The 101,462-nt window shown below is 47.1% G+C and carries 85 protein-coding genes (1 of these 85 only partly in view); 36 read left to right on the forward strand and 49 right to left on the reverse strand.

Translation table 11 applies throughout. The annotated features are described in order from the left end of the window. Both GO755_RS32395 and GO755_RS32400 read left to right on the forward strand, forming a co-directional pair. Positions 1-2,662, forward strand: the 3' portion of a protein-coding gene (locus tag GO755_RS32395; RefSeq protein WP_157589592.1) for a carbohydrate-binding protein. 1,571 nt of this gene lie to the left of the window's left edge; the window shows 2,662 of its 4,233 coding nt (coding positions 1,572-4,233); its start codon lies off the left edge, out of view; it ends in the stop codon at positions 2,660-2,662. A gap of 168 nt (positions 2,663-2,830) precedes the next feature. Continuing rightward, entirely contained in the window at positions 2,831-3,409 is a 579-nt protein-coding gene (locus tag GO755_RS32400) for a Crp/Fnr family transcriptional regulator (protein WP_157589593.1), read from the forward strand. Between the two features lie 14 nt (positions 3,410-3,423). On the opposite strand, the gene GO755_RS32405 is transcribed toward GO755_RS32400, so the two are convergent. Then, positions 3,424-3,852 (reverse strand): VOC family protein, encoded by a 429-nt coding sequence (locus GO755_RS32405; protein ID WP_157589594.1) that lies wholly within the window; start codon positions 3,850-3,852, stop codon positions 3,424-3,426. A gap of 263 nt (positions 3,853-4,115) precedes the next feature. Between GO755_RS32405 and GO755_RS32410 the strand changes: the two genes are divergently transcribed. Then, entirely contained in the window at positions 4,116-5,747 is a 1,632-nt protein-coding gene (locus GO755_RS32410) for a tetratricopeptide repeat protein (RefSeq protein ID WP_157589595.1), read from the forward strand. Positions 5,748-5,871: 124 nt separating this feature from the next. On the opposite strand, the gene GO755_RS32415 is transcribed toward GO755_RS32410, so the two are convergent. From GO755_RS32415 to GO755_RS32425, 3 genes are all read right to left on the reverse strand, one after another. Further along, the gene (locus GO755_RS32415) at positions 5,872-6,792 is read right to left on the reverse strand and encodes a helix-turn-helix domain-containing protein (RefSeq protein WP_157589596.1); all 921 of its coding nucleotides are present in this window, start codon (positions 6,790-6,792) and stop codon (positions 5,872-5,874) included. 31 nt (positions 6,793-6,823) lie between these two features. Continuing rightward, a complete protein-coding gene (locus tag GO755_RS32420; protein WP_157589597.1) occupies positions 6,824-7,438 on the reverse strand; it encodes a short chain dehydrogenase in 615 nt (204 codons plus the stop codon). Positions 7,439-7,581: 143 nt separating this feature from the next. Further along, entirely contained in the window at positions 7,582-7,962 is a 381-nt protein-coding gene (locus GO755_RS32425) for a nuclear transport factor 2 family protein (RefSeq protein WP_157589598.1), read from the reverse strand. A 287-nt stretch (positions 7,963-8,249) separates the two neighbouring features. Here GO755_RS32425 and GO755_RS32430 point away from each other — a divergent pair, with 287 nt between their 5' ends. Beyond that, the gene (locus GO755_RS32430) at positions 8,250-9,611 is read left to right on the forward strand and encodes a ferredoxin reductase family protein (RefSeq protein WP_157589599.1); all 1,362 of its coding nucleotides are present in this window, start codon (positions 8,250-8,252) and stop codon (positions 9,609-9,611) included. Between the two features lie 29 nt (positions 9,612-9,640). On the opposite strand, the gene GO755_RS32435 is transcribed toward GO755_RS32430, so the two are convergent. The 22 genes from GO755_RS32435 to dprA form a co-directional block, all read right to left on the reverse strand. Then, a complete protein-coding gene (locus GO755_RS32435) occupies positions 9,641-10,417 on the reverse strand; it encodes a glycosyltransferase family 2 protein (protein WP_157589600.1) in 777 nt (258 codons plus the stop codon). A 19-nt stretch (positions 10,418-10,436) separates the two neighbouring features. Next, on the reverse strand, positions 10,437-11,207 hold the full coding sequence (locus tag GO755_RS32440) for a glycosyltransferase family 2 protein (RefSeq protein ID WP_157589601.1): 771 nt from the start codon (positions 11,205-11,207) through the stop codon (positions 10,437-10,439). Positions 11,208-11,231: 24 nt separating this feature from the next. Further along, complete coding sequence (locus GO755_RS32445; RefSeq protein WP_157589602.1) at positions 11,232-12,719, reverse strand: gliding motility-associated C-terminal domain-containing protein; 1,488 nt, start codon at positions 12,717-12,719, stop codon at positions 11,232-11,234. Positions 12,720-12,758: 39 nt separating this feature from the next. Next, complete coding sequence (locus GO755_RS32450; RefSeq protein ID WP_157589603.1) at positions 12,759-13,619, reverse strand: glycosyltransferase family 2 protein; 861 nt, start codon at positions 13,617-13,619, stop codon at positions 12,759-12,761. A 27-nt stretch (positions 13,620-13,646) separates the two neighbouring features. Beyond that, positions 13,647-14,726: an acyltransferase family protein gene (locus GO755_RS32455; protein ID WP_157589604.1), complete on the reverse strand. Its 1,080-nt coding sequence runs from the start codon at positions 14,724-14,726 to the stop codon at positions 13,647-13,649. Between the two features lie 26 nt (positions 14,727-14,752). Next, a complete protein-coding gene (locus GO755_RS32460; protein WP_157589605.1) occupies positions 14,753-15,847 on the reverse strand; it encodes a glycosyltransferase family 4 protein in 1,095 nt (364 codons plus the stop codon). A 31-nt stretch (positions 15,848-15,878) separates the two neighbouring features. Beyond that, on the reverse strand, positions 15,879-16,751 hold the full coding sequence (locus GO755_RS32465; protein WP_157589606.1) for an alpha-1,2-fucosyltransferase: 873 nt from the start codon (positions 16,749-16,751) through the stop codon (positions 15,879-15,881). 42 nt (positions 16,752-16,793) lie between these two features. After that, entirely contained in the window at positions 16,794-17,750 is a 957-nt protein-coding gene (locus GO755_RS32470; RefSeq protein ID WP_157589607.1) for a hypothetical protein, read from the reverse strand. A gap of 54 nt (positions 17,751-17,804) precedes the next feature. After that, positions 17,805-19,241, reverse strand: coding sequence for an MOP flippase family protein (locus GO755_RS32475; protein ID WP_157589608.1), 1,437 nt, complete (start codon positions 19,239-19,241; stop codon positions 17,805-17,807). Positions 19,242-19,246: 5 nt separating this feature from the next. After that, the gene (locus GO755_RS32480; RefSeq protein WP_157589609.1) at positions 19,247-21,466 is read right to left on the reverse strand and encodes a GumC family protein; all 2,220 of its coding nucleotides are present in this window, start codon (positions 21,464-21,466) and stop codon (positions 19,247-19,249) included. Positions 21,467-21,470: 4 nt separating this feature from the next. Next, positions 21,471-22,325, reverse strand: coding sequence for a TolC family protein (locus GO755_RS32485; RefSeq protein ID WP_227687176.1), 855 nt, complete (start codon positions 22,323-22,325; stop codon positions 21,471-21,473). A 29-nt stretch (positions 22,326-22,354) separates the two neighbouring features. Beyond that, a complete protein-coding gene (locus tag GO755_RS32490; protein WP_157589610.1) occupies positions 22,355-23,554 on the reverse strand; it encodes a glycosyltransferase in 1,200 nt (399 codons plus the stop codon). Further along, positions 23,551-25,110, reverse strand: a complete 1,560-nt coding sequence (locus GO755_RS32495; RefSeq protein WP_227687177.1) for an O-antigen ligase family protein — start codon at positions 25,108-25,110, stop codon at positions 23,551-23,553. Before GO755_RS32495 ends, GO755_RS32490 begins: the two co-directional genes overlap by 4 nt. After that, a complete protein-coding gene (locus GO755_RS32500; protein ID WP_157589611.1) occupies positions 25,065-26,258 on the reverse strand; it encodes a glycosyltransferase family 2 protein in 1,194 nt (397 codons plus the stop codon). The genes GO755_RS32495 and GO755_RS32500 overlap by 46 nt, the downstream gene beginning before the upstream one ends. A 10-nt stretch (positions 26,259-26,268) precedes the next feature. After that, complete coding sequence (locus tag GO755_RS32505; RefSeq protein WP_157589612.1) at positions 26,269-27,222, reverse strand: glycosyltransferase family 2 protein; 954 nt, start codon at positions 27,220-27,222, stop codon at positions 26,269-26,271. Next, entirely contained in the window at positions 27,201-28,370 is a 1,170-nt protein-coding gene (locus tag GO755_RS32510) for a sugar transferase (protein WP_157589613.1), read from the reverse strand. Before GO755_RS32510 ends, GO755_RS32505 begins: the two co-directional genes overlap by 22 nt. Before the next feature lie 26 nt (positions 28,371-28,396). Continuing rightward, complete coding sequence (locus tag GO755_RS32515; RefSeq protein WP_157589614.1) at positions 28,397-28,807, reverse strand: response regulator transcription factor; 411 nt, start codon at positions 28,805-28,807, stop codon at positions 28,397-28,399. Between the two features lie 224 nt (positions 28,808-29,031). Next, positions 29,032-30,156: a sensor histidine kinase gene (locus tag GO755_RS32520; protein ID WP_157589615.1), complete on the reverse strand. Its 1,125-nt coding sequence runs from the start codon at positions 30,154-30,156 to the stop codon at positions 29,032-29,034. After that, a complete protein-coding gene (locus GO755_RS32525; RefSeq protein ID WP_157589616.1) occupies positions 30,153-30,743 on the reverse strand; it encodes a chemotaxis protein CheB in 591 nt (196 codons plus the stop codon). Before GO755_RS32525 ends, GO755_RS32520 begins: the two co-directional genes overlap by 4 nt. Continuing rightward, complete coding sequence (locus GO755_RS32530; protein WP_157589617.1) at positions 30,740-31,567, reverse strand: CheR family methyltransferase; 828 nt, start codon at positions 31,565-31,567, stop codon at positions 30,740-30,742. The genes GO755_RS32525 and GO755_RS32530 overlap by 4 nt, the downstream gene beginning before the upstream one ends. Positions 31,568-31,570: 3 nt before the next feature. Further along, positions 31,571-35,023, reverse strand: a complete 3,453-nt coding sequence (locus GO755_RS32535; protein WP_157589618.1) for a response regulator — start codon at positions 35,021-35,023, stop codon at positions 31,571-31,573. Between the two features lie 420 nt (positions 35,024-35,443). Beyond that, entirely contained in the window at positions 35,444-36,562 is a 1,119-nt protein-coding gene (gene dprA, locus GO755_RS32540) for a DNA-processing protein DprA (protein WP_317166007.1), read from the reverse strand. A 255-nt stretch (positions 36,563-36,817) separates the two neighbouring features. On the opposite strand from dprA, the gene GO755_RS32545 reads away from it, so the two are divergent. Genes GO755_RS32545 through GO755_RS32555 form a run of 3 tightly spaced genes read left to right on the forward strand, consistent with a single transcriptional unit; the run spans position 36,818 to position 39,374 of the window. Continuing rightward, positions 36,818-37,696, forward strand: a complete 879-nt coding sequence (locus GO755_RS32545) for an oxidoreductase (protein ID WP_157589620.1) — start codon at positions 36,818-36,820, stop codon at positions 37,694-37,696. Positions 37,697-37,717: 21 nt separating this feature from the next. Next, the gene (locus GO755_RS32550; protein WP_157589621.1) at positions 37,718-38,551 is read left to right on the forward strand and encodes an SDR family oxidoreductase; all 834 of its coding nucleotides are present in this window, start codon (positions 37,718-37,720) and stop codon (positions 38,549-38,551) included. 16 nt (positions 38,552-38,567) lie between these two features. After that, a complete protein-coding gene (locus GO755_RS32555) occupies positions 38,568-39,374 on the forward strand; it encodes a helix-turn-helix domain-containing protein (RefSeq protein WP_157589622.1) in 807 nt (268 codons plus the stop codon). Between the two features lie 7 nt (positions 39,375-39,381). On the opposite strand, the gene GO755_RS32560 is transcribed toward GO755_RS32555, so the two are convergent. Further along, on the reverse strand, positions 39,382-39,741 hold the full coding sequence (locus tag GO755_RS32560) for a MerR family transcriptional regulator (protein ID WP_157589623.1): 360 nt from the start codon (positions 39,739-39,741) through the stop codon (positions 39,382-39,384). A 140-nt stretch (positions 39,742-39,881) separates the two neighbouring features. On the opposite strand from GO755_RS32560, the gene alaS reads away from it, so the two are divergent. The 3 genes from alaS (at position 39,882) to murI (ending at position 44,928) form a co-directional block, all read left to right on the forward strand. Further along, complete coding sequence (alaS, locus tag GO755_RS32565; RefSeq protein ID WP_157589624.1) at positions 39,882-42,539, forward strand: alanine--tRNA ligase; 2,658 nt, start codon at positions 39,882-39,884, stop codon at positions 42,537-42,539. 134 nt (positions 42,540-42,673) lie between these two features. After that, on the forward strand, positions 42,674-44,098 hold the full coding sequence (locus GO755_RS32570; RefSeq protein ID WP_157589625.1) for an amidohydrolase family protein: 1,425 nt from the start codon (positions 42,674-42,676) through the stop codon (positions 44,096-44,098). Positions 44,099-44,100: 2 nt separating this feature from the next. Continuing rightward, on the forward strand, positions 44,101-44,928 hold the full coding sequence (gene murI, locus GO755_RS32575) for a glutamate racemase (protein ID WP_157589626.1): 828 nt from the start codon (positions 44,101-44,103) through the stop codon (positions 44,926-44,928). Positions 44,929-45,009: 81 nt separating this feature from the next. On the opposite strand, the gene GO755_RS32580 is transcribed toward murI, so the two are convergent. Beyond that, positions 45,010-45,525: an SgcJ/EcaC family oxidoreductase gene (locus GO755_RS32580; RefSeq protein ID WP_157589627.1), complete on the reverse strand. Its 516-nt coding sequence runs from the start codon at positions 45,523-45,525 to the stop codon at positions 45,010-45,012. A gap of 99 nt (positions 45,526-45,624) precedes the next feature. After that, on the reverse strand, positions 45,625-48,009 hold the full coding sequence (locus GO755_RS32585) for a TonB-dependent receptor (protein ID WP_157589628.1): 2,385 nt from the start codon (positions 48,007-48,009) through the stop codon (positions 45,625-45,627). A gap of 230 nt (positions 48,010-48,239) precedes the next feature. On the opposite strand from GO755_RS32585, the gene GO755_RS32590 reads away from it, so the two are divergent. From GO755_RS32590 to GO755_RS32605, 4 genes are all read left to right on the forward strand, one after another. Continuing rightward, positions 48,240-48,872 (forward strand): RNA polymerase sigma-70 factor, encoded by a 633-nt coding sequence (locus tag GO755_RS32590; protein WP_157589674.1) that lies wholly within the window; start codon positions 48,240-48,242, stop codon positions 48,870-48,872. Between the two features lie 3 nt (positions 48,873-48,875). Continuing rightward, complete coding sequence (locus GO755_RS32595; RefSeq protein ID WP_157589629.1) at positions 48,876-49,934, forward strand: FecR family protein; 1,059 nt, start codon at positions 48,876-48,878, stop codon at positions 49,932-49,934. A gap of 56 nt (positions 49,935-49,990) precedes the next feature. After that, positions 49,991-51,841, forward strand: coding sequence for an STN and carboxypeptidase regulatory-like domain-containing protein (locus tag GO755_RS32600; protein ID WP_157589630.1), 1,851 nt, complete (start codon positions 49,991-49,993; stop codon positions 51,839-51,841). 151 nt (positions 51,842-51,992) lie between these two features. Beyond that, on the forward strand, positions 51,993-52,706 hold the full coding sequence (locus GO755_RS32605) for a head GIN domain-containing protein (RefSeq protein WP_157589631.1): 714 nt from the start codon (positions 51,993-51,995) through the stop codon (positions 52,704-52,706). Positions 52,707-52,919: 213 nt separating this feature from the next. Here the strand turns inward: GO755_RS32605 and GO755_RS32610 are convergent, their stop codons facing one another. The 4 genes from GO755_RS32610 to GO755_RS32625 all read right to left on the reverse strand — a co-directional run bounded on the left by GO755_RS32610 (position 52,920) and on the right by GO755_RS32625 (position 56,724). Then, the gene (locus GO755_RS32610; RefSeq protein ID WP_157589632.1) at positions 52,920-53,945 is read right to left on the reverse strand and encodes an MlaD family protein; all 1,026 of its coding nucleotides are present in this window, start codon (positions 53,943-53,945) and stop codon (positions 52,920-52,922) included. Positions 53,946-54,069: 124 nt separating this feature from the next. Next, on the reverse strand, positions 54,070-54,840 hold the full coding sequence (locus GO755_RS32615; RefSeq protein ID WP_157589633.1) for an ABC transporter ATP-binding protein: 771 nt from the start codon (positions 54,838-54,840) through the stop codon (positions 54,070-54,072). Positions 54,841-54,884: 44 nt separating this feature from the next. Next, positions 54,885-55,694 (reverse strand): MlaE family ABC transporter permease, encoded by an 810-nt coding sequence (locus GO755_RS32620; protein WP_157589634.1) that lies wholly within the window; start codon positions 55,692-55,694, stop codon positions 54,885-54,887. A 169-nt stretch (positions 55,695-55,863) separates the two neighbouring features. Next, positions 55,864-56,724 carry a lytic transglycosylase domain-containing protein gene (locus GO755_RS32625; RefSeq protein WP_227687178.1) on the reverse strand — a complete coding sequence of 287 codons (861 nt, stop codon included), beginning with the start codon at positions 56,722-56,724 and terminating at the stop codon, positions 55,864-55,866. A 278-nt stretch (positions 56,725-57,002) separates the two neighbouring features. On the opposite strand from GO755_RS32625, the gene GO755_RS32630 reads away from it, so the two are divergent. From GO755_RS32630 to GO755_RS32660, 7 genes are all read left to right on the forward strand, one after another. After that, complete coding sequence (locus tag GO755_RS32630; protein WP_157589635.1) at positions 57,003-57,854, forward strand: CvfB family protein; 852 nt, start codon at positions 57,003-57,005, stop codon at positions 57,852-57,854. A 61-nt stretch (positions 57,855-57,915) separates the two neighbouring features. Further along, positions 57,916-58,194 carry a SelT/SelW/SelH family protein gene (locus GO755_RS32635; protein ID WP_157589636.1) on the forward strand — a complete coding sequence of 93 codons (279 nt, stop codon included), beginning with the start codon at positions 57,916-57,918 and terminating at the stop codon, positions 58,192-58,194. A 99-nt stretch (positions 58,195-58,293) separates the two neighbouring features. Then, entirely contained in the window at positions 58,294-58,803 is a 510-nt protein-coding gene (locus tag GO755_RS32640) for a nuclear transport factor 2 family protein (protein ID WP_157589637.1), read from the forward strand. A gap of 30 nt (positions 58,804-58,833) precedes the next feature. Then, complete coding sequence (locus GO755_RS32645) at positions 58,834-60,318, forward strand: serine hydrolase domain-containing protein (RefSeq protein WP_157589638.1); 1,485 nt, start codon at positions 58,834-58,836, stop codon at positions 60,316-60,318. A gap of 214 nt (positions 60,319-60,532) precedes the next feature. Next, positions 60,533-62,239 (forward strand): IlvD/Edd family dehydratase, encoded by a 1,707-nt coding sequence (locus tag GO755_RS32650; RefSeq protein WP_157589639.1) that lies wholly within the window; start codon positions 60,533-60,535, stop codon positions 62,237-62,239. A 204-nt stretch (positions 62,240-62,443) separates the two neighbouring features. Further along, complete coding sequence (locus GO755_RS32655) at positions 62,444-63,802, forward strand: PQQ-dependent sugar dehydrogenase (protein ID WP_157589640.1); 1,359 nt, start codon at positions 62,444-62,446, stop codon at positions 63,800-63,802. A 119-nt stretch (positions 63,803-63,921) separates the two neighbouring features. Continuing rightward, positions 63,922-64,698: an SDR family NAD(P)-dependent oxidoreductase gene (locus tag GO755_RS32660; protein ID WP_157589641.1), complete on the forward strand. Its 777-nt coding sequence runs from the start codon at positions 63,922-63,924 to the stop codon at positions 64,696-64,698. Between the two features lie 56 nt (positions 64,699-64,754). Here the strand turns inward: GO755_RS32660 and GO755_RS32665 are convergent, their stop codons facing one another. Continuing rightward, positions 64,755-65,675 carry an EamA family transporter gene (locus GO755_RS32665; protein WP_157589642.1) on the reverse strand — a complete coding sequence of 307 codons (921 nt, stop codon included), beginning with the start codon at positions 65,673-65,675 and terminating at the stop codon, positions 64,755-64,757. A 175-nt stretch (positions 65,676-65,850) separates the two neighbouring features. Here GO755_RS32665 and GO755_RS32670 point away from each other — a divergent pair, with 175 nt between their 5' ends. Then, complete coding sequence (locus GO755_RS32670) at positions 65,851-66,420, forward strand: DJ-1/PfpI family protein (protein ID WP_157589643.1); 570 nt, start codon at positions 65,851-65,853, stop codon at positions 66,418-66,420. Positions 66,421-66,456: 36 nt separating this feature from the next. On the opposite strand, the gene GO755_RS32675 is transcribed toward GO755_RS32670, so the two are convergent. The 8 genes from GO755_RS32675 to GO755_RS32710 all read right to left on the reverse strand — a co-directional run bounded on the left by GO755_RS32675 (position 66,457) and on the right by GO755_RS32710 (position 77,435). Next, positions 66,457-67,887, reverse strand: coding sequence for a leucine-rich repeat domain-containing protein (locus GO755_RS32675; RefSeq protein WP_157589644.1), 1,431 nt, complete (start codon positions 67,885-67,887; stop codon positions 66,457-66,459). Positions 67,888-68,051: 164 nt separating this feature from the next. Next, complete coding sequence (locus GO755_RS32680) at positions 68,052-70,889, reverse strand: M16 family metallopeptidase (protein WP_157589645.1); 2,838 nt, start codon at positions 70,887-70,889, stop codon at positions 68,052-68,054. 195 nt (positions 70,890-71,084) lie between these two features. Continuing rightward, positions 71,085-71,873 carry a LytR/AlgR family response regulator transcription factor gene (locus GO755_RS32685; RefSeq protein WP_157589646.1) on the reverse strand — a complete coding sequence of 263 codons (789 nt, stop codon included), beginning with the start codon at positions 71,871-71,873 and terminating at the stop codon, positions 71,085-71,087. Positions 71,874-71,909: 36 nt separating this feature from the next. Continuing rightward, the gene (locus GO755_RS32690) at positions 71,910-72,929 is read right to left on the reverse strand and encodes a sensor histidine kinase (protein WP_157589647.1); all 1,020 of its coding nucleotides are present in this window, start codon (positions 72,927-72,929) and stop codon (positions 71,910-71,912) included. Next, a complete protein-coding gene (locus GO755_RS32695) occupies positions 72,910-73,602 on the reverse strand; it encodes an ABC transporter ATP-binding protein (RefSeq protein ID WP_157589648.1) in 693 nt (230 codons plus the stop codon). Before GO755_RS32695 ends, GO755_RS32690 begins: the two co-directional genes overlap by 20 nt. Before the next feature lie 90 nt (positions 73,603-73,692). Continuing rightward, positions 73,693-74,943, reverse strand: a complete 1,251-nt coding sequence (locus GO755_RS32700) for an ABC transporter permease (protein ID WP_157589649.1) — start codon at positions 74,941-74,943, stop codon at positions 73,693-73,695. An 81-nt stretch (positions 74,944-75,024) separates the two neighbouring features. Next, positions 75,025-76,119 carry an efflux RND transporter periplasmic adaptor subunit gene (locus GO755_RS32705; protein WP_157589650.1) on the reverse strand — a complete coding sequence of 365 codons (1,095 nt, stop codon included), beginning with the start codon at positions 76,117-76,119 and terminating at the stop codon, positions 75,025-75,027. Beyond that, positions 76,119-77,435 carry a TolC family protein gene (locus GO755_RS32710; RefSeq protein ID WP_157589676.1) on the reverse strand — a complete coding sequence of 439 codons (1,317 nt, stop codon included), beginning with the start codon at positions 77,433-77,435 and terminating at the stop codon, positions 76,119-76,121. Before GO755_RS32710 ends, GO755_RS32705 begins: the two co-directional genes overlap by 1 nt. A gap of 180 nt (positions 77,436-77,615) precedes the next feature. On the opposite strand from GO755_RS32710, the gene GO755_RS32715 reads away from it, so the two are divergent. Together GO755_RS32715 and GO755_RS32720 are read left to right on the forward strand one after the other, a co-directional pair. Further along, a complete protein-coding gene (locus GO755_RS32715; protein ID WP_157589651.1) occupies positions 77,616-78,479 on the forward strand; it encodes a sugar phosphate isomerase/epimerase family protein in 864 nt (287 codons plus the stop codon). A 43-nt stretch (positions 78,480-78,522) separates the two neighbouring features. Beyond that, complete coding sequence (locus GO755_RS32720; protein WP_157589652.1) at positions 78,523-79,866, forward strand: Gfo/Idh/MocA family protein; 1,344 nt, start codon at positions 78,523-78,525, stop codon at positions 79,864-79,866. 250 nt (positions 79,867-80,116) lie between these two features. Here the strand turns inward: GO755_RS32720 and GO755_RS32725 are convergent, their stop codons facing one another. From GO755_RS32725 to GO755_RS32740, 4 genes are all read right to left on the reverse strand, one after another. Then, complete coding sequence (locus GO755_RS32725) at positions 80,117-80,515, reverse strand: hypothetical protein (RefSeq protein ID WP_157589653.1); 399 nt, start codon at positions 80,513-80,515, stop codon at positions 80,117-80,119. A 98-nt stretch (positions 80,516-80,613) separates the two neighbouring features. Continuing rightward, positions 80,614-80,799 (reverse strand): CsbD family protein, encoded by a 186-nt coding sequence (locus GO755_RS32730; protein ID WP_157589654.1) that lies wholly within the window; start codon positions 80,797-80,799, stop codon positions 80,614-80,616. 59 nt (positions 80,800-80,858) lie between these two features. After that, positions 80,859-82,001 carry a flavin-containing monooxygenase gene (locus GO755_RS32735; RefSeq protein ID WP_157589655.1) on the reverse strand — a complete coding sequence of 381 codons (1,143 nt, stop codon included), beginning with the start codon at positions 81,999-82,001 and terminating at the stop codon, positions 80,859-80,861. A 65-nt stretch (positions 82,002-82,066) separates the two neighbouring features. Further along, positions 82,067-82,516 carry a DUF2147 domain-containing protein gene (locus tag GO755_RS32740; RefSeq protein ID WP_157589656.1) on the reverse strand — a complete coding sequence of 150 codons (450 nt, stop codon included), beginning with the start codon at positions 82,514-82,516 and terminating at the stop codon, positions 82,067-82,069. A 201-nt stretch (positions 82,517-82,717) separates the two neighbouring features. Between GO755_RS32740 and GO755_RS32745 the strand changes: the two genes are divergently transcribed. From GO755_RS32745 to kynU, 5 genes are all read left to right on the forward strand, one after another. Next, positions 82,718-83,245 (forward strand): acyl-CoA thioesterase, encoded by a 528-nt coding sequence (locus GO755_RS32745; protein WP_157589657.1) that lies wholly within the window; start codon positions 82,718-82,720, stop codon positions 83,243-83,245. Between the two features lie 117 nt (positions 83,246-83,362). Beyond that, complete coding sequence (locus GO755_RS32750; protein ID WP_157589658.1) at positions 83,363-84,634, forward strand: dicarboxylate/amino acid:cation symporter; 1,272 nt, start codon at positions 83,363-83,365, stop codon at positions 84,632-84,634. A 119-nt stretch (positions 84,635-84,753) separates the two neighbouring features. After that, complete coding sequence (locus GO755_RS32755) at positions 84,754-85,266, forward strand: hypothetical protein (RefSeq protein WP_157589659.1); 513 nt, start codon at positions 84,754-84,756, stop codon at positions 85,264-85,266. 257 nt (positions 85,267-85,523) lie between these two features. Further along, positions 85,524-87,578: a M3 family metallopeptidase gene (locus GO755_RS32760; RefSeq protein WP_198175001.1), complete on the forward strand. Its 2,055-nt coding sequence runs from the start codon at positions 85,524-85,526 to the stop codon at positions 87,576-87,578. An 87-nt stretch (positions 87,579-87,665) separates the two neighbouring features. Then, the gene (kynU, locus tag GO755_RS32765; RefSeq protein WP_157589661.1) at positions 87,666-88,928 is read left to right on the forward strand and encodes a kynureninase; all 1,263 of its coding nucleotides are present in this window, start codon (positions 87,666-87,668) and stop codon (positions 88,926-88,928) included. Between the two features lie 69 nt (positions 88,929-88,997). Here the strand turns inward: kynU and queG are convergent, their stop codons facing one another. Continuing rightward, positions 88,998-89,951, reverse strand: coding sequence for a tRNA epoxyqueuosine(34) reductase QueG (queG, locus tag GO755_RS32770; protein ID WP_317166006.1), 954 nt, complete (start codon positions 89,949-89,951; stop codon positions 88,998-89,000). Positions 89,952-90,200: 249 nt separating this feature from the next. On the opposite strand from queG, the gene GO755_RS32775 reads away from it, so the two are divergent. The 5 genes from GO755_RS32775 (at position 90,201) to GO755_RS32795 (ending at position 95,336) form a co-directional block, all read left to right on the forward strand. Continuing rightward, positions 90,201-90,797, forward strand: coding sequence for a nucleotide exchange factor GrpE (locus GO755_RS32775; protein ID WP_157589678.1), 597 nt, complete (start codon positions 90,201-90,203; stop codon positions 90,795-90,797). 83 nt (positions 90,798-90,880) lie between these two features. Next, on the forward strand, positions 90,881-92,044 hold the full coding sequence (gene dnaJ / locus GO755_RS32780) for a molecular chaperone DnaJ (RefSeq protein ID WP_157589662.1): 1,164 nt from the start codon (positions 90,881-90,883) through the stop codon (positions 92,042-92,044). Positions 92,045-92,129: 85 nt separating this feature from the next. After that, positions 92,130-92,630 carry an anthrone oxygenase family protein gene (locus GO755_RS32785; protein ID WP_157589663.1) on the forward strand — a complete coding sequence of 167 codons (501 nt, stop codon included), beginning with the start codon at positions 92,130-92,132 and terminating at the stop codon, positions 92,628-92,630. A 126-nt stretch (positions 92,631-92,756) separates the two neighbouring features. Further along, complete coding sequence (locus tag GO755_RS32790; protein ID WP_157589664.1) at positions 92,757-93,572, forward strand: alpha/beta fold hydrolase; 816 nt, start codon at positions 92,757-92,759, stop codon at positions 93,570-93,572. Positions 93,573-93,737: 165 nt separating this feature from the next. Then, a complete protein-coding gene (locus tag GO755_RS32795; RefSeq protein ID WP_157589665.1) occupies positions 93,738-95,336 on the forward strand; it encodes a Na+/H+ antiporter in 1,599 nt (532 codons plus the stop codon). Positions 95,337-95,421: 85 nt separating this feature from the next. On the opposite strand, the gene GO755_RS32800 is transcribed toward GO755_RS32795, so the two are convergent. Both GO755_RS32800 and GO755_RS32805 read right to left on the reverse strand, forming a co-directional pair. Then, on the reverse strand, positions 95,422-98,379 hold the full coding sequence (locus GO755_RS32800; RefSeq protein ID WP_157589666.1) for a glycosyltransferase family 117 protein: 2,958 nt from the start codon (positions 98,377-98,379) through the stop codon (positions 95,422-95,424). A 173-nt stretch (positions 98,380-98,552) separates the two neighbouring features. Then, complete coding sequence (locus GO755_RS32805) at positions 98,553-99,434, reverse strand: bifunctional 5,10-methylenetetrahydrofolate dehydrogenase/5,10-methenyltetrahydrofolate cyclohydrolase (protein WP_157589667.1); 882 nt, start codon at positions 99,432-99,434, stop codon at positions 98,553-98,555. Positions 99,435-99,947: 513 nt separating this feature from the next. Here GO755_RS32805 and GO755_RS32810 point away from each other — a divergent pair. Beyond that, positions 99,948-100,382 (forward strand): toll/interleukin-1 receptor domain-containing protein, encoded by a 435-nt coding sequence (locus GO755_RS32810; protein WP_157589668.1) that lies wholly within the window; start codon positions 99,948-99,950, stop codon positions 100,380-100,382. A 215-nt stretch (positions 100,383-100,597) separates the two neighbouring features. After that, complete coding sequence (locus tag GO755_RS32815; RefSeq protein WP_317166008.1) at positions 100,598-101,440, forward strand: ClpXP protease specificity-enhancing factor SspB; 843 nt, start codon at positions 100,598-100,600, stop codon at positions 101,438-101,440. Positions 101,441-101,462 lie beyond the last annotated feature (22 nt).

Consider the following 101,462-nt stretch of genomic DNA (forward strand, 5'->3'; position numbering starts at 1 on the left):
GACGACTGTCAGTACCACTGCTACATTATCTGCCGGCAGTCAGGTACTACGCATTTATGCCAATGCGGGTGCCTGGAATTTCAACTGGTTCAACGTCATACAGGGAGGTACTGTGCAAAGCCCCGCCGTTGTTACGTTTGCTGCCCTGCCTACTAAAACAGTTGGCGATGCGGACTTCAACCTGGTGGCAACGACTAACAACAGCGAAACACCGGTAACTTTTTCATCATCCAATCCATCGGTTGTTACGGTTTCGAATGCCACTGGTGTATGGAAAGCCTCGATTGTAGGCGCAGGAACGTCTACAATTACAGCGTCGCAGGTGGCTTCGACTTCCTTTATGGCGGCTGCCAATGTTACCCAGACGCAGACTGTTAATTCAGCCGCTGCTGTTGCGCTAGGCCAGAAAATTCCGATTGATCCCAAGCGTTGGTACCAGCTTAATAATGTAAGTAATGGATTGGACGGCTTGTTTGATGGTATCACGAACGTTAACGTGGAAACCGGCTGGGGTAAAGTGTTGTCAAATTACGATGCCTATTACCCATTGCTGACCGGTGAGTCAATGACGATTGCGGGCCTGAAATTCTACGACTTTACTGGTGACTTTACCAGTAACCCGATGACGGTATCGATCATTACCGATCAATGGCAGCGGATACCCATTGCCACGTTCACGGGAGCTCAATATGACAGTTGGGTTGGACCTTATCCAGATCGGTCGACGTCTGGCGATGCTAAATTTATGCTGGATCAACCCATAACGAACGCTCGCTATCTGGTCATTAACACCTATGGTGCTTTCCCAACCGAAATGGAATTGTACGGTTCCTATACGCCCACTACGCAGACATTTACACCAACTCCGGCAAAGGCAGTGAAGCTGAAAGATATGCTGGGGGTAAATGCTTATGAATGGGACTTTGCAGATGGAAATACCCCCTGGCTGATCAATGAAGCGAAAGTAAACGTCGTGAAGAGCTTCGGAGGTATCCGGCACTACATGGACTGGAGCAAGCTGGAATCGAATGAAGGTAGTTATTCGTATAACCCGACGCTAAGCGGAGGATGGAATTTTGACGCCATGTACGAGCGCTGCAAAGCGGAAGGGATCGACGTATTGGCTTGTCTGAAAACAATACCCGACTGGCTTGCCAATACCTATCCTCAGGATCAACGCGATGGAGAAAATGTGCCTCTACGCTATGGTAAGGACTTGACTGATCCTAACTCGTATCTGGAACAGGCTAAGGTAGGCTTTCAGTACATGGCTCGATACGGTAGCAATACCAACGTCAACCCAGCTTTGCTGAGCGTCAACTCAACCCCTCGCTGGACAGGCGACACGCCTAATTCGGTCAAGATTGGACTGGGTTTGATCAAATACATCGAGTGCGATAACGAACGTGATAAATGGTGGAAAGGCCGAAAAGCCTACCAGACTGCCCGCGAATATGCCGCGAACCTGTCGGCCTTTTACGATGGAAATAAAAACACAATGGGGCCTGGCGTGGGTGTGAAAAACGCTGATCCGAATGTGAAAGTGGTTATTGGTGGACTGGCGTCAGCTTCGTCCGGTTCCGATTATGTGAAGGGTATGGTTGACTGGTGCAAACAGTATCGGGGCTACAACCCAGATGGTACCGTTAACTTATGCTGGGATATTATTAACTACCACATGTATTCCGATAACACCTCGTCGTCGCAGAGCGGAACGTCTACACGAGGGGCTGCTCCTGAGGTGACGCCCATCAATCGAATCGCCGATGATTTTCGACAAACAGCCCATCGGCTGTCGTACGATATGCCTGTCTGGATTACCGAAGCGGGTTATGACGTGAATCAGGGCAGCCCGATACGTGCTATTCCGATTGGCAATAAGTCGGCACTCGAAACCCAGGGCGACTGGATTTTGAGAACAGCTCTGTTCTACGCCCGCAAGGGAATCGAGAAATTGTTCTTCTACCAACTCTACGATGACAATGGCACGGGTGCCATGTTCGGAACCTCCGGCTTGGCTAATGGCGATAACGTAACCCGCCGACCTGCCGCTGATTTCCTATATCAAACCAACAAGCTTTTTGGGGAGTATATCTACAAGGAAACGACAAACAATGATCCCATTGTCGATCGGTATGAGAAAGATGGTAAATCGGCTTATGTCCTGGTCGTTCCTGATGAGATAGGGCGTACGGCAACCTATACGCTGGATCTGGGCACGGCTACACAGGCGCAGATTTATACGCCTAAAGTAGGCAGCACTGATATGACGTTGCAAACGGTCAATACAAATCAGGGTAAGGTACAACTCACCGTAACCGAAACCCCAATCTTTGTGGTGGCCGGAACGGCAGCACCCAATGCACGTGTTGGTGCTGTAATGCCGACCGAAGGTAAAACGCTGGCAGAAGCAGTTCGTGTCTACCCAAATCCTACTGCCAGTTTCGTAAGCATTCATGCCGAACGGGTAAGCGATTCACCGCTGGAGGTTAACCTGTTTGACGCTGGTCTGGGCCGGCTACATCAGGCAACTAAAATCGCAAAAACAGGCGATGCCTTCACGGCTAAAATGGACTTGTCGCAACTGGCTGGCGGGATTTATATCCTGGAAATTAAGCAGGATGGAGAGCGGGTATTGCAAAAGGTTCTGAAAGTGAATTGAGCATAACAGTCCGTAAGTTGTTTGCAGCGCAGGGTCGGTAGTTTTTCTGCCGACCCTGCGCTGTTAAGCGTATAGGGATAAAAGAAAATCAATTAATGGGCTACTTTGGCATTGGCTACAGCGAATTTTCATTGATTTGTATCCTGAACAAAAGACATTTCCTGGGCTATGCTCGAAAAATTCAGAACGAAGTTCCCATTCCCGCCCGAAAAATGGGATGCCTACGTAAAGTGCTTTAAACGGATCGATGTGCCAGCCCGAACAATTCTGCTTCGGGAAGGGGATATTTCCAGAAAAGCCTACCTGATTGAAAAGGGATGCCTGCGCGTATGGTTTATCAACAAAGGCGAGGAGACGACTTTCCAGTTCTTTTTTGAAAATAATACGGTTTCCTCCATTGAAAGCTTTAAAAAAAGTATTCCCAGCCTGTTTTCCATCGAAACCGTTGAGCCCTGTACACTTTGGTGGATCGACAAAACCGACCTGGATTGGATACTAGCCGAAGTAAGTGAAAATGCGGACATTCGGGACAAAATCCTGGATGCGGTATTTGAACGTACCCTCCATTACATGCAGCATTTTCTGTCCTTCGTTCGGGATACTCCGCAGGAACGGTATCTAAATCTGGTAGCCCAAAGGCCCCACATTATTCAGCGAGTACCCCAACATTATATTGCTTCTTATCTGGGAATTAGTCGGGTTCATTTGAGTCGTATCAAACAGAAACTCGCCCGACAAAAACTGTAGTTCAGTCTCCGTTGTTACTCTACCTTATCTCCTTTAAAAATCCAGGAAACACCGTATTTGTCGGTGAGTTGACCATAAATGCCAAATGGCATCATATGGAGCTCAATGAACGTTCTCTTGTCCTTGTCTGCTCCTTCGGCAAGTTTGTCAAAAACTGTTTTCAGTTCATCATAGGCTTCGCCGACGACATATATGCTAAACGTATTCCCCGGTTTTGGCTCGAGTGTGGGAGAAGCCATCCAGTCTGTAGCCGAAAAATCGATGGCACCGCTTTTCAGTTGAGCATTGATAATTCTGCCGTGTTTTTCTACTGGAAACTGGGCTTTCATCGGAGTATCACCGAGTTTTATCAGGGTTAACTCTCCACCAAAACACGTTTGATAAAAGGTCATTGCCTCAGCACAATTTCCGTCAAATAAAAGAAAGGGTGTACAGTGTAACATGTTTGTTTAGCTGTGGTTTTAAGGTTCACTACAAAATACGCACTTCGCATTTTGTATTCGTATGGCATTCAGAAAAATTACTACTGTCGGTCTGCATCAGCCGAGAACGTAGCGTTTGATAGCCTCGCGGTTGCACAACCCAGTGTCGGCTAAAATGAATGGAGGTGCTTTTACCACTTACTCAGAAGTTGCACCCGCTACAGATAAATTCAATTAACTTGTTTACTCGCCGTTTTTAAGAAAATCAGACGTCAGTACCTTCCATGAAAAAGAGCGTATTCTCTCTCATTTTCATTGCCCTACTTCTGCTTTATGGCTGTAATCAGAAAACGAATAGGCCCTCAGCAGAACAAATTAACGAGTTAAACTTAAAAAGAGGGCAGCTTATTCTATGCGGTTCGCCATCGATGCAATTGGGCACTGCCGAATTTAAAACCTCTTGTAGCCAAAAGACCAAGGGAGATTTTGATCTGGCTATAAAACTTTTACATTCATTTGAATATGACGAAGCCGAGAAAGCATTTGCCAAAGTGATTGATCAGGACCCGCAATGTGTGATGGGCTACTGGGGCATAGCCATGGCTAACTTCCATCCACTCTGGACCCCGCCCACCGAGGAGGAACTTCAAAAGGGGGCTAGGGCAATTCAAGTTGCCAGGTCACTTGAAACCTCAGAACGAGAAGCTGATTACCTGGAGGCTATTGGCTCTTTTTACCAGGACTGGCAAAAAGTTGATCACCAGACCCGTTGCCTGCGTTTTGAAAAGGGGATGGAAAACGTGTACAAAAAGTACCCTGACGATAAGGAGGCTGCTGTTTTTTACGCCCTGGCCCTTGATGCGGCTGCCACCCCCGACGATCAATCGTTTAGCAAGCAAAAGAAAGCAGGTGATATTTTACAGGCTCTCTATCCGGGTCAGCCTAACCATCCCGGCATTGTTCACTATCTGATCCATACCTATGATTACCCTGAACTGGCTCAGCAAGGCTTGTCTGCCGCCAGAAAATACGCGTCGATTGCGCCTTCATCGGCCCATGCGTTGCATATGCCCTCTCATATTTTTACCCGGTTAGGCCTTTGGAATGAATGTATTGAGTCAAACCTGGCTTCGGTATCGGCAGCCCAATGCTATGCGCAAGCTGCTGGTATAAAGGGCCATTGGGATGAGGAGCTTCATGGGCTGGACTACCTGGTCTATGCCTATCTGCAAAAAGGAGACAATGCTTCGGCCAAAAAACAGTGGGATTATTTGAAAACGATAACCGAAGTTCAGCCGGTTAATTTCAAAGTGGCGTATGCTTTTGCAGCTATTCCCTCTCGTTACGTATTGGAAAACAAACGGTGGGCAGAAGCCGCCAGTCTCCAGGTAACGCCCGTTGATTTTCCCTGGGAAAACTTCCCCTGGCAGGCTGCCATTATCCATTTTACCCGTTCATTAGGTTCGGCCCACATCGGTAATCTAGCGGCCGCCAGAACAGAACTAACTCAATTAGATACCCTTCGGCAGCGCTTAACGGAGAAAAAAGACACTTACAAAGCCAATCAGGTAGCCATCCAGATTACCATCGCCGAAGCTTGGTTATCCTTGAAAGAGGGAAATAATCGGAAAGCCTTAATGCTTATGCAGCAAGCAGCCGACCGGGAAGATAAAATGCAGAAACATCCTGTCACTCCGGGAGAGGTTCTTCCTGCCAGAGAATTGCTAGGCGACATGTTGCTACAACTGGGTAAACCTACTGAAGCATTAGCGGCCTATGAGACAGATTTGCAGAAGCACCCTAAGCGGTTAAATGCCCTTTATGGAGCTGGGTTGGCAGCAAAAGCAGTAGGTGCTGCACAAAAAGCCAACGCTTATTTTTCCCAATGGACCAATGGTACTGGCCATGCACCCTGAGCAAGTATAATCGCCCTATGTGAGTTATGCAACAGCCACGAACGTTTGCTTAGATCGTTTACCCAACAGTTACAAAATCTGGTTGATTAATCAATCTGTCAGGTGAAGTTGAGTGCATCACGACCTAATTAAAACTTTGGCGGAAATGCACAGGAGAGCAATTGGCTTTGCTTTTAAATAGCTTCGTGAACGACTGAGGATGCTCAAAGCCAAGCTCATAGGCAATTTCACTAACCGTTAAGCGAGTGGTTGTTAACTTGACCTTTGCCAGCTCGATCAGTTTATCCTGAATATGTTGTTGCGTGCTTTGACCGGTATGAAGCTTCAACACATCGCTTAAATAATTGGGGGAAACATGCAAAGCGTTTGCAATATACTGTACGGTTGGTAGACCTAATTCTATTGATCTACCAACCGTAAAATAATCCGTTAGTACATCCTCAAGCTGATCAAGCAGATGGTGATTGGCCTTTCGACGGGTGATAAACTGCCGGTGATAAAAACGATCGGCATACCGGAGCAATAGCTCGATCTGGGCGACCATAATCGGCTGGCTGAAATCATCAATTCGCTGAATTAATTCCTGGTAAAAGCCCTCTAACAAACCGGTAACCAAGTGCTCTTCCTGTTCAGATACATATAAGGCCTCAGAGACGGCATAAGAAAAATAGTGGTAATCCTTTATGGTTCTGGCCAGAGAGAACCCCCAAAACAGATCTGGATGGACAATCAGCCACCATCCGCTATGACTTATTTCTCCCTGTATCTGATTGGTGATGAGTTGATTGGGGGCAAAAAAACTCATTACCCCTTCATTAAAATCATACTCATTCTGACCATATTTCATTTTTCCCTTAAAATCCTTTTTCAGCCAGATTGAGTAGAAATCAAAGGTCAGGCATTGCGGTAGACTAGCCGGTAAATACTGGATTGACTCGAATTGGATAATACTTACCAATGGATGTAACGGCTTGGGCACCCCCAGCAGTTGATGAAATTCTGCCACTGAGTGAATACGATGTGGGGTGTTTACCAAATTAGTCATAGTGCCAAAGTAAGCCTACGTTTGCCAGCAATTATACGTGTAAAATACGCCCGTTAATGATACCCAGAATTGATCGTTCATAGGCCCTGGCCACTTTCCAGCCGTCAACGGGAATAAATCCGGGGAAATAGGGGTGAAAAGCAACCGATTCCGTAAGAACAGTTGGGCTGATGCAGTTAATGCGCACTCCTCGTGGTAATTCATGGGCTGCTGCTTTGACAAATCCCTCCACAGCCCCATTAACGGCTGTACCGATGGTGCCTCCTGCAATAGGCTCATCCGTTAACACACCCGAAACGAGGGTAAATGAGCCGCTATCGGCCAGGTAAGGAAGAGCCGTTCGTACGATATTGATTTGCCCCATAAGTTTACTCCTGAATGAAAGAGCATATTGATCATCCGTCAGCGATGTAAAAGGACCGGCCACTACTTCACCAGCGGCATTGGCCACTGCATCAACAGAGCCAATTTTTTCAAACAAGGCTTCTAGGCTTTGCTTATCCCGTATATCTGCTTGATAATCGCCTGAGCTACGGGAAACCTGAATAACCTGGTGTCCTTTTTCCTGTAAGCTTTGAACTAGCAATTTACCAATCGTCCCGCTAGCCCCTATAACAACTACGTTTAAACTTTGCTTCTGGCTCATAATTAATTAGATTTTGCCTGGCAAAGTTGCTATTGAGCAAACGAAGTCATTTAGCCCAATCTCGGTTTATTGTAGTCACATTTTTCACGGAATATGTAATGCCCGTGGCTGTTGCAGAACGCCTGCTACTGAGCAACTGGCGGCTATTTTCCTTCTTCAGGCACCGAGTCCCCTATTTTTGCCGGATGCGGGATATTCCAGCCCCAGTAGACTTCTATGTTGACTATTTGATCATTCTGTATGGTCAGGATCTCCGTATTGCGAATAGCAGCACCATCTTTCCGGCTTGCTTCATACGTGACAAAAATCTGATCGTTTAGGGACACTAGATAAATGAATTTAAACGCTTCGAATAGGTCGCCATTGGGCCAACAGCGTTCAAAATAGGTTTTACGATCAAGCTGATTGTCAACTGGACTGGTGAACGAAAGGTCTGGGGCCATCAGCTTTTCAATGGCAGTCCGGTCTTGTCTGGCGAAAGCATCATAGCTAGCTTTAGCGATGTTGATCTTATCCTGATTCATTCTGTTTTGGTCCTTAATCAGTACGTAAGAAAACAAGTGAGTAGCTGCTGCCTGGCAAAGCGTACTCGTGAGGTTATGTTCAATAGTAAGTCTTTCAGGAAGTATATTGTTTTATAGGGAATCTGCTACTTATTCTGAATTCGTTAAACGACCGAAACGGCCTCATTACCCCATTTTGTAACAAATGTTATCGTTTGATGGTCCAACGGGGGCCTAGTTTTGTCCCAATGAAAACAAAACGAGCATGAAAGCAGCCGTAATAAGTTAACCCTTCCTCTTCATCAACTATGAAAACGACGACTAAATGGATCTTCGGAGCCCTGGGGACCGCTTGCCTGATTTTTGCCCTGTCGCCGGGGCCAGAGCACCTAATAGCCAATCCAACCCGCTGGGAAGTACGGGAACAATTCGTGTACCTGACGGGCCTTTCGACCATGTCGCTGATGGTACTGTCGATGGTTATTTCCGTGCGGCTGCCGCTGATTAACCACTGGATGCGAGGTCTGGATAAAGCCTATATCGTTCATAAATGGACCGGAATCGTTTCGACAATACTGGTTGTTCTTCACTGGCTCGCAGAAAAAGCCCCGAAATGGTTAGTAGAATGGGGTGTTATTCCGAATCCAGGTGAGTTGACCGATGGTAGCGGTTTTTCGGATTTGGAAATTGACCTTTTTCAGAGTGGGGTATTCCTGGTAGAGTGGGTGTTTTACGGCCTGATTATACTGGTGATTATTGCCTTGTCTACAAAAATTCCGTATCACATCTTCCGGAAATCACATAAACTTTTTCCCGGTATTTTCCTGATCGCGGCCTACCACGGAGCCACTGCGCAACTCAAAGAACGTTGGTTAACTACACCGGCTGGGTATTTGCTACTTATACTACTGGCCGTCGGCGTGATCGCAGCGCTCATTGGCCTCTTCCAGCAAATCGGTGCATCGCGCAAGGTAACCGCTGTTATCCAACAGATTGAGCAACATGATCATGGTATTCTGGGCATCCGATTGACGATGCAACAGACCTTCGCTTCGGCGACGACTGGTCGTGGTCAGTCGATCATTTATCAGCCGGGCCAATACGCTTTTCTGACGTTTTCCCACGACAGCGAACCGCATCCGTTCACGATTGCGTCATCAGGTGATGATCCCAACCAACTGAGCTTTGCTATCAAAGAATTAGGAAGCTTCACAACGAACTTAGCCCATCGTCTTCAGATTGGTCAGCCTGTTAACGTTGAAGGGCCTTATGGAGAGTTTACTTTTGACAGCCCCGGCAAGCGGCAGGTTTGGGTGGCTGGTGGTATCGGGATCACCCCGTTTCTTGCCCGTTTGGACTACCTGGTCAGGCACGGTGGGACCAGTCAGTCAATTGATTTTTGGTATTCCACACGCAGCGATCAGGATACACTGTTTCCAGCTTCCCTGGCACCATTGTGTCAGCGAAGTGGCGTGAATTTCTATCACCTGAACTCAACCAAAAACGAGTATCTGACAGTAGATTTAATCCAATCGGTTGTGGGAAGTTTTGAGGATGTGAGTATTTGGTTCTGTGGTCCGCCTGCTTTCGCGCAATGCCTGCTTAAAGGTCTTGACGCCTATGGATTCGATAAGCGTCGATTTCACTACGACGATTTTAGCATGCGGTAGAGCAGAAAAACCACCTATTCAAGCCAAACCTAAGTCCGCATAAAGCGAATATCGTAATTAATTTTGATGTGGCGATAAATATACCGGGCTGTGGCAATGAACAGGTTCCGACTAAATGTCCACCGTTCACGATGGATCGTACTGGGCTCTGACTGGCTATTTTTCTGCTGAAACAACTCCGTATAGTTATTGTAAAACAACCCTTGCCCTTTCTTTTGTATAAAAGAAATACTCATTCGATACTCAGTTTGATCGGAGTGGATGCCTTCTACATATCTCCCAAATTTCTCCAGAAACGAACTCCGACGCAGGTGAGGATGATCGCTGTAGATGTAAAGCTTTTTGTAATTAATGGCCCAGGAGGGAATAAAAAACTCTGAAAATGACGCATTAAATGGCTTTAAATAAGGGAATCGTAAATAGCCATAAAATCGGATATAATCGAATTTCGATTCCTGTTTCATAATGGACAGGGCTTCAACCATCTTTTCCGGAAATTTGGGCATAGCTTCAAAATCTTCCTGAACATACAGCGTATAGGGTGTCTTTACCGCATCCTGCCCCTTGTTGATATTGTTTCCTAAGCCCTTGTTGACTGGCGTAGTAATGAGCTGGAAGCCCCAGGTATGCTGCAATTGAGTCAGGTAGGTTCGATGGGGCTCCTTACTACAATCATCCGACACGACGATATCGCCAAACCGACAGTTTAACCGTTGGAAGGTGATTAGGAGATTTTCCAGCGAATGGCTTCGATTATAATGGGTTATCAGCAGCGTGACATCCGGAAAGTAATAGGTCTGTATCATGGATTAATTAGCTAGGTCGCTATCTGAAATAGATATCATAATTATATTTAACCTGTCGGTAAATGTGCCGTACAAATACCAGTAGTGAGTTGTTGCTGACTGACCACTGTTTCATACTATACGTACTGGGCTCATCCTGACTATTTTTCTGGTGAAACAATTGCTGAAAGTCGTTGTAAAACAGGCCCTGCCCTTTGTTTTGAATAAAGGAAATACACATCCAGTACTCCGTTTTATCGGGCCGAAGTCCTTCTACATAACGGCCAAATTTCTCGAAAAATGAACTGTGGCGCAGGTGCGGATGGTCACTGTACGCGTAAATCTTAGTGTATCGAGTGGCCCAGGGCGGTATGACCATCTTGGAAAATCCATCATTATAGGGTTGTAAATAGGGATAGCGGATATACGCGTAGAAACGAATCACATCGAATTCGGGGTGCTCTTTAATGGTGTTTAGCGATTCGACCAGCTTGTCCGGGAATTCGGGCAGTGGTTCAAAATCTTCCTGAACATAAAGCGTATAGGGCGTTTTCACTGCATCCTGACCTTTGTTGATATTATTGCCTAACCCTTTGTTGACAGGTGTGGTAATAAGTTGAAAACCAAAGACTTGTTTTAGCTGGTTTAGATGAATAAGATGAGGCTCCTTACTACCATCATCCGACACGACGATATCGCCAAACCGACAGTTTAACCGCTGGAAGGTAAGTAGGAGATTTTCCAGCGAATGGCTTCGATTATAATGGGTTATCAACAGCGTGACATCCGGAAAGTAATAAGTCTGTATCATCGGATAAACAACTTGACTATCGTTTTAACGAATTAGCATAACCCGACCACTTCGGGTAAAATAGCGTTCCTGATTTAATGAATTTAGAAGGCTGTAATTCATCGTCCAGGCATAAATACCCGTACTACACGGTTGATTGCGAAAGGTGCCATCCCACGGATGATCGGGCTCATTACTGACAAAAATCAGGCTTCCCCAGCGATCATACACCCGAAACGAATAGGTCGTAAACTGACCCGCATGTCGAACAATCAACTTATCGTTAACGGAGTCGCCATTTGGTGAAAAAGCATCCGGCACATACGTATCTTCCAGATGACAATTCTGCGTGACCACATTAATCGTATCCCGATAGGTACATCCCGCCAGATTCGTTTCCAGCCAGTAAGCCCCTGCTGCAGTAACAACAAATTGGGGCTGAGTGCTTTGATTAGACCAGGCAAACGTAGTGCCGGCAGGTAATGACGCCGGTATAGTCAACGTGAGCGACGTCTCTTCGCAAATTAACTGATCGTCGCCGAGGCTGAAGGGCGCATCTGGCCTTCCATCAACAACCAGCACGTTTGATTCTGCCGAACACTGCGACCGGCCAACGGCCGACTCATTGATTTTCTGAGTATTCCGAAGCCGATAATAGGTGCGTCCCGCCCGAACCGGATTGATGGTATAGCTAGTCTGTCCTGAACCCGGTACAGTTGTCCAGTTAACATTATCCAGGCTTTGTTGCCATAAATAAGCAGGATTCGGATAGCCGACAGATGCCCCAACGCTTAAGGTCAGGGGAGTATCGGCGCAAGCGGTGGTCGTGGTATTTGTTGTGTTAGGAAACTGAATGGTCAGGTCAGGGTGAACCGGCCGAAAGCCAATATCATCTATAACCAGATCATTGCCGCATCCACCTAATCCCTGATTAATCAGTTTGACAACAATCGCATCAGTGTCGGTCTGAATAGCGAACTTCATCGACAATTGAACCCAGGTCGCTATGGCCGAACGAGGCACAGCTGGCTGCGTAATTTCGTTGATGAGTGTTCCGTCTGTCTGTTCAATCCGCATAACGATAATCGGGTTTCTGAGGCTGAATCCATCGCAGCTACCTGCTTCCAAAATCTTGTTCAAATTCAATGCCCATAACGAAAATTCATACGTAACGCCGGGGCACAATCCTGTAACCTGCTGACTATAAAATTCGCTGGGCTGATACGACGCGTTGACAACGAACATATTACCCCGCACATCGTTTGGCGTATGATCTTCTCTCAACTCATGCCAGGCATCGCCGTGGCAACCCCCTGATACCGTGTCCATTAAATTGTATTCACCATCACCTGGGCACGTAATTGGGGTATAGGTAAAACTTGTCTGTCCTGCGGGTAATGCCCCTCGTAGACCTGCGCCAAATGTTTCGCAAATAATCGACCCCTGACTGCATTGTGCCTGGCATACTGCACTGCCATTCAGCAGTATCAGCAAGCAGATAATCCAGTAAAGAGCTGATCGGTGTACAGGCATAACCCATCTTGGTAAACATTGGCCTTAACTCGGTAACATTTAATTATTGACCGATGTTTTGGTGTCGTGAGGTTGTTGCGAAACAAACAGTTTCCCGAAACGACGCAATTCGATTCCTACTTTTAGCCATACGGTTCGCGAAAAGCTACCATCTTTTTCGAGGGTACGAGTACCTGTCCAAACGCGCGACTTATCTGATTTCACCTGCTTAACACTTCCGTACTTCATCAGGTCAAAACACATACGCCCATCCTCACCCCGAATTTTGTGCATGACATACCCGATTTTTAAGGCATATTCCCGGACATAGCCGAAGCTCATGCCGAAGGCATTCAGCTGTGGCCGTTTCAAATGCCGCAACTCAGCAATACTATCTTTCATGGCTTCCAGCATGGCGAGTTTCCAGCGAGGAAACCCTGGCGATGGAATAAAGGAGTAGCGGCCATACACACAGGCAACTCCAGGTTGCTGCAAGGCGGCCATCAACTCATCGGCCCAATCGGGCGGATACAGGCAGTCTGAATCAGCCGTGAGTATGTACTTTCCACGGGCATGCTCCAGCCCCATTTGCCGGGCAGGCCCCCAGCCTTGGATAGGTTGAAAGACACTACGAACCCGAAGACTATCCAGCGTTTTCTGGGTATCATCGGTCGAGTTGTTGTTGACAACCAGGATTTCTAACGGCAGGGTTGTCTTTAGTTTGGCTAACGACGCAATACTCCGCAGAACATTCACTTCTTCGTTCCAGGCTGGAATGACAATACTAACCAGCGGATCAGGATGCTGAAGTTTTTCCAGATCACGGTTGATGGTATCAAAAACAGATTTTGGAATAGCATCAAACGATGTATAAGGAAAATTGAACTGGTCAATCCAAGCGGGTGCTTTTAAAATAGTCATGGAGGTTTAAGTAAAGTAGATGGTAATTTAAAAAGCCGTTGCCTCGGCAACTGACTTTACAGACCGATTCGATGAAGGTTTCTGGAGTATCAGTTCGACATGCCGATAGGTAAAGACCGACAGCAGATGAACACAACCCAGACACGTAAGGATGTACAGCGATTCACCCAGTCTTGAAGCCGGGAGCTTCATAACCTTGAATAACACCAGATCCAGGACATTCAGAACAATCAAGTGATTGAGGTAGTAGGAGTATGAGAGTCTGCCCAGAAACTCCAGTCGATCACTGGCTAAAAACTTGGCAATGGCACCCTTTTCGCGGGAGAAAACAAGGATAACCAGGGCAAACAGAAAGGGCATTAGCCAGCTTTCTGAATGAGTAAATACGCTAACCGTATAGATCGTCAGACCAAGCAACAGGATTTCTGCGATAGAAGCAGGCCAGTAGTTACCCGATGGTGATAACCGGCGACCCAATCGATACGTCAACATACCGATGAGAAAACTGTACAGGCATCGAACAAATCCGTAGTCGTAGTTATAGATAATGCTACCATGATGGCGAACAATGAACCAGGCCACCAAACTGAAGCAAAGGCCACAGATAATCAGTAAATTCTTGCGGAAAAGTACCAGGCAAAAAGCCCAGACCAGATAGGTGTAAAACTCAACGCTAATGCTCCAGCTAGGCCCATTCCAGGTGACGCGATCAAACAAATGTAACGATTGGGTCAGCGTGAGATTGGCCAGGAACGAAACGAACGATTTATCCTCTGCAAAGACCGGGTTAGCGAGCTTAACAACGTAGTGATCAATGGCGTATCGGAAAATCTCGAACGCAAGCACGAGCAACAAGGTAAACAGGTGGAGCGGATACAGGCGTCGAAACCGCTTGATTGCGAACGGTTTGATACTGGCCAGATTAGTAATCTTATCGTAATTACTGTAAGTGATCACAAAGCCAGATAAGACAAAAAAGAAGTCGACAAAAATGTCACTCTTCGCAATGAAGGCGATGCCCGATAATACTGTTAAGTGCTGCAAATGGAAAAGAATAACCATAATTGCAGCCATGCCTCTGAATGTATCAACCGCTCGAAATCTCATGGTGTAAAGCGTTTTCGATGCTTAGCTCAGGTTAGAGATCTATATACGTCAAGTGTTTGATCGATCGACTTCTTAAGGGGGAAATCCAGCAGTCGTTTCGAGCCTCGTTCAACTAATTGCGCTCGTAAAGCGCTATCTGCCAGCGTGCTGGATAGCTTACTAGTCAGATCGTTCTGGTCGGTCGCTTTAAAATAGACAGCTGCATCCTCGGCTACTTCCAGGAAGCATTCTGTATCGCTGAGCAAAATGGGGCACTGTGCCTTAAAGGCTTCCAGAATTGGTAAACCAAACCCTTCATACAGCGATGGATAGACAAAAAGCTGCGCGTTCTTATACAGAAAATTGAGTTGCTCGTCGGTGGCGTTAATGTGCCTTACCCGATCTGTGAGACCCAGTCGTAGCAGGAATTCCTGATCCGCTACGGCCAGTGTTCCACCCCCCGTCAGTATCACGTTTAGGTCTGGCGAATCCAGCATTAGTGGCTGGATGGCGTTCATAAACAGATAAAAGTTCTTATACCCACTTCGGTCGCCCACAAAAAGTACGTAGCGTTCGGGCAGGTTAGGTACCGGCTCAAACTGTAAAGGCGTATCCAGGTCAATGCCGTGGTAGATTGTCGCTACTTTAGCCGGATCGACGTTAAAAAAATGGAGCAGATCTTTCCGGGTGGTTTTGGAGATGGCGATAATCGCGTCAGCCCGTTCAATGTTGAGTCGCTTCTGTTGAGTAAGCGGGTCCTGCGCCCAGAAATATTCGGGCAGGCGCTCATACGTCAGATCGTGAATCGTGATAACCAGCGGCTTTTTTAAGGATTTGAGAAAGTATGGATCGTAGTAAGTTGGATGAAACACATCGAAATCCCCTTTTTTCAGCAGCCGTTCGCAGTAGTACTGATTCAACAGGTAGTCAACTCGGGGTTTCTTTCCCAGAATCCGGTCGCTCAATGCCCCTTTCATGGCCAGTGGTTCTCCCTGGATGTAATGATTTTTGGCATGCAGAACACCCAGCTTATACGTGATATTATCAGAGTGCTTGATGCCATCAATAATGTTGGCAAAGTAGCGACTGATACCGCCGTACTTCTGCGTAGTGAATTTCTGATGGTCAATGAATACGTTCATGGTTGGTGGAAAATCGCTGATGTGAACCGGATTAGAGTGATAACCAGGAAGGTGGGAGCAAGTCCCTTGTATCCCAGTCGGGTTTATCCTTGTACCAGTTCTTGGGAGTGATCACCAGTTTGTCAGGATTTGGATTGAGCCAGGCACCCCACCAGCTAAATGAGCTATTGGCAATAATGTGGTGATGACAATGGCTCATCAGAACCAGGTCGGCCACATCGCCGGTTGGGCCGGTGTTCTGGACAAAAACGCTATCGCTGGGCAATGGTAAATTTTCCTTAACCCAGTCCTTATCATCGCTGAAGACGAAGAAATGGGGGTTTTTAATTTCCTTTGTCACATACCGAATTGCCTTCTTATAATAGTCGAGCCCCACAAATCCGAACGTTTTACTGAACTCAGGATGGTTAACGTAATCACCCCGCCGAACGTGGATAGAAACCGGCACGGGGGTATCCCGAATCTGTTGTAAGTATTGATCGAACTCAGGACTGGGCGTTTTGCTCAACTGAAAGTCGCGCCGAATGATGTCTGCACTATCCCGGAAATAAGCCTCCGACTGCCAGAACCCTTCCATAATAACACAACCCGCACGCGACTTGAGGATCTGTTCGTCGAAGTGAAATTGTTTTTCCTTTAAAAATAGAAAAAAGGGTTTCAGACTACGGTTTGGCAGGAGTTTTGTTGATTTAGAAACATACTCAACCGGCGACTCCTGAAGCGTACGATAGGGAGCTGAAAAATTCCCAAGTTTGAACGAACGTGAGGTATCATCATCGTATTGATATAAGTAATAACTCAGGTCTACGTACAAAGGGGTTTTATTTTTCAATGAGAGGTGACGAGCAACCGCATACTGAAAAAGCTGATTTCCTAAACCACTGGTTATCCTGCTGATAATCATGACAATTCTGTTTTTTATAAATACCTAAGTGGGCGATTGGTGTCAGAAATGGGTACTCAGAAACGTGAAAATCTCATCCCGATTTCGGGCGTGTAAAATCGTTGCCCCCGATAGTTTGGGGAATAGCGTTTCGTATTCGTTAAAGGCATGCTCGTGCCCCCATTTCGGATTCGACAGAATAATGTTTGTGCCACCGAAACAACTGGCCAGGGCTGCTGTACCCCCGTGCATTGAAATAAAATGGTCGCAGTTGGCATAGACCATCAGTTGCAGGTGATTGTAATTGTTGACCACAGATGGATGATACTTGGTGAACAGATCGTCCATCAACAGCACCTCGGGATAGTTTTTTCGAAGCCAGTTGTGTTCGTGCAGCGACATCGTTTCGCTGTTATCCTCTACAATCTGGCTGGGCAAGGGACGGTTGTAAATGAGTTGATACCGTGCGCCATACGTTTGAATAATGCGTTCGAGCGTTGGTATATCCAGAAAGTTGATGGGCGATTGATCCCATTCTATATTATACTTATTGGCAATAATCAGCAGCGGTTTGTCATAGACAAATACATCGTTCTTGTAGTGAGCCTTGAACGGAACCTGTGCCCAATTGCGAAAACTATACGAATTGCTATGTGTCATATTGGGTATATCATAGTGCCCATATGACTCTGTCCAGACCCGTTTCTCAAACCGCTCTTCGTGTTCTGGACTAAAAAAATAAAATTCTTTCGTGCGCCAGGCCGAAATGGTTTTTTTCAGCGTGCCATTCAAGTAATGCCAGTACGCGAACGGGATAACATAGCGAAGCTCCTGATCAAATTCACCCTGATAGCTGATGACTTTGTATTTTTTCTTCAGGATGTAATCCCGTATTACATAGCGGCCCTGGACCAGTTTGCAATAGTAATTGTCGCGTATAAAATAGTGCAGATCCTTATGGAGCTTCGGATGGTTTAGCCAGGCTACTAGATAAAGTGATTTTAAAATAAGCCGTTGCATGGGTTAGTTATAGGCTAATTTGATAATTCAGGTTTATTCGTTCGTTTGGAAATCTCACGCTGCCTTACCCAACGTTTTGAGTTCTGCCAATGGAAACTTATACCGAAGCGTTAGTCCAATGTAAATCAGGCCACCCAGCACAATCTGCACAATGGTATGTACAACACTGATCGAATCGGCGTATGATTTGTACAGCACAATAGCGCCTACCATGAGCAGACAGAATAGGATCGGTTTCGCAATGGACTGAGCGAATTCGCCCAGGAACGGCCCAATCAACGTATGAACAATCCGGAAATTCATCACCAGATTGGCCAGTGTCGCCAGCATAAACGCCAGTGCAATACCAACAACACCCCAGTACTGAGCAAGCACGTAAACGAGTGGTACTTTAATGAACAAGGTGATCACATTTAGGAAAAAAAGTAGTTTCGGTTTACCTTTCGAAAAAGCCAGCGTAAAGAGCGGATTGCTGAGGAATGTGAAAATGCTGACGAAAACAAAAATGCGAATGAGTTGAATCGTGGGCTCCCAACCAGGACCATAGAAAAGTGGTACCACACTATCGGCGGTGATAAATAAGCCCGCCAGTAAAGGCAGGTTTACGTAAGTAAGTAAATCCAGGATGGACAGATACGATTTCTTGAGCTCATCGGTGTCTCCTTTCAGGCGGGCCAGAATGGGGTAGGCCACCTGCAACACAATCGGACTGAGTTTGGAAATGGGAAAGACCGCCAGTTGCGACGCCAGCGTGTAATAGCCTAACTGTTTTACACCCAGCATACCCCCAACCAGAATGTTGTCGGAGTTGGCCTGAATAAATCCGACAATTCCATCTCCCACATTGTAGAGCCCGAACCGAAGGTGATCTTTGATCAGATTCAGATCAAAGGTTAACGTGGGCGTGAACAGACGGCCTCCATACACCAGTTGAAGTACTGATTTTATGGTTTGTTGAGCTAGTTGACCAAAAATCAGGGCTAATTCGGCGAAACCCATATAGGCCAGCCCAATAGTTGTACCGCAACCAATGATCGTACCGGCCATGTCGATGGTGGCTACCTGCTTAAATTGCAGTTCTTTCTGTAATAAAAACAGATAGATCTGACCGACGTAAACAATGATAAAATACAGAGACGATAATTTAATGACCGGTTCCAGCCGGGGTTCTTTGTAATAGGCCACCACTAGTGGCCAGCTAAAGAAAACCAGAATGCCAACCACTAATCCAAGCGCCAGATTCAGCAAATAGATCGTGGATAAAACCTGCTGATCTTCTTCCTGTTTGTAAATGATGGAATTGGAAAAGCCCAGGTTGGCAAAAATGCTGAAGAATGCAATCAGCAGAGTACTAACACTGACAATTCCGAAAACGGATGCTTCCAGTAGGCGGGCCAGTACCGCTACCTGTACAAATTGCAACAGGGTGGATAGAGCCGTTGAAAGGCTCATCCACTTGCCACCGCTAATTGCCTGCTGCTTGTTGTTCATGTCGACTATCGGTTAAGCGCCTTCTCTTTTTTGGTAGAACGGGTGGCTGCTGTGGGAGCATTGTAGGGGCTGTTGCGGACTAAGCCCTGCTCCATGTCGTTGAGACTTGGTGCGTCGACGTTACTATCTTCTACCTTGTTCAGCGTAGCCAGCACGGGCTGCTTCGCTGTCTTGAGGTATTGAGCATAAAGCTGTTTATCCCGCCGTCCCCATATCGTATGCAACGTGAAAATCAATATCGAAACGGCACTGCGGCTGACCAGATGCAGCGGAAGTGGGCTGCTAACGAGCGGAGGAAGTTCCATGATAATTTTGTTGAAAACCGTTGCTGGCAATGAACTATCATTCGGCAGCAAATCTTCCGGCTCACGAACATTCCTGAAATTCGGATGGATCTCGTAGGGATAAAAATAAATACCTTCCTGCTCGAAGGGTTGATCGGAAGCTTCCAGGCGAGGGTAGTAGTACGCTATTTGTTCACCAGATTCCGCAAATAGTCGCGCCAGACCGTGTGCAAGCCAGGTTTTACCCTGCTTCCCACGAGTGCTGAATAGCGTTATAACCGGCGGATACGATGGCGTACTACGCTGCTCTATGGTAATATTGATCGCATTGGCCAGTTGTTCAAACATGCTGGTAGCAGCTCGACTGGCGCGTAAATTGATCGCAAACTTTTTAACCGTCGGGAATAGCGCTGACATCGTAGTGCCAATGCGCTGTTCTGCCTGATCGGCGGAGTTAACCCGTTTATCGGCCAGCGTACGAAAGGCTGCCAGCAATAAGGCGATGACTAAACCTGCACCTGCGCCAATAGCCATAAAAAGCCAGCGTTTGGGAGGCTGGGGCGATAGCGAAAATACAGGTGGGTCCAGAACGGTTAACGCACCATCGATGGAAATATCCTGCCGATGAACAGTTGCCTGATTAAGCGACTGAACCAGGGCCATGTATTCTTTCTCGGCAACTTCCAGATCACGGGTTAACTGCCGCTGTTCTGATTCCAGCGGAGGAAATGCAGCCGATTCAGCCTGATAGTCATCCATCCGTTTCTTAACGATGTCCAGACGTGCGGCTGATTCTTCGTAGGCCAATACTTTATCCAGCCAGCCGTTGATCAGGGTTAGTTTCGGAATCGACTCGGCTGTATTGTCGGCCGCAAAATAATTCTGAGCAATCTGTTTCAACTCTGAAGAGACCTGATTGACTTTGGCCTGATACTGGTCAAGTACCGACTGAGACTGATTATTGGCGCGGGCATTGATCAACTGCGATTCAGCAGCAGTCAATTCGGCCTGCTTATCGGTTAACTGCGTATTGATTTTCAACAGTGTACCGCCCTGCGTCATACGCTGGGCCAGCGCGTCTCGGGCCGCCTTGGCCGCTCTGCTCTTCATGACCTCCTCATTATATTCAGTCACTAACGCATCGCGGGTAGTTGAGCGGGTTTTTAGCTCGTCTTCAAAATTGAGTACATTGTGTTGTACGTTGAAAGACTTTAGTTTCGATTCAGCCTGATCCAGACGTTTCTTGGCAGTCTTGGTATTTTCTTCATAATAGGTAACAACCGGATTCGTTTCGCTCCGTTTCAGCGACGAGTACCGCTCGTTCAGTTCGAGAATTGCCATATTCAACGTTTGCTGGGCAATTGCCGGGTCTTCGGCTTCGTAATCCAGATCAAGCATATCGCTTCCTCCTCTCCGTGAGGACTTAAGCTTTTTGCCGATTACATCTGCCGAATAATCTGAGCCTGAGAATAACAGTCTCCGAACCGGATTATCGGTCTGGCTCTGCGCCAACCGGTTAATCTGATTACGGGTGGAGTCTGGAATGCCAGAGCTAATCAGGGTCTGACGTAAGCTGGCCGGAATTGCCTGCTGTAGCTTTTGAAAACTGGCTACTGAAAGCTCGCGATCTGATGGCTTTTTTACGTACAAATGTTGTGTCAACATGCGCACCCCAACTTCATATAGTGTCTGGTTGGAATTGAGGGTGGTCAGTACGTTATCGAAGGCATTACTAACGCCCGAATAATCGACGTGGAAATTTTCTTCTGCCGATCGCAGCGAGTAGCCAGACGTGAATCCCGTATAAAGGGTTGCCTTGGTCTTGTACACCTGGACCTCATTGCGCATAAAATAATAAATGGCTCCAGCCCCCAGACAGGGGAACAAAATAAACCAGATGAGATGCCGCTTCAGGAGCCGCCCAAATTCGTGGAAATTCATAGGGCTATATGCGTTTCAGTTGACGAATAGGCACTCCAACAAAGAGTTCGAGTGCATAAATATTTTTGATAAACTGGGTCTTGGCCTGTTCAACCGTGGTTCGGCTTTCAGCGTATCGACTGCTGTTGTTGGCAGCCGCTTCAGGGGTGATTTTCCCCTTTTGCATTTCTACCTCTGCAATCCGATAAGCTGCCAGCGAGGATTGATCATCGCGCAGACGTATTTGCAATACCCGTTGCGACAACAGCAGGTCCTGGTAGAGGTTGAAAAGGTCTCGTTTTAGCTGAATTTCAGCCGTTCGTTTGCGCTCGGCATTGGCTTCAAATGTGGCGCGGGCCAGCTTAATCTCCTGAGGGCGAGCGAATATGTCGTGGATACTAACCGATAAATTAAAACCCACCCGGTAACCGTTGGAGATTTGCCCCAACTGATCATTGGCACTGGTACCTGTTGAGAGAATGGCCTGATTCCCCATTGAATAGTTGGCGAATCCACCAACATTGTTCAGGAGTTGCATTTTGGAAAGCTGGTAAGCTGCCTGCTGGGCTGTTGCCAGCGCACTCTCGAATTTAACGGCTGGCGAATAAGCCAGAGCTATTTTATACATCTCATCGAAGGAGATGAGCTGAACGGAAATGTCCTGATTAAAATCAAATGTCAGGCTATCCACTGGTCCGCTGGCTACAGTAGCTGCGAGTGGTTTTGTGGTAGATGCTCTCTGAGGTGTACCTCCCTGCCCGTAACTCACTCCATATCCCGCAATCCATAAAGCTAGCACCCATACGAACCGTAGGGTAAGGTGACTAAATCGATTGGCAATAGGTGTCTTCATGCTGTCTAAATGCCTTAATACTATCATGGTTAATTGGATAAAAACGCAATGTGCTACTACGCTGTCTGCTCCTGTCGCCAGGCTTTGGGAACGCGCTGAATAACGGCTTCGAACTCGTGGGCGCGTTCTGTCCAGGAGTTTCGGTTCGCCATATCGACCCGTTGCTGAACGCGCTCAGCATCTTTATCGGCTAGTGCACGGCGAAGGGCCTGAGCAAATTGTTCTGGCGTATCGGCCAGTTCAATAACACCGTCAAAATCGTCTAAAATCGAAAACGGAGTTGACACAACGGCAAGTCCGGCGGCCAGATACTCGTTGATTTTCAGCGGGTAAATGGTGTATGTATGTTTGTTGCACACAAACGGAATTAAGCCCACGCTCCACTTCGCCAGTAGTGGGGGCAACTCGGCAGGTTGATGGGGCGGAATAAATTTCACATTCGGAAATACACCTAGCCGTTGCGGTAACTGAGGTTCATGAACCTCGCCGATGAACTGAAATTCAACATCGGGCATCGTGCGAACACAGTGTTCCATCAGGTCGATATTAACCCGATTATCGGCAGAGCCCAAGTAACCTACGATCGGTTTTTCGGGTGGGTGCTGTTGAGCCAGTTGCCGGGTTTTGTTGAAAAGATCAAAATTGGCCCCGTTCTTCACGCAGTAGGTTTGGGGCTGCATCCGGGATTTATCCTGCCGTAACGTTTCCGACGTAGTAATCACCGCATCGACTCGTCTTAAATAGGCTTCTTCGTAACGCCCACCATGCCGACTCATCCAGTCGCCAGCCGTGGTGATCTCGTCGAAGCAGTAGTATAGCGTGGCACATTCATTCAACTTTCCCAACATAGGCAACCCAACCACAGGATTAAACGCATTGATAACCAGTGGTCGACGCATATTTAGCTGCTTCATGACCGACCGAAGTCGACCGATCAGGCGATTCGTATTCAATTGAAGAAGTTGATCATGTGGTTTTGTCGACAGCCAATTGATGGGAAGCATCATAGGCGGAGCCCACACATAGAGGTCTTCGCCACCTCCGTTGTCTATTTTGGTCAATGGATTACCAAACAGGATTTCCCCAGCGGGCTTATCTTTTCGTCCCGCTACGAAATCTTTAATCGTGTATAGGTAATCGACAAAGAGCACCCGATGACGAGCAGAGAGCTCTGTCATCAATTGTACTACAGCCTTCTGGAAATCGCCATTCCAGGAGGTTTGCGTAATGCAGATAATGCTGTCGAACTGTTTCATAACTGAAGTGTGGGAAGTTTTTGGAGTGTCACATCAGATGGCTGGTTTACTGGTCGTATATCCCACCGATAGCAGGTGACAATCAGCATTGTACTAATGAAAATGATCGTATCCGTTGGGAATTGACCCAGCACAGGGTTGGAATAAGCCATGACCGCCATCCCGACAAACTCGGCCAGAAAAGCGTACATAATTTTGATCAACCACGGGTCTTTCAATTGCCAGACCCGCCAGACGCCAAGCCCAACCAGCCCCAAAATCATAAGAATGTACAGCGTGAGCCCAACCTGACCCGTTTCAATCCAGAGTTCTACATACCAGCTATCGGGGGGTGTTTGCGCGGCCCAGTGCCAGGGCGAAAAGCGCGCTCCCATGTCCGTCGATGTACCGATACCCGCCCCAAATGGATAGTGCGATAGATACCCTTTCAATTTCTGCTGATTTTGCAGGCGTAGAATAAACGAAGGGTCGTTCATTGGAGTCAGGGCCGACCGCATTCGCTGCACCTGGTAATTGGAACTGCCCACACTGGTGTACAGCAGGAGTAAAACCAGCGGAACCGCCATCACTACGCCAATGGCGAGTTTAAGGAAATCGCGCTTGAGGAGCAGATAAAACGGAAATCCGGCCAGCATCACGAAAAGGGCACTACGCGTTCCCGAAACGGCATATCCCCAGAAGTAAACCAGTGCCAGTGCCAGAAAAAATAGTTTATGGAGTAGCTTTTTCTCTTCAAACACCCGAATAACCGCCACTACGGTAACGCCTGCCATTTCGCCCCCGAACTGAGCCGCATCGGAGTAAAAAGAAAAGCTGCGCAGTTGCCCAAAAAGGAGGTGGGTCACCGCATTATTCCCCGAGTTAAGCCAGATTGTTTCGTTTGTCGTGAGTCCAATGTACTGTTGCTTGAAGGCCCATAGCGCAGCAAGAAATGACCAGCCAAGCCAGGAGTTCACCATAATACGAATATCATTCCGGGTAATGGGTGTTACCAGTACAATGCATGCGGCAAAAAACCAGTGCATGGAAAAAGGTCGAACATGGAAGAACCAGGCTGGGCGATACGGAGCTTCTGGATTGAGTAATTCGATAAGCGTATACACAAACCAGATGGTGACCAGAGCGAAAGCTGGGCTGCGCATCCCACGCCACTCCATGCGGCTGCCGTTTACAAGCGTGCTCACCAGGGTCAGCGCCAACACACCATCGATAAGCAGGCCAACGGGAAACTCAACGGGGAAGAACCGGGTAAGACCAACAATAAAACTAAGGTGTAGGTACAGAAACAGGCCGAAGCGAGGCTCCATCATTAACACAATCATAATGACCAGACCAATGGGTAGCAGAATGGCTACACCTGCCCCGAGCGGCCCCATCCTGCTGACCAAATAACCCATGCCAACCGAGTACAAGGCTCCAAGGAGACTGTACATCCAGAATTGGCCTGAGTTGGGTCTGGTCAGAGAAAAAGCCGATTGCGCCATAACGTAATGAGTAACAACAACGTTAATTAAGTAAGGGAATTGACCGCATTTGCCCGGCGGACTTTTTCCCATGTGCCTGATTGGTTACCCCGCAAATAGCGAACCAAACCTGCCAGCGCACATACATTCATGAACGTAAAATAAAACGGAACAAAAACGGCCTTCCAGCGGAGTTGCCGTTTTTCCAGCAAATACCCTAGCCAGGAGGCCCCGTAAAACAATAGTTGAGCAGCTAAAAGCCAGCCCCAGTCAGAATTCCAGCCATCACGCAAAACAAGCCCTAGGTTGAGTAGCAAAATCAACGGCAAGCAGAGCGGTGTTACGGCCCAACGCATAACCCGGTGGGATACATACTCGAAGGTGAGCACCCCGTATCGAAATGGATTTAATAGTTTCTTCAACCAAACGATCGACTGGAACCCGCCCGCAGCAATCCGAATCTTTCGTTTCTGCTCGTCGATAATGGAAAAGGAGGGGCGTTCCAGCGCGTAGGCGTCGGGTTCATAAGCAACCCGGTACCCGTTCCCGGCAATCAGCAGCGAAATCATGAAGTCGTCCAGGATCGTATTGGGCGACACAGGTTCATAGAGTTCCGTCCGAACGGCGAATAACTCACCCGCTGCGCCAACTATTGTATGCAGTTCGGCATCCCAGCGCTTTAACTGCGATTCATACTTCCAGTAAAGGCCTTCGCCAGAGCCTGCAGCGGATTCACTATCTGTTGTCTGAATTCGTTTTTCACCAGCCACGGCACCCACTTCAGGGTCACGGAAGTGCCGCACAATGTTTCGGACGGCGTCCAGATTCAACTGTGTGTTGGCATCGGTAAAAATGACGATTGGGGTTTTAATCTGTTGCATGGCCATATTCATTGCCGCCACTTTACCCCGCCGTTCAGTTCCGCCGAGGATGTTGATCGCGTCGCCATAAGTCGTACGCAGCCACTCATCGGACCCATCGGTCGACCCTTCTGTTACAAACAGAAAGTGAATTCGCTCGCGTGGGTATACTTGTCCCAGCGAGTTTTCTACCTTAGCCTGCAGACAATCCAGTTCATTGTAAGCGGGTACAATCAGGGTTACGTCTGGCGTATAATCAGCCGACAGATCGGCTACTGGCTGCCGTTTGGGGCGTAGCTTAATGAGGGCCCATACAACCAGACCGTAGCCGAGGTATGTATAGACCACGAGTCCTATACAGATCAGGAGCAGTACTTCCATTCGTTTCGTATTAATTACCCGCTATAGCTACCGGCATAGATACAGATGTCGGTGGCTTTGTGGTGTGAGTCAAATTCCAGATAATGGCGTCTTTTACCGCTTTCAGGTAAGCGGGTTGCCAGGGTAACATGTACTGGATCAGAGCTTTGGGGAGGGCTAGGCAAAAATAATATAGGTAAAAAACCAGCAATGAAAAGCCCGTTACATTCCGACGCATAAACCACAGGCGATTGCGCGTGTGGTAGTACACCTTCATGGCATTGGCTTTTCCGACACTCATGGATTCACGGTGGTAAATCAGCGCATCGGGCTGGTAATAAATCTGAAAACCCGCCCGCCGGATTCGTGCCGACCAGTCGAGCTCTTCGTAATACAAAAAAAAGCTATCGTCCAGAGAGCCTGCTCGTTTCAGTACATCGCGGCTAACCAGCATGGCGGCACCGTGGGCAAACCAGGTTGGTCCGGGCTTATCATGCTGCCCCTGGTCGGGCTCCATGAGCCCAATGGCCCAGGTGCGCCCGGTAAAGCTATTCAACGGGTGATAGCCCGCATACTGAATGATATTTGGTTGATCGTGAAAGCGGATTTTGGGGCAGACAACGCCAACCTCTGGATGTTGCGAAAAAGGAATGAGTAATTGTTCTAGCAAATTCGGAGTAACTATGGTGTCATTATTAAGCAGAAAATAATAGTCGCCTTTAGCATGCTGAATACCCAGATTGTTTCCACCCGAAAATCCCAGATTTTCAGGGCTCACAACCAGCTTCACATTCGGATAATTACCTTGCTGAAGACGTTCGGCGAGGTCATCCTTTGATGCGTTGTCAACAACAATGACTTCAAAGCGTGGATACGTCAACGCTTTGGTTGATTCCAACATATCGCAGGTTACCTGTGCCTGCTTGTAGTTGATGGTAATCAGCGAAATTAGTGGCGTTGTTACTATACGTTTTCCTTCTGCCATACTGCTTTAAGGGTTCTCAAAAGAATAAGCATATCTGTGCGCAAAGAGAAGCGCTTGGCATACAAAACATCGAGCTGAATACGCTCCAGATCAGATACCTTTGCTCCACCCCGTTTCGTCACCTGCCATAATCCCGTCAAACCAGCCGGAGCTGCAAATCGACGGGCGTAGCCAATGTTTGTCAGTTTTTCCGCTTCATACAGAGGTAATGGGCGGTTGCCTACAAACGACATGTCGCCCCGCAGGATGTTGTATAGCTGAGGTAACTCATCAATACTGGTATTGCGCAGAACTTTGCCCAGACGGGTCACTCGTGGATCTTCTTTAAACTTGCTGAACATGGCCTTCGCCTGTTGTTCGCGATGATAAAGCGTTTCACAAATCTGCTTTTGATCCAGAAACAGTGGGCGCTGGCAGGGTAAATTGGCCAGTTTACACTGCTCACATAATTCGTCGGCAGGTTTTTCCTCAGCAACCTTATTGTACATATTCTGCGAGGCCATCCCCGCCAGCAGCTTATCGGCTCCGGTACTCATTGTACGAAACTTGTACATATTGAATATTCGGAATCCCATTCCCACCCGTCTGGACCCATAGAAGATAGGCCCTGGCGAATCGAGTTTAACCAATGCTGCCACAATCAGCAACAGAGGGGATATCATTAATAAGATCAGCAACGAAAGCCCAATATCGAACGCCCGCTTCCCAATCGGCATTCGAACCGAAATTGGCTTATAGACAACCCGTCCATTTCGCTGGTAGTCCCGTTTCTGAATCAGATAATTCAACCGAATCTGAAAAGCGGCCTCCGAATAATTGTAGGGAAATGCATCAATAACATAGCCGTGATAAGGGGCGGCTGTCAGATCAATGGATTCCTGGTCGGTTAAGAGAATAATGGGTATTTTAGTCCGGCTTTGTTTGGCCTTAAAGGCATTCATAAAGCCGCGTGTATTTAAGCTGTCGTTATATAAAATCAGATCAACAGGTTCATTATCATCCAGGTACGCAATAGCTGACCAGAAGTCTGGTACATCAACGACGGCGATCTGTGCATCAAATGCCCGCTGAAACGACTTGATCCGCCGATCGTCGTTCTCAACGTAAAGTATCCGAAATGGTTGACTGGTTTCGCTTCCTGCCTTCATGATTAGTAGATAGATTCAGGTTCTTATCAATCAGGATTTGGCTGGCCAACTTTGCTAGTCTCAATCCGGCGCAACACGGTTGAAATCTTAGTCTTCACCTCCATTGGGTTGAATGGCTTAATGATATAGTCGTCGGCTCCTAGGTTCAGGCAGGCGATCCGTGTATCACTGTCGGCGAAGGTCGATAACATGATGATTGGCAATTTTTTGAAAACCGGACTAGCGCGCAACATCGCAATCAGGTTTTTGCCATCCATATGCGGCATTTGAATATCTGACAGGACAATGTCGACTGGATTCCCTTCTTCCAGCCATGCCATGCCTTCCATACCATTCTCTTTGGTAGTTACTTCAAAATCATCTTTTAGGGTCTGTCGAAGTACTTTACGGATAAATGAATCGTCTTCAATTACCAATACATTATGCAGTTTTTTCATAGGGATTTACGAGGTTGCTCAGTAAAAGTAACAAATAATCATTTGTTGGTCTTGTGAAATTAACTATATGGTTATATTATCTTAATAAGGTAAACAAATTGTAAAGATAAGGTGTTCGTTTTTATTATGAGCTTCCATAAATTAATTTTACGGTAGTTAATTGCTTCAACTAGCTACTAAAGTGCCAAAATAATAAAGTAATGGTACACCTACCCATATATTGATTACTTGGTCCATTCGACGTAAAAAGTGCTCCCCTGATGGGGTGGGGAGGTGACCCAGACGTTACCACCCTGCTCTTCTACCAGTAATTTCAGAATGGATAAACCAACGCCGGTGCTGCTTTCAACCGTTGTCGTTGTATCGGGATTCCTGGCTGATTTCTGGAATAAATTAAAAATCATATCTTGCTCATCGACAGCAATTCCCGGGCCATTGTCACGTACGTAGAACTCGACATGATTCTTGAAATCCCGATAGCCTATTTCTATTAGCCCCTCAGCCTTATCGTTGTATTTGATGGCATTGCTGATCAGATTCTGCAATACCTGCTGGAGTTTTAATTTTTTTGTCCGCATCACGGGCAATGGTCCATGAATCTGGATGGTGATGTGCTTAGGCGGGAACAGTAGCCGGGCAATCTGTTCGACCAACTCCTGGACATCGACTTCTTCGATAGTCTGTTGATCAATACTCGTGCGGGAATATTCGAGTAGCGAATTGATCATATTCGCCATGTAAAACGAAGCCTCCTTGGAGTGAGAAATATACTCCAGAAGTTCATCCTGAATGCCCTCTGGATTCTCGGCCGCCATTTCCAGCAGCGACATGGCCCCAATAATACCCGTTAAGGGGGATTTTAGATCATGCGCCACTACGTAAACAAATTTTTCCAGCTGCTTATTAATCTGTTCAATCTTCTGCACGCTCTGTTTTAAGTCCTGCTGATAGCGATACAGACGCTCAAAAACATTCACTTTTGCCTTGGTCACATTGATGTCCAGCGGTTTTTGCAGGTAATCGACGGCGCCTTCGCTAAAGCCTTTCATTACGTATTGTTCATCTTTACTGATGGCCGTCACGAAAATAATGGCGATGTCTTTGGTGCGGGGATTTGATTTAAGCAGGTGAGCTACTTCAAAGCCATCCATGTCAGGCATTTGAACGTCCAGCATAATTAAGCCAATCGACTCATTTTTAAGTACTTTTCGGAGCGCATCACTGCCCGAAGTAGCCTTCAAAAAGGTTCGATTCTCAGTGGCCAGCATGTCTTCCAGTGCCAGCAGATTTTCTTCCCGGTCGTCGACCAGTAAAATCGTAAAGCCATCGGGTGAATGGTTGGATATCATTTTTCTATAGGTTGAAGTATGGTTTGTAGATAAGTCTTTATTTGGTCAGGAGTAAGAATACGCACTCCTGGATTTTGCTCAGCAGCTGCCTGAGGCATCGCTGGATAGTCGGCGGTAGCGGGTTCCTGAATAATACCCGCACCTCCCGTCAACAGAATACGTTCCAGTCCATCGGCTCCATCTCGATTGGCCCCACTGAGTAGAATAGCCGTGACTCGGTTTGTATACACACGAGCCACACTCTCGAAGGTAACATCGATTGAAGGGCGACTGTAGTGAACGGGTTCTGAATAATCCAGACTAAACGTCTCGTCGGATTCGATCAGGAGATGGTAGTTCTGAGGGGCTAAATAAACGTAACCCGACCGGACAGGGTCTTTGTCGTTGGGTTCGCATACCAGAAGGCTCTCGTCAATATTAAGGAACAGTTTATATAACTCACTGGGCGTATTTTTTGACCGGTGCACCACCAGGATAACCGTGCCGCTGAAGGGCTTGGGCAGCGATTGTAACACGTCGGTTATAACCGGAATGCTGCCAGCCGAGCCGCCAATAACTACTATGCCGATATCGTGCGTAGCCTTCATTGTTTCCGACGGTAAATACGAGTGGGTAAACTAATCGTTTCAAATTGTGTGCGCACGTCGGCCGTTTGAATCGACTCTTTAGTGCCAATTGCCAGATAGCCTAAGGGTGATAAACTATCATGAAACAGCTGGAAAACCCGGTTTTGTAATTCGCGGTCAAAGTAAATGAGCACATTTCGGCAACAGATCAGTTGAAATTCGTTAAAAACCTGATCGACAGCCAGATTATGCTGGGCCAGTACGATGTTCGTCCGGAATTCTTTTCGGATAATAACATGATCGTATAAAGCGGTGTAGTAAGACGAAAACGCGTTTTTCCCGCCCGCCTGCATATAATTATCGGTGTACGCCTTCATCTGTTGCAGCGGAATGATCCCCTGCCGGGCCTGTTCCAGATTGGCAGGATTCAGGTCGGTGGCGTATAAGCGGGAACGTTCCAGTAAACCTGCTTCGGCCAGCAAAATGGCCATCGAGAACACTTCTTCGCCTGTGGCACAACCCGCATGCCAGATCTTTATAACCGGATAAGTAGCTAGTTTAGGAAGTACTTTTTCCCGCAGATCCCGGTAGAATATCGGATCACGAAACATCTCTGTTACGTTGACCGTCAGCGATTGGAGAAACCAATCAAAAAATGATTTGTCGTTTATCAGACTATATTTTAGCTCATAGGTCGTTTTCAGGCCAGCCTGTTGCATACAGCGAAGTACCCGACGCTCCAGCGAAGCGCGCGCATAATTGCTGAAATCATACCCGTATTGCTGATGAATAAGGTGTATAATTTTCGCTAGTTCTTCGGCTGTTAAAACAGGGTGTTGACTCATATGCTAGTGGGACAACCAAACACGCATTAAGGAAAATAATTGGCTTTTATCTACGGGTTTTGCAATGTAGTCGGATGCACCGGCGTCAATAACTTTTTCGCGGTCGCCGGGCATGGCCTTAGCCGTCAGCGCGATAATGGGTAATTTATGCAGGTTTAGTTCGGTACGAATGCGCCGGGTAGCTTCGTAACCATCCATTTCAGGCATCATAATGTCCATCAGTACAATGTCTGTATCGGTATGTCGCTGAAGCATCTCCAGCGCTTCCCGGCCATTATCGGCCGTTACAACGTTCATGTGGTGTTGTTCCAGGAGGGTGCTGAGAGCGAAGATGTTACGGATGTCATCATCGACCAGCAGGACTTTCCGCCCTTCCAGATTTTTGCCGGTTAACTCTACTTTTGACTGAGGAAGTGGCTTCTTTTTATCTTCCTGAACTTTGTACAGAAACAGTTCCAGTTCATCCATAAGGCGGTCAATGGATTGCGACGACTCACGGATAACGACATCGGATAACTTTTTGAGTTTGAGTTCATTAGCCGGACTCAAGTCTTCATCGATGTAAATAATTACCGGCATCGAATGAGACACGAGTGCCGAGCGCAGTTGACGCAGCTCCTTAATGCCATGTTTTAAATCATGACCCATATCCACGATCAGACAGTCATAAGTCTGTTCGGTTATTTTATGCACGACTTCTTCGTCCGTTAATACGTAATCGCATTCCAGTTCCAGATGGCGCTGTTCGATCACATGCCGGAGGGCATCATCTTTCAGGTAATTGCCCGATTGAACCAGCACTTTTTTTACTTTACCACTTAATTGGGTGCCAATTAATGTGAAAACCTGCTCCAGATCATTGGCGCTGACGGGCTTCTGAATATAGGTCAGAGCACCATCGCTGGGAAGCCGCAGATCGTCCATACCAGATATGATATGCACGGGAATATGCTTCAGAGTTTCATCACTTTTCAGCTCGTTCAGGATTGACCAGCCATTCACGACCGGCAGTTGCATATCCAGAATAATTGCCGAGGGTTTGTAGGCACGGGCCAGCTTCAGCCCTTCGTCGCCCCGACTTGCCAGAATGGTTTTATACTGACGACTACGGGCAAAATCGCGGACAATACGTGCGAAAATAGGGTCATCCTCAATAATCAGCATGACCTGATCGTCTTTCTGTAGCGTATGCCGATCGTCCTGTTCCGGATTGCTGGATGCATGTACAACCACAGGTCCAGGCTTCGTCGTTACCAGACTGGGCTGGCTAATTGGTTGGGCAACCTGGGGCGACGATTGGGTGCCGATTAAGGGAAGGACAAGCGTAAATGTACTACCCTTTCCTAGTTCACTCTGAAGCTGAATTTCCCCGTTTAGCAGTCGAATCAGTTCCCGTGTAATGGAAAGTCCTAAGCCGGTACCACCGTATTTCCGGCTTGTCGACCCATCAGCTTGCTGGAAGGCGTCGAAAATTAACTGTTGCCGATCGTCTGGAATACCAATTCCGGTGTCAGTTACAGAGATGGCCAGTACCTGATTGGCTTGTCTCAATACCTGATTGGTTAGTTTGATGGATGGTTTTTCTGACCGGAATGAGAGCGTTACGGAGCCATTTTTCGGCGTAAACTTGAAGGCGTTCGACAGTAAGTTTCGAATGGTCTGCCCAAGCCGTTGTTTATCCGTATGGATAATTGCAGGAACGGCTTCATCCACCTCTGTATGTAACGCAATTCCTTTTTGGTCAGCAACAACGCTGAAGAGTTGCTGTAGATCGCTAACAATACTGCTGACGGAGACTTGTTCCAAATGCAACTCAACTTTACCCGCTTCAATTTTGGACAGATCCAGAATATCGTTGATGAGTTCGAGTAAATCAGAGCCTGATTTATGGATCACATTTGCATAGTCTATTTGCTTGTCTGTCAGATTATTCGGTTTGTTTTCGGCCAAGAGCGAAGCCAGAATCAAGACGCTGTTTAGGGGCGTTCGTAACTCATGTGACATATTGGCCAGAAACTCGGACTTGTATTTACTGGCTTCTTCCAGTTCGCGGGCCTGACTAACGAGAGCCTGGCGGGTTACTTCTATAGCTTCGTTCCGTTCCTCCAGCTCAGCGTTGGTTTGGCGGAGTTCTTCTTCCTGCACCCGTAACTCTTCTTCCGACGCCTGTAAGCTTTCGGCCTGAAGTGTTAACTCTTCGTTTGTCTGCCGTAATTCCTCCTGCTGATTCTCCAGAATTGCCTTTTGCTGCTGTACCTGCTGAAGCAATTGACTCATTCGCTGCCGAGCCTGAACAGTGCTTAAGGCAATAGCAATATCGTTGGCTGCATCTTTTAACAACGTAAGATGATTGTCGGTCAATGGTTGAAAACTGGCCAGCTCAATTACCCCTTTCAATTCTGTACCGTACCATAATGGAACGCAGACGACTTGCCCCGGTACAGCTTGCCCCGCTCCCGATTGTATAGCCCAAAAGGTAGTTGGAACATGGTTGATAACGGATAACTCGCGCTGAGTGGCCGCTTGCCCTACCAGACTTTCTCCGATTGCATAGGACTGGGGAGTATTGACTGGTAAAGCCACTGACGCACTCAGTTGGAGTCGTTGGTCACTACCCTGCTCCTCATAAAGGTAAAAGCCAGCAGCAGGGACATTCAGGTAGTGGCTAAGTGTTTGAATCGAATTTTTTGCGACAGATTCGGGAACCTGAAGATTTTGTAGCGCTTCATTTAGCGCCGTCATGCCCGTCAATATCCAGTTTCGATTATCACTGACCTGGTTAAGTTGTTCAAGTTCAGAGACATTGCTATGAAGTTGATCGGCCAACTGTCGATGGCGTTTAAACTCCTGAGCGTAGAAGTAGATAAGCGTTAATGCCAGCGCGCACAGGATAGTTGCTGCACTAACGGCTCCTTTGGTAAGCATCTGAATGAGCGCACTCATCCGCTCCTCCCGCTGGTTTAATTCGCGTTGTGCTTCACGAAGAATCTGACTGAGTTGTTGCCTGCTGGTGTTTACTTCTGTGGCTTCCAGCGTTTTGAATTGGCCTGTATCGACAAAGTTATGCTGTTGACTATTTGTATGTTGTGTGCTTCGGATTTGAGCCAGCCGTTGCATTGTCTGTTCAAGCTGAAGCAGTCGCTGTATCTGTTGTAAGTCATTTGGCGAGTCCTTGAGTTTGGTAAGAATCTCCTTTGCCTGCTCCTGCGCTGTTGAGTAGGCCAGTAACAATGACTGATTATACGTGCTAAGGAATGCCCGATGCGCTAATTCAGCATCATCAAGCAGATTTTCCAGCGTTAGTAATTGCTGAATCTGTTTGTTTTTACCCCTGGCCCATTGCGCTTCTTCCTGCTGATCATGAATGGTATGGAAAAATAATATACCAATCAGTGAACCTGCCAAAATCAGAAAGATGCTACCCAGGTGTAGCTTATTGACAAAAGAAATAGTCATAAAACAGTAGGGACAATAAGTAGGTATGTGCGAACTACTAATTGTCTCATTGGTTGCGATAAAGTAAGTGAAACTAGTGTTTAATATACCTTACCGAAAAGGTAGTATAGCAAATGATTAAAATAGTTAATAGAAAGTTTACTGTAAATTGTATTTGTATAAGCAAAAAGCAATCCTACTTGCAAAAGTGAGGATAGTTTTTTGCTTTTATTTGCAGAAGGGATGATCTGTTGTTTGTTAGGCGTTTATTTTAAACTAAGAGAAATTACATTTTTAAGCTAACTAGTGTAGCTATATTTATGAGTAGTTTTCTGGTAAATATACTCAATAATTGACAATATAATAGTAGTTCTAATTGAAAAAAGGTAACTTTTAAGGTATAGTTTAGTGGTATTATTTTAAATTGATTAGTAGTTTAGTTTATACATAAACAACGGCATACTTTTTGCCGGGTAGCGAACGCACAAATCCCCGGAATTCCAGATTGAGTAGGAGAGAGGCCAGCCGCCCCATTGGTATCTGACTTTTCCAACTTAACTCATCGATATGCAGATCATCCGACTGCCTTAGTAAGGCCAAAACCTGACTTTCTTCTTCGGTGATATCGACGGGCAGCGGAGGGGCTATTTTTTTTCGGGAAGCAGATTCATCTGCTGGTGTTTGGTCCCAGTTAAGCGTTTCGATAATGTCTTTCGGGCTGGTATAAATTTGCGCTTTGTTTTCCCGAATGAGCTTATTGCAACCCGCCGAAAAGGCTTGATTTAACTGGCCAGGCACAGCAAAAACCTCACGATGGTAATTATTGGCGTATTCGGCTGTAATGAGTGCTCCCCCTTTGGCCGCTGCTTCCACAATGATGACTACATCACTCAAACCAGCAATAATCCGGTTTCGGGCCGGAAATAGATGCGCATCGGGTTTAGTACCGGGTTGACTTTCGGTAAGCAAACCACCTTGTATGAGCATTTCCTGGGCAGTTTTCTGATGCACATTTGGATACACAATATCTAATCCGCTGGCCATGACGCCCACTGTAGCTAACCCATTCGCTAAACTAGAACGATGGGCGGCAATGTCGATTCCATACGCCAGTCCACTAATAACATTGACGCCAAAGGGTGCCACCGCTTCAATGATCTCATTCGTAATGCGTCGGCCATATTCGGTGGCTTGTCGGGTACCAACTATGCCAATTGTCCGTAGACTATTCAGATTGCCCGCACCCTGAAAATAAAGTAGCGCTGGGGCATCATAAAGTGTTTTGAGTCTGGTCGGGTAGCTTTTATCGGTATAAAACAGTGCTGTTGCCCCCATTTTCTCTAACCGATTTACCACTCGCTCGGCTTCTGTTAGCGCACCCGATTTCAGAATAGCCCGAGCTGTCACCTCGCCAATGCCGGGCACTTTCAGTAATCGCACGAGCGGTGAGCGAAGCACATCGGTAGCAGAACCGCAGTAACTAATCAGTTGACGAATTAGAATGCTGCCCACGCCGGGAACGAGTGTTAGAGCAATTTGGTGCTGGGTATCGGTGGACACGTAAATGAGATTAGGGTTATTGGTTATGTTATTACTAGACATTTTATTTATGAATAGTAACTTATCTGGCATGCAAACTTCCTCTTTTTTGGGGATTTATCAACCTGTAGCGTACTTGGCAAAGCACGGAGCCCGCAAATTCAATCGAAGACTCTGAGATTAAGATGAGCGTTTTAACAAAGTAACTTTGAGCGTTTCAACAAAGCAGGGCGGCCTGATTCGATGGACCTTTGTCAAAAAATAAATTCAACGACAATGTCAAAAGTTTGGTTTATCACAGGTAGTTCCAGAGGGTTAGGCCGCAGCCTGACCGAAGCCGTCCTAGCCAAAGGCGATCAGGTTGCTGCAACCGCCCGCAACCCAGACCAATTAAACGATCTCATCGAAAAGTATCCCGATCAACTCTATCCCATCCGGTTGGATGTGACTGCTAACGATCAAATCATAGCAGCCGTTACTGATGCGGTCACGCATTTTGGGCGAATCGACGTATTGGTAAACAATGCTGGCTTCGGTATTATTGGTGCCGCCGAAGCCTTTACCGATGAGCAGGTGCGCAGCCAGTTAGAAACGAATCTCTATGCTCCGATCGAGATAACCCGCATTGTATTGCCTTATATGCGGAAGCAGCGTTCCGGCCGTATTCTGCAAATCAGTTCTGTAGGCGGGCGGGTAGGTAATGCCGGGCTAACGATGTATCAGGCTGCCAAATTTGGATTAGGTGGTTTTAGTGAAGCCCTGGCCAAGGAAGTGGCTCCGCTTGGCATCCTGGTCACTTGTGTAGAACCCGGCGGTTTTCGCACCGATTGGGCTGGTGCCTCCATGAGCTATGCCCCACAAGTAGCGGGTTACGAAACAACCGTCGACCAGCGGGCCGATTTCTTTAAAGGTGGTTCTTTTGTGCCAATGGGCGACCCCGATAAAGCCGCGAAGGTAATGGTCGATCTTGTTGATGACCCTGAGCCACCCATCCATTTGGTATTGGGCAGTGAAGCCATCGGTATTTTAAAGCAGGCCGATGCGGCCAGACAGGCCGAGTTGGAAAAATGGTTGCCGGTTAGTCTATCCACCGACCATGATGAAGCCGTAAATTTCCTGGATACCACACTGGGAAAATCATTCACCAAAGCGTAGTTTTTTGATAGACTTATCAGCATGAGTAAGACAATATTGATTACCGGAGCATCGTCCGGCATAGGTAAGGTGGCGGCCCGGAAATTCGCTAACGAAGGCTGGAATGTCATCGCTACGATGCGCAGTCCTGAGAATGAGCAGGAATTAACCCAGCTGAAAAATGTTTTAGTGACGAAACTGGATGTGCAGGAATCCAGTACCATTGAGCAGGCGATAAACGAAGGAATCGAACGATTTGGGCAGATAGATGCGCTGATCAACAATGCCGGATACGGGCAAAATGGTTTGTTCGAAGCGATGACGCCTGAGCAGATTCAGCAGCAATTTGACGTCAACGTATTTGGCGTGATGAATGTGACTCGGGCTATTTTACCTTATTTCCGTCGACAAAAATCAGGGCTGATTCTGAACATTAGTTCGGGGGCTGGGCGTTTTACGTTACCACTGCTTTCTATGTATTGCGCGTCCAAGTTTGCGTTGGAAGGCTTTTCAGAAGCGCTTTCTTTTGAGCTGTCAGCCTTGAATATTATCGTGAAAATCATCGAACCGGGTGGTACGTCGACTAATTTTGGCAAGGTTACCCAGGAGCAGTTCGCTTATAATCCTGAACTTACTGACTACGATGAATTTACGAAAGCTGCTGGTAAGCTCTTTGAGGGCCTGATTGCCCAACGATTGGCAACGGCTGATGAAGTAGCTGATGTTATTTACACGGCAGCAACGGATGGTACCAACACTCTTCGTTATGTGGTTGGCAATGACGATTTCAAAAAGCGAATAGCGGCCAGAGCACAAATGCCCGATCAGGTTTACGTTGACTCGGTGCGAGAGAGTTTTATGAAGTTTATGCCGTGAGGTAAATTGATACCATATGCTCAAACTGGAAGAAAAACAGCGCTTATCGCAAATCGTATATTCCTGCTACTTCACCCGAAGTAGGGAAGGTGAACAGTTCATACCGGAACATGTATTCAGTTACCAGATTGCTGGTACGCTCACCACGAACGATGGTCATAAAGACTACACATTTGGCGAAGGAGATTTTCGGTTTAGCCGCCGGAATCAGCTCGTAAAATTTTTCAAGCAACCACCCGAAAACGGCGAGTTCAAATCCCTGTCCATTTACCTTGATCAGGAAACACTGCGCAAGTTTAGCCTTGAGTATGGATATAAAGCAGAAGCCCATCAGGAAAACGATGCTGTCCTGGAATTAAAGCCCAATGTGCTTTATAAAAGTTTTATGGATTCGTTGGTGCCTTATCTACAAGAAAATCAATCTGTTAATAGGGATCTACAGGCGCTGAAATTGAAAGAAGCGATCCTGATTCTACTACAGGCAAATCCGGAACTAAAGGATATTTTGTTTGATTTTTCGGAGCCGGGTAAACTGGATCTGGAAGGTTTTATGAACAAGAACTATCACTTCAATGTGGAGCTAAAGCGTTTCGCTTATTTGACCGGGCGAAGTCTGGCGACATTTAAGCGGGATTTTGAAAAGATATTCCATGCGTCGCCCAGCCGGTGGTTACAGCAACGAAGGCTACAGGAAGCTCATTATCTGATCAAAGAAAAAGGCAAAGCACCATCGGATGTGTATCTGGAATTAGGCTTTGAAGACCTGTCCCATTTTTCGTTTGCCTTTAAAAAAACGTATGGTATCGCGCCGTCAAAAATCTGAAAGCGTATTATTCTTCCGTATGCTCCACTTGCTCCTGCGGCTTATCCAGGCCGTCGCGCAGTTGAATCAGAAACGATTTTATCTTTTTTAGCTTACTGATGTAGCGAGCATTTTCCTGACGTCGTTCATGTTGGGCTTTTAAGAACTCGCGTGCACCTGGGAGGGTGTATTTCTGCCGGTCAATTAAGTCGAGAATTTCAGTCAGGTGATCGATGTCAGCCTGGGTATACACCCGGTCGCCAGAGCGGTTTTTCTTGGGTTGGAGCGTGGGGAACTCCTTTTCGTAATAGCGTAGTTTAGAGGCATTAATGCCGAATTTTTCGGCCACTTCTTTAATGCCATAATACAATTTGCCAGAGCCTTCCATATCACAAACTTGCTGACGTTCGGCTAAACCTGCAAGTTTTACCGTAATTTTGTGGGTGTAATGGTAAGTTATAAAGTGGTAAGTCGTAAGTAATTAATACGAAATCACTTACGACTTACCACTTTATAACTTACCACTTTATGACTTCCCACGAAATACGTCGGCATTTTCTCGACTTCTTCCGCTCCAAACAACACCTGATTGTTGCTTCGGCCCCGCTCGTTGCCAAAAACGACCCTACGCTGATGTTCAATAACTCAGGCATGGCGCAGTTTAAAGATTTTTTCCTCGGTAATGGTACTCCCCCGTCCAAGCGAGTAGCCGATACACAGAAGTGTCTGCGCGTATCGGGCAAGCATAATGACCTGGAAGACGTAGGGTTTGATACCTATCACCACACTATGTTCGAAATGCTCGGCAACTGGTCGTTTGGCGATTATTTCAAGAAAGAGGCCATTACCTGGGCGTGGGAGTTGCTGACAGAAGTGTACAAACTACCGAAAGATCGACTGTATGTGTCGGTGTTTCAGGGCGATGAAAAAGACAATGTCCCCTTTGATCAGGAAGCGTTCGACCTTTGGAAACCTATCGTTGGTGAAGACCGGATTATTTACGGGAATAAGAAGGACAACTTCTGGGAAATGGGCGACACAGGCCCATGTGGCCCATGCTCTGAAATACATGTAGACTTGCGGTCTCCTGAAGAAGTAGCCGAAAAGCCCGGTAAGGATCTCGTCAATGCCGACCATCCACAGGTTGTTGAAATCTGGAATTTGGTATTCATGCAGTTCAACCGGAAAGCCGATGGTTCGCTTGATCCACTGCCTGCCCGCCATGTCGATACCGGCATGGGATTCGAGCGGTTGTGTATGGCCATTCAGCAGAAGAAATCGAACTACGACACCGACGTTTTCTCGGGTACGATTCACGTCATCGAAGAGCTTTCGGGGCTGAAGTATGGCGCTGGAACTGGTATGGCCGATGTAGCGATGCGTGTCATTTCCGATCACATTCGGGCTGTGTCATTTGCCATTGCTGATGGGCTGGTTCCATCCAATTCGAAGGCAGGTTACGTTATTCGGCGAATTCTGCGTCGGGCTATTCGGTATGGTTATTCGTACCTAAACCTGACCGAGCCGTTCATGACCAAACTCGTTCCCACGTTGGCCATGCAGTTTGCCGATGTTTTCCCCGAACTAAACGCCCAGCGCGATTTCGTGGCAACAGTGATTCGGGAAGAAGAAATTGCGTTTTTACGGACTTTGGGAACGGGCTTAGGCCGTCTTGATCAGATCATTGGCGATCTTGCTGGAAAAGACACGAAAGAAATTCCTGGCGAAACCGTCTTTGAACTAAACGATACGTTCGGTTTTCCCGCTGATTTAACCGCGTTAATTGCTCGCGAAAAGGGCTTGACAATAGATGAAGCTGGCTTCCAGAAAGCCCTTCAGGAACAGAAAGCCCGTTCGCGGAAAGATGCTACGTCATCGGCAGGTGACTGGATCGAACTGGCTGAAACGGATAAAGTTGAATTCGTTGGTTATGATCAGCCCGAAGCCTATGCCCATATTGTGAAGTATCGCAAGATTCAGAACAAACAGGGAACGCAGGTGCAGGTTGTTCTGGACAAAACGCCGTTCTATGCTGAATCAGGCGGACAAATTGGCGACACGGGTGTGCTCGAACTCTTCGCTGGTTCAGATCAGATTGGCACATTGACGGTGCTGGATACCCGGAAAGAAAATGACCTTAGTATTCATATTGTTCAGGACGTAACCGGTATTGACGACTTGCTGGCTGAAGCGGATACCGTTTATGCGGTTATCAACACGGCTCGTCGGGGACTGATTGCCAGCAACCACTCGGCCACCCACTTGCTGCACTCGGCTCTACGCGAAGTGCTGGGACCGCACGTAGGCCAGAAGGGTTCCTACGTTGGTCCCGATGCTCTGCGCTTCGATTTCTCGCACTTCACTAAAGTAACCGACGAGCAACTGGCCGAAGTGGAGCGTATCGTAAACGAGAAAATTCGTGAGGACATTAAGCTCAATGAGAAGCGTAATGTACCGATTGCAGAAGCTAAAGAATTAGGCGCAACGGCTTTGTTCGGTGAGAAATATGGTGATTTCGTGCGCGTTATCACGTTCGATCCAAACTACTCGGTTGAACTCTGTGGCGGCACGCACGTGCCAGCAACAGGACATATCGGTTTGTTCAAATTCACGGGTGAGGGTTCCGTATCTACGGGTATTCGTCGGGTTGAGGCCAAAACGTCGGCTGGTGCCGAAGCGTTAATCAACGAGCAGATGGCCGTTGTGAGCGAATTAAAAGAATTGCTGAAAGCGCCCAAAGACATTGTCAAAGCGGTACAAGCTCTGCTTGATGAACGGACTGCGTTACAGAAACAGGTTGACGCGTTGCAGAACGAGAAAGTTCAGCAATTGAAAAACCAGCTGTTGGATAAAATAGAGGTTGTCAACGGGCATTCTCGTCTTGTTGAGCGGGTCGACGTTCCAAATGCCGATGCACTGAAACAGTTAGCCTACGATCTGAAAGCCAAAGTGGATAATCTTGCGGTTGTTCTTGGTGCCGATATCAACGGCAAACCACAACTGGCCGTTATGCTACCGGATTCACTAATTCAGGGTAAAAATCTGAATGCAGGTCAAGTGGTGAAAGAACTGGCTAAAAACATCAAAGGTGGTGGCGGTGGCCAACCTTTCTTTGCTACAGCGGGCGGTTCCGATTCATCGGGACTCGATGCTGCGCTGGCGCAGGGGAAAGAATTGTTGGGGTAAAATAGAATAATGTCAGCGCATTAAATTGGAATACATTGTTGTGTGACCCCGATGGGGTCAGATGTTTATAGTAATGATCACCTCTATAAACATTTGACCCCATCGGGGTCAGACTATAGTAAAATCAACTCACCATGCGAAACCTCTTTCTTTGCCTAATTTTCCTGATTTCAATCTCTGAATTCACATTCGCCCAAAAGCAAAACGTTGATGTACTGATCAAATCAGGAAACCTGATCGACGTGCGTACAGGCAAGGTTCTACCGAAGAAAATCATTGCTACTCGGGGAAAGACGATCGTTGGGGTGTTTGATGAATCGCGACTCAAGGATTTTCAGGCGAAAACCGTTGTCGACGCATCTGGAAAATTCATCATTCCGGGACTTTGGGACATGCACGTCCATTTTGGTGGGGGTGATACATTGATTGAAAAAAACAAAAACCTCTTTCCGCTTTACGTTGCTCACGGTATTACGGCTATCCGTGATGCGGCCGCCGATCTAAGTCCAAACGTACTGCAATGGCGCGACCAGATTGGGAAAGGTGAGCTGATGGGGCCTACCTTGTTTACATCTGGCCCCAAACTGGAAGGTTATAAGTCGAGCTGGGTAGGTGATATTGAGGTGAGTACCAATGGCGAAGTGGACAAAATGCTCGATTCCCTGCAAGGCTTGAAGGTCGATTTTGTTAAGATTACAGACAATGCGATTAAGCCGGATATCTATCTCTACATTTTGCAGGAGGCTAAAAAACGGGGTATGAAAACCTCGGGGCACGTGCCCTTTGCGCTCACTATGGATGAAGTTACTTCGGCGGGTTTGGGGTCGGTGGAGCACATGAGTTATGTACTCAAAGCAGGCTCAACGCGCGATAAAGAAGTGGCAGACAAAGTGAGAAATGGGCAACTCACCACTCGACTGGCGTCGCCGATGGTTATGCAGAGTTTTGATGAGGCAACTGCGCTGGCCGTTTATCAGCGGATGGCTAAAAATGGTACATTCGTTGTGCCTACGCTAAACATCAGTCGTACAGTGGCTTACCTGGATCAAGATAGCCATCAGAATGACAGCTACTTGCAATACATTGGTCAGGGGTTGAAAAATACCTATGCCTGGCGGGTGAATCGGGTCGCTAAAGATGGTCCGGAAGCCATTGCCGAACGTCATGCTGTTTATGAGAAATCAGCCTCATTACTTCCCCTTTTACATAAAGCGGGCGTCACGATTATGGCTGGAACCGACGCTGGTTTTTTGAACTCCTACGTGTATCCGGGTGTAGGCCTTCACCATGAACTTGGCTACTTCGTAAAAGCAGGATTGACCCCTTTACAGGCCCTGCAATCGGCGATAATACCGGGCCCGGTATTTTTAGGGAAGACTGCTTTGTATGGCGATATTGCACCGGGTAAAAGTGCCGATATTGTCCTGCTCGATAAGAATCCGTTAGCTGATATTAGCGCTACACAAGCTATCAACACCGTCATTTTGCGCGGAACCGTGTACAATAGAAAGGCGTTGGATGGGTTACTGGCCGAAGTAAAAAAGAAAGCCAGCAAGTAAGAATGACAGTATCGGCACAACCCATTGGTGTATTTGATTCAGGCTACGGTGGCCTAACCGTCCTGCGAGAAATTGTTCAGAAACTACCGCAGTACGATTACGTTTACCTCGGTGATAACGCCCGAACACCCTATGGAACCCGCTCGTTCGAAACAGTTTATCACTACACGCTCGAATGCGTCCGACACTTGTTCGATCAGGGTTGTCGCTTGGTGATTCTCGCTTGCAACACCGCTTCGGCCAAAGCATTACGTAATATTCAGCAACTTGACTTGCCGACGCTTGCTCCCGACAGACGCGTATTGGGCGTCATTCGACCAACAACCGAAGTCATTGGCAACTATTCCCAAACGGGCCATGTTGGGGTTCTGGCAACACGGGGAACGGTTACCTCAGAATCATATCTGGTTGAAATCGAGAAGTTCTTTCCTGATTTACAAGTTGTTCAGGAGGCCTGCCCAATGTGGGTGCCTTTGGTTGAGAATGGCGAATATGCTAGCCCCGGTGCCGATTATTTCGTTCAACAGCATATTGACCGCCTGATGGCCCAATCGCCGAACATTGACACAATTCTATTGGCCTGCACGCATTACCCACTTTTGCTCGATAAAATTCGGCAGGCAGCTCCCGATGGAACGACAATTTTAAGTCAGGGCCATATTGTTGCCGATAGCCTGGCCGATTATCTGCAACGTCACCCCGAAATCGAAGCGCAATGCAGCAAACACGGACAGCGCACCTTTCTGACAACCGATTCCACCGAAGACTTCGACCGGCAAGCGACTATTTTCTACGGGCAACCTGTCCAGTCGTTGCATCTGGCATTGTAAGTAAAAGGTCAGGTATTGTCAGGAAGTAGGAAAGCGCCTGCTATCAATTCCTGACAATACACGACTGTGCCCTCCAAAAACTTATTGATCTTCGGGTACAGGTGCCCCCGGTTTTACATCCACATTATGGTAAGAGACTATTTGCCAGTTGCCAGCCGATTTTTCCAGTACCTGTAATAAGCGGGTAGTCAGGCGCCCTTTGGCATCGAGTTGTATTCTTGCCGGAAGGCCCGTTGCTGGAAAGCCAGTTACGCGACACAGTGTTTCTACAATCGCTACGTCAGGGCGAACGAAGCGTAGCGACACAATTTTCTGAGTTGAAGTTGTCTTGTTAAACATGCCTTTGAAAATCTCGTCGTGCCTGTATAAAAAAGCTTTATGCCCTGTATAAAACATACCCACAATGTTTGTAAAGGTGCCATCCTGCGCGAATTGTTTTGAATAAGCTATAGCATCTCCTTTATTCCACGCGCTTGTTTCATCCTGTATAATTGTCTGAATAGCCAACGTGTCCGATTTACTTTGGGCATATAATACCGTTGTCGTAAAGGCCATTGAAAATATTAGGGTAATTTTTGTAAACTGGCTGATTTTCATGCTAGTTAACTTTAGTTTAAAAGGAATTAAAGCTAAAGAATACCAAGTGATTAAGCTTACTTTTCTTTATCTATAGGTAGGTAATAAAATGTCTCTGCATTAAAACACAACCCGATAGCTCAATACGGGTATCATGCCCGTAGCATAATTGGTTTTGACCGTACCGCTGGCCGGATCGAAATAATGGCTATAGATATTCTGCCGATTGATGGCATTCTGCAAATCGAGTGAGAGTGTGCGGGTTGAATTTGGGCGATTTTTCTTCCAGCTAAGCCGGACATCGGGCCTAAAATAAGCGGGTAGCTGTTCCGTAAATGACTGATTGTCTATGTACACAGTCTCTCCTAATCGTTTTGACTCGGCCAGATCAACAGGTGTATCTTGGTACCCGCCATAATAACTCAGTTTGAGGTTAAGTCCAAACACATTTGACCCCGATACCCACTCATTACCCACCAGTAAGCTTTCGGCGTGACGACCATTCCAGCGAGTGTTGCGCCAAACGCCATCCGATCCCTGGTATTCCGAATTGTAGAGCGACGACGATAAGAGAAAATACAGACTGTTGCCCGATGCGGCCCGAACCAGAAACTGCTCCAGCGTCAACTCAAGCCCGTAATTTCGACCATGACCTGTATTGACCAATGCCCGATCGGTAAACCCATCGAATCGATTGATAATGGCGAAAGCGTCGCGTTGATTGGCGCTCACTGGAATGTTGAACAGATGCTGATAATAGGTTTCAACTTTCAGGCGTAAAGGAGGGCCATCGCTCCGACTGTTTAGACGCTGATCATAGGCTAACACATAGTGGTGCGAGCGGGTAAAGCCCAGGTTTCGATTGGATGTAGCTGTACTACCCGACTGGTCGGTTGGGAGTACAAAATACGTGGCTGGGTTTTGCAACTGACTATGAAGCCCGTAACCAAAACTAATTGCCTTGTTAGGCGAAAAGGCCCAGCGTACGGAACCACGAGGTTCCAGCGCCGATGTGCCATTTAGATTCAGACGAAGGTAGTGTAGGCCAGCGTTGAGCGTCAACTGTTCCGACAGTCGGTAGTTCCACTGGCCGAACGCCTGTAGCGTACTGGTCTGGTCGCTTACCTGAACGCGCGTCAGCACCTGTTGCTGTTCAGGCTCCCACGACTTTTGAGAAAGGTCGTAGAGCAATTGCGTGCCAATTAATCCCGTTCGGAAGGTATGTCTGGGATTAATTTTGTAGGTCAGAGTGGTCGATACAATACGTTTTTGGGTTAGGTATGCATCGTTTTCCCGTTCCGAAGCGGTATACTCCTTTGCGGGGTCCAGTAGTTCTGTCCGATCCCGATTTTCGTAGCCAGAAGCCAGTAATACCGTTTTGAGTAAGGCTTTCCGGCCAATCGGGAGGGTGTGCGTTATTCCGGCAGCACCGGTATTGGACCGAAAATCGTCGTTGTACTGGTCGTAGCCAGTTTCCCACTTACTTGAATCGGCTGGCGCGTTGACTTTGCTACTGCTCAACCCGCCAAAACCAAAGAGTGTAAACGTACCAGCTTTGCGAGTGGGCAAATATACATTGAATGATAAATCCTGAAATATGCTGGTCCCTGTGCCAATATTCAGTCCCAGGGTTGAGAGTAGGCCCAGTGTTGAGTAGCGGTAATTCACCAGAAAAGAGCCGTTGTAGTTTTTGGCAATAGGGCCTTCTGCTGCTATATCTAATCCCAAAACGCCCACCTGCACGGTATATTCCCGTTTGGTATTATTGCCCCGTCGAAGCTTTAGATCGAACACGCCCGACAGCGCATTGCCATATTCAGCCGGGAAAGCGCCCGTCAGAAAATCGGAGTTGGCTAATAATTGGGCACTCAAAATAGAAATGCCTCCGCCAGCTGATCCCAGATTGGAGAAATGATTAGGATTGGGAATTTCGACGCCTTCCATTCGCCAGAGCAGTCCGTTGGGAGCATTTCCCCGGATTACGATGTAATTTCCGCCGTCATCACCCCCAACAACTCCCGCATAGGCCGTGGCCATCCGGGCGGGATCGTTAACCGCTGCGGCAAATTTCTGGGTTTCTTCAACCGAAAAGGTGCGCGCCGATACAGTAGCCATCTCATTGAGCGGTTTGTCTTTCTCAATGGTTGGCTTCACCGTTATTTCTGATAACTGGCTAACGGCTTCTTCGAGCGAGATGGTCAGTACCAGCTCTTTACCCGCATCGACCGTGATATTCTGTAGCGTAGCCACTTTGTAGCCAACAACACTAATTTGCAGCGTTTGCCGACCAACGGGCACTTGTGTAAGTTGAAACTGACCACTGGCATCCGTGCTGGCTCCTTTGGTGGGCGTGCTATTGAGGATCACGACTGTGGCACCGGGTAGGGGTGTTTGCAGACTTTGGTCAACTACTGTACCCCGTATGGTTTGGGTTAACGATTGCGCGTGGACGAACGTGGAGAACAGAAAAAAGTAGAGAATAAGTATTCGTTGATTACAGGGCATGATTGACAGGATTGTGATGGTTTGCTCTCCTGACAGCCAGTTTTTGAATTGCCCCTATGTGAGTTACTGATTTTTTTGTGGTGATGTCAGGTTCTTAAACCTGACACAATTGCTGACACGAGTCTGTCGGGTTCTCAAACCCGACAGCACTACAAATTTATTTTCAAGACGCGTAGGGGTATACCGTTTGCTAGGTGTCATAGGGCTAACCAAGCGTGTGTTTGCGAAAAATGATAGCTTTGCAGCCTTCTATCATCCATAAGCCTATATCAGTGCCACCGATTGAGCAGGACATACTTTCGGCCATCCGAGACGGTAATGAGCGGGCATTTGAGTCTGTTTTTCGACAGTACTACGCACCTCTGTGCCGTTACGCCCGCCAGTTACTACCCGATCCCGACGAAGCCGAAGAAGAAGTACAGGCCATGTTTTTGTCGGTTTGGGAAAAGCGCGAAGATTTGTATATTACTGTCTCCCTGAAGTCGTACCTGTATCGAGCCGTGCACAACCGTTGCCTGAACCGACTGAAACATGCGTCCGTTCGAGAGGAGCATCGGGAGCATACTCGCTATTTAGGAGAAACCACCACCGAATCGCCCATGCAGACGCTGCTTGGCGACGAGCTGTCTGTTCAGGTTCAGCGGGCCATTCAGAAGCTACCTGAACAGTGCCGACTGGCGTTTACCCTAAGTCGATTTGAGGAACTGAAATACGGAGAAATTGCCGATCAGTTGGGAATTTCTATAAAAACAGTTGAGAATCAGATTGGTAAAGCTCTTCGCATCTTACGCACCGAACTGAGTGATTATTTGCCAATTGCATTGGGCATTATCCATTATTCGTTATCCATTTTTTCCTCATAAGTCATGGCCGATCAGCATCCTATAGACGACGCTCTGCTGGGCAAGTTTCTGGCGGGCGAAACCGATCCAGCCGAATCGGCGCGCGTTCGGGCATGGCTAGCCAGTCGGACTGACAACAAATCGGCAACCAGTCAGGATGACTTTGCCCGATTTGAACGTATTTGGGAAGCTGCCGAACCCGACCAGCCGGACGTTGATACCGATGCCGCCTGGCGATCTGTTCGGCAGAAGATGCGGACCACCGACCGGAACCCTGTTTCCCGATCCGAGCCAATCGTCAAACCATTGCCCGTACAACGAAATGAACCATACCGCGACTGGAACCAGACCATTTTTCGGATAGCAGCTGTACTAGCGTTGGTGGCCAGTTTTGGGTGGTTGTTGTACCAGTTTCGATCCATGAGCCAGGGTCATCCGGGTGAGCGTATGGTGACGTTGGTAACGAATAATCAGAAAATCAGTAAAACCTTACCCGATGGAACCCGAATTTTTCTGAACCGGCATTCAATGCTAACGTACCCGGTCGCTTTTGCCGATGACCAACGGGATGTTACGCTAACGGGGGAGGCTTTTTTCGATGTTACGCCCGATGCCAGCCGTCCATTTCGTATTGAGGCTCGCAAAAGTGTGGTACAGGTATTGGGCACATCGTTCAGTGTAAGCGCCTATGATGCCAACGTAAGCGTGGCTGTTCGAACGGGAAAAGTGCGGTTTTCCAGTGGGCGAAAAGAAGTGTTGCTCACGAAAAATCAGCAGGCAACCTTCGAGGCTACAGCCGATACGATTCGTCGGATGCCACAACTGGCACCCAATGCCTTTGCTTACAAAACGGGCCAACTGGTGTTCAATAATGAACCGCTACGTGATGTAATTCAGGCGATTAATCAGTTTTATAATACCGATGTTCAACTGGCGAACGCCCAACTTGGAAACTGTCGATTAACGACCCGGTTCGATAAAACATCATTTGAGGATGCACTGGCCGTTACGGCTGAAACGCTCGGCTTGCACATCCGACATGAAGGGAAACAGGTGATTTTAGAAGGAGTCGGATGTCGATGAATAGGGGTAAGGGACGAGATGGCTGTCTTGCTCTAAAACCATTTGAACACACGGCAATGCGCTATCTCCTAGTTCTAATTTTCTTGTTTATGAATATCGGGCTGTTCGCCCAATCGGTTCCTCCGCTCGATCGGGTTATTTCAGTTGATATTCGAAATGCCACGGTCGAAAGTGCCCTTCGTCAGATTAGCCGTGCTGGTAATTTTGAGTTTTCGTATAATCCAACCCGTATCGATGGCAATGCCGTTGTGAACATACGTTTGGTAAACACCCCTGTTCGTGAAGTGCTCAATCGAGTTTTTCAGAATCAGGTGACCTTCAAATCAAGGGGAAATCATGTTATTCTGGTTCGGGCTGAAGCTCCCGACCTGACGCCCAAAAACTTCCTGCTCGACGGTTATATTCTCGACGAGCAAACGGGCGAACGCATTGCACAGGCCAGTATTTTCGAGAAAACGACCCTGGCCTCAACCGTCAGCAATCCATTTGGTTACTATCGGCTTCGGCTGTCAACCGATCTGCCAACGGTTCGTCTGGATGTTAGAAAACAGGCGTATGTGGGCGAAACGGTTATGATCCGATCCCGAACCACTCACTCGGTTAGTATACGAATGACGCCCGTACCACCCCGTATGTCTCTGGAAACCTTACCGATACGGGTAACCGAAGATACGACCAGATCGCCAGGAACCTTAGCAACTGTGCCAGTCGAAGTGCCAACGATTGTCCCTGATTCAACGGCACAATCGCGACCGGTATCTGTTCTTGATCAGGGACTTGAGCGAATTACACGACTTTTTGTTTCGGCCCAACAGGCTATTCACGATGTTAACCTAAACCGTGACACACTCTATCGCGACTGGCAGGTATCTTTTCTGCCCTTTATAGGAACGAACCATCGCTTGAGTGGGCGCATTAGTAACCGGATTTCCGTGAATATGCTGGTTGGTTATTCATTTGGTGTACGCGCTTTTGAAGTGGGTGGTTTAATGAACCTGGTTCGGACAGATGTTCAGGGATTTCAGGCGGGTGGACTGGCTAACGTAGTGGGCGGTAAGCTTACTGGCGTTCAACTGGGTGGCCTTGCCAACTATGTGAATCAGGAAGTAAACGGGACTCAATTTGGCGGCCTGGTAAATACGGCCGGGAAATCTGTCGATGGGGTTCAGGTAGCAGGCCTGGTGAATTATACCAACCAGAACATGAAGGGTATTCAGATTGGCGGCTTAGTTAACACAACTGGATTATCTGTTGATGGGCTTCAATTGGCAGGCTTAGTCAACTATGCACAGCGTGATGTGCGAGGCTGGCAAATTAGCGGTATCCTGAACCGTGCCCGTCGTGTTACATCCGGGCATCAGCTAGGCTTGATCAACATTGCCGATTCGGCGGGGACTGTACCTATTGGCTTGCTTAGTTATGTACGCAAAGGCGGATACCAGAGTCTGGAGGTAGCATCTAGTGAAGTTAATTTACTGAATGTAACGGTTCGTACGGGTACTCGACGGTTGTATTCTATCATTTCGGCAGGCCATAATTTCGATCGTGTGGGAAGCCCAAGATTAAGCGTGGGTTACGGTCTCGGTACGGCTTTCGGACTATCTCGTTCTACGTTTTTTAGCCTGGAGGGAACCTATCACCACTTATTTTATTTCGATAAAGCTAACCAGAATGACGGTTGGAATAACCAGATTCGTCTGAGTACGCTGATTGAAACTAAACTTGGTGGCCATCTATCGCTGGCGTTTGGACCATCGGCCAATTGGTATTTCAGTAATGATGGCACAACGCGCCCATTGCTACAACCTGAAGTGCCGCTTTTCTCGGACCGTATTGCTGCCAATAGTGATACGCATCACTGGGGCTGGATTGGCTTTCAGGTTGGGTTGCGGTATAGTAATTTGTAGAAATAACCTCTGGAAATAGCGTCAAAAAATTCTGGAATTTTTTCTCTGGCCCGTAGGGGCAAAGGCTTAGATAGCTGTCATGATTAGGAAAACGCGCAATGACTACACAACCATAGTTGCGCGAATCCATTAACTAATGACAACTATACAAATGACACGCACCCAATTTTATGGAATTGCCTTTCTCTCCTTATTACTTAGTTTATCTGGCTGCTCGTTGAAACGGGAAGACGTTGGGCCGTACCAGGGCGATCTACAAACCTACGCGCTGGCCAACTTCGATCGACTTGATATGGGAAGTGCATTTATTATTACTGTACGACAGGGTACAACGTTTAGTATCACTGCCGAAGGGGATCGCCGAAATCTGGATGACCTACAGGTGTATACGCGTAACGGTACGCTCAACGCCCAGTACCGAATTGCCAGAAATCGCAAATACCCGACGACGTTTCGGATAACCATGCCAACCTTACGTAGTGTTGATTTTTCGGGAGCCAGCCGATCAACAATTACTGGATTTACGAATCTGAATGATCTGGATATTAATTTGTCAGGAGCCTCCGAGAGTCAGTTTGTGGGGCAGGCTACCCGAACAACTATTGATTTATCAGGCGCTTCTTCGCTGCAATTGAGCGGTCAGGGAACCTGGCTGTCGGCAGAATTGTCTGGCGCATCGATTTTACAAGCCTTTGGTTATCCCGTTGGTAATGCTGGTGTTGGTGCATCTGGAGCCAGTAAAGCAAACATAAGTGTAGATGCCTCCCTTGTTGTTGAGGCCAGCGGTGCCAGTACGATCCGGTACAGAGGAACACCCGCCGTCGCCCAAAAAGTAAGTGGCGCTAGTACGGTACAGAGTGAGTAGACAGAAGAAACAAGTCTTCGCATTATAGTTCGACCCCGTTGGGGTCGCATATTTATAGCTCTAGATTCTATAAACATGCGACCCCAACGGGGTCGAACTATATTTTACTTATGTTCTTACTCAGCGAAGCCAAGCGAGAACTCAAAAAAAGCCCCTCTCCCAAAACGGGAGAGGGGCGGGCCGCCGTCGCGGTTGGGGTGAGGGGAAACCTTCCTAAGGCTTAGCCGTAGCTGCACTATCAGCCTTCTGTTTTGCCGTTGCTTTTGCCTGTTTTTTAAAGAACCCGCGTAGCAGGAAATTACTTTGGGCTGCTTTCAAATCTTCGTTGAGCAACACCGTACTCTGGCTTAAATTGCGGAGTGTAGTACGGAGATTGCCAGCAGTTTCCTGATCAGTAAGCAAGACACCCAATGGGCTGTTGGGGTTATTGAGTTTTTCGGATGCTTTATTCAGGTTTTCGGATGTTTGCCGGAGGGTACTAACGCTCTGGTCGGCTGCTGTGACAGCCGTTTCGAAACGACCGGCAGCTCGGCTCAAACGCCGAAATACTGTGGTATCAGTAACTAACTCATTGGCCAGCGTTCCTTTGGTGTTTAATCTGGCTGCAAATTGCGAGACAGAACCCGTTACTTTCACGGTGTTGTCGGATGCCCGCTCCAGATTTCTCATGGCCTTTTTGAAATTTTCGGCCACCAGCGAGTCGGTGAGTACGGCCCCTACGGTTCCTTTGCCCTTTCGAAGATTGCCAACAAGCTCTTTGAAATCGTTGGTTACGCGCAGCAAATTGTTGTTGTTTTCCTGTAGTGTGGCCATAATTTGATCCGAACTTAGGGCGGCTGCCGTTCGGATCTGGTCGCCATCTTCAACTTCCGGGTGACTGGTTGTGCCACCCGCAATCACAACGATTTTATTGCCAATAAGTCCATCAGAACCGATTGTTGCGCTGGCATCTTTCCGGATATATTGTTTCGAGCTTTCTTCGATGTTCATATCCACTTCCACCTGGGCATTATTATAGAAACTAATTCGCTTAACGGTGCCAATCTTTACGCCCGAAAACCAAACGTTATTTCCTGCTTTCAGCCCACCTACGTCCTTAAAGAGCGCAATAAGCCGAATGCTTTTGGTAAAGCGTTTTTGCTGGCCCCCCAGCACAAACACCCCCGCTACAAAAATTACAATGCCCAGTAGGACAAAAATGCCGACAATAACGGAGCGCTTAGTTGATTCGGTACTCATAAGTGGTCGTAAGTCTTTAGTCGTCAGTCAATAGTGGGTTGTTACTGTATTCATTCGTGATTTTCAGGAACTAACGACCGCACGAGCGGCCCCGTATTGACTAACCACTAACGACTAATTCTGTTTATTTCACGAAGTTATAATTGTAAAACTGTTGAATTCGCTCGTCTTTGTCGGTAAAGACTTCATCGAACGGGCCAACCCGCTCAAACTTTCCGTCTAAGAGCATGGCTACACGATCACCAGTGGTTTTGGCACAGGTCAGGTCGTGGGTAATGATGATCGACGTTGCGCCTAAACGTTCGCGTACGTCGTTAATTAAATTGTTGATTTCGACGCTTGTAATAGGGTCCAGGCCCGCTGTTGGCTCATCGTAAAGCATAATTTCGGGTTTCAGAATTAGGGTTCGGGCAATGCCAATCCGTTTCCGTTGTCCGCCCGATAACTCCGATGGCATCTGGTTAATCGTCTGCGATAATCCTACATCAGCCAGTGCTTTTTCAACAGCTTTGTTGATATCTTCACGACTTAAGTTGCGAACGTTACGGACAAGTGGGAACTCCAGATTCTCCCGGATACTCATACTATCGTAGAGGGCACTGCTTTGAAATGAAAACCCAACTTTCTGCCGGAATTCGTCCAGTTCCTTTCCCCGAAGTTGTTCAACATCCTGACCTAGTACGACTACGCTACCAGCATCGGGTTTGAGCAAGCCGACCATAATTTTGATCAGGACCGACTTCCCCGTTCCTGACCGACCCAGTACCGCTACGTTTTCACCCCGCTTTACGTCTAAATCAATGCCACGTAAGACATGCAAATTGCCAAATGACTTACGCAGGCCGTGAATTGAAATAACCGATTCGGTTGAGGGTGTAGTCTTGGCCTTACTCATATAGTACTAGATCGTTGTGCATTTCTGGACAATAAAACATACGCTTACCGAAACGCAGAAATAATTTGAAGTGAGAGCAATTCTTCAATAAAAACCAGAAACATAGCCGTTACAACCGATGAGTTGGCTGCCTTACCGACGCCCTCAGTACCTTTCGACGAATGGTACCCTTTATAACAGCCAACCATGCCAATTGTGAAACCAAACACAATTGATTTAGTCACTGAAGCAAAGATGTCTACGTACGATATGGCGCCAAAAACTTCCTGGATAAACGAGATAAAACTGGTTTGTTCATTCAAATTGACATTAATGTAAGCACCCATCAGTGCCACAAAAATAGTGTACATCGTCAAAATGGGAATGGTGATCGATGTAGCCAATACCCGACTAACGACCAGAAATTTGAATGGATTGGTGCCTGACACTTCCATCGCATCGATCTGCTCCGTTACATTCATCGACCCTAATTCGGCCCCGATGCTTGACCCGACTTTGCCTGCTGCAATCAGTGCCGTAACGAGTGGACCTAACGCTCTCACAATGGCAATGGCAATCAGCGAAGGCAACCAGGAAGTAGCGCCAAATTCAGACAATGAGGGCCTCGACTGGTTTGTGAACACGATACCCGTAATAAAGCCCGTTGTGGAAATCAGCAAGAGCGATCGGTAGCCCACTTCGTAACATTGCCGAACAATCTCTTTGAATTCGTACGGAGGGAGGACGACTTCCTGAAAGAAACGACCAACAAAAGAGGATACATCGGCCAGGTTCAAAAAGAATTTATCGAGCCCCCGAGTTAGTACGGTGCGGCCCGATGCCGAATTTGTAGTTTTAGGAGTGTCAGACTGCATTCAAACGCTGGATGGAGAAAGAGCCGACAAGATACGCACCCAGTGGCTGTATCTTACATAACTGATTTGTAAAGCTGTGGTTTTAATTTGAAAAAAAACTTGGCTATTCCCAGCAAGTTGCTGAGCATAGCCAAGTTAACTTTTCAGGAAATTCTTATCAAAAATAGGGCTACGCTGCCTGTAGAAGCCCTGTATGAGCCCAGGGGCGAAATACCGTTTGCTGAGCCGGAGCTGGTGACAGAAATGAAGAATAATCATTCGGGCGCGACATTACTTCCTTGTAAAGCAGCACCCGATAGAGGTAATACCGGGTTTCGCGCGGCAAACTCATCCGGTAATAGTCGCGGTGGTCGTGTCGTTTGAGTTGATTTTTTAGCAGCCCCGGTCCAGCATTATACGCAGCCGCCACCAGCGACCACGAACCCAGTTGATTATACAATGCTCGTAAATACCGACAGGCTGCATCGGTTGCCTTTTGAACATTGAATCGCTCGTCGATTCGTTTACCCACTTTCAGGCCAAGGTCACGGGCAGTACCGGGCATGAGTTGCCAGTAGCCAGCCGCTCCCGCCCGCGACACCGCTTTTGGGCGTAGCGCACTTTCGGCTAAGGGAACGTACCGGAAATCATCGGGAATGCCGTATTTCTCTAAAATTGGGTTGATAATCGGGAAGAAGACATCGGCCCGCTGACGAAGATCACCGAGGTCGCTGGCGTGTGGACGAAACAACGTAAAAACGTGTTTCCAGCGATCAATAACATCGGTTTGGTCGAGGGGTAAGCACTCTCCACAGAAATCGACGTCGAGCAAAGGAAGTTCAGGAACTTCGCTGGTAACTGGCTTTAGACGCGCCATTAAACTTGACCGATCATTACCAGATGATGTGGCGTCTGATTTGGCGACGACGCTGGTTTTAGCAAGATTGAGGAGCGAGGCTGGTCCTACATTTAGAGGAATAAACTTTGCTGCAATGGCGACAGCCGGACGTAAGGCGGCTATCAAGACTGAGAATCCAATACGCTTAAACAAAACTCAATTCAGGATGGTAATGTGTTTATAACGACCATGCCCTGAGATTAGTACTCTGATAATCAATACTATACTTAATTTGTCTTTGTGTAGAAATAAGCATTTTCGGTAGTTCTGATTTAAAACAACTGAGCGTCAGCGCTTTCTTCCTGATACGATGCTAACGTATAAAGGAGCACCGTTTCTCGGGCTGATGGGCACTCGGGGCAATAGGAATGGAATCGACAAACTTGTGAAAGGTAGACGGTCTCTCTAACTTCGGGAAGTTTTTAGTACTTATGATTGACATCGGACGAATAAATACGCTAACAGCCCTGCGCGAAACCAGTGTTGGGTTTTTCCTGGGCGACCTGTCGGACAGACGGACACAGGATTTTAGTAACGACATATTGTTGCCCAATAAATACGTGCCTGATACACTGGCCGTTGATGATGACATCGACGTGTTTGTCTATACCGACTCGGAAGATCGCCCCATTGCCACAACACTAACTCCCGCTATTCAGCGTGATGAGTTTGCTGCCTTGCAGGTGGTGGCCGTTTCCAGCGCCGGGGCCTTTCTGGACTGGGGGCTGGAGAAAGACCTGCTGGTGCCCCACCGCGAACAGGCGCGCCCTATGGAAAAAGGGCAATGGTATGTCGTGTTTATGTACCTCGACCGACGGACAAATCGGCTGGTGGCATCGACTAAAGTAACCCGCTTTCTAGACCCCGATGTGAGTGATCTACGAGTAGGCGATGAGGTGCAATTACTAGCCTACGAAAACACTGATCTTGGCGTAAACGTCATCATCAATAATCGCTACAAGGGCCTGGTGTATGCCAACGAGATTTTCCGAACCGTTCGACCCGGTGATCCGCTCATCGGCTATATCAAAACAATTCGCGATGATAGTCTCATAGACGTAAGCCTGCAAAAAACTGGTTTTGACAATGTTGAACCCAATGCCAGGCGCATTCTGGCTACACTCAAAGCCGAGAATGGATTCCTGCCGCTAACCGACAATAGCCCACCCGACGCGATATACAGTGCGCTGGAAATGAGCAAAAAGACATTCAAAAAAGCCATCGGTACCCTCTACCGGGAACGGAAAATTGTGCTGGAAGAGGGGGGGATTCGATTGGTGTAACTATATAAGCTCCCCTGTTGGCGTATCTAACTCTGATCTGCCAACAGGGCCAAACAAGAAAATGAAACCTAAAATTACAATCGAGTATTGCCCGAAATGTGGCTGGCTATTACGGTCGGCCTGGATGGCGCAGGAACTGCTTACGACGTTCACAGAGGATATTCACGGCGTGTTATTACACCCGTCCGAATTCAGTGGTCGTTTCTCCGTCCGTATCGATGATCAAGTTATTTTCGATCGCAAAGTCGAAGGCCGATTCCCGGAGATTAAGGAATTGAAACAGCTCGTTCGGGATGTAGTCAATCCTGAGAAATCTCTGGGACACTCGGATCGAAAATAACGGACACTGGTTTTGCCGTGACCTGATGCTACACCTCATCTGGTTAAAACCCGACGCCAAAAGCATGGAAAAATTAAATAGCTTCAATAAAAACGAACGATGAAACATAAAACAATTCCTTGCTTACTGGCTCTATTAACCCTTGTAGGTCTGGCACTACCAAACAGAGCTTTCGCTCAACTGCCTGTCAAACCACTTGCCTCGCAACAGATATTATTACGAAGCGACAATCCACAACTGGCCAAGAATAAAAAACTCGTCTACGATATGTGGCGGGAATTCCTGGAGGGGGGGCACCTGGAGGTGGCTGAAAAATACTTTACCGAAACCTATATGCAGCACAACCCAAACGCGGCTACTGGGAGAAAAGCACTGGTTGCATTCTTTTCGAAATTCACAAAACCACAGCCAATTTCTGACACCATTAAAGCACCCGTTGTGGCAATACTAGCCGAGGGCAATTTAGTAATGATCAGTTTTGCCCAAGAGAAATCTGACCCGGTCGATAAAACAAAAAAATATACGACTACGTGGTTTGATATGTTTCGGATAGAAAATGGAAAAATCGCCGAGCATTGGGATAGTGCAGAGAAAATGAAACCAAATTAACTACTGGTAAACTTCTAAACAACTGCCAAAATGAGTCGAATAATAAGTTGTTTTTACCTTGCTGTTCTTCTATTAAACTACCTGACTGGTAATGCTCAGGAAACACGTGATAAACTGATTGCTCGGGCTGCTCAATTCGACTTAAAAACACCCTACAAAGCCCCGCCAGGCGATGCGCTATCGCACCATACATCAGGCTATGCCAAAATCATGTGTTCGGCAGTGTTCATTACGGGGCTGAAACCGGATTTTGCTGCCGAAAATGTGGGCTACTTTACAAGTCCCTACGCCGAGCGGGCTAAAGTGGGTAAGCCGGTTATTGATTACGAAAAGAAAACCGTTTCGATTAAGCTCCCTAATGGCGTTACGCGCACGGCCATTTATACCGGTGATCAGGGATGCGTAACGCTTTCCGAAGGTGAAAAATCGTTGCATTACAAACCTGTGAAAGTGGCTCGTAATCTGCCTGATGCCGCCACTACGTCCTGGCCAATGGGCGATGTATTACCGACCAGTCCAATGCCTGCCGAGCTAGATATGGCGAAGGTGACACAAGCCATCAATGCCGCTTTTGAAACTGCCGAAGCCCAAACAGCGGCTTTCGTCGTCACCTACAAAGGACGAATTATAGCGGAACGGTATGGCGATGGTATCACGAAAAACACCCCCCTGGAAAGCTGGTCGATGGGGAAAAGCCTGTCGGCTACGATCATGGGCATCCTCATGCGTAAGGGCGTTTATGCAGTAGACCAGCCAGCGCCCATTCCGCAATGGCAGGGCAAAGGTGATCCACGGGCCAAAATCAGAATTATGGACATCATGCACATGTCCAGCGGATTATATTGCCGCGCACCCCAGGACCCTGACTATGAACCCGCGTTGGGTTACCCTGATCATTTGTACCTGTACACCGATGCCGGTAATTCGTTTGCCTATGCGGCCAATTTACCTCAGCAATGGCCGCCAAATACTGTGGGTCGTTACCGCAATTCTGACCCAGTGCTAACCAATTATCTCAACCGACTGGGTATCGAAAAGCTGGGCGAAGTCTACCACACATTCCCACAACGAGCCTTGTTCGATAAAATCGGGGTGCGCACAATGGTACTGGAAACCGACCCCTCCGGCAATTTTCTGACGCAGGGCTACGAGTTTGCATCGGGACGGGATTGGGCACGACTGGGTAATCTGTATTTGCAGGATGGGGTCTGGAATGGCGAACGGATTCTGCCCGAAGGTTTTACCAAATTTGTTAGTACACTCGCTGAACCCTGGATAGCCGACGGACGACCTATTTACGGAGGTCTGTTCTGGATCAATGGCGATGGGGCGCGTCCAGTTCCGAAAGAGGCTTACTCTATGAATGGTGCGGGTGGACAATATGTCATGATTATTCCGTCTCATGATCTGGTCATTGTTCGGCTTGGACATTACAAAGGCATGCAGGCAGGCGTTAAAGCACTCGATAAAGCGTATGCGTTGTTGATGGAAGCCGTGCCTGAAAAGAGAAAATAGGTAATTGATCTTTTGGGCACTCAAACCTAACTATATAGCTAAAAAGTCTCATAACCATTGGGGGTATGACTTGCGATACAGCCAGTAGAGCCTAAAACCTCGGTGGAGTAATATATATTGAAAGAAAGCTTTACTAGCGGTAGATTGTCTGTCGGGCCTTCTTTTTTGACTAGCCCGGACGGGATTTACTAGTTATTGCAAACTGATTAAAAAAATGCCATTACGCTCCCGAGATTGGTTTGGCCGCACCGGAAAAGACGGCTTTATTTATCGTGCCTGGATGAAAAATCAGGGCTTCCCGCATCATGAGTTCGAGGGGAAGCCTGTTATTGGCATCTGCAACACCTGGTCGGAATTAACGCCCTGTAATGCTCACTTCCGCGAACTGGCCGAAGCTATCAAACGGGGCGTTTGGGAAGCGGGTGGTTTTCCGCTCGAGTTTCCGGTAATGTCACTAGGTGAATGCCAGATAAAGCCTACCGCCATGCTGTTCCGAAATCTGGCCAGCATGGACGTTGAGGAAAGCATCAGGGGAAACTCTATCGACGGGGTTATTTTGATGTGTGGTTGCGACAAAACCACTCCCTCACTCGTCATGGGTGCCTGTAGCGTCGATATCCCAACGATGGTCGTATCGGGTGGGCCGATGCTGGCTGGCCGGTTTCAGGGTCGGAAAATCGGTACGAGCGATCTATGGCGCTTTGCCGAAGCCTTTAAAATGGGCGAAATGACGCAGGCTGAGTTCGTTGCCGCCGAAGCCAGTATGGCCCGTTCGCAGGGACATTGCGCCGTAATGGGAACGGCAAGTACAATGGCGGCTATGGTCGAATCGCTTGGTTTAGCGCTACCCGATAATGCCACCATTCCTGCTGCCGATTCTCGCCGGAAAGTGCTGGCGCATATGACAGGCGTTCGGATGGTTGAGTTAGTGAAGCAAGACGTAAAGCCTTCGCAGATTTTAACTCGACAAGCGTTCGAAAATGCTATCATGATTAACGCGGCTCTGGGAGGCTCCACGAACTTCATTCTACACTTAACGGCCATTGCCGGTCGGGTAGGGGTCGATTTGTCGCTGGATGATTTTGATACTTTGTCGGCTAAAATCCCTCTTTTGGCCAATTTGCAACCATCTGGGGAGCATTTTGTGGAGGATCTGTTTTATGCCGGTGGATTACCTGCTGTTATCCGCGAACTGCGTCAATATCTGAATAATGATGCCATAACTGTCAATGGACATACCATTGGTGAAAACTGCGCCGAAGCTCAATGCTACGATCCAGAAGTAATTGCCTCCGTCGGAAATCCCTTTAAACCTGAATCGGGCGTGGCGGTTTTGCGGGGTAACCTGTGCCTGAATGGGGCAGTAATCAAACCCTCGGCTGCTTCGCCTGCGCTGATGCAGCATACCGGTCGAGCTGTAGTGTTTGAAAACATTGACGATTACAAAGCCCGCATCGATGACCCGAATCTAGACGTTGATCCAAGTTGCGTACTTGTTCTCAAAAACGTTGGCCCTAAAGGCTATCCGGGTATGCCAGAAGTGGGGAATATGCAATTACCAGCTAAAGTTCTGGCGCAGGGAGTACACGATATGATCCGTATTTCGGACGGGCGTATGAGTGGCACTGGTTTCGGTACCGTAGTGCTGCACGTCTCGCCCGAAGCGGCTGTTGGTGGTAACCTTGCCCTGGTACAAAACGGCGATTTGATTACGCTGGATGTTCACAACCGAAGTCTCCATCTGCACGTTTCCGACGAAGAACTGGCCGCCCGACTGGTTCATTTTAAGCCGCTCGATTTAGGCTACGAACGCGGCTACGTGAATTTGTACATTCGCCACGTAACCCAGGCTCACGAAGGCGCTGATTTTGATTTTCTACGAGGTGGATCGGGTAGTGAGGTGAAACGGGATTCACATTAATAGTTTGAGGTTTATGGTTGGCTGACGTGTGAGATTGCTTACATGTCAGCCAATCTCAAAGGCGTAACAGGAACGTACTTCTGAACAAGCATAGATTACTCCCAGTACACTCCTCTCTTTCGAAAATTCTTAGTTTGATTTTACGCGCTACTATTCTTTAATTATTTTGTAATTTTTCTATAAATTACATGAATTTATGACGATATGGTGCGCTATATTTTACTGCTGTTTTTTAGTTATAAACTAGCTGCTCAATCCCCCAAACTTCGGTTGTCGTTAGTAACCGCTGGCCTAAACAGGCCAACTGACTTTGCTGCTCGTAGTGCAACAGAGTTTTTGGTGGCACAAACGGATGGGAAAATCCAATTGATTCGGAACGGCGTCATTCAGGCCACGCCGTTTCTCAACATCAGCTCTAAAATTCGTGATGTAGATTGGGAAGGTATATTTGGCATTACTCTGCACCCAAATTATGCGATCAATGGCTATATGTATGTGCATTACAGCCGGTTGAGCGATCGTGCGTCTGTATTTGCCCGATATACACGAAAGAGCACAAACCCAGATCAGGCCGATCCTGCATCCGAATTAATCTACCTGACTATACCGTATACAAATCCACTGGGAGGGCATCGCTCGGGCCGGATTGGTTTTGGGCCTGATGGTTATCTTTATATCACAACTGGCGACTCATCTCCAGGCCTGATTGGTACGGTTGGCGATCCGGATAAGCTGGCGCAGAATCTTCAGGGACTTTATGGCAAAGTGCTTCGTATCGATGTTAATCAAGGTAATACGTATGCCATTCCACCCACGAACCCCTATGCTAACCCCACCGATGGCATACCCGACGAGCTGTTTGCATTAGGCCTTCGTAATCCTTGGCGTTGGAGCTTTGATCGTCAAACGGGTGACTTTTGGGTGGGCGATGTTGGCCAGGATGACTGGGATGAATTAAACTTTACAGCAGCCAATTCGCCAGCTCCACAAAACTATGGCTGGCCTTGCTTTGAAGGGAGCCATCCTTACAATTCAACCTGCCCGACGAATGTTACTTATCACATGCCATTGCTGGACTATGCCGGTCATAATTCAGGAGTCCGTGCATCCGTTACCGGAGGGTTTGTGTATAGAGGAACCGCTTATCCAACGTTGCAAGGCTGGTATGTGTATGGCGACTACGAGCGTGGTACGTATTGGATATTGAAGCGAGAGACCGATGGATCTTTTCAGAATAAGCTACAGTCGATTACGACAGTCACGAGTCCGGTTTCATTTGGGGAGGCTTCCGATGGGGAGTTGTATGTACTTTCGTTTGCTGATGGTAAGCTTTATCACCTTACTGCCGACTTTATAGCTAGTGTGCAAAGTGGTAGTTGGATGAGCCCTACTACCTGGGATTGCAACTGCTTACCCACAACAGAAGATAATGTGGCAATTTCTAAAAGCCATGTTGTCTTCCTAAATCAACAAACTCAGGCAAAATCACTACGGTTGACTGGTAGTTTAATGCTGGCTAACGGCGGTAACGTGTTGATTAACAGTAATGTGTCTGGTTTCTAATAGATGATAGCTGAAAATAATAACCTGGCTTAATTAGGTTAGCAGGCCGAAATGCCTTTTTACGCTAAAATTTGCCTTAAATTTCACGCTTATCAATCGTAAACCCAGGTTAGTATTGCATGACAGATTTTACTCGACAAACTGCCCTGATCACTGGGGCTGGCATTGGCATTGGATTCGCCATAGCAAAGGCCTTAGTTCGGCAGGGAGCCAATGTGTTACTCAATGATTATGATGAAACGGTAGCTCAAAAAGCCGTTGATACCATTCGGGCGGAGAGCACTAGCGGCTCTGGCCAATGTGAGGCCTACCCCGGCGATGCATCCGATGTGACGTTCATTCAGAAGATGGTAGAAACGGCTGTCAATCGATTTGGTTCGGTCGATATAGCTATTGCCAACGCCGGGATTACCATCTTCGGCGATATTTTTACGACTACACCCGAAGCGTTTCAAAAAATTGTGGACCTAAATCTGCGTGGTAGCTTTTTTCTGGCGCAGACTGCCGCACGTCAGATGCGGGAACAGGGAAGAGGGGGGAGTGTGCTGTTCATGTCGTCGGTAGTGGGACATCAGGCGCATCCGGGTCTACCCGTTTACAGCATGACAAAAGCTGGTCTGGAAATGCTGGCCAAACAACTGGTCATTGATTTCTCGCCCCTTGGCATTACGGTCAACGCTATAGCACCTGGTGCCACACTTACAGAGCGAACGCTGGATGATCCAGCTTACATACCTATCTGGTCACGTATTACGCCGATGGGGCGCCCGGCCACAGTCGATGACATTACGAATGCCGCTCTATTTCTACTGGCACCCGCATCGCGACACATAACGGGCCAGAGCCTGGTCGTCGATGGCGGCTGGACGAGTGTGAGCCCCCCACCTGTTGAATAAGTGAAAGAGCGAAAGAGTGAATAGGAACATGCGTCAGCGAGTCACTCTTTCGCTCATTATTTCCTCCCCAGCGTAATCAGAATTACGCCCACCAGGGCAACAATAGCACCAATGAATGACTGGCTTGAAAAGACTTCACCGGCAAATGTTGTGCCCAACAGCATAGCGACAACTGGGTTCACAAAGGCATAGGTCGATAGTAACTGGGGGGACGCATTGCGGGCCAGCCAGGAGTAAGAAGAGAAGCCAATAATGCTGCCGAAGATCACTAAATAAATCATCGACCCAATGGCTTTGGGGGGCGCGTCCAGAATACTGAAAAGCGTAATCGGTTCAACGGCTAAACTGACAGGTAGTAAAACAAGCCCGCCCACAATCATCTGAATACCACTCGAAATAGTACCCGACGGCAGTGCTAGCCGGGGTGTAAGCAAGGTGCCGATTGCCCACACAAAGTTTCCTAAGGCAACTAATCCCACACCAATCAATTTGGCATCGATTCCGCCTGTGCCTTGTAATTTATCCGGTTTGACGAGCAGATAGATGCCAATTAAACCAACAACCAAGCCCGCCAGTGCCAGATTACTGGGGCGTTTCTTTCCAAACGAAACCCAGTTGAGGGTGAGCAGATAAACCGGTAATAAGCCGCCTAGTAAAGCGGCCATACCGCTCGGGATATACTGTAAACCCGTTGACAGACACCCATTTGAAATCGTCAGTAACAATACGCCAATAATACCCGCCGACTTCCATTCGGCACGCGTTGGGGCTGGGGTACCCGTTAGTCGGGCATAGCCGTACAGAATTGCCCCCGCAATTAAATATCGGATAGATACCATATACAAGGGCGGCATCCGTTCGGTCATGAAATGAATGAACAGATAGGTTGACCCCCATAGAATATAGACTGAAATTAAATTCCCCCACAGGGCAATGCGGGTAGGTGGACTTGTAACGGGAGATGAAACGGCTTGCATACAACAAAAGTACTTCTGCTGTTGTAACGCCAAAAGATTGGATTTTTCTCCGTTAAGGCGCTATTATTTCACTCTTTCTGAGTTTGGTTATGAAAAATCTAAGTAGAATTTTATAATGATTATATTAACACAGTACAACTTCAGTTGCCAAACCATCTTCTAAATTCTTAAATCCATGAATCGCAAAATTTTGATCGTCACTGGCGATGGTGGCGAAAGTTACGAAACTCTCTATGCCGTTCACCGCTTTCAGGAAGAAGGTGACACCGCCGTAATTGCCGCTCCTAGTAAGCGTCGACTCAATCTGGTAATGCACGATTTTGAGCCCGGCTGGGATACCTACGTAGAGCGGCCCGGCTATTGTCTGGCCTCCGATCTTACGATAGAGGACGTGGTAGTAGACGATTACGACGCCATTCTACTACTGGGCGGCCGCGCCCCCGAATACCTGCGTAACCATGCTGCATTGCTGGAGGTAGTCCGCGAGTTTGACCGGCAGGGTAAATGGGTCTTTGCCATCTGCCACGGTATCCAGATTCTGGTCACGGCTGGTTTAGCGAACAACCGAAACCTAACCGCTTACGAACATGTACGCGCCGAAATTGAGATGGGCGGAGGCACGTATTCTACCGAGCAGGCTATCCGCGACAGAAACATGGTAACCGGACAAACCTGGCAATCACACCCCGAATTCTATCGCGAAGTATTTGCCTGCCTCAAAGAAGCAGAGCTGGTGGATAAGTAATCAGGTAAATGCACAACAACGGCATAATATCCCTGATTAATACGTCACTTGTGTGTTGTTCGCTTCCAGTTGCTTAATCTGGGAAGCGTACGGGCTGGTCATGGCCTCCCGACCAAAAAGTGGGTTGCTACCCATATACACTTTCTTGAGACCCTTTATCGATAATAATACAGTCGGAAATTCTTGTAGGTTGTTGTTATTCAGGTCAAGCTCTTCCAGGTTTGGTATTGAGCCCAATACGTTCGGGGCTACTGTAATCCAGTTGTATCCCAGATCAAGTACGCGCAGGTGTTGAAGGCGTTGAAATTCGGAGGGTAGTTGGCTAATCCGGTTATGGTGCGCAAACAGCACTTGTAGCCGACGTAATTTTGCCAATGACACAGGCATTTCTTTTAGATCGTTATGTGCCACGGCCAACTGCTCCAGTCGTTTCATTCGCCCCAACTGGCGCGGCAATTCGGTGAGCTTGTTATAGTATAAATCCAGTACTTTCACATGCTTTAGCCGCCCCATGGTTTTGGGTAATTGGGATAGGCCTGCGTTATATAGGTTTAAATCAGTCAGGCGACGAAGACGGCGGAGTGCTTTAATGTCTATATCCGACAATTTGTTGTTCCCCATCCAAAGGCTTTCCAGTCGGCGATTCTGGCGAACGGATGCCGGAATACGGGTTAGTTTATTCCCCTGCAAATTGAGCGATAGGAGATGCTTATTTCGGGTGATAAAGACACTATCATCAGGAATAGAATTGTATAACGCACTGAGTCGTTTGAGCGTTGGGATGTCAGCCGTTAGACGGGCCGGTAACTCATGCAAGTTATTTTTCGATAAGTCAAGCTCTTCTAATTTGGGGAAACGATACACAATTTCGGGTACGGCTTTTAATTCCAATTGATTAAAAGCCAGCATCGTTACGGTATCGGGTCGGGTGGTTTGCTCAGCGGCTTCGAGCGTACTGATAATACCTGATCCACGCCGAACTGTGCGTTTTTGTGGAACAGAGCCTAAAGTGGTCATACTGGACCATCGGAAACCGGTTTTGGTTTTTATCGGAAAGGGATGTTGACCATACCATTCGGCCACTAATTGAAGTAGTTGTACTTCCTGTTCATCCGTTAACTCCCTTCCCGAAAATTCACAAAAGACCCGATCGTAGATACCGTCTGGGCGGATGAATTCTTGCGTTTGGATCATAATTCCCAGCACGGGCAGGCGCTTTTTGTTTTTCTCGATAAAGGTGAAAAACTGTTGCTGTCGTGTATTTATGGTGTCGAGGAACATCCTTCCCTGCCGGGCAAAAAGACCTTGTTCACCCGCAACCCGAGCGAAAGCGGGTGGGTAGCTTTTTTCCAAAGCCGCCATTGAAATCCCCAATCGGGTTGTATCTCGTAGTAAAACAATACGATCCTGCGCCATCACCGGCAGTATAATAAACCCGAATAATACGAACAGCAGATACTTTTTCATGGCGTAACGTTATTTTTAGGTGAATAACGATATTTATAGTTATAATACCAAAAAAAGAACCGGGATTTAACAGATTTATGGATTTACTGGATTTTGTTTAGCTCTTTCATGGAAAGCAAAATCAGTTTAATCCTAAAATCAGCGTAATCCCGGTTCGGAAATGATTAGTTCTTACCGCCACTCACCGATGAAGCGGGTGTCTTCTCCGCGGCTTTCTTGGCAGCTTTGGCAAAATCACCAGCTCGGATAATCGAAATCTTCGACGGATCAATGTGCTTCTTCATAGCCGCATTAATCTGCTCAGGGGTCACTGCTTCAAGTTTCTTTTCGAAATCAGCATCCCAGTTCATCGTCCGGTTCAGGTACAGGTAGTTATTCAACGTAGTGGATAAACCAGCATCCTGCGCCCGCGATACCATCCGGGATTGCAACAGACCCGAACGGGCCGCTTTGAGTTCGTCCGCAGTGAAACCATCTTTCACGACCTTCTCCATTTCCTCACGGAAGGCTTTTTCCAGCCGCTCAGCGTTTTCTGGATTGTAGATCGCGTAGGTCATGAACATCCCCGTTTTATCCCAGGGATTAGCCTGAAGCTGCGAACCAACACCGTAGCTAATACCCTCTTTCTGGCGGATACGAACAGCTAGTCGTGAGTTCAGGAAGCCACCGCCAAGCATATAATTACCCAGAACTAAAGCTGGATAATCAGGATCATCATCACGCAGCGGAATATTTACACCCGCCACCATAAATGCGTTTGCTTTGTCTGGGGCTTCAATACTTTGTGGCGTTGGCTTGATATCGTTATAGGTCGAAACCAACCGGCTGAAAGGTTTCTTGGCTTTCCAGGTACCTAACTCGTCGGTAATTACCTTCCGAACGGGTGCTTCATCGAAGTCACCAACGATAGACATGGTTGCGTTTTGAGCACCATAAAAGTCTTTATGGAACTGCTTCAGATCGTCTAGTTTCAGGGCTTTTACGTCGGCGACATCTTCATCCGGGGTTGATGTGTACCGTACATCTTCCTTCGGATAGGGCGTCATCTGGCGTTGAAACGCTGTAAAGGCAAGACTCTGTGGTTCTGAGCGTTGCGACTCGATTTGTGCCAGTTGTTCTTGTTTGAGTTTTTCAAACTCATTGGCATCAAAAGCTGGATGCTTAAGCATGTCGCTTACAATTCGGAGTACAGCTGGCAGATTTTCTTTGGTCGTTTTGATCGTCATATTGACCTGATTGCCACCACCAAATACACCAACCTGTGCTTTCAGTTTATCGAATTCTTCTTTAATCTGCTGGCGAGTACGTGTTGTTGTGCCTCTGTCGAGCATCGAAGCCGTGAACACCGAAATCGCACTCTTATTCATCAAGCTCTTCTGATCACCATAGCGAAGTGTCAGACGAGCATTCACCTCGTTGCCGCGGGTAGTTTTGGGCAGCAGTGCCAGTTCGATATTATTAGGTTGCTCAATCCGGCGGGTACGACCGTCAATATTGGCCGGCGATGGATCGAACGCTTCTCCACTGGCAATCACGGCGCGACCTTTGTAATTTTTCACTAAAGACTCCATGTTTGGTGCCTCTGGTGTTTCTACACGATCAGGCGCAGCTTCGGGAAGAAATTCGCCTACGGTTCGGTTCGATGGTTTGAAATAGTATTTAGCTACCCGTTGCACATCGGCAGGCGTTACTTTTTCAAGGGCGTCGCGGTAAAGAAATCCAAGCCGCCAATCGCCCGTAGCAATGTATTCACTAAGTGTTCGGCCCAATCGTTCAACATCCTTAAAGCTAATTTCAACATCTTTCAACAGCTTGGCTTTAGCGCGCTCAACTTCATCTTTCGTTGGTGGTTTCACCGTCACCGAATCGAGCGTACCGAGCAGGGTTGCTTTGGCATCGTCAAGCGATTTTTCTTTTAATAGCTCTGCCGCGAAATAGACATAACCAGGATCTTTCGTCATGAACGAATAACCGTATTCCTGCGATGCTTTCTTGGTTTCAATCAGTGATTTATACAGTCGCCCGCTCGGTTCATCGGTCAATAAGTCCGTCAATACGTCCATTGCTGGGTAATCGGGGTGCGAGCTTGGCATAATGTGGTACAGAGCCGATACCACTTTCGTGTCGCCCACGCGACGCAAGGTCACCAGACGTTCGCCATCCTGAATGGGTTCAACGCTGTAGGTTGGTTGCAACACCCGAGTTGGACGCGGAATACCTCCGAAATATTCCTTGACGAGCGACAATACTTTCGATTCGTCAATTTTACCAGCAACCACCAATACGGCATTATCGGGTTGATAGTATTTTTTGTAAAACTCCTGTAGGTTTTCGATGGGGACTTTTTCCAGGTCAGAGCGGTTCCCGATTGTCGATTTGCCGTAATTGTGCCACAAATAAGCCGATGAGACAACGCGCTCATTCAGTACATTTTGTGGTGAGTTCTCTCGCATTTCGAACTCATTTCGCACCACAGAAAATTCGGTTTCGAGGTCGCTCTTTTTGATGAAACTATTAATCATCCGGTCGGCTTCCAGATCGAGTGCCCACTTCAGGTTTTCGTCGGTAGCGGCAAATGTCTCGAAGTAGTTAGTACGATCAAGCCAGGTTGAGCCATTAGGCCGTGCGCCGTGCGAGGTCAGTTCCTGCGGAATGTTGGTGTGTTTGGTCGATCCCTTAAACACCATGTGCTCCAGCAAGTGAGCCATCCCTGTTTCGCCCAGACCTTCGTGCCGGGAACCGACCAGATACGTAATATTGACGGTAACGGTTGGTTTCGATTGGTCGGGGAACAGTAATACTTTAAGGCCATTCTTGAGATTGTACTCCGTGATACCTTCGACAGATGCTCCTTTCGTAATACCTTCTGGAATAGTAACGGCTGCTGCCTTGTCCTGCGCAGACGCGAAGGTTAGGCTACTGACTACTAATGTAGCAGCTAGTGTGCCCATTCGAAACCATCCAGTCGGGGCTAGCCCAGTCGGGATAAGGTTATTTCGCATAAAAAAATAGTTAGTTGGGTACTGAAAAAACTAATCTTGTATAGATAAGAATAAATAAGACTGTAATCAACAGGTTTTACAGAGACCTGCAAAAAAATAGGATAAACGGTCATTGAATGACTGCTTATCCGACTAGCTCCCAGTTTTTAGTGACACGGCCTACCGATGAGGCTGGTTGCGCTTTAGTTGTACCTTTTACCCCTCAAGCCACTGCCGGAATGCGCTTGCTTTCTCTTTGCTGACGATCAATTCTAATTTATCGTTGGGACTTTTCAGTTGCACCAGCAGTTTCTGACTTTCGTGTGGGCGGTAACCGGCTATGGCATCAAGGTAAACTAAACACTGGCGACTGGCCCGGAAGAACCGTGCTGGATCAACCAATTCCTCTAGTTCGTCGAGGGTTTTGTAATCGGTGACTAGCTTTTTGCCTTCGTTCGTGTATAGATAAATGAGTTCGTTACGAAGAAAATAGGCCACCTGTTCCTGTGCTATCGAGATAATCTGGCGTAGGTGATGACCCGAGAATCGGCGTTTATAGTGAGGTGTAGGCGACTGGTCGGTAAGCTGACTTAGAAACAGCTTGAACTGATTACCAAAGCCGATTGTGCCATTCAATGACCAACGGTGAAATTTGGTCAGCGCAGCCTTAAGTTCTTCGGGATCAATGGGTTTTAGCAGGTAATCGAGGCTGTTGAGCTTAAAAGCCCGGATGGCATATTCGTCGTAGGCTGTAGTAAAAATGATTGGAGAACTTAGTTCAATCTGCCGGAAAGCCTCAAAACTCACGCCGTCAGAAAGCTGAATATCGGAAATTACAAGGTCGGGTGAGGGGTGCCCCGATGTTCGATTATGGGTGAAGTAATCACAAATACCCTGTACGCTGGCCAGTGGCCCATCGATAATCGCACCCGGTTCCAACTGACGTACCAACTTCAGAAGTTGCCGGGCAATAAGCGGTTCATCTTCAATGAGCAGGATAGTCATATGCAAAGGCGATTTAACCGCTCTCTGGTTAAAAAATTAAGGTAATAAAGGTACTCGCACGCCAAAAATACCTTCGTTTGCATCTATTTCCACCGCACGTGGTCCCAGGAAACTATACAATAATTTTAGATTTTCCAGTCCCTGCCCATTAGAAGTGCCCACCTGTCGTTTCAGTTGAATTGGATTCGATACGTCGATATAACCATCGTGCGTACTTATAGTAACAGTTAGTGGGCGAGCCTCATTGACCACATTATGCTTGATTGCATTCTCGATCAGAATCTGGAGCGTGACGGGTACAATCTGCTGATCCAATGCAGCTGTGTCTACCTCACAATGAACGATAAACGCACCGTCGAAGCGGGTATGCAACAGCGAGATGTAATTATTGATAAATGCCAATTCTGTTTCGAGGGGTACCAGCTCCTTGTCTTTGTGTTGAAGTACGTATCGAAACACTTTCGACAGTTGTTGAAGAAACTGTCTGGCTAGCACGGGGTTATCGTCGATCAGGCTATCTAACGACGATAGGCTGTTAAACAGAAAATGCGGGCTGATCTGATTTTTCAGACTATCAAGCTGAACCTGTACTTTTTCTCTTTCCAATTGAGCCGTCCGAACCGCATTTTCCTGCCAGCGTTTTAGTAGATGACTCGCCATAAAGCCCAGACAGATAACGGTGTTCACCAGAAAGATCATTATCCCGACAATGATAAACGTAAACTTGTTGGTTTGGGATAAAACCGATGGCAGGAATCGAGTCGTAATAAAATAGCCAGCGGTCACAGAAACAGTCTTTACGATCGACCAGCCGCCTAACACCTGAACGGCAATGCGCCAGCGGGTATTTGTTTCAAACGGTAAATGCTTATTTAGCCATTCATTAAATAGATAATGAAATGTCCAAATTAAGTTTAACATGAAAAATGACACCACAAAGAGTACTGCCTGAAGCTGCCAGCTGATGCTGGGGACCAGCCATTGACGAACGAAAACCCCCGCCAGAGCAACCCATAATAATAGCGCTTCGACGTATTTATTGAACTTTATTTTCATGGCTGGCAATGATCATACCGTCCGACATTTCAATGACGCGGTCGGTTCCGGCCGCAAAATCAGGATCGTGGGTAACGGCAATAATGGTTTGCCCTTTCCCGGCAAGATCACGAAAAATCTCGAACACATTTTCGGTGTTGGCTTTGTCCAGGTTTCCGGTTGGTTCATCGCCCATGATGATGGTTGGGTCGTTGATGAGCGCGCGGGCAATAGCCACCCGTTGCTGTTGCCCGCCCGATAATTTGCTGGCGGGTTTTCGGGCAAAATCGGCCATGCCAATAATTCGTAATTTCTCCATAGCCCGTTCTTCCACTTCTTTTTCGGGATATTTCCCGAGTTTCAGACCGGGCAGCATCACATTCTGCAAGGCCGAAAATTCGGGCAGCAAAAAGTGAAACTGGAATACAAAGCCCAGATGCTCGTTTCGAAAGCGTGCCAGATAATCCTGACTACGTCCCTTTAGCTTCGTGCCCGCCATCTCGATCTGCCCGTCATATTCAGTATCCATCGTAGATAGCAAATAAAGAAGCGTCGATTTACCGCAGCCCGATTTGCCAACAATCGACAGAAACTCACCGGCTTGTACATCGAACGTAATATCTTTTAGCACCTGAAATTTCTCCGGGTCGTAGAAGTATTTGTTAAGATGCTGGGAGGAAAGAACAGGGTTCATAAGTATGATATAGGGTATATGATGTATGATGTAGGGGTTAAATGCATACTGTAGACATATATCATACATCCTATATCATACATCTGGTACTTATCCTCTCAAAATCGCTACCGGGTCTACCTGAGCGGCTTTTCGGGAGGGGAAAAAGCCAGCTAGAATGGTGGTGATCACGCCAAACAGAAGACCCATAACGTAATATTTAGCCGCAAAGATGACTGGAAACGTCTTGATACTCAGGAAATCACCCGCATCGAAAGGCGTGATAGACAGCAGGTAACTCAAACCAAAACCGATACCTAATCCCAGCAACCCACCCGTAAAACCAATAAAAACGGCTTGTAGCAGGAAAATGGCAATGATGTCGCGTGCATCGAAGCCCGTTGCCTTCAAAATGGCAATGTCTTTGATTTTGTTGATCACGGTCATGTTCATGATGTTGTAAATTCCGAAACCTGCCACCACCAACAGCGTAATCGACACAACATAGGTGAGCATATTTCGAATTTTTTCGCCCGCCAGAATCGCCGTATTCGCCGTTGCCCAGTCTTCGGTATAATAACCATACATCGCCCGTAGCTTCTTCCCGAACGGAATGGCCTGTAAAGGGTCGATCATTTTGATGTGAATGTCGGTGATGTAGCTGGGATCTTTCTCAAGCATTTCCTGCACCGTCGAGAGGTTGGCGTAGCTCTTGGTATTGTCTACTGTACCTACGCCAAATCCGAATGTACCCACCACCCGAAGCACCCGAATGCCCCCTTTGGGCGTAGTCACGGTCACTTTATCGCCAACCCGAACGTTGAGTTTTCGGGCCAGTACGGCACCCATAATCAGCCCATCGGGATTGGTTTTCAGCGTACTTAAACTACCTGATTTTAGTCGCGTGGTTAGTTTATAAAGCCGGTTCTCCCGGTCAATGTCCACGCCCGAAATTGTCCCCGAAAGCTGGATGGGACCATTGTTGTAAAATGCCTGTGTGGCTACCTGAGGAGAAACGCCAAGTACACCGGGTTCCCGTTCAATCCGTTCGGCAATGGCCATTCCATTTTTGATGCGGGCCTGTTCGTCTTTGGGTTTCTGATGGTAAATGACATTGAAATTGCCTGGATTAAGTTGCTCGATCAGGCCGGGTCGTTGCGTATTCACTTCGTTATAAAGGCGGATGTGCGGACTGGCATCCAGGGCCGAATCTTCCAGAAACTGATTCACACCCTGCATAAACGAGATCATCGTAATGAACATAGCAATCCCGAACGTAACGCCAAGCATGGCAACGAGCGTCTGGCGTTTCTTGGCCAGCAAGTGCGTCTGGGCAATCTGGGAAGCGATATGAAGATCCATTTTTAAAGAGTGAAAGAGCGAAAGGGCGAGTGAGTGAAAAAGCTGTCGCGACATGACGCACTCTTTCACTCATTCGCTCTTTCACTCATTTAAAACTAATTTACTCGTCTCATTCAATCCTCCTTTCACCTCAACCAGGTCGAAGTTTTCGGCGCCTTTCTGGAATTTTACTTTCTGTTTTTTGCCGTCCTGCTCTACCCATACACTGTCGGTGCCGATGACGTAGGATTTGGGAATGGTCAACACGTGCTTATTCTGGCTGATGATGATATTGGCTTCGACCGTGAGACCATAGTAAGAAGCGGGTCGTTCACCCAAAAACTCGGCATCCACCCGGAATGACTGATCGGTGCGGTTCAGCTTAGGATAAATCTTACTCACACGAGCGTTGAATACTTTGTCAGGATAGACATCTGCTTTGAGAACAACCTCCTGGCCAACGCGCATGCGTCCGAAATCACTTTCATCGACCGCTAATTGCGCATAGAGTTGGCTTCCGCTACCTACCAAAGCTAATTGCTCTCCCACTTTGATTACTTCGCCGGGATCTTTATACACTTCGTAAACTTTGCCATTTACAAAACTCCGAATGCGGGTGTTGCGGCCAGCCACTTCCGACGTGACCAACTGGCTGCGGTTATTGGCGACGTCGAGCCGAATTTGGTCACGGCTGCGTTGCAGGGTGTTCATCTGAGCACGGAGGGTATTGCGCGATAACGTATAATTCAACTCGGCCCGCTCCAGCTCGGCCTTCGACGTCGCATTCTGGCTGTAGAGTTCACGAAAACGATTATAGTTAATCGAGTCATTACTGAGCCGGGTTCGGGCATTGCGAACCTGCGCTTCCAGTTCAGATAGCACGGGTGAATTGGCTCCTAAATTGGCCTGCGCCTGTCTGTAGGCGTTAGCAGCCGCCTGCTGACGGGCATCTTCCGTTACGCTTTCCAGTACGAACAACAACTGATTTTTGTAAATCGAGTCGCCTTCATTAATTAACCGTTGTTGCAATACGCCAGTAGCGTCTGCGGTAACGGTGTACTCATTGCGTGGGTAGACATTGCCGGAGGCATAGACAGCTTCGGTCAACTCCTTGTAGGCAGGCGACGTACCCTCATTATCGCGTTTACAGGCCGTGCCAACAAGCGTAAGTATCGTTAGGTAAAGTACGGTTTTCATTATTGACCGTTTCTGATTTGTAAGATCGTTTGATTGATAAACACGTTCGAGAGGTTGTTGAGGAACCGATTTTGGGCCGTCAGTACGTCGTTGAACACGTTCAGGTATTGGTCGTAAGCAAACAGTCCTGATCGATATTTGATCAGGGCAATCTGCACATTCTGGCTGCTGAGTTCGTAATTCTGCCGATTCAGATCCAGCGACCGAATCGCCTGATTGTATGTGTTCCGAACGTCTTCGGTGTCATTTAGCTGCTTGTTGCGTTCATAAGCCAGTTCTGATTCGGCTACTTTCAACTGAAGCCGGGCGCGGGTCAGGTTGCTGGTACGTAAGCCGCCTGCGTAAATGGTCCAGTTAAACTGCAAGCCCGCTACCCCGATTTGAAACCAGGGCTGACTGGTATTTAGGAAATTAATTTCGCTACGTTGTGCCTGTTCGGTAAATCGTCCGTAGGCCGAGAGCGTTGGCCAGCGGGTAAGTCGCTCACGATCCAGTTGCAGTTTGGCCAACTCGATCCGCGCCTGCCGAAGCGTTACCTGAGGTCGCTCTAATGTGTTGATGGCCGAAGCAGAAACCGCCATGCCAGCGGGCCGTGTCGCTAATTCTTCGACTAGTACCAGGCTGTCAGATAACGTTAAGCCGAACAGCAATTTCAATTGATTCAGGTTTCGAATGTAAGCCAGTTCGTTCTGGTACAGCACGTCGGCAGTAGTGAGCTGTACCGACCGAATCCGGTTGAATTCCAGGGGTTCGATCAGGCCCTTATCAAGTCGTTGACGAGCTATTTGCGTGAGCGTATCGGCAGACGATAAGTTGCGCTGGGTGATGGCAATGGCCGAGCGGGTTAGCAACGTCGCGTGGTACAGCCGGGCAGTTTGCGTTGAAATCTCATCCTGCAACACCAGATTCTGATTGTCGGTAATCCGTAAATTCTGATCCACAATACCCAAATCGGCGCGCGCGGGTCGATTGATAACAGGAACTGTGACTTCGGCACCAGCGGCCAGCACATACGGCAAGCCAAATTGGATAGAGCGGTATTCTCCGGGTGCTCCACCAAACAAGGCAGTCGGTACCAACTGCACAGGGAGTGAATAGTTGTAATCGAAATTAGTGAAGAAACGAGCCTGTGGCAGTAAGGCCGATCGGGTGGCCGTTTGTTGCTGTGCTTGTACCGAACGATTTTGCCGGGCAGTAACCAGGTCTGGGTTACTGCGCCGGGCTAGTGCCATAGCCTCCTGCACCGTCGACACGACTGTCTGACCTTTACCCGAAATTGAACAAGCTACTAGACAAATGAGAACAAACCGATTCATGACTAAGGCGAATGGATGGTCAAAGGAACGAGTTTCCTGAAAATCAGTCTGTTCAGTTTTAATGAAGCGGATAATAATCAGCGTAAAGCCGATATTTTTCACAACGAAGAGGCCAGCCCTGAATGACAGTAGAAAAAAGCTAATCTGGTTTTTTTAGGTAACTAACAATCCGTTTTTCTAATGACTTCTCGTCGATCGTTTCTGAAAAATGCAGGCGGCTCTATGGCCCTTGCAAGCATAAGTCCGGCAATTACTGCTACCGAGGCCCCTGAAACCCTTGGTGCTGCCGGTGATGATCTCTTTAAATTAGGTATGGCTGGATTCAGTTTTGTTAATTTCAAACTGGATGAGTCGCTGGCCATGATGCGAAAGACGGATGTACATTACCTGTGTATCAAGGATTTTCATCTTCCCTATGCCAGTACTGCCGAAGAGATTGCCGCTTTTCATGAAAAACTAAAGCAGTCGGGGGTTACGGGCTATGCCGTAGGGCCAATCTACATGAAAACGAAGCAGGAGATCGACAATGGATTCGACTATGCCAAGCGTGTGGGCGTAAACATGATCGTTGGGATTCCGAACCCTGAAGATCTGCCGTATATCGACAAAAAAGTGAAGGAGTTTAATTTTCGCTATGCGATCCATAACCATGGACCTGATATTCAATTGTTCCCTAATGCGAAATCAGTTTATGACGCCGTGAAAGACCTGGACCCCCGGATGGGCCTTTGTTTTGATATGGGTCATGATAAACGGTATGGCGATGACCCGATTGCCGATCTGGAGAAATACGCCAAACGCATTTTCGATATTCACCTGAAAAACGTAACAGCTGCCTCGAAAGCAGGTACTACTTGCGAATTGGGTAGGGGTGTGATTGACATACCGGCATTCGTGAGTATGTTGCGAAAAGTAAAATACGAAGGCTCCTGCAGTCTGGAATATGAAAAAGATATGAAAGATCCCCTCGCTGGCATTGCAGAATCGGTTGGGTATTTCAAAGGCGTTTGTGATGCCACGAAACAAGGAAAACGGAAAGCGTAACGCGGCCGACCACCCGAGCTATATATTAAACAACCTGTAGTCAATGGAAAATTCACGAAGAGAGTTTATTAAAAAAGCAGCTTTAGGTACCGCTGGTATTACCGTTGGCGGATTGGCAAACGGTATGTCGGCCAAAAGCTACGCTAAAATAATTGGTGCCAATGAGCGGCTGAACGTCGCTATTGCTGGCCTTGGTCGACGGTTGGAAGCGTACTACGATCCCATTGGGCGAAAGGATAGCAATGTGGAACTGGTATACATGTGTGATGTGATGAAAAAGCAGCGTGAGGCTGCGATTCAGAAGTTTTCGAAACACATTACCTACACGCCGAAGCTGGAAAATGACATTCGCAAAGTCATTGCCGATAAGAACGTCGATGTGCTGATCAATGCCACCCCCGATCACTGGCACGCGCCCGGCACCTGGCTGGCTGTGCAGGGTGGCAAGCACGTATACGTCGAAAAACCCTGTAGCCACAACCCCCGCGAGGGCGAAATTCTGGTTGAACTCCAGAAAAAATCTGGCAAAATAATTCAGATGGGCAACCAGCAACGTTCTGCCCCAGAGTCCATTGACATCATTGGCCAGATTCATAATGGTGTAATTGGTCACGCTTATAAAGCCGTTGCTTTTTATGCCAATAGCCGGGGCGAAGTACCTGTTGCCAAAAAAGCGCCCATTCCCGACGGACTGGATTGGGACTTATTTCAGGGTCCAGCTCCACGCACTGAGTATACCGATAATACCTGGGACTATAACTGGCACTGGTATAACTGGAACTACGGAACCGCCGAAGCTGGCAATAATGCTACGCACGAACTGGATGTAGCCCGGTGGGCACTTCAGGTTGAATTTCCAGAATATGTGACTGTCGAAGCTGCCAAACGCCATTTTCCAGAAGATGGCTGGAAGGTTTATGATACTATGGACGCGACCTTCCGTTTTCCGGGTGATAAAATCATCAAGTGGGATGGCAAAAGTCGAAATGGTCATAAAACATACGGCAGCGATCGCGGAACCATCATTTATGGTACGAATGGCTCAGTCTACGTCGACCGAAATGGCTATACGCTGTTCAGTCGCGAAGGAAAGATAATTAAAGAAAGTAAGTCGAAAAGTACTGAAGCCGGAACGGCTTTAGGGGGTGGGGGCGATATGACGACACTCCACATGATGAACTTCTTTGATGCGATTCGGGGCAAAGCCAAACAGAATTCTACCATTGAACAGGGAGCCCGGAGCACGCTGTTGTGTCATCTGGCAAACATTTCTTATCGAACCAATAAATCATTTGCCGTCGACTCAAAAAATGGGCACATTCACGATGCCGACGCGATGAAATTATGGAGTCGGCAGTACGAGAAGGGTTGGGAGCCGCCGATGTAATGTAATTGGTAGAGTCGTTAAAATAAGTGGAGTGAGTGAAGTAAGAAACAACCTACTTCACTCACTCCACTTATTTTAACGACTCCACTAAACTTATAGTTGAGATTTTGTTTTAGAGCGAGGTTGTTTTTCGGAAGGAGGATAAAAACGTACAATCTCTTCATTTTCATTATACTGATACATTTTCCCTTTATAACGAAATGTAGCTCCCACCATCGTAGGATTAATAACAGGCTCATTAATGCCTAATTCATTGTCCAAATTTGCCTTTGAGGTTTTTGTCGTGCCTTTCCCAGCGTTGGTGAATATCTTTGTTGTTTGTGGCATAGCATGTAACAATTATAGCAAACAATTTATCGCAATCTTCCCGCTTTCCCAAGTAAAACACTGCATAATAATATCGGCCCTCGTAACGTGAAATAGCGTAATACTTCTTTTTAGCGTCAGCATATTTCTCGATTAAAACGTTCCCCTGATTCAATACCTTAGTGATTTCGCTGAACGAAAGTCGGTGAAAGCGTTTATCGTCGGGTTTGTTAAGATCCAGAAGGTATTTTTCCAGATAGTGATCTAGATTAACAGTTTGGAAGAAAATCTCGGCTCGGCCCTGATCGGTATAGATAGCCTTATTTTTTGGATGATGATTCATGAGTCCGCAAGATAAGGCTATTCACTAAATCGTTCAAATTAGATACAAAAAAGCCGAAGCTTGCGGGCCCCGGCTTTTTCTATGAATTGTCAATTTGACTATAAATCAGCAATTGCTTTGTTGATTTCGTCTTTCGTTTTTCCAGTCTTCTGTTGGATTTTACCCCACATTTCGTCTTCCTGACCTTCCTGATAGGTTAGGTCGTCATCGGTTAGGTCGCCGTAGGCTTGTTTGATTTTGCCTTTTAATTCGTTCCAGCCACCTTTGATGGTTGTCTCGTTCATGATCGTAATGTTTATAACGTTGATTGGTTCTCGTAATCACACTGATTACAGGAATAGAACTATGCCGGGATGGAATTGTTTTCGGCAATATGGTCAACAATACGTTCCGAGTCTTTATTGAGAAGGTTGAGTACACCAGTAACGGGAACAGAAAAGCCTAAGAAATAGAGGCCCCGTAAGTCCGCGTCGTCGAACCAGAGTTTTTTCGGGTAACCGCGTTCATTCAGAATTTGCGCCGATAAAGTGTCCCCCAGAAAAGAAGCCAGTCCTGTCCGGTAGCCGGTTGCCAGAATAATAGCATCGAAGGGTAATTCGCGCCCATCCGTGAAGATTACTGTTTTGGCATTGATACGGTCAATACTCGGAACAACCGTAATGTTACCCGCCTTAATCTGGTCGATTGTGCCAATATCAATGACGGGTGTTTTCCCGCGTCGGTTGTCGTATGTGGGAGGATGCTTTGGTTTGCCGAGTCCGTAGACAGATACATCGCCTACGCTCAATTGTTGCGTCAGTTTCGCCAAGCGATCGCAGAGCCAATTCGGTAGCTTGCTCAGTAGGATGGCGATGGGCTGGGCAGGCCGTCCAAACACTTCACGACGAATGATATTGATCGGACTCCGCACCGAAATAAAGGGCTTCGCACCATTCTCCAATAAATCCAGCGCAAGTTCAGCTCCTGTGTTGCCCATTCCTACAACCAGCACATTCTCATTTCGGAAGGGCGCCCCATTGCGGTATTCATGACTATGCCAGACGACACCCCGAAAATTGCGCTGACCGGGTAACTCCGGTGCATTCGGTACGCGATTATAACCTGTAGCTACAATTACCCGATCCGCTGTGAATGTATCGGTCTGCGTTTGCACTTGCCAGGTTCTGTCTGATTGGTTCCGACGAATATTGACAACTTTCTGGTTGAAATTCGGCTTTATGTTGAAATGTTCGGCGTACCGTTCAAGGTATTCAACGAATTGTAAACGAGGAACATACGTCGGATAGTTGGCCGGAAAAGGCAAATGCGGCAGGGCCGAGTATTCTTTGACTGTATGAAGATGTAGCCGATCGTAGTGATTTCGCCAGGAGAAACCAATATGGTCGCTGGCTTCAAGCACTGTAAATGGCAGCCCTCGGTGAGCCAGCCGCCCAGCTATAGCCAGCCCCGCTGGACCAGCGCCGATGATGAGTGTTGTAGGTTCCAAGTTTTTTAGTTCAATGTTTCAAGTTAAGTCATTAAGGTGGAACTTGAAACCTGGAACATTATACTTTACTTTATCCTCGTCCAGGTCTGGGTTTTACCGAGCAGCGAAATGCCTACATACCCACGAACGAGGAGCGTATTGGGGTCTTTAAGGGTCATTTTACAGTTATATTCTTTGCCGTCTTCGGGGTTGTAGATCTTGCCATCGCTCCAGACGTTACCCCCGTCGTATTTGAAATTATACATCAGAACCATATTCATCAACGGGCGCGACTGTTTCGATTGATCCGTATTTTTCTCGTCGGTACGGGGTTTTCCAGTAGCGGGATCGGTTGGTTGACCCAACCAGACGAGCTTCCCGAAATAGGTGCCCCCCTGTTTATAAATCTGGACGTGTCCTTTTTTTGTACCATTCAACCAGGTCCCCACAACCGCATCCGAATCGTCGGTAAATGTGAAGGAAGTTAACCCAATCAAGAGCGCCACAAGGGGCAATGCATAACACAGACCTTTCATACGTGCTTAGGAATTGAAATAAAACGGAAAATTTGCTGTACTAACGTAAATATTGCACAAAAAGTCTGAACCGGGATTTTTGTGATTGGAATGATTTACTTGATTTTGTTTAACATTGATTGTTTAAAATGACCTATCTCAAAACAACTGATAGATAAAATCAGGAAAATCATTTCAATCCAGTAAATCCCAGTTCAGACAATGTTCAAACGTGACCCCAACCGCAGCTACCCAACCGAAACCGAATCACGGGTAATTATCCGTTTTCAGGACTGCGATCCGCTTCAGCACCTTAATAATGCTAAATATTTTGACTACTACTTCAATGCCCGCGAAGACCAGGTTGCTAAACTGTACGATTTTAGCACTGGTCAGTTATTCCGGGAATTGAAAACAAGCTGGGTCGTTTATCAGCATCAGATCGCGTATGTCCGACCCGCACAAGTGAGCGAATGGGTACGCATCCTATCGAGGTTGATTTATGTGAATGAAGACACTACCGTGACGGAGTATATCATGACCGATGATGGTAAATCACACCTCAAAAACGTTCTTTGGGTGACATCCAAATATGTCAGCGTGGCGACCGGCAGACGAATCCCGCATCACGACTGGGTAAGGGAATTACTTGACGCGATTATTGTCCCGAATGTGGATTTCCTAAGCCTGAATTTTAACGATCGTATTCACGAGATCAAACAGCAGGTTGTGCAGGCGCATGCTCTGTAAGTCAAAATGAGTAGTGGATAATTATTCCCCCCATCGTTCATTCCATTCTTTCCCATCTTCAATTAGTCATTTTACCGCACGGGCGGCTCTGATTATCTATTTACAAACATTTATAAAATGAAACTCCTCAATAACCTCACCGTCCGCGTACTACTTGCCATTACACTGGGTATTCTGACCGGTTATTTCTTTCCCGAAACAGCCGCGAAGTTGAAACCTCTGGGCGATCTCTTTATCAACCTGATCAAGATGGTTATTGCCCCCATTATTTTTCTGACCATCGTGTTGGGAATCAGCAATATGGGCGACCTGAAAAAAGTGGGTCGGGTAGGAGGGAAAGCCTTACTCTATTTCGAGATTGTGACGACCGGTGCATTGGCTATCGGACTCATCCTGGCAAACGTGATCCGACCGGGTGATGGAGTTCAGACGGCCGCTGTGAAAGGGGGAGATATCAGCAAATACACCGAACAGGGTGCGGGTATGGACTGGACGGAATTCTTTCTGCACATCGTTCCGAATAATGCTATCAAAGCCTTCGCTGAGGGAGACATCTTACAGGTGCTGGTCTTTTCGATGTTATTTGGCGTGGGACTGACACGTATGGGTGAAAAAGGTAAACCACTGATTCAGACCTTCGAACGACTATCGAAAGTGTTTTTTAATATTCTGGGTGTGGTCATGGTACTCGCTCCGCTGGGCGCGTTTGGCGGAATGGCCTTTACAATTGGGAAGTATGGACTGAGTACGTTGCTGCCATTAGCCAAGCTGATGGGCACCGTTTACGCGACCATGATTCTGTTCATTTTCGTTATCCTAAATCTGATTCTCCGCTACTACAAAATCAGCCTGTGGGCGGTGCTTAAGTTCATCAAAGAAGAACTGCTGATCGTGCTGGGGACCTCATCTTCAGAGTCGGCATTGCCCCAAATTATGGACAAACTCGAAACGCTGGGCTGCTCGCGGTCGGTGGTGGGGTTGGTTGTTCCGGCCGGGTATTCGTTTAATCTCGATGGCACTACAATTTACTTAGTGATGGCAACGATCTTCCTGGCACAGGTATTTGGCGTTGATCTTACACTAGGGCAGGAATTGACGATCATTGGTATTCTGATGGTAACCTCGAAAGGGGCAGCGGGGGTAACGGGTAGTGGATTTATCGTGCTGGCCAGCACCCTGACCGCCATCAAGGTGATTCCGGTAGAAGGACTCGCACTGCTACTCGGCGTGGATCGGTTTATGTCCGAAGCTCGTTCCATCACCAACATCATTGGGAACACAGTTGCCACTATTTTCATCGCCAACAACGAAGGAGAATTCGACCGGACGAAATATGAACGAGTGCTGAAAAGGGAAGCGGAGAATGAATTGGCTGATTATAAGTATTAGATTATCAGTGATTTGTTAAAAATCGTACCACATATTTATACTTATTTGTAGAATTAATTAAACCATTTCATGCGTGGTTGTTCAAAGGGACAAATACAACCTGAAAACAATACACTGCCATGAAAAAAATACTGCTGACTGGCGCTACGCTGGTCGTTCTTCTCTCGACCAGCGTACTTGCTCAACGTTACGGCTATCCACAATCGTCGCCCAACAATACTTATCCCCAACAGCCTGGCTATAACCAGCCTGGATACAGTCAACCGGGTTATAATCAGCCAGGTTATGGCCAGCCCAATTACAACTACGATTACGACGACTACCAGTTCGATCGCCACCTCGACTGGTGGGATCGTGAGCTGAATTTGACTCGCCGGCAGGAGCGGGAAATTCGTAGAATTCGTGATCGTTTTAATCAGCAAACCCAGAACATCGATTACCGCGATCCCCGGCAGCGTGATTTTTTCCGGCAAGCGCGTCAGCGCCAGTTCATCGATATGATGGCCGTACTTGGGCCTCAACAACGAGATCAGGTTATCGCGCACATGCGCCCTTTCGAAATGTCACCTGGACAGCGTTCAGCACAACGAGGTCGTGGAAATGGCTATGGTTCGGGCTATGGACGGTACTAATATTGAGTAGAATAGAGGAAGGGAGTGTAGAAAAGGTCGACCAGATTGGTCGACTTTTTTTTGCGTTTTCCGCTCGCAGAATTAGGCAACCGCCTGTGCAACATAGCGTTGTCAAAATTATCTTTATTTCGTATTTTTCCCGGAAACTCATTTTGCAAAACTGTATGTTTACTCGTCAACGAATCAAACAAACGGGCGTACTTCTGGCGGTTGTCACAACGACAACGTTTGCTCAGCCGTCGCCCCCTCAACCCAAGATGCCGCAAAATCCATTCTTAGTACCGTATTCGACACCCCACCAAACGGCACCATTTGACAAGATTAGCAATGCCGATTACCTGCCCGCCCTAAAAGATGGGATGACTCAGGGACGTAGTGATGTCGCTACGATTGTGAATAATCCAGCGCCACCAACCTTTGAAAATACCATTATTGCCCTTGAGCGATCGGGCGATCTGCTGGGTAAGGTTACGTCGGTATTATTTAATTTGAACAGTGCCGAAACATCGCCCGAGCTTCAGAAAATTGTCAAAGAAGCATCGCCAATGCTGAGTGAATATCGGAATGATATTGGCCTGAATGAGAAGCTGTTTGCCCGGGTGAAGGCCGTTTATGATCAACGTGCCAGCCTGAAACTCAATCCCGAGAGCGCTATGCTTCTCGAAAAAAGCTATAAAGGGTTTGCCCGAAACGGCGCAAATCTGGATGCAAAAGGCAAGGAGCGTCTACGAGCTATCGACAAAGAACTGTCGCAATTGTCGCTGCAATTTGGCGAGAATGTACTCAACGAAACAAACGAGTACACGATGCTCGTGGCCGATGAGAAAGACCTTGCCGGTTTGCCCGATTACGTTCGGGAAGCAGCCAGGGCAACGGCAAAACAAAAAGGTAAAGAAGGATGGGTGTTTACCTTGCAGGCCCCGAGTTATGGGCCATTTATGCAATATGCCGATAATCGGGAGTTGCGTAAAAAACTGTATATGGCCTATAACGGTCGTGGTTTCCATGGCGACAAAAACGATAACTCGGCCATTATTCAGAAAATCGTGAATCTGCGTTATGATCGGGCAACCTTGCTGGGCTACAAAACCCACGCTGATTTTGTGCTTGAGGAGAGCATGGCCGGTTCGAAAGACAAGGTGCAGAGTTTCCTGGATGAACTGGTAACCTACGCCCGCCCTGCCGCCGAACGCCAGTTGCTCGAACTAACAACGTACGCTAAAGCTCACGGACTTACGGAAGATAAACTACAGGCCTGGGATAATAATTATTATGCCGAGAAACTGAAAAAGGAGAAATACGACCTTGATGATGAGACATTGAAACCGTATTTCAAACTCGAAAACGTTCTGGATGGTGCGTTTACGGTGGCTAATAAACTATATGGCATCACGTTCAAAGAGCGCAAAGACATTCCGGTTTACAACCCCGAAGTAAAAACGTTCGACGTTTTCGATAAGGACGGTAAATTTCTGGCCGTGTTCTATGGTGATTATTTCCCCCGTCCCGGCAAACGTAGTGGCGCATGGATGAACGACATACAGGGGCAGAAAGTCGAAAACGGCGAGAATATTCGCCCACACATTGTCAACGTCTGCAACTTCACACGTCCCGTCGTGGTATCGACAACTGAAACCAAACCTTCTTTGCTTACTTTCTACGAAGTAACGACCCTGTTTCATGAGTTTGGCCACGGTTTGCATGGCATGTTAGCCAACGGAACGTATGAAAGTTTGAGCGGTACGAGCGTTCCCCGCGATTTTGTGGAATTGCCATCGCAGGTGATGGAAAACTGGTGCTACGATCCTGAAGCGCTCAAGCTCTTTGCCAAGCACTACCAGACGGGCGAAGTAATTCCGAATGAGTTGATCGAAAAAATTCGCGCTAGCCAGAACTTCCTCGCTGGTATGGCGAACCTGCGGCAATTGCGTTTTGGATTGATCGACATGTATTATCACAACCAAAAACCAACCGGCGAAACGATTTCGCAAGTTGAGAGCCGGATTGATTCTGTTACCAACCTGTTCCCACATGTTGATGGAATCGCCGTAAGCCCAGCCTTCTCGCACATTTTTGCCGGTGGTTATTCGGCGGGTTATTACAGCTACAAATGGAGCGAAGTGTTGGACGCCGATGCATTTGAGTTCTTCAAGGAAAAAGGTGGCTTGGAGAACAAAACAGCCGCCGATAGTTTCCGGAAGAATGTACTGGAAAAGGGGGGTAGCGAAAAGCCGATGGAGCTCTACAAGAAATTCCGGGGTCGCGAACCATCACCCAAAGCAATGCTACGACGAAGCGGGTTGATTTTATAAACAACACAAAATGGGCGACCAATTATTGGCCGCCCATTTTGCTTAAGTTGCGGAGTATTTTTTTACAACCAGTTGATAGCCCAACCGATGACCTACGAAAATTCGTTAGCCTTTGCGCAAATGCTCGATCAGGCCGACTCATTCCGCAATTTTCGCGACCAGTTTCATATTCCCCAGCGTAATGGTGTACCGCTAACCTATCTCTGTGGCAACTCACTAGGGCTGCAGCCCCAAACCGCGCGGACTGCATTGAATCAGGAGCTGACCACTTGGCAGAATCTGGGTGTTGAAGGATGGTTTGACAAATCTGAAGGGGCCGAACAGCCGTGGCTCGGTTATCACAATTCCTGTAAAGATGCGTTATCCCACATTGTTGGGGCTGAACTGTCGGAAGTGTGTCCGATGAATGCGCTGACTGTGAATCTGCATCTTCTGTTGGCTTCCTTTTATCGTCCGACTGAAAAGAAATACAAGATTCTGACGATTAAAGGGGATTTTCCGTCGGATCAATACGCCCTGGAAACACATATTAAACATCATGGCTTCGAGCCTGCTGATGTGCTTATTGAGATAGCTCCGCATCAGGACGACCGGTTGATTCACACGACCGATATCCAACACGCCATAGCCGAACATGCCGATTCGCTGGCCCTGATCTGGATGAGCGGATTAAACTACTACACAGGCCAGGTTTATAATATGGCCGTCATTGCCGAAACTGCCCAAAAACACTGTATTCCCGTTGGATTTGATTTGGCGCACGCTGTTGGAAATGTACCGCTACGGTTGCACGATTGGGGTGTCGATTTTGCCACCTGGTGTTCGTATAAATACCTCAATGGTGGTCCTGGGGCCATATCAGGGATATTTGTTCATCAAAAACATCACGACCAGAACTTACCAAGACTGGCAGGCTGGTGGGGTTATCGGGAAGATAAGCGATTCGAAATGACACCCGGTTTTTTGCCCGCACCCGGTGCAGATGGCTGGCAAGTCAGCACGCCCAATATTCTGGCGCTGGCACTACATCGGGCAGCTATTTCGATAACGGCAGAGGCAGGTATGGTAGCTCTCCGGCAAAAAAGTGAACAGCTAACGGGATTTCTGGAATATGTTCTAGCGCCCTTTGATGAAATTCAGATTCTGACGCCCGACGACCCAAACCAACGCGGTTGTCAGCTATCGTTGTTAGTCCGCAAAAATGGCAAAGCGCTATTTAATCACCTGACCGAACAAGGTATTATTGGAGACTGGCGCGAACCTGACTGCATTCGGCTAGCACCAACTCCGCTTTACAATACATTTGAAGACGTTTGGCGGGTTGGAGAAAGTATAAAGCAGTTCTATTAAAAAAAACAGGAACGTTGATGATGCGGATTGAGTGGATTTTCTTTCTCTAATCATCCATGTAAACTCTGCTCAATCTGCGTCATCAGCATTCATAGGTTGATTAAACGCAATGTTGCGTTTCAGTCCTTCCAGTTTTGTCCGCTTCACGGCCGACCGGCGAAAGATTTCCCGGAATACATCTTCCGTTATATCGATCCAATCTGTTTTTGTCAATGCGGCCAATTCGGGATGGGGATCGAAAGCCGGGGTCTGATGGGGGCGGGCAAACCGATTCCAGGGGCACACATTCTGACAGATATCGCAGCCGAAAACCCAGTTGTCGAACTTCCCCCGAACCTCCTCCGGAATGGCCTCTTTCAGTTCAATTGTAAAGTACGAAATGCATTTACTGCCATCTACGACATAAGGACCGACAATAGCATCAGTCGGGCAGGCGTCAATACAGCGGGTGCAGGTGCCACAATAATCGGTGATAGGACCGTCGGGTTCTAGTTCGAGGTCGAGAATTAATTCGCCAATAAAGAAGAAAGATCCGATTTCACGATTAATCAGATTCGTGTGCTTCCCGACCCATCCCAAACCTGCCCGTTTAGCCCAGGCTTTATCCATGACTGGTGCCGAATCGACAAACGCCCGCCCGCCTACTTCACCGATTTCGTCATGGATATAGGCCAGTAAATCTTTCAGCTTATCTTTAATAACAAAGTGATAATCTGTTCCGTAAGCATACTTAGACAGTTTTAAATCATCCTTGTTCTCGGGCAATTTCTGTTCGGGATAATAGTTTAGCAGCATCGTTACTACCGACTTTGCATCATCGACCAGCAGGCGCGGATCGAGCCGTTTGTCGAAGTGGTTGGCCATGTAGTTCATCTGGCCATGCATCCCGTTTTTGAGCCAGGCTTCCAGGCGTGGCGCTTCATCCTCCAGAAAATCCGCTTTGGCTACACCGCAGAAGTCAAAACCCAGCTCAGTAGCTTTAGCTTTGATCAACTGCGTATAGTGATGAGCGAGTGCGTGCACGAGAATAGAATCTACTGTTTTGTTTTTTGTCGGACCGGGTGCCCGGAGCCAGGACAAAAAACAAACAGATTTACTCGAAAGATAAATCCTGTAAATCACCGAAAATCAGGCAAATCCCGATTCAGATAGCAGCCAAATCGTGTAAATCAAGGGGTATGCACTGTGCCAACTTGTCAGGAAATGCGGTTTTGGCCAGCCTTTTGCCCATCTTTGTCTATGAATTTCTGGAAACGAAATAGAAGCTCATCAATGGAAAATAAAGACATTTTGGACGAACAAGCGTCTATGGATACTCCACAACCTGACAACCTGGCAACTGAATCGGGAGACAGCGATGACGCTGTGACAGCTACCTCTGAAGAAACCTCAGAATCGACTTCGGCAGAAGGTTTTATAGCTGAAACCAACAAAATCGGCAGTGAATTAGCTGAACTTAAAGATAAATACCTCCGTTTATACGCTGATTTTGAGAACTTTCGCCGGCGTACAGCTAAAGAAAAACTTGACCTCATCAGTAATGCCAACGAGGGCGTTTTAAAGGCGCTTATCCCAGTTGTCGACGATTTCGAACGGGCCATGCAGTCTATCGAAAATACCAATGACGTTGCTGCATTGAAAGAAGGTGTTTCGTTGATTTATACGAAATTATTCAAGACGCTTGAAAGCAAGGGGCTAAAACCAATGACCTCAAAGGGCGAGCCATTTAATGCAGATCTGCATGAGTCGGTTACGCAGTTCCCAGCCCCCAGCGATGACCTCAAAGGGAAAGTCATTGATGAAATAGAAAAAGGATATTACCTGAATGACAAGGTCATTCGGTTTGCAAAAGTGATTGTAGGAAGCTAAAAAATGTATGATGTATGATATAGGATGTATGACTGTCGAGTGCAAACCATACATTCTATATCATACATCATACATCTCTATTCATGGCAACGAAGCGCGATTATTACGAAATTCTGGGCGTTGATAAGAACGTCTCGGCCGAAGATCTCAAGAAAGCCTATCGCAAGATGGCTATCAAATACCATCCCGATAAAAACCCTGACGACCCCACCGCCGAAGAGAAATTCAAGGAAGCGGCTGAGGCTTACGACGTCCTGAACGACCCGAACAAAAAAGCCCGTTATGACCAGTTTGGTCATGCAGGAATGAGTGGTGCAGCAGGAGGATATGGGGCTGGTGGTCCGACGATGGACGATATTTTTAGCCAGTTTGGCGACGTCTTCGGCGATGACTCTCCCTTTGGAAGCTTCTTTCGGGGTGCTCAAGGTGGTGGCGGTGGACGCCAACGTGTACGACGGGGCTCCGATCTACGCATTAAACTGAAACTGAATTTACAGGAAGTTGCCAACGGTGTTGAAAAGAAGATTAAGGTAAAGCGGCACGTAACCTGTAATACCTGTGGAGGCAATGGCTCTAAAAACGGAACTGCGGTACAAACCTGTTCAACTTGTCAGGGCACCGGTCAGACGCGCAAGGTGGTAAACACTATGCTCGGTCAGATGGTATCGACCAGTACTTGCCCGACTTGTAATGGCGAAGGCAAAATTGTAACGGATCGTTGCGACGCCTGCTTTGGCGAAGGCCGTGTACTGCAGGAAGACGTTATCCCAATCAAGATCCCTGCCGGTGTAGCAGAGGGCATTCAACTATCTGTAGGTAGCAAAGGGAATGTGCCCCCACGCGGTGGTGTTGCGGGTGACTTACTCATTGTCATTGAGGAGGAGGAAGATGCCGATCTCAAACGTGACGGTAACAACGTCGTATTCGATCTGTATGTCAGCTTTATCGATGCTGCTATTGGTACAAGTGTCGAAGTGCCTACTATTGACGGTAAGGCGCGCATTACGCTTGATCCCGGTACGCAGAGTGGCAAGATGTTACGCCTGAAAGGAAAGGGAATCAAAGAATTAAATGGCTATGGTCGGGGCGACGAAATCGTTCATGTCAATGTTTGGACTCCGAAAGTACTTTCGGCTGAAGAACGTACCATGCTGGAAAAATTACGTAACTCACCGAACTTCCAGCCCAAGCCAAATAAGAACGAGAAAGGCTTCTTCGACAAGATGAAAGACTTCTTTCACGGTTGATTGAAACTAACTAATTTAACGGCGGTGCCAGACTCTCAACTCTGGTACCGCCGTTTTTTTGTTCATGACGCTGAAAGTATAGACCATGCCAACCTTACCAACGATTATACTCACCTGCGCTACTCTGACAACTGCCTTAGTAGCAGGTCTTCTGTATGGCTATTTTTGCTCCGTAAACCCTGGTCTAAATCGCTTGTCCGACACAGCCTATCTGTCAGCAATGCAATCGATTAATCGCGCTATTCAGAATCCGATCTTCTTTGCCAGTTTTATGGGAACGCTGATTCTGCTGCCCATTAGCACCTGGCTACACTATAGTCAGCCTGTTTCGCTTCGATTTTACCTGTTGCTTGGGGCAACTATTCTATATGTTGCGGGCGTGTTTGGCGTCACCGTTATAGGTAACATTCCCTTGAATGAAGGGCTGGAGGCTTTTAATTTACAGGGAGCTTCCGCTGAAGAAATCGCTACTCAGCGTGCAAGGTTTGAAATGCCCTGGAATAACTGGCATACAGTCCGAACGATTGCCTCCATGCTGGCACTTGTATTGGTAATCATGGCCTGTCTTAATCAGAAAACAGAGTAGTTGGACGAATCATAGATAAGTATAGTGGTCGACAGGAGTCGAAGCGAGTTTTCTGTTGACCATTGTTCTTGTTAGAACCAATCGACCTAATTGCGGTTCTTTACTTACTACAAAACTCAATGTTGTATGAAATCGCTTATTCACGACGAAACGGCTATGCATTACGTTTTAGCCGGTAGTAAGTTGCCAACGCTTCTGTTCGTTCACGGGGCCGACATCAATCTCACGTATTGGGATGCGCAGCTTGCTTACTTTGCTGACCAGTATAATGTAGTGGCTCTTGACCTGCCTGGACATGGAAAGTCTGGCCGGGATAAGAAACAGTGGTCGGTAAAAACGATGGGACAGTATGTGGCAACGTTCATAAAAAGTCTGAACCTGGAGCAGGTTATTTTAATTGGACACTCCATGGGTGGCGACGTAAATCTGGTAGCCGCTACGACCTATCCTGCTCCAGTTATTGGCTTCATTGGAATTGATAATTTCAAGAATGCGGGTCAGCCGTTGGCACCAGAATATCAGCAACAGAGTAAGGAAATTATACATAATCTGCATACCGATTTTGCCAACACCAATGAGCAGTACGCCCGAATGGTCTTGCTGACTCCTCAAACACCCGATGCTGTTGCTACACAGGTAGTACAAGATTATCGAAGTGCTTACCAGCCTATGACAATTGATGTTATTGAGGAAGTTTTCAACGATTTGTACCTGACAGAACGTGAGCTCTTGCCCAAATTGCCTTGCAAACTGCATCTGATCAACGTGGATTATATGCCAACCCAGGAAGAGCCTTTACAGCAATATGCAACTACTGGGTATACTTTTCATCACATGGCAGGGACTAGCCATTTTCCCATGATTGAGAACCCGGACGAGCTGAATAAGAAGCTTGACGAGGTTATCAGGGAAATTAGGCAGGAAAGTAACGAGAAAGCCTAAGTAAGAATAAGCGTCAGTTTAGCAAAGTATTGCTTGGCTAATTGGCCATATAGTGCATAAATCCAGAAAAGCCCCGTAGACTTTTATCGGGGCTTTTTCGTAGATTAAGCCACTAATTAGGGTATTCCTCTCGTATAGTTTTTTCCTGTTTGCTATTGAAAACGTATGCATCAAACCCTGTTGCTTTGCCTGGCATTAATGCTCGCTGTCTCGTTGCTGGTAATGATAGGACAGCGCCTGCGTATTCCAGTTCCTATTTTTTTAGTAATAAGTGGCCTGGTCGTCAGCCTCATTCCAGGCATTCCGCGGATTGAGGTTGATCCCGAACTCATCTTTTTGATATTCCTGCCGCCTTTACTATACGAGGCCGCCTGGTTTACATCCTGGAAAGAATTCTGGCGCTGGCGACGCATCATTATTGTCCTGGCCTTTGGTTTGGTCATTTTTACGGCTTTTGCTGTGGCCTATGTATCAAGTGCCGTAATGCCTGGATTTACACTGGCAATGGGATTTCTGCTGGGCGGTATTATCTCACCACCCGATGCTGTTGCGGCTACGTCAGTTTTGAAAGAGGTCAACATTTCTAAAACAGCCATTAGTATTCTGGAAGGGGAAAGTTTAGTAAACGATGCTGCCAGTTTAATTGTATTCCGCTTTGCGCTGGCCGCTGTATTATCGGGTACGTTTGTCTGGCAGGAGGCTTCCATTGATTTTTTGGTCGTTACGTTTATGGGGATCGTTGTTGGGTTGGCGGTGGCATGTGTGTTTTACGCCATTCATCGATGGCTCCCTACTTCAACCCGTATAAGTATCCTGCTAACATTCCTGGCCCCTTATATTATGTACATGACTGCCGAAGAATTTAAGGTATCAGGCGTTATGGCTGTTGTGAGCGGAGGCTTATTTCTCTCAAATCAGAGTCATGTAATCCTGAACCATAGTTCCCGAATTCAGGGGACGGGTATGTGGGCTACGGTTGTTTTTGCTCTAAATGGGTTAGTATTTATTCTGATTGGGCTTGAGCTACCGGTCATTATTAACGGCCTGGACGGCTATTCTAAAACGGAAGCAATTTTGTATGCGCTGCTGGTTACGTCGGTTATCATTGTCACCCGCATGTTATTTACGATATCGGCTTCCTACTTTACGCAGTTTATTGGGCGATACATTACTGTAGCCCAGCGCAATCCTGGTTTGCGGGGCCCTATTGTTCTTGGCTGGGCTGGTATGCGTGGCGTTGTGTCATTAGCATCGGCCTTGTCGATTCCGTTGACAATGGGAAATGGGGAGCCATTTCCACATCGGAACCTGATTCTATTCATCACGTTTGTGGTCATTCTGGTCACGCTGGTTTTTCAGGGACTTACGTTACCACTTGTTATTCGATGGGTTCAGCCCAAAGATCTTGTCAAGCGTATACCTGAAGATGAGCAGGATACAAAGATTCGTCTAAAATTGCTGAAGGTTGCGTTGAAACACCTTCATGAAAACTATGCCGAAGAATCGGGTAGCAACGAATTAGTGGAGAATCTAAAGAATCGGATGGAAAGCGATCTGCATCAGACAAAACGGCATCTGGATTCTTTAGAAAGCGATGGCGAAAACGTCGCTCAGTATAATGAAATCATGACCGATATCATCAAAGTTAAGCGAGATGAATTGCATCGACTACGTAGTAAACAGGAATTTGACGACGAGGTGATTCGAAAAGAAGAAGCTCGAATGGACCTGGAAGAAGAAAAGCTCGATCACCCGATTCGTTGATTAGATCATTCATTGATATAGTGACATAAAAATGCCCAGAATGCATCAAGCTTTCTGGGCATTTTTATGTCAATCCTAGATTCTATCACCCAAAGGCATTAATATGCTTCTGGAAGATAGCTTCGTATTTGTTAGCCGCGGCCGTTTGCTTGGCTTCCTTACAGGCTTCTACAATTGTTTGTAGAATATAAAGGTCAGAGTCGGGGCTGCCGAAGCGATTTCCATTGCCGCTCTTATCATAAGTCAGCGCCTGGTCAGCACGATTCGCCATGACGTCAGCAATTTCAAGGGCCTTCTTGTCGTCACCAACTTCAAACAGGAACCGTACATAGTTCGACGAAATCTGGTCATATGGAATACTTTTATCTGGAATAACCTTCAACGAATAGTTGAGGACCTCACGAGCTTTAGCTTTATTCCCTTCACGGATAAGCTGATCGGCCAGACGGAAGAACGCAATACGAGCCGAAATAACCGGTGGTCCTTTGTAAGTCTCGTCGTAATACGTGTTTGGGTTGTCGAAATCACGCCAGAACGTCTTCTTGGTCATGTTGGTATACATAACGTCGGCATTTACATAGCCATCCGTAGCACCCGGAACGGCCACCGGCATCAACCGGTACGCATAACCCTCTAACTGCATGTAGTTCTTCAGACTCAGGTAGTTATCGCTCGCCAATGTGCTGGAGAAGTAAATAGGCCGTTTCCAGTTATTGCTGGCAATAATGTCGAGCATGATGAGGTCAGGCTTGTAGAGATCCTTCTTGCCGATGGTCCACTGCAACGTGTCTTTCATCAATGGCCGTAGTGGCGCAGGAACAAAATTTGCCTGATCAACGGCGGCTTTATCAATCGGCAGGAACAGCACCGACGAAGGCAGGATGCTCGTCATATCGCCATTGGTGAGTGGTACCTGAACGGCCGGATTACTGGTCTTAATCAAGCTGATATACTGCTTGAGGTCAATACCATTTTTCACGCCCGGCACTTCATAGAAGGGCACAATGTCGTTTTTACCCTTGTTGAACTGGTCAAACTCTAACGAAATCGGCAACGCATCCGACTGGTACGTTTTGCGTTTCATTTGCTGGATGTACCATTCCGTACCCAGCAAGCTCAGGTTACACACACGCACGTCGGTACGGAAGCCTTCAACCTCCTGCACATACCAGAGTGGGAAGGTATCGTTATCGCCACCTGTAAAGAGAACCGCGTTCGGCGCACAGGAATTAAGCAAATTCTTTGCAAAATCGACCGATTGATAGCGGTGGTCACGATTGTGGTTATCCCAGCTCTTGGCACCCATCATGACAGGTACGAGAAGGCTTAGGCCAACCACCAGACCATTGCGGGCAACGTCTGATTTCAGGGTATTACGCAAGCCTTCGGCAATGGCCATCACGCCCAAACCGAGCCAGATCGCAAAGAAATAGAACGAACCTACGTAGATATAATCCCGTTCGCGCGGCTCCGATGGGGGCGAGTTCAGGAAGATTTGTAAGGCGATTCCGGTGAACAAAAACAGCAAGCCCACAATGATGAAATCGCGACGGCGACGGAAATATTGGAACGCAATCCCGAATAACCCCAGCGCAAACGGAAGCATGTAAAAATTGTCCCGTGCCTTATTGGTCTTCAGTAAGTCCGGTGCGCCATTGTCCGACGACCAGGGCAGAAGGTAACCTGCGCCTTCTTCATCACTTTCTCGTCCAGCGAAGTTCCACATCAGGTAACGCCACCACATGTGTCCTAACTGATAGCTGAACAGATATTTAATATTATCGCCCATGGTTGGTTTCTGCCCTTCGGCAAGGCCCAACATCTGGCGATAAAGCGCGGGGTGATTTTGCTGGCTGCTGTACACACGTGGGAACAGCATCTCATCGCCAGGAGCGTAAATGTATTCGGGTTGATGGTCGAAGACGACGTATTTGTTGCCTTCTTTTTTCCACATGGCAGCCCCCTGTTTCTGGTCAACTGGTCGGGCCGTAAAGACTGGTCCGTACAACAGCGAACGACTTCCGTACTGTTCACGACGTAGATACGACAGGAAGTTCAGTTCATCGCTGGGGTCGTTTTCGTTGATAGGCGGATTGAACTCAGCCCGTACCAGCACCTGCATGTACGATGCATAGCCGATCAGTACAAACGCCAGTGCCAGCAAGGCGGTATTCATGATCACATGTCTCTGCCGAGCCGACCAGATAATACCATATACGATAGCGCCGATAAAAACAACAGTGAAGAAAATAGCGCCGGAAGTGAATGGCAAGCCGAATGTATTGACAAACAACCGCTCAACAGCAAATGCCATCCCTGGTAATCCCGGAATAATCCCCGCGTTGATAATTCCCAGAACGACCAGCCCAATACCGCCTGCTATAACACCTCCCCAGAATGTAGGTTTCGGTTGTTTTTTGAAGTAATAAATCAGCGCAAGGGCGGGTAAGGTAACGAGGTTCAGTAAGTGAACACCAATGGATAAGCCTGTTAGGTACGCAATGAAAATAAGCCAGCGATTGGCGGCCGCGTCATCGTTGATACGTTCCCATTTGAAAGCGGCCCAAACCACGATAGCCGTGAAGAAGGATGACATACCATATACTTCGGCTTCAACGGCCGAGAACCAGAACGTATCGGAGAATGTGTACGCCAGGGCACCCACCGCGCTCGTACCAATAACCAGTAGCGTATCAGCGGTTGTGTATTCACTCTCTGGTTTGGCCAGGAGTTTCTGAGCCAGCATGGTAATGGTCCAGAACAGAAATGCGATGGTAAAGGCGCTGGCAAGTACCGATGCCATGTTTACCCAGTAAGCCACATTGGTCAGGTTGCCAAACGACATCATGGAGAAGAGCCGGCCCAGCAGGAGGAAAAATGGCGCCCCTGGTGGGTGAGGTACCTGAAGCTTAAATGAACACGCAATAAATTCGCCACAGTCCCAGAAACTGGCGGTTCGTTCGACGGTCATCGCGTAGGTAACCAGCGCAACAACGAAAACAAGCCAGCCTGTGAGGGTGTTCAGGCGTTTGAATGACTGCATATAAATGAAGATTAACGGACTGCTTTTGTGTAAGTAGCGGCCTAATCCAGGCCGGGCCAAAAATACGCAAAAAAGCAGCCCGACCGGGTTAGGACGAGCTGTTAAAGTTTGTTAAGTATGTGTTCGTCGTATTTGTAGTTCGTAGTAATCTACTATATACGAACGGCTACTAATCACTGATAAATCTCCTTACGTGCCGCTTTCAGCGTATTCTGCATGAGTGAGCAGATGGTCATCAGCCCAACGCCACCGGGAACAGGTGTGATGAAACTCGTTTTTGGCGCTACTTCGTCGAATTTAACGTCGCCTTTCAGGGCAAAGCCGCTTTTCTTGCTGGCATCGGGTACGCGCTCTAGCCCCACATCAATGACCACAGCACCTTCTTTCACCATATCGGCGGTAACGAATTCTGGTTTGCCGAGTGCTGCTACTAGGATGTCAGCCGAGCGGCAGATTTCGGCGAGATTCGTTGTCCGGCTATGCGTGAGCGTAACTGTACAGTTGCCGGGATAGGTATTTCGTTGCATCAAAATCGACATTGGCAAGCCTACAATCTGACTCCGACCTACAACCACGCAATGCTTGCCCGAGGTCTGAATGTCGTACCGCTTAAGCATTTCCAGCACACCCTGCGGAGTTGCCGAGACGTAGGCGGGTAAGCCTTTTGCCATCCGACCAATATTGATCGGGTGGAATCCGTCTACATCCTTGGCAGGATCAATGGTTTCCATGACACGGTCGGGATTGATGTGGTCTGGTAGAGGAAGTTGCACAATCAGACCGTCCATATCAGGGTTTTCGTTCACCTCGCGAACTTTAGCAAGCAACTCTTCTTCCGAAACCGACGGGTCGAATCGGATGAGTGTGGAGTGCATGCCGACCTCTTCGCAGTTTTTCATTTTCGAGGCCACATAGGTTTCCGAAGCCCCTTTGTTGCCAACCAGAATAGCAACGAGGTGCGGAATTTTGCCGCCCTGTTCGCGTATCTGCGCGACATCTGCCGCAATTTCCTGTTTAATTTGGGAAGAAAGAAGTTTACCGTCTAATAGTTGCATATAAAATTTAAGTTACTGTTAACCAGTAGTTTAATTTAAGTTAAATGGATGTGAGGTACAAATAAGATACACATTATATCAACTATTTCATTAATAGGACATGCAATTAGTTACGAAAGTACAATCTTGAGCCTGATATTGGATAGTATTATTGATTGTATTTAAGTAGTGACTCTCAAGTGTTGATTACGCTTTGATAGACGGGTATAGGTTCTCTTTGGATAAGTGATAAGGCACATTTGCTTTCGAAGGCTAACTAGCTATCTGTTCATATTCGAGCCAACAGAATGCCATTTAGTGACAATATCATGCTAAATGGAGATAAGTTTATTTTGTTTATATTATATAATTGTATTATTGGTCATTTAGTTGCTATTGTAATTAGTAGAACAATTGTTAAAATATGACACCTTAAAGTAATTATTGCTATTTTCTAAGACTAGAATTAAATTTGAAATGGGAAAATAGATTGGTCCTGACAAATCTGTATATATATAACTCTATCTTTCTTCTATGTCGACATCTAATTTAACCCTATTCGTCTCTTATAGCCACGAAGATGAAGCAGTGATAAAACCCCTTGTTGACTTGTTACGCACAAAAGAAGGTCTAGTCTTTTTTGACAGAGATTCTATTTTAGCTGGTGACGAATGGAACCCCAAAATATTAAGTGCTATTGATAGCTGCGATAAATTTATTGTTTTTTGGTCTATTAAATCTGCTGAATCTTTTTATGTTGAAAAAGAATTTACACGAGCTATAAATGATAAAAAAACTATAATACCTATTTTATTAGATGGTACTGAGTTGCCTCAATCTTTAGCTCGATTTCAATGGATTGATTTGGAAATTTTAACAAAAAATTCTAGTCGAAAAATAAAGATAATATGGCAAGCTATTAAAACTTTTGTCATTAAAAATCGTGTGCCAATAAGCCGATTAGGGTAGAGTATTTTAAATTTAGCAGCTCAGGTAATTCGGCGACGTATTGAACTTGAAAATAATAAAAAAATTATTGCCCACTCATTATATACTTCTAGCAGTGACAAAATCGAAAATACTACAATAATTAATTCTAATAATCAGACTGATTCAGGAAATGATTTTTCTGGAGATTTAATATAGATTTTTAGAGAAACCAACTGAATATAGATCAAGTTTTCATTAGCTATGCTAGAGAAGATTGGCAATCTGCAGATAGGCTATACATGGATCTTAGGCGTGCCGAAATTGATGCTTGGATAGATACCAGATGCTTACTACCGGGACAAAACTGGAAAAAAGAAATACCAACAATAATTCAAAATTCAAAATTGTTTATTGCCCTTATATCAAAATATTCTCTAAATAAGAGAGGCTATATACAACGAGAAATAAAATATGCATTAGAAGTGCTAAAAGAGGTACCTAGCCACGATATTTATTTTATTCCCGTCAGGCTTGATGAATCAATACCTTATGATGAAGGATTATTAAATTTAAATTGGGTAGATTTATATCCTTCATATTCAGAAGGTTTAAGAAGAATCTTGACTTCATTAACTAATTTAAATAAAAAACCATTAGAATTTCTTAGCCCGGTTAAATCCATACTTTCCGAAGAAAACAGTCTAATTATTGAGAATCCTAATGACCATAAATATCTGACATTTGGAACAAGGCATGCCATAAATTATACGCCTTATAGGAAATTTAGTGATTATGTGAAAGATTTTATTGAAAAACTTCCAAAATCCGCTATTTACTCAGGTCTGAATTACTTATATTATATAACACTATTAACAAAATCGGAAGCTGTAGTTTTGCCTCCATTCTTACTTGAAAAATATCCGAATAACATTGTATTGGTACTTCAACATAGATATACAAACTTAAAAACAGAAAAAGACTATTTTACTGTAGATTTGTGGTTTGATAATAGTCGACATAATTTAAAGATCACATATGAATCAATAATACAAATTGTAGTTCCTACTATAGGGCTCAATATAGAAAAAGTTATATAGAATTTTCTACAATTTATTCGAT

It is taken from the genome of Spirosoma arboris (assembly GCF_009754945.1).
Taxonomy (GTDB): Bacteria; Bacteroidota; Bacteroidia; order Cytophagales; family Spirosomataceae; genus Spirosoma; species Spirosoma arboris.

Coding starts and splice junctions, on each gene's coding strand:
- GO755_RS32400 (WP_157589593.1), top strand. CDS start 2,831: ATGCTCGAAAAATTCAGAACGAAGTTCCCATTCCCGCCCGAAAAATGG.
- GO755_RS32405 (WP_157589594.1), bottom strand. CDS start 3,852: ATGTTACACTGTACACCCTTTCTTTTATTTGACGGAAATTGTGCTGAG.
- GO755_RS32410 (WP_157589595.1), top strand. CDS start 4,116: ATGAAAAAGAGCGTATTCTCTCTCATTTTCATTGCCCTACTTCTGCTT.
- GO755_RS32415 (WP_157589596.1), bottom strand. CDS start 6,792: ATGACTAATTTGGTAAACACCCCACATCGTATTCACTCAGTGGCAGAA.
- GO755_RS32420 (WP_157589597.1), bottom strand. CDS start 7,438: ATGAGCCAGAAGCAAAGTTTAAACGTAGTTGTTATAGGGGCTAGCGGG.
- GO755_RS32425 (WP_157589598.1), bottom strand. CDS start 7,962: ATGAATCAGGATAAGATCAACATCGCTAAAGCTAGCTATGATGCTTTC.
- GO755_RS32430 (WP_157589599.1), top strand. CDS start 8,250: ATGAAAACGACGACTAAATGGATCTTCGGAGCCCTGGGGACCGCTTGC.
- GO755_RS32435 (WP_157589600.1), bottom strand. CDS start 10,417: ATGATACAGACCTATTACTTTCCGGATGTCACGCTGCTGATAACCCAT.
- GO755_RS32440 (WP_157589601.1), bottom strand. CDS start 11,207: ATGATACAGACTTATTACTTTCCGGATGTCACGCTGTTGATAACCCAT.
- GO755_RS32445 (WP_157589602.1), bottom strand. CDS start 12,719: ATGCCTGTACACCGATCAGCTCTTTACTGGATTATCTGCTTGCTGATA.
- GO755_RS32450 (WP_157589603.1), bottom strand. CDS start 13,619: ATGACTATTTTAAAAGCACCCGCTTGGATTGACCAGTTCAATTTTCCT.
- GO755_RS32455 (WP_157589604.1), bottom strand. CDS start 14,726: ATGAGATTTCGAGCGGTTGATACATTCAGAGGCATGGCTGCAATTATG.
- GO755_RS32460 (WP_157589605.1), bottom strand. CDS start 15,847: ATGAACGTATTCATTGACCATCAGAAATTCACTACGCAGAAGTACGGC.
- GO755_RS32465 (WP_157589606.1), bottom strand. CDS start 16,751: ATGATTATCAGCAGGATAACCAGTGGTTTAGGAAATCAGCTTTTTCAG.
- GO755_RS32470 (WP_157589607.1), bottom strand. CDS start 17,750: ATGCAACGGCTTATTTTAAAATCACTTTATCTAGTAGCCTGGCTAAAC.
- GO755_RS32475 (WP_157589608.1), bottom strand. CDS start 19,241: ATGAACAACAAGCAGCAGGCAATTAGCGGTGGCAAGTGGATGAGCCTT.
- GO755_RS32480 (WP_157589609.1), bottom strand. CDS start 21,466: ATGAATTTCCACGAATTTGGGCGGCTCCTGAAGCGGCATCTCATCTGG.
- GO755_RS32485 (WP_227687176.1), bottom strand. CDS start 22,325: ATGATAGTATTAAGGCATTTAGACAGCATGAAGACACCTATTGCCAAT.
- GO755_RS32490 (WP_157589610.1), bottom strand. CDS start 23,554: ATGAAACAGTTCGACAGCATTATCTGCATTACGCAAACCTCCTGGAAT.
- GO755_RS32495 (WP_227687177.1), bottom strand. CDS start 25,110: ATGGGAAAAAGTCCGCCGGGCAAATGCGGTCAATTCCCTTACTTAATT.
- GO755_RS32500 (WP_157589611.1), bottom strand. CDS start 26,258: ATGGAAGTACTGCTCCTGATCTGTATAGGACTCGTGGTCTATACATAC.
- GO755_RS32505 (WP_157589612.1), bottom strand. CDS start 27,222: ATGGCAGAAGGAAAACGTATAGTAACAACGCCACTAATTTCGCTGATT.
- GO755_RS32510 (WP_157589613.1), bottom strand. CDS start 28,370: ATGAAGGCAGGAAGCGAAACCAGTCAACCATTTCGGATACTTTACGTT.
- GO755_RS32515 (WP_157589614.1), bottom strand. CDS start 28,807: ATGAAAAAACTGCATAATGTATTGGTAATTGAAGACGATTCATTTATC.
- GO755_RS32520 (WP_157589615.1), bottom strand. CDS start 30,156: ATGATATCCAACCATTCACCCGATGGCTTTACGATTTTACTGGTCGAC.
- GO755_RS32525 (WP_157589616.1), bottom strand. CDS start 30,743: ATGAAGGCTACGCACGATATCGGCATAGTAGTTATTGGCGGCTCGGCT.
- GO755_RS32530 (WP_157589617.1), bottom strand. CDS start 31,567: ATGAGTCAACACCCTGTTTTAACAGCCGAAGAACTAGCGAAAATTATA.
- GO755_RS32535 (WP_157589618.1), bottom strand. CDS start 35,023: ATGACTATTTCTTTTGTCAATAAGCTACACCTGGGTAGCATCTTTCTG.
- GO755_RS32545 (WP_157589620.1), top strand. CDS start 36,818: ATGTCAAAAGTTTGGTTTATCACAGGTAGTTCCAGAGGGTTAGGCCGC.
- GO755_RS32550 (WP_157589621.1), top strand. CDS start 37,718: ATGAGTAAGACAATATTGATTACCGGAGCATCGTCCGGCATAGGTAAG.
- GO755_RS32555 (WP_157589622.1), top strand. CDS start 38,568: ATGCTCAAACTGGAAGAAAAACAGCGCTTATCGCAAATCGTATATTCC.
- GO755_RS32560 (WP_157589623.1), bottom strand. CDS start 39,741: ATGGAAGGCTCTGGCAAATTGTATTATGGCATTAAAGAAGTGGCCGAA.
- alaS (WP_157589624.1), top strand. CDS start 39,882: ATGACTTCCCACGAAATACGTCGGCATTTTCTCGACTTCTTCCGCTCC.
- GO755_RS32570 (WP_157589625.1), top strand. CDS start 42,674: ATGCGAAACCTCTTTCTTTGCCTAATTTTCCTGATTTCAATCTCTGAA.
- murI (WP_157589626.1), top strand. CDS start 44,101: ATGACAGTATCGGCACAACCCATTGGTGTATTTGATTCAGGCTACGGT.
- GO755_RS32580 (WP_157589627.1), bottom strand. CDS start 45,525: ATGAAAATCAGCCAGTTTACAAAAATTACCCTAATATTTTCAATGGCC.
- GO755_RS32585 (WP_157589628.1), bottom strand. CDS start 48,009: ATGCCCTGTAATCAACGAATACTTATTCTCTACTTTTTTCTGTTCTCC.
- GO755_RS32590 (WP_157589674.1), top strand. CDS start 48,240: ATGATAGCTTTGCAGCCTTCTATCATCCATAAGCCTATATCAGTGCCA.
- GO755_RS32595 (WP_157589629.1), top strand. CDS start 48,876: ATGGCCGATCAGCATCCTATAGACGACGCTCTGCTGGGCAAGTTTCTG.
- GO755_RS32600 (WP_157589630.1), top strand. CDS start 49,991: ATGCGCTATCTCCTAGTTCTAATTTTCTTGTTTATGAATATCGGGCTG.
- GO755_RS32605 (WP_157589631.1), top strand. CDS start 51,993: ATGACACGCACCCAATTTTATGGAATTGCCTTTCTCTCCTTATTACTT.
- GO755_RS32610 (WP_157589632.1), bottom strand. CDS start 53,945: ATGAGTACCGAATCAACTAAGCGCTCCGTTATTGTCGGCATTTTTGTC.
- GO755_RS32615 (WP_157589633.1), bottom strand. CDS start 54,840: ATGAGTAAGGCCAAGACTACACCCTCAACCGAATCGGTTATTTCAATT.
- GO755_RS32620 (WP_157589634.1), bottom strand. CDS start 55,694: ATGCAGTCTGACACTCCTAAAACTACAAATTCGGCATCGGGCCGCACC.
- GO755_RS32630 (WP_157589635.1), top strand. CDS start 57,003: ATGATTGACATCGGACGAATAAATACGCTAACAGCCCTGCGCGAAACC.
- GO755_RS32635 (WP_157589636.1), top strand. CDS start 57,916: ATGAAACCTAAAATTACAATCGAGTATTGCCCGAAATGTGGCTGGCTA.
- GO755_RS32640 (WP_157589637.1), top strand. CDS start 58,294: ATGAAACATAAAACAATTCCTTGCTTACTGGCTCTATTAACCCTTGTA.
- GO755_RS32645 (WP_157589638.1), top strand. CDS start 58,834: ATGAGTCGAATAATAAGTTGTTTTTACCTTGCTGTTCTTCTATTAAAC.
- GO755_RS32650 (WP_157589639.1), top strand. CDS start 60,533: ATGCCATTACGCTCCCGAGATTGGTTTGGCCGCACCGGAAAAGACGGC.
- GO755_RS32655 (WP_157589640.1), top strand. CDS start 62,444: ATGGTGCGCTATATTTTACTGCTGTTTTTTAGTTATAAACTAGCTGCT.
- GO755_RS32660 (WP_157589641.1), top strand. CDS start 63,922: ATGACAGATTTTACTCGACAAACTGCCCTGATCACTGGGGCTGGCATT.
- GO755_RS32665 (WP_157589642.1), bottom strand. CDS start 65,675: ATGCAAGCCGTTTCATCTCCCGTTACAAGTCCACCTACCCGCATTGCC.
- GO755_RS32670 (WP_157589643.1), top strand. CDS start 65,851: ATGAATCGCAAAATTTTGATCGTCACTGGCGATGGTGGCGAAAGTTAC.
- GO755_RS32675 (WP_157589644.1), bottom strand. CDS start 67,887: ATGAAAAAGTATCTGCTGTTCGTATTATTCGGGTTTATTATACTGCCG.
- GO755_RS32680 (WP_157589645.1), bottom strand. CDS start 70,889: ATGCGAAATAACCTTATCCCGACTGGGCTAGCCCCGACTGGATGGTTT.
- GO755_RS32685 (WP_157589646.1), bottom strand. CDS start 71,873: ATGACTATCCTGCTCATTGAAGATGAACCGCTTATTGCCCGGCAACTT.
- GO755_RS32690 (WP_157589647.1), bottom strand. CDS start 72,929: ATGAAAATAAAGTTCAATAAATACGTCGAAGCGCTATTATTATGGGTT.
- GO755_RS32695 (WP_157589648.1), bottom strand. CDS start 73,602: ATGAACCCTGTTCTTTCCTCCCAGCATCTTAACAAATACTTCTACGAC.
- GO755_RS32700 (WP_157589649.1), bottom strand. CDS start 74,943: ATGGATCTTCATATCGCTTCCCAGATTGCCCAGACGCACTTGCTGGCC.
- GO755_RS32705 (WP_157589650.1), bottom strand. CDS start 76,119: ATGAAAACCGTACTTTACCTAACGATACTTACGCTTGTTGGCACGGCC.
- GO755_RS32710 (WP_157589676.1), bottom strand. CDS start 77,435: ATGAATCGGTTTGTTCTCATTTGTCTAGTAGCTTGTTCAATTTCGGGT.
- GO755_RS32715 (WP_157589651.1), top strand. CDS start 77,616: ATGACTTCTCGTCGATCGTTTCTGAAAAATGCAGGCGGCTCTATGGCC.
- GO755_RS32720 (WP_157589652.1), top strand. CDS start 78,523: ATGGAAAATTCACGAAGAGAGTTTATTAAAAAAGCAGCTTTAGGTACC.
- GO755_RS32725 (WP_157589653.1), bottom strand. CDS start 80,515: ATGAATCATCATCCAAAAAATAAGGCTATCTATACCGATCAGGGCCGA.
- GO755_RS32730 (WP_157589654.1), bottom strand. CDS start 80,799: ATGAACGAGACAACCATCAAAGGTGGCTGGAACGAATTAAAAGGCAAA.
- GO755_RS32740 (WP_157589656.1), bottom strand. CDS start 82,516: ATGAAAGGTCTGTGTTATGCATTGCCCCTTGTGGCGCTCTTGATTGGG.
- GO755_RS32745 (WP_157589657.1), top strand. CDS start 82,718: ATGTTCAAACGTGACCCCAACCGCAGCTACCCAACCGAAACCGAATCA.
- GO755_RS32750 (WP_157589658.1), top strand. CDS start 83,363: ATGAAACTCCTCAATAACCTCACCGTCCGCGTACTACTTGCCATTACA.
- GO755_RS32755 (WP_157589659.1), top strand. CDS start 84,754: ATGAAAAAAATACTGCTGACTGGCGCTACGCTGGTCGTTCTTCTCTCG.
- GO755_RS32760 (WP_198175001.1), top strand. CDS start 85,524: ATGCCGCAAAATCCATTCTTAGTACCGTATTCGACACCCCACCAAACG.
- kynU (WP_157589661.1), top strand. CDS start 87,666: ATGACCTACGAAAATTCGTTAGCCTTTGCGCAAATGCTCGATCAGGCC.
- GO755_RS32775 (WP_157589678.1), top strand. CDS start 90,201: ATGGAAAATAAAGACATTTTGGACGAACAAGCGTCTATGGATACTCCA.
- dnaJ (WP_157589662.1), top strand. CDS start 90,881: ATGGCAACGAAGCGCGATTATTACGAAATTCTGGGCGTTGATAAGAAC.
- GO755_RS32785 (WP_157589663.1), top strand. CDS start 92,130: ATGCCAACCTTACCAACGATTATACTCACCTGCGCTACTCTGACAACT.
- GO755_RS32790 (WP_157589664.1), top strand. CDS start 92,757: ATGAAATCGCTTATTCACGACGAAACGGCTATGCATTACGTTTTAGCC.
- GO755_RS32795 (WP_157589665.1), top strand. CDS start 93,738: ATGCATCAAACCCTGTTGCTTTGCCTGGCATTAATGCTCGCTGTCTCG.
- GO755_RS32800 (WP_157589666.1), bottom strand. CDS start 98,379: ATGCAGTCATTCAAACGCCTGAACACCCTCACAGGCTGGCTTGTTTTC.
- GO755_RS32805 (WP_157589667.1), bottom strand. CDS start 99,434: ATGCAACTATTAGACGGTAAACTTCTTTCTTCCCAAATTAAACAGGAA.
- GO755_RS32810 (WP_157589668.1), top strand. CDS start 99,948: ATGTCGACATCTAATTTAACCCTATTCGTCTCTTATAGCCACGAAGAT.